This is a genomic window from Chitinophaga sp. CB10, from assembly GCA_001870995.2.
Classification (GTDB): domain Bacteria; phylum Bacteroidota; class Bacteroidia; order Chitinophagales; family Chitinophagaceae; genus Chitinophaga.
Window position 1 is genome coordinate 1 of record MLAV02000008.1, and the last position, 115,343, is coordinate 115,343.

Annotated in this window: 103 protein-coding genes and 1 tRNA gene (1 of these 104 running past the window's edge); 74 read left to right on the forward strand and 30 right to left on the reverse strand. The window is 47.5% G+C overall.

The features are described 5' to 3' along the window. Nucleotides 1–316, forward strand: a 316-nt coding sequence (locus BOC67_RS12780; RefSeq protein WP_291910716.1) for a hypothetical protein, incomplete at its 5' end; no start/stop codon positions are given. A gap of 137 nt (nucleotides 317–453) precedes the next feature. Here the strand turns inward: BOC67_RS12780 and BOC67_RS12785 are convergent. After that, nucleotides 454–957, reverse strand: coding sequence for a hypothetical protein (locus BOC67_RS12785; RefSeq protein ID WP_291910717.1), 504 nt, complete (start codon nucleotides 955–957; stop codon nucleotides 454–456). Nucleotides 958–985: 28 nt separating this feature from the next. Then, on the reverse strand, nucleotides 986–1,591 hold the full coding sequence (locus tag BOC67_RS12790) for a hypothetical protein (protein WP_291910718.1): 606 nt from the start codon (nucleotides 1,589–1,591) through the stop codon (nucleotides 986–988). A gap of 72 nt (nucleotides 1,592–1,663) precedes the next feature. On the opposite strand from BOC67_RS12790, the gene BOC67_RS12795 reads away from it, so the two are divergent. Further along, nucleotides 1,664–1,900: a helix-turn-helix transcriptional regulator gene (locus BOC67_RS12795; RefSeq protein WP_291910719.1), complete on the forward strand. Its 237-nt coding sequence runs from the start codon at nucleotides 1,664–1,666 to the stop codon at nucleotides 1,898–1,900. Between the two features lie 55 nt (nucleotides 1,901–1,955). On the opposite strand, the gene BOC67_RS12800 is transcribed toward BOC67_RS12795, so the two are convergent. Both BOC67_RS12800 and BOC67_RS12805 read right to left on the reverse strand, forming a co-directional pair. After that, nucleotides 1,956–4,328 carry a DEAD/DEAH box helicase family protein gene (locus BOC67_RS12800; RefSeq protein ID WP_291910720.1) on the reverse strand — a complete coding sequence of 791 codons (2,373 nt, stop codon included), beginning with the start codon at nucleotides 4,326–4,328 and terminating at the stop codon, nucleotides 1,956–1,958. 384 nt (nucleotides 4,329–4,712) lie between these two features. Next, on the reverse strand, nucleotides 4,713–5,921 hold the full coding sequence (locus tag BOC67_RS12805) for a site-specific integrase (RefSeq protein WP_291910721.1): 1,209 nt from the start codon (nucleotides 5,919–5,921) through the stop codon (nucleotides 4,713–4,715). Nucleotides 5,922–6,409: 488 nt separating this feature from the next. On the opposite strand from BOC67_RS12805, the gene BOC67_RS12810 reads away from it, so the two are divergent. After that, nucleotides 6,410–6,877: an Lrp/AsnC ligand binding domain-containing protein gene (locus BOC67_RS12810; RefSeq protein WP_029465139.1), complete on the forward strand. Its 468-nt coding sequence runs from the start codon at nucleotides 6,410–6,412 to the stop codon at nucleotides 6,875–6,877. Nucleotides 6,878–6,934: 57 nt separating this feature from the next. Then, complete coding sequence (locus BOC67_RS12815; protein ID WP_291910722.1) at nucleotides 6,935–7,867, forward strand: tryptophan 2,3-dioxygenase family protein; 933 nt, start codon at nucleotides 6,935–6,937, stop codon at nucleotides 7,865–7,867. Here BOC67_RS12815 and BOC67_RS12820 read toward each other — a convergent pair whose 3' ends face one another. Further along, nucleotides 7,868–8,578, reverse strand: coding sequence for an alpha/beta fold hydrolase (locus BOC67_RS12820; protein WP_291910723.1), 711 nt, complete (start codon nucleotides 8,576–8,578; stop codon nucleotides 7,868–7,870). 222 nt (nucleotides 8,579–8,800) lie between these two features. Here BOC67_RS12820 and BOC67_RS12825 point away from each other — a divergent pair, with 222 nt between their 5' ends. The 15 genes from BOC67_RS12825 to BOC67_RS12895 all read left to right on the forward strand — a co-directional run bounded on the left by BOC67_RS12825 (nucleotide 8,801) and on the right by BOC67_RS12895 (nucleotide 25,547). Next, on the forward strand, nucleotides 8,801–9,517 hold the full coding sequence (locus tag BOC67_RS12825; protein WP_291910724.1) for a DUF4290 domain-containing protein: 717 nt from the start codon (nucleotides 8,801–8,803) through the stop codon (nucleotides 9,515–9,517). Beyond that, nucleotides 9,517–10,824, forward strand: a complete 1,308-nt coding sequence (murA, locus tag BOC67_RS12830; protein WP_291910725.1) for a UDP-N-acetylglucosamine 1-carboxyvinyltransferase — start codon at nucleotides 9,517–9,519, stop codon at nucleotides 10,822–10,824. The genes BOC67_RS12825 and murA overlap by 1 nt, the downstream gene beginning before the upstream one ends. A gap of 98 nt (nucleotides 10,825–10,922) precedes the next feature. Further along, nucleotides 10,923–11,492, forward strand: a complete 570-nt coding sequence (gmk, locus tag BOC67_RS12835) for a guanylate kinase (RefSeq protein WP_291910726.1) — start codon at nucleotides 10,923–10,925, stop codon at nucleotides 11,490–11,492. 42 nt (nucleotides 11,493–11,534) lie between these two features. Next, the gene (locus BOC67_RS12840) at nucleotides 11,535–12,797 is read left to right on the forward strand and encodes a hemolysin family protein (RefSeq protein WP_291910727.1); all 1,263 of its coding nucleotides are present in this window, start codon (nucleotides 11,535–11,537) and stop codon (nucleotides 12,795–12,797) included. Nucleotides 12,798–13,415: 618 nt separating this feature from the next. Then, entirely contained in the window at nucleotides 13,416–14,273 is an 858-nt protein-coding gene (gene tatC / locus BOC67_RS12845) for a twin-arginine translocase subunit TatC (RefSeq protein WP_291910728.1), read from the forward strand. Nucleotides 14,274–14,326: 53 nt separating this feature from the next. Next, a complete protein-coding gene (gene rpiB / locus BOC67_RS12850) occupies nucleotides 14,327–14,785 on the forward strand; it encodes a ribose 5-phosphate isomerase B (protein WP_291910730.1) in 459 nt (152 codons plus the stop codon). A 92-nt stretch (nucleotides 14,786–14,877) separates the two neighbouring features. After that, nucleotides 14,878–16,410, forward strand: coding sequence for a M28 family peptidase (locus BOC67_RS12855; protein WP_291910731.1), 1,533 nt, complete (start codon nucleotides 14,878–14,880; stop codon nucleotides 16,408–16,410). A 599-nt stretch (nucleotides 16,411–17,009) separates the two neighbouring features. Further along, entirely contained in the window at nucleotides 17,010–17,540 is a 531-nt protein-coding gene (locus BOC67_RS12860) for an HdeD family acid-resistance protein (protein WP_291910732.1), read from the forward strand. Nucleotides 17,541–17,815: 275 nt separating this feature from the next. Further along, entirely contained in the window at nucleotides 17,816–18,316 is a 501-nt protein-coding gene (locus BOC67_RS12865; RefSeq protein WP_291910733.1) for an RNA polymerase sigma factor, read from the forward strand. 337 nt (nucleotides 18,317–18,653) lie between these two features. Beyond that, a complete protein-coding gene (locus tag BOC67_RS12870) occupies nucleotides 18,654–21,002 on the forward strand; it encodes an ATP-dependent helicase (protein ID WP_291910734.1) in 2,349 nt (782 codons plus the stop codon). 9 nt (nucleotides 21,003–21,011) lie between these two features. Next, nucleotides 21,012–21,476 (forward strand): regulatory protein RecX, encoded by a 465-nt coding sequence (locus BOC67_RS12875; protein ID WP_291910735.1) that lies wholly within the window; start codon nucleotides 21,012–21,014, stop codon nucleotides 21,474–21,476. A gap of 58 nt (nucleotides 21,477–21,534) precedes the next feature. Continuing rightward, nucleotides 21,535–22,332 carry an amidohydrolase gene (locus tag BOC67_RS12880; RefSeq protein WP_291910736.1) on the forward strand — a complete coding sequence of 266 codons (798 nt, stop codon included), beginning with the start codon at nucleotides 21,535–21,537 and terminating at the stop codon, nucleotides 22,330–22,332. A gap of 8 nt (nucleotides 22,333–22,340) precedes the next feature. Further along, nucleotides 22,341–22,727, forward strand: a complete 387-nt coding sequence (locus tag BOC67_RS12885; RefSeq protein WP_291910737.1) for a VOC family protein — start codon at nucleotides 22,341–22,343, stop codon at nucleotides 22,725–22,727. An 18-nt stretch (nucleotides 22,728–22,745) separates the two neighbouring features. After that, nucleotides 22,746–23,843 (forward strand): N-acetylglucosamine-6-phosphate deacetylase, encoded by a 1,098-nt coding sequence (nagA, locus tag BOC67_RS12890; RefSeq protein WP_291910738.1) that lies wholly within the window; start codon nucleotides 22,746–22,748, stop codon nucleotides 23,841–23,843. Nucleotides 23,844–23,945: 102 nt separating this feature from the next. After that, nucleotides 23,946–25,547, forward strand: a complete 1,602-nt coding sequence (locus tag BOC67_RS12895) for a glycosyltransferase family 39 protein (protein WP_291910739.1) — start codon at nucleotides 23,946–23,948, stop codon at nucleotides 25,545–25,547. A 68-nt stretch (nucleotides 25,548–25,615) separates the two neighbouring features. On the opposite strand, the gene thiL is transcribed toward BOC67_RS12895, so the two are convergent. Together thiL and BOC67_RS12905 are read right to left on the reverse strand one after the other, a co-directional pair. After that, nucleotides 25,616–26,650 carry a thiamine-phosphate kinase gene (gene thiL / locus BOC67_RS12900; protein WP_291910740.1) on the reverse strand — a complete coding sequence of 345 codons (1,035 nt, stop codon included), beginning with the start codon at nucleotides 26,648–26,650 and terminating at the stop codon, nucleotides 25,616–25,618. 2 nt (nucleotides 26,651–26,652) lie between these two features. After that, nucleotides 26,653–27,423, reverse strand: coding sequence for an inositol monophosphatase family protein (locus BOC67_RS12905; protein ID WP_291910741.1), 771 nt, complete (start codon nucleotides 27,421–27,423; stop codon nucleotides 26,653–26,655). Nucleotides 27,424–27,537: 114 nt separating this feature from the next. Here BOC67_RS12905 and BOC67_RS12910 point away from each other — a divergent pair, with 114 nt between their 5' ends. After that, the gene (locus BOC67_RS12910) at nucleotides 27,538–29,076 is read left to right on the forward strand and encodes a GH3 auxin-responsive promoter family protein (protein WP_291910742.1); all 1,539 of its coding nucleotides are present in this window, start codon (nucleotides 27,538–27,540) and stop codon (nucleotides 29,074–29,076) included. Nucleotides 29,077–29,107: 31 nt separating this feature from the next. Further along, complete coding sequence (locus BOC67_RS12915; RefSeq protein WP_291910743.1) at nucleotides 29,108–29,746, forward strand: LysE family transporter; 639 nt, start codon at nucleotides 29,108–29,110, stop codon at nucleotides 29,744–29,746. A 175-nt stretch (nucleotides 29,747–29,921) separates the two neighbouring features. Here the strand turns inward: BOC67_RS12915 and BOC67_RS12920 are convergent, their stop codons facing one another. Further along, nucleotides 29,922–30,956, reverse strand: a complete 1,035-nt coding sequence (locus BOC67_RS12920; protein WP_291910744.1) for a 2-oxoacid:ferredoxin oxidoreductase subunit beta — start codon at nucleotides 30,954–30,956, stop codon at nucleotides 29,922–29,924. A 66-nt stretch (nucleotides 30,957–31,022) separates the two neighbouring features. Beyond that, nucleotides 31,023–31,367, reverse strand: coding sequence for a carboxymuconolactone decarboxylase family protein (locus BOC67_RS12925; RefSeq protein ID WP_291910745.1), 345 nt, complete (start codon nucleotides 31,365–31,367; stop codon nucleotides 31,023–31,025). Nucleotides 31,368–31,605: 238 nt separating this feature from the next. Between BOC67_RS12925 and BOC67_RS12930 the strand changes: the two genes are divergently transcribed. Next, nucleotides 31,606–33,819 carry a transferrin receptor-like dimerization domain-containing protein gene (locus tag BOC67_RS12930; RefSeq protein WP_291910746.1) on the forward strand — a complete coding sequence of 738 codons (2,214 nt, stop codon included), beginning with the start codon at nucleotides 31,606–31,608 and terminating at the stop codon, nucleotides 33,817–33,819. Between the two features lie 82 nt (nucleotides 33,820–33,901). On the opposite strand, the gene BOC67_RS12935 is transcribed toward BOC67_RS12930, so the two are convergent. Further along, nucleotides 33,902–35,641, reverse strand: a complete 1,740-nt coding sequence (locus BOC67_RS12935; protein ID WP_291910747.1) for an N-acetylmuramoyl-L-alanine amidase — start codon at nucleotides 35,639–35,641, stop codon at nucleotides 33,902–33,904. A gap of 107 nt (nucleotides 35,642–35,748) precedes the next feature. Beyond that, nucleotides 35,749–37,542, reverse strand: a complete 1,794-nt coding sequence (locus tag BOC67_RS12940; RefSeq protein ID WP_291910748.1) for an acyl-CoA dehydrogenase family protein — start codon at nucleotides 37,540–37,542, stop codon at nucleotides 35,749–35,751. Between the two features lie 165 nt (nucleotides 37,543–37,707). Here BOC67_RS12940 and BOC67_RS12945 point away from each other — a divergent pair, with 165 nt between their 5' ends. The 23 genes from BOC67_RS12945 (at nucleotide 37,708) to BOC67_RS13055 (ending at nucleotide 59,036) form a co-directional block, all read left to right on the forward strand. Beyond that, entirely contained in the window at nucleotides 37,708–38,508 is an 801-nt protein-coding gene (locus BOC67_RS12945) for an alpha/beta hydrolase (RefSeq protein ID WP_291910749.1), read from the forward strand. Between the two features lie 6 nt (nucleotides 38,509–38,514). Then, on the forward strand, nucleotides 38,515–39,657 hold the full coding sequence (locus BOC67_RS12950; RefSeq protein WP_291910750.1) for a glycosyltransferase: 1,143 nt from the start codon (nucleotides 38,515–38,517) through the stop codon (nucleotides 39,655–39,657). 15 nt (nucleotides 39,658–39,672) lie between these two features. Beyond that, entirely contained in the window at nucleotides 39,673–40,800 is a 1,128-nt protein-coding gene (locus BOC67_RS12955) for an ABC transporter permease (RefSeq protein WP_291910751.1), read from the forward strand. A gap of 44 nt (nucleotides 40,801–40,844) precedes the next feature. After that, nucleotides 40,845–41,279 carry a hypothetical protein gene (locus BOC67_RS12960; RefSeq protein WP_291910752.1) on the forward strand — a complete coding sequence of 145 codons (435 nt, stop codon included), beginning with the start codon at nucleotides 40,845–40,847 and terminating at the stop codon, nucleotides 41,277–41,279. A 72-nt stretch (nucleotides 41,280–41,351) separates the two neighbouring features. Beyond that, on the forward strand, nucleotides 41,352–42,485 hold the full coding sequence (locus tag BOC67_RS12965; RefSeq protein ID WP_291910753.1) for a glycosyltransferase: 1,134 nt from the start codon (nucleotides 41,352–41,354) through the stop codon (nucleotides 42,483–42,485). Between the two features lie 106 nt (nucleotides 42,486–42,591). Then, on the forward strand, nucleotides 42,592–42,942 hold the full coding sequence (gldC, locus tag BOC67_RS12970) for a gliding motility protein GldC (protein ID WP_291910754.1): 351 nt from the start codon (nucleotides 42,592–42,594) through the stop codon (nucleotides 42,940–42,942). Nucleotides 42,943–42,960: 18 nt separating this feature from the next. After that, nucleotides 42,961–43,410: a GatB/YqeY domain-containing protein gene (locus BOC67_RS12975; RefSeq protein WP_291910755.1), complete on the forward strand. Its 450-nt coding sequence runs from the start codon at nucleotides 42,961–42,963 to the stop codon at nucleotides 43,408–43,410. A gap of 44 nt (nucleotides 43,411–43,454) precedes the next feature. Next, entirely contained in the window at nucleotides 43,455–43,997 is a 543-nt protein-coding gene (locus BOC67_RS12980) for a CvpA family protein (protein WP_291910756.1), read from the forward strand. A 69-nt stretch (nucleotides 43,998–44,066) separates the two neighbouring features. Beyond that, nucleotides 44,067–44,843 (forward strand): alpha/beta fold hydrolase, encoded by a 777-nt coding sequence (locus tag BOC67_RS12985; protein WP_291910757.1) that lies wholly within the window; start codon nucleotides 44,067–44,069, stop codon nucleotides 44,841–44,843. Nucleotides 44,844–44,962: 119 nt separating this feature from the next. After that, nucleotides 44,963–45,625, forward strand: a complete 663-nt coding sequence (locus BOC67_RS12990; RefSeq protein ID WP_291910758.1) for a CBS domain-containing protein — start codon at nucleotides 44,963–44,965, stop codon at nucleotides 45,623–45,625. Between the two features lie 55 nt (nucleotides 45,626–45,680). Beyond that, nucleotides 45,681–47,093 carry a POTRA domain-containing protein gene (locus BOC67_RS12995; protein ID WP_291910759.1) on the forward strand — a complete coding sequence of 471 codons (1,413 nt, stop codon included), beginning with the start codon at nucleotides 45,681–45,683 and terminating at the stop codon, nucleotides 47,091–47,093. Between the two features lie 12 nt (nucleotides 47,094–47,105). Then, nucleotides 47,106–47,996 carry an NAD kinase gene (locus BOC67_RS13000; protein WP_291910760.1) on the forward strand — a complete coding sequence of 297 codons (891 nt, stop codon included), beginning with the start codon at nucleotides 47,106–47,108 and terminating at the stop codon, nucleotides 47,994–47,996. 71 nt (nucleotides 47,997–48,067) lie between these two features. Then, the gene (locus tag BOC67_RS13005; protein ID WP_291910761.1) at nucleotides 48,068–48,934 is read left to right on the forward strand and encodes a DUF6089 family protein; all 867 of its coding nucleotides are present in this window, start codon (nucleotides 48,068–48,070) and stop codon (nucleotides 48,932–48,934) included. A gap of 218 nt (nucleotides 48,935–49,152) precedes the next feature. Further along, nucleotides 49,153–49,914, forward strand: coding sequence for an isoprenyl transferase (locus BOC67_RS13010; RefSeq protein WP_291910762.1), 762 nt, complete (start codon nucleotides 49,153–49,155; stop codon nucleotides 49,912–49,914). A 118-nt stretch (nucleotides 49,915–50,032) separates the two neighbouring features. Continuing rightward, nucleotides 50,033–52,654: a POTRA domain-containing protein gene (locus tag BOC67_RS13015; RefSeq protein WP_291910763.1), complete on the forward strand. Its 2,622-nt coding sequence runs from the start codon at nucleotides 50,033–50,035 to the stop codon at nucleotides 52,652–52,654. 69 nt (nucleotides 52,655–52,723) lie between these two features. Further along, nucleotides 52,724–53,239 carry an OmpH family outer membrane protein gene (locus BOC67_RS13020; RefSeq protein WP_291910764.1) on the forward strand — a complete coding sequence of 172 codons (516 nt, stop codon included), beginning with the start codon at nucleotides 52,724–52,726 and terminating at the stop codon, nucleotides 53,237–53,239. Nucleotides 53,240–53,297: 58 nt separating this feature from the next. Further along, on the forward strand, nucleotides 53,298–53,807 hold the full coding sequence (locus BOC67_RS13025; protein WP_291910765.1) for an OmpH family outer membrane protein: 510 nt from the start codon (nucleotides 53,298–53,300) through the stop codon (nucleotides 53,805–53,807). A 174-nt stretch (nucleotides 53,808–53,981) separates the two neighbouring features. Then, nucleotides 53,982–54,137, forward strand: coding sequence for a 50S ribosomal protein L34 (rpmH, locus tag BOC67_RS13030; protein ID WP_012788729.1), 156 nt, complete (start codon nucleotides 53,982–53,984; stop codon nucleotides 54,135–54,137). 23 nt (nucleotides 54,138–54,160) lie between these two features. Beyond that, nucleotides 54,161–54,580, forward strand: a complete 420-nt coding sequence (locus BOC67_RS13035; protein WP_291910981.1) for a ribonuclease P protein component — start codon at nucleotides 54,161–54,163, stop codon at nucleotides 54,578–54,580. 19 nt (nucleotides 54,581–54,599) lie between these two features. Beyond that, a complete protein-coding gene (gene yidD, locus BOC67_RS13040; protein ID WP_291910766.1) occupies nucleotides 54,600–54,830 on the forward strand; it encodes a membrane protein insertion efficiency factor YidD in 231 nt (76 codons plus the stop codon). A 39-nt stretch (nucleotides 54,831–54,869) separates the two neighbouring features. Continuing rightward, complete coding sequence (locus BOC67_RS13045; RefSeq protein WP_291910767.1) at nucleotides 54,870–56,546, forward strand: S41 family peptidase; 1,677 nt, start codon at nucleotides 54,870–54,872, stop codon at nucleotides 56,544–56,546. Between the two features lie 307 nt (nucleotides 56,547–56,853). Further along, a complete protein-coding gene (locus BOC67_RS13050; RefSeq protein ID WP_291910768.1) occupies nucleotides 56,854–58,233 on the forward strand; it encodes a Gfo/Idh/MocA family oxidoreductase in 1,380 nt (459 codons plus the stop codon). An 11-nt stretch (nucleotides 58,234–58,244) separates the two neighbouring features. Next, nucleotides 58,245–59,036 carry a DUF1080 domain-containing protein gene (locus tag BOC67_RS13055; protein ID WP_291910769.1) on the forward strand — a complete coding sequence of 264 codons (792 nt, stop codon included), beginning with the start codon at nucleotides 58,245–58,247 and terminating at the stop codon, nucleotides 59,034–59,036. Between the two features lie 161 nt (nucleotides 59,037–59,197). Here the strand turns inward: BOC67_RS13055 and BOC67_RS13060 are convergent, their stop codons facing one another. Next, complete coding sequence (locus BOC67_RS13060; protein ID WP_291910770.1) at nucleotides 59,198–59,899, reverse strand: FkbM family methyltransferase; 702 nt, start codon at nucleotides 59,897–59,899, stop codon at nucleotides 59,198–59,200. A 90-nt stretch (nucleotides 59,900–59,989) separates the two neighbouring features. Further along, complete coding sequence (locus BOC67_RS13065) at nucleotides 59,990–60,592, reverse strand: superoxide dismutase (RefSeq protein WP_291910771.1); 603 nt, start codon at nucleotides 60,590–60,592, stop codon at nucleotides 59,990–59,992. Nucleotides 60,593–60,854: 262 nt separating this feature from the next. Between BOC67_RS13065 and BOC67_RS13070 the strand changes: the two genes are divergently transcribed. The 3 genes from BOC67_RS13070 to BOC67_RS13080 all read left to right on the forward strand — a co-directional run bounded on the left by BOC67_RS13070 (nucleotide 60,855) and on the right by BOC67_RS13080 (nucleotide 63,169). Further along, nucleotides 60,855–61,559, forward strand: a complete 705-nt coding sequence (locus BOC67_RS13070; protein WP_291910772.1) for a LuxR C-terminal-related transcriptional regulator — start codon at nucleotides 60,855–60,857, stop codon at nucleotides 61,557–61,559. Between the two features lie 296 nt (nucleotides 61,560–61,855). Continuing rightward, nucleotides 61,856–62,065: a hypothetical protein gene (locus BOC67_RS13075; RefSeq protein ID WP_291910773.1), complete on the forward strand. Its 210-nt coding sequence runs from the start codon at nucleotides 61,856–61,858 to the stop codon at nucleotides 62,063–62,065. A gap of 171 nt (nucleotides 62,066–62,236) precedes the next feature. Beyond that, nucleotides 62,237–63,169 (forward strand): SPFH domain-containing protein, encoded by a 933-nt coding sequence (locus BOC67_RS13080; protein ID WP_291910774.1) that lies wholly within the window; start codon nucleotides 62,237–62,239, stop codon nucleotides 63,167–63,169. Between the two features lie 52 nt (nucleotides 63,170–63,221). Here the strand turns inward: BOC67_RS13080 and BOC67_RS13085 are convergent, their stop codons facing one another. Then, nucleotides 63,222–63,662, reverse strand: a complete 441-nt coding sequence (locus tag BOC67_RS13085; protein ID WP_291910775.1) for a nucleoside deaminase — start codon at nucleotides 63,660–63,662, stop codon at nucleotides 63,222–63,224. Between the two features lie 49 nt (nucleotides 63,663–63,711). Then, complete coding sequence (gene ligA, locus BOC67_RS13090; protein ID WP_291910776.1) at nucleotides 63,712–65,820, reverse strand: NAD-dependent DNA ligase LigA; 2,109 nt, start codon at nucleotides 65,818–65,820, stop codon at nucleotides 63,712–63,714. A 165-nt stretch (nucleotides 65,821–65,985) separates the two neighbouring features. On the opposite strand from ligA, the gene BOC67_RS13095 reads away from it, so the two are divergent. The 9 genes from BOC67_RS13095 (at nucleotide 65,986) to BOC67_RS13135 (ending at nucleotide 81,625) form a co-directional block, all read left to right on the forward strand. Next, the gene (locus BOC67_RS13095; protein ID WP_291910777.1) at nucleotides 65,986–66,708 is read left to right on the forward strand and encodes an NUDIX domain-containing protein; all 723 of its coding nucleotides are present in this window, start codon (nucleotides 65,986–65,988) and stop codon (nucleotides 66,706–66,708) included. An 815-nt stretch (nucleotides 66,709–67,523) separates the two neighbouring features. Then, complete coding sequence (locus BOC67_RS13100; protein WP_291910778.1) at nucleotides 67,524–70,919, forward strand: methylmalonyl-CoA mutase family protein; 3,396 nt, start codon at nucleotides 67,524–67,526, stop codon at nucleotides 70,917–70,919. A 170-nt stretch (nucleotides 70,920–71,089) separates the two neighbouring features. Beyond that, nucleotides 71,090–72,520 (forward strand): glycoside hydrolase family 125 protein, encoded by a 1,431-nt coding sequence (locus tag BOC67_RS13105; protein ID WP_291910779.1) that lies wholly within the window; start codon nucleotides 71,090–71,092, stop codon nucleotides 72,518–72,520. Nucleotides 72,521–72,613: 93 nt separating this feature from the next. After that, a complete protein-coding gene (locus BOC67_RS13110) occupies nucleotides 72,614–74,395 on the forward strand; it encodes a hypothetical protein (protein ID WP_291910780.1) in 1,782 nt (593 codons plus the stop codon). Between the two features lie 66 nt (nucleotides 74,396–74,461). Beyond that, a complete protein-coding gene (locus BOC67_RS13115; RefSeq protein ID WP_291910781.1) occupies nucleotides 74,462–75,544 on the forward strand; it encodes a PA0069 family radical SAM protein in 1,083 nt (360 codons plus the stop codon). 562 nt (nucleotides 75,545–76,106) lie between these two features. After that, nucleotides 76,107–76,673, forward strand: a complete 567-nt coding sequence (locus BOC67_RS13120; RefSeq protein ID WP_291910783.1) for a DinB family protein — start codon at nucleotides 76,107–76,109, stop codon at nucleotides 76,671–76,673. 934 nt (nucleotides 76,674–77,607) lie between these two features. Further along, entirely contained in the window at nucleotides 77,608–78,687 is a 1,080-nt protein-coding gene (locus BOC67_RS13125; RefSeq protein ID WP_291910784.1) for an AAA family ATPase, read from the forward strand. A 19-nt stretch (nucleotides 78,688–78,706) separates the two neighbouring features. Then, nucleotides 78,707–80,125, forward strand: coding sequence for an RtcB family protein (locus BOC67_RS13130; protein ID WP_291910785.1), 1,419 nt, complete (start codon nucleotides 78,707–78,709; stop codon nucleotides 80,123–80,125). 282 nt (nucleotides 80,126–80,407) lie between these two features. After that, a complete protein-coding gene (locus tag BOC67_RS13135; RefSeq protein WP_291910787.1) occupies nucleotides 80,408–81,625 on the forward strand; it encodes a sterol desaturase family protein in 1,218 nt (405 codons plus the stop codon). A gap of 14 nt (nucleotides 81,626–81,639) precedes the next feature. Here the strand turns inward: BOC67_RS13135 and BOC67_RS13140 are convergent, their stop codons facing one another. Continuing rightward, a complete protein-coding gene (locus tag BOC67_RS13140; protein ID WP_291910788.1) occupies nucleotides 81,640–82,137 on the reverse strand; it encodes an RNA polymerase sigma factor in 498 nt (165 codons plus the stop codon). Between the two features lie 513 nt (nucleotides 82,138–82,650). Between BOC67_RS13140 and BOC67_RS13145 the strand changes: the two genes are divergently transcribed. The 15 genes from BOC67_RS13145 to BOC67_RS13215 all read left to right on the forward strand — a co-directional run bounded on the left by BOC67_RS13145 (nucleotide 82,651) and on the right by BOC67_RS13215 (nucleotide 101,306). After that, nucleotides 82,651–85,137, forward strand: a complete 2,487-nt coding sequence (locus tag BOC67_RS13145; RefSeq protein WP_291910789.1) for an SLBB domain-containing protein — start codon at nucleotides 82,651–82,653, stop codon at nucleotides 85,135–85,137. Between the two features lie 29 nt (nucleotides 85,138–85,166). Next, on the forward strand, nucleotides 85,167–86,261 hold the full coding sequence (locus tag BOC67_RS13150) for a hypothetical protein (protein ID WP_291910790.1): 1,095 nt from the start codon (nucleotides 85,167–85,169) through the stop codon (nucleotides 86,259–86,261). A 5-nt stretch (nucleotides 86,262–86,266) separates the two neighbouring features. After that, nucleotides 86,267–87,610, forward strand: a complete 1,344-nt coding sequence (locus BOC67_RS13155; RefSeq protein WP_291910791.1) for an oligosaccharide flippase family protein — start codon at nucleotides 86,267–86,269, stop codon at nucleotides 87,608–87,610. Between the two features lie 152 nt (nucleotides 87,611–87,762). Then, nucleotides 87,763–88,869 carry a glycosyltransferase family 1 protein gene (locus BOC67_RS13160; protein ID WP_291910792.1) on the forward strand — a complete coding sequence of 369 codons (1,107 nt, stop codon included), beginning with the start codon at nucleotides 87,763–87,765 and terminating at the stop codon, nucleotides 88,867–88,869. Next, complete coding sequence (locus BOC67_RS13165) at nucleotides 88,869–89,846, forward strand: GDP-mannose 4,6-dehydratase (protein ID WP_291910793.1); 978 nt, start codon at nucleotides 88,869–88,871, stop codon at nucleotides 89,844–89,846. Before BOC67_RS13160 ends, BOC67_RS13165 begins: the two co-directional genes overlap by 1 nt. Continuing rightward, on the forward strand, nucleotides 89,843–90,637 hold the full coding sequence (locus BOC67_RS13170; RefSeq protein WP_291910794.1) for a glycosyltransferase family 2 protein: 795 nt from the start codon (nucleotides 89,843–89,845) through the stop codon (nucleotides 90,635–90,637). Before BOC67_RS13165 ends, BOC67_RS13170 begins: the two co-directional genes overlap by 4 nt. A 1-nt stretch (nucleotide 90,638) precedes the next feature. Beyond that, on the forward strand, nucleotides 90,639–91,802 hold the full coding sequence (locus BOC67_RS13175; RefSeq protein WP_291910982.1) for an O-antigen polymerase: 1,164 nt from the start codon (nucleotides 90,639–90,641) through the stop codon (nucleotides 91,800–91,802). Continuing rightward, nucleotides 91,789–92,565 (forward strand): glycosyltransferase family 2 protein, encoded by a 777-nt coding sequence (locus BOC67_RS13180; RefSeq protein WP_291910795.1) that lies wholly within the window; start codon nucleotides 91,789–91,791, stop codon nucleotides 92,563–92,565. The genes BOC67_RS13175 and BOC67_RS13180 overlap by 14 nt, the downstream gene beginning before the upstream one ends. 7 nt (nucleotides 92,566–92,572) lie before the next feature. Next, nucleotides 92,573–93,373: a glycosyltransferase family 2 protein gene (locus BOC67_RS13185; RefSeq protein ID WP_291910796.1), complete on the forward strand. Its 801-nt coding sequence runs from the start codon at nucleotides 92,573–92,575 to the stop codon at nucleotides 93,371–93,373. A gap of 1 nt (nucleotide 93,374) precedes the next feature. After that, nucleotides 93,375–94,325, forward strand: coding sequence for an NAD(P)-dependent oxidoreductase (locus BOC67_RS13190; RefSeq protein ID WP_291910797.1), 951 nt, complete (start codon nucleotides 93,375–93,377; stop codon nucleotides 94,323–94,325). 15 nt (nucleotides 94,326–94,340) lie between these two features. Continuing rightward, entirely contained in the window at nucleotides 94,341–95,453 is a 1,113-nt protein-coding gene (gene gmd, locus BOC67_RS13195) for a GDP-mannose 4,6-dehydratase (RefSeq protein ID WP_291910798.1), read from the forward strand. 1 nt (nucleotide 95,454) lies between these two features. Next, the gene (locus BOC67_RS13200) at nucleotides 95,455–96,387 is read left to right on the forward strand and encodes a GDP-L-fucose synthase (RefSeq protein WP_291910799.1); all 933 of its coding nucleotides are present in this window, start codon (nucleotides 95,455–95,457) and stop codon (nucleotides 96,385–96,387) included. Nucleotides 96,388–96,393: 6 nt separating this feature from the next. Beyond that, entirely contained in the window at nucleotides 96,394–97,476 is a 1,083-nt protein-coding gene (locus BOC67_RS13205; protein WP_291910800.1) for a mannose-1-phosphate guanylyltransferase, read from the forward strand. A 207-nt stretch (nucleotides 97,477–97,683) separates the two neighbouring features. Then, nucleotides 97,684–99,267 (forward strand): hypothetical protein, encoded by a 1,584-nt coding sequence (locus BOC67_RS13210; protein ID WP_291910801.1) that lies wholly within the window; start codon nucleotides 97,684–97,686, stop codon nucleotides 99,265–99,267. 137 nt (nucleotides 99,268–99,404) lie between these two features. Next, entirely contained in the window at nucleotides 99,405–101,306 is a 1,902-nt protein-coding gene (locus tag BOC67_RS13215) for an ABC-F family ATP-binding cassette domain-containing protein (protein ID WP_291910802.1), read from the forward strand. Nucleotides 101,307–101,393: 87 nt separating this feature from the next. On the opposite strand, the gene BOC67_RS13220 is transcribed toward BOC67_RS13215, so the two are convergent. The 3 genes from BOC67_RS13220 to BOC67_RS13230 form a co-directional block, all read right to left on the reverse strand. After that, the gene (locus BOC67_RS13220) at nucleotides 101,394–101,789 is read right to left on the reverse strand and encodes a hypothetical protein (RefSeq protein ID WP_291910804.1); all 396 of its coding nucleotides are present in this window, start codon (nucleotides 101,787–101,789) and stop codon (nucleotides 101,394–101,396) included. Between the two features lie 488 nt (nucleotides 101,790–102,277). Then, nucleotides 102,278–102,349: transfer RNA gene (locus tag BOC67_RS13225), tRNA-Arg, on the reverse strand. Nucleotides 102,350–102,398: 49 nt separating this feature from the next. Beyond that, a complete protein-coding gene (locus BOC67_RS13230; RefSeq protein ID WP_073084253.1) occupies nucleotides 102,399–102,965 on the reverse strand; it encodes a MarC family protein in 567 nt (188 codons plus the stop codon). A 48-nt stretch (nucleotides 102,966–103,013) separates the two neighbouring features. On the opposite strand from BOC67_RS13230, the gene BOC67_RS13235 reads away from it, so the two are divergent. Beyond that, nucleotides 103,014–103,598 (forward strand): XRE family transcriptional regulator, encoded by a 585-nt coding sequence (locus tag BOC67_RS13235; protein ID WP_291910805.1) that lies wholly within the window; start codon nucleotides 103,014–103,016, stop codon nucleotides 103,596–103,598. Nucleotides 103,599–103,683: 85 nt separating this feature from the next. Further along, nucleotides 103,684–105,006, forward strand: coding sequence for a DUF5690 family protein (locus tag BOC67_RS13240; RefSeq protein WP_291910806.1), 1,323 nt, complete (start codon nucleotides 103,684–103,686; stop codon nucleotides 105,004–105,006). 82 nt (nucleotides 105,007–105,088) lie between these two features. Here the strand turns inward: BOC67_RS13240 and tatA are convergent, their stop codons facing one another. The 11 genes from tatA to BOC67_RS13295 all read right to left on the reverse strand — a co-directional run. Next, the gene (tatA, locus tag BOC67_RS13245) at nucleotides 105,089–105,295 is read right to left on the reverse strand and encodes a twin-arginine translocase TatA/TatE family subunit (RefSeq protein WP_291910807.1); all 207 of its coding nucleotides are present in this window, start codon (nucleotides 105,293–105,295) and stop codon (nucleotides 105,089–105,091) included. 134 nt (nucleotides 105,296–105,429) lie between these two features. Further along, complete coding sequence (cobC, locus tag BOC67_RS13250; protein ID WP_291910808.1) at nucleotides 105,430–105,987, reverse strand: alpha-ribazole phosphatase; 558 nt, start codon at nucleotides 105,985–105,987, stop codon at nucleotides 105,430–105,432. Next, nucleotides 105,972–106,748 (reverse strand): adenosylcobinamide-GDP ribazoletransferase, encoded by a 777-nt coding sequence (locus BOC67_RS13255; RefSeq protein WP_291910809.1) that lies wholly within the window; start codon nucleotides 106,746–106,748, stop codon nucleotides 105,972–105,974. The genes cobC and BOC67_RS13255 overlap by 16 nt, the downstream gene beginning before the upstream one ends. Continuing rightward, a complete protein-coding gene (cobT, locus tag BOC67_RS13260; RefSeq protein ID WP_291910810.1) occupies nucleotides 106,745–107,776 on the reverse strand; it encodes a nicotinate-nucleotide--dimethylbenzimidazole phosphoribosyltransferase in 1,032 nt (343 codons plus the stop codon). Before cobT ends, BOC67_RS13255 begins: the two co-directional genes overlap by 4 nt. A gap of 2 nt (nucleotides 107,777–107,778) precedes the next feature. Next, nucleotides 107,779–108,294, reverse strand: a complete 516-nt coding sequence (gene cobU, locus BOC67_RS13265; RefSeq protein ID WP_291910811.1) for a bifunctional adenosylcobinamide kinase/adenosylcobinamide-phosphate guanylyltransferase — start codon at nucleotides 108,292–108,294, stop codon at nucleotides 107,779–107,781. A gap of 10 nt (nucleotides 108,295–108,304) precedes the next feature. After that, nucleotides 108,305–109,615, reverse strand: coding sequence for a DUF5074 domain-containing protein (locus BOC67_RS13270; RefSeq protein ID WP_291910812.1), 1,311 nt, complete (start codon nucleotides 109,613–109,615; stop codon nucleotides 108,305–108,307). A gap of 186 nt (nucleotides 109,616–109,801) precedes the next feature. Continuing rightward, the gene (locus BOC67_RS13275; protein ID WP_291910813.1) at nucleotides 109,802–110,398 is read right to left on the reverse strand and encodes a DUF6580 family putative transport protein; all 597 of its coding nucleotides are present in this window, start codon (nucleotides 110,396–110,398) and stop codon (nucleotides 109,802–109,804) included. A 16-nt stretch (nucleotides 110,399–110,414) separates the two neighbouring features. Beyond that, nucleotides 110,415–112,352: a TonB-dependent siderophore receptor gene (locus BOC67_RS13280; protein WP_291910815.1), complete on the reverse strand. Its 1,938-nt coding sequence runs from the start codon at nucleotides 112,350–112,352 to the stop codon at nucleotides 110,415–110,417. Between the two features lie 126 nt (nucleotides 112,353–112,478). After that, nucleotides 112,479–113,129 carry a hypothetical protein gene (locus tag BOC67_RS13285; RefSeq protein WP_291910816.1) on the reverse strand — a complete coding sequence of 217 codons (651 nt, stop codon included), beginning with the start codon at nucleotides 113,127–113,129 and terminating at the stop codon, nucleotides 112,479–112,481. Between the two features lie 145 nt (nucleotides 113,130–113,274). Continuing rightward, nucleotides 113,275–114,168 carry a DMT family transporter gene (locus BOC67_RS13290; RefSeq protein WP_291910818.1) on the reverse strand — a complete coding sequence of 298 codons (894 nt, stop codon included), beginning with the start codon at nucleotides 114,166–114,168 and terminating at the stop codon, nucleotides 113,275–113,277. Nucleotides 114,169–114,215: 47 nt separating this feature from the next. Then, nucleotides 114,216–115,343 carry the 3' portion of an MFS transporter gene (locus BOC67_RS13295; RefSeq protein ID WP_291910819.1) on the reverse strand. Its footprint extends 99 nt past the window's final position, so 1,128 of the gene's 1,227 nt are visible here — the last part of the coding sequence; its start codon lies beyond the right edge, outside the window — the gene reads right to left on this strand; the stop codon is at nucleotides 114,216–114,218.

Below are 115,343 nucleotides of genomic sequence, written 5' to 3' on the forward strand. Positions count from 1 at the left end.
TTCTGTGAAATTTTTTCTTTTCATGGTCAAGATTAAAGTTAATGAATCAATTCATAACTCTAATTCTTATGGCCGAAGTTCGGGGAAGTCTACATTTTTCCCTCCTGAGAGCATTGATAATTGTTACCATAAAAATGTGTTTAATAATTTAAGTAATAGGATTAAGAGGCAGGGTATAACCCAAGCCCAGGGGAGGAAGGGTGAGCAGATGGCACTACCTTTTAATGGGGAAAGACTTGTAAAAAAAATTTGGGGAAGGGAGAATTCAAGTTCTATTTTTGAGATTAATGCTATTAAAGTGATTTATGGAATGTAAAATTGACATTCCCATTATTATACATCCTTTTTCTAATAGTGAGTCTGGGGGGTGACATAAGTATCTATATATCAATTCCATAAAATAAAGAAACCTGACTAATAAGCCAGGTTGATACTAACAGTATTTACTTTTTATCAATGGTTAGGCTCTGAAATTCTAAATGAACCTGAAACTGTTTTGGTTTTAGACCCATTGAATAATTCTAGTGTAATAGTACCTTCTATAAGTTGTGATTCAGACCTAGTCACATTGAATTGACCACTGTTGATACTATAAGATTCTCCACCAGAAAATCTTTCCTGCATATTGCCATCTGAAATAGTGAATACACCTAAACCATTTGCAGGACCTCTACTTCCAAGAATCATCAGATTAAAATCTACACTGGTTCCTAATATAAGGATATAGAAATTTGAATAGCCATCATTTTTCTCCAAGGCACTTTCTATAAGTGTATGGTCAGTTGGAGAGTTAAAAACCTTACCAGCAGAGGAAATATATTCCTTTCCATCAATGGTGAGTTTTACCCAATTACCATATTTGGGTGAATTTGCTGGATCAGTGTTGTCCTTTTTACAGCCTAAAATAAACAGAGAAAATATGGAAAGAGTAAGGGTAATTGTTAATAGTTTTTTCATAGCTTTAGTGTTGTATAATGATTATATTCTATTGAATAATGTGAAACTGAAAGAATGCATTCTTGCAAAGTTTTATTTCTTTTGTTATCCCTAAAATGGTTACTGAAGAATGGCTATTGAATATGATTCCATTTTCAGTTATTTCACCTTCAAACTCCTCATACTTCTTATCTATAAAATTGAATGTTATTCTTACTTTATTCCTTTCCAGCTGATATTCAGCTACAGCCTCAATTCTTGCAAAACTATTTTCTGTAAATAGGGTAGGTATTTTATTCTTTATCTGTGCTGGGTGCATGTCAAAATCATTTTCTTTCATTTTAAATATAAAGGCATCAACATCTGAAAAGAAAATTCCTTGTGCAGACCTATACAATATTCCATCTATTAAAACCTCACTTTTATGAAGGTAAAATCCTTTGTAATTAAGGGTTGGAGTGGTATCTATATATTGCCCAAATTTTCTTTCATAATATTCTTTATCAGATGGATTGTGCTTTACATGATGTTGCCATCTCTTTTCAGTGTTATTGGTAAGGTAGGTATCATAAATAAATTTCAGAATTAGCAGTAGGAATATAAATCCCAGGATAGAGAAAAAAGTACCCATTTGGTTGAAAGTCTGTTTCCTCAAAAATATTAGAAATTTTAAAAATAGGCAAATTTGCTCTGGAAATAACATGACTATTCCTGTCTTTTTGTCTTTGTGGATAACAAAGGATATTTCAGGGATGAAGATTTTCTGAAAAAATTTGGTAAGCATCTTCAAAAGATCAGGAAATCTAAAGGGATTAGTCAGGAAGAACTGGCTAACAGATGTGATTTCCCTATGAGCCAAATTAGTAGAATAGAAAGGGGAATTATTAATACTTCAATTTCTCATGTTTCAGCCATAGCCAAGGCTCTTGGGGTAACCCCTGATGAATTATTTAAATTTCATTAGGTCAGCCAAAATTTACCCCCTCACCCTAATAGGACAGGGGTAAAATCTGGCAATCTTATAATAGGGGAATGGTAAAATTGTTTTGAATTTCAACTACATAATTATCCTCCAAAACATAAAACTGCTTATTTTCCACCCTTTTACCTGTCACATTAATAAATAACTCCTCTAAGGTTTTATAAATTTTCTCCTTATTCTTATCAGTAAGATTTCCTTTGAATCTTTGCAAAATACTGATGACATCTGTGGATATTAATTTGTCATTCTCTTTAAGAAAAGTAAATACCTCTACTGATTCATAAAATAATGAATCAGGAATGTCCAGATAAGCCTTAGTAGGTATTAAATGGCTACTATCTTTACTAATAACCTTGCTTTGGAACCAATGAATAAATTTATCTCTCAATTCTAATAGCTTTCTATAGGCTTCTTTGATTTTATCTTCATGATATACATTACCCTGTTGAACATCTAATAAACAGGCATTGATATAATCCTTTCTTAATAGAGAAAACCTTTCACCTGTTTTGACAAAGATTACTTCCTCCAGGAATGCCTTTGAAAATCCAGGCTGATCCTTCATTAACCTATGAGATAATATACCCTTGTCATTAAACATATACTCATGCTGACAAACTACACCTTCATCATTTTCACTTTGCTTTAGCAAGTTTGGGAAATTCTGAACAATTGACCTAAAAGTATTGTGCTGGATGTATTCATTCTCTTGTGCTAATAACCCCTTAATAACTGCTGGCCTATTTGTTTGAGAAATTGTGATTTTCTTTATTGGAGGAAGATGGTGGATAATCTCCTTTAATGTAGCATTCTGAAATTGATCTTTTAAACATGCCCATAAAATATAAGGAGATAGGTACTTTCCAAAGGAGGTATGCCCTATTACCAATATTCTTTGGCTCTTATTTAATAAAAACTCATGAAAATTTGGATACCACAAAGCTAGTTGATCCTTCTTGGCCTGAGTAGACATATTAGAGTACTGGGGTTGAAAAATCCCAGCTTCCATTTGTGATATTTCACTAGCTAGGTCTTTTACTTTACTATTATATTCCCCATGCAGAATTGCATATCCTGCATTTTGTTGCTGATATGATGAACTCTTCTTTATGGAGATTTCATGAGGATACCCTGTATTGGTTTGATCCATTAGAATGTCTGGTTCTGAAATAAAAATGTGTATTTCCCCACCATTTCTCAGCCTTCCAACAGATTGAATTATAGAAGGTATTCCATCTGTGAAAATTCCATAGTGTAGGCTGCTTGTAATAGTAGGGATAACAATAAACAACACCTCATTTGAACTAACTATATCAACTCCAGTCTTGAAGTTAGTGCCTAGATTATTACTATTCTTTTGATATTCTAATTCAGTATCAGAAGTAAGTAAATGAACTACATCTGTTCCCTGATATTTTCTTTTTTGAACTTCTGATTGAATTACATGCTTGAAGCTCCTTTCAGCTATTTTTTCAGCAATAGACTTAGTCCCAGTTAAAATATTAACAAGTTTGCCTGCATTTTTACACTCTTGTATTTTACCATCTATACCATTTAGAAATTGTTTGTTATAACCATTAATGGGATATGGGGTAATGTGGAGGTGTATTTCAGCTTGTGTTAGGTTTTTAAACCTATCTGATTCATATACATGCACATTCCTATCTGTTAGCAGAGAAATAGCTTTTATTGCAGGAATTGTTGCTGGAGTAAAAGTAGCACTGGCCACATACACCTTTTGAACTCTATTTTTCCATCTTAAAAGATTAGCAACAAAAGAAGGTTCAAAATTATGTATTGATTCATGTAGTTCATCTATGAATAAGGCAACTTTCTTCCCTTGAGTTGCTTCCAGCAAGTCATCAATATACCTGCTTTTATGAATGTTCTGTTCAATAGCACTTTCCCCAGGATTACCAAGCAAGCAATTGATAGTCATTATGTGAACATTACATGTAAATGGCCAGAAATTATATGCAATCTGGGTAAGTTCATCACCATTTCCAAGGTCATGGTAGCTACATATCTTATCTGGTGTTCCACTTAAAAAGCCAGTATCAATATAAGGAGGACTTATTTTCTGTTTTATTTTTTCTAAATCTTTGTCAACAAGTTTTATAAAGGGGCTGCAAACAATCACATACCACCCCAGTTTATCATATTCTTTTATGAGATCATAACAAATTGTGGTTTTCCCTTTCCCAACAGGAAAATTAAACACTACTGTTTCTTTCTTTTCTAAATCAAGATTGATGAGGTGCTTTGGATATTGTATGTATTTATCATTCCCTGAAAGGCTAATTACATCTTTAGAAACATTACAGTGAGGCTTAAAATAATCTTCCTTTAACTTGAAATAATCAATAGGAGAGGGTTGAAGCTGGAAATGTAGCTGCTGGGAATTGGCCATTTCAGAATTATGTTTTGGATGTTCAATATAGGAATTAACTCTTAAATATGTAAAGAAGAAACCAGCTAACCTATTTGATTAGCTGGTAATATTTTCAGTTAAAAACCTTTAGCACTGCCACTATCAGTAACAGGAATAAGAATCCCCTTATCAAAATAGCAATGAAATGGTCTTCCAGATGGGCATATTTGATTGGTAACCCAAGCTCCATTGTGGCCCAACCTATAATCCAACTCAATACAACAACAGTAAAACTCCAAGCAATCCAGCTAAATAATATCATTTTCTAACAATTTTAAATTTGTGAAATAATAGAAAAAGCCCTACCAGCTTAAATCTGGTAAGGCTTCCAATTTGATAATGAACTTTGAATATACCTGGGTTTTACCTCTCCTTGTATTTTTCAAAAACACCTTTCATTTCATCACTGATTTTGAAATCATCCACCACAGCATAAATCTGGGTGGTTCTCACATCAGTTTGTCCTAGCATATCTCTGGTAGATTCCATGCTAACCCCATTCCTTACACTGATGGTTGTTGCAAAGGTTCTTCTTAAACTATGGGTTCTTATCACCTTCAAAATTTCACATAATTCCATGAGCTTATCCAATCCCACATTCATTTTCTGATTACTGATGATTGGAAGCAGGAGTCCTTTTTTTAGTCTGCAAGGGTGGTCTGCATATTTCTCTATCAATGCTAGAGCAGGAGGAAGTAAAGGGACTGTAGCCCTTTTCTTTGTTTTTCTCCTGTGGTAAACCAGCCAAATATGGCCATCAGCACCAGTTACAAGATTTTTAGTAGTTAACTCTTTCAGATCAATGTAGGAAGCCCCTGTATAAATCTGAAGTAATGCACAATCCTTGGTAATTCTTAAATAGGGGTGGATGACCTCTTTTGATTCAAATTGGATCAGTTCTTCCTGGGTGAGATAAGTTCTGGTTGGTTTTTCTTTTTTGGGTCTGATGCTGGAATATGGGTTTTTATCAAGCCAAGCCAGATTGGTGGCCATTGTCATCATTTTTTTCAGCTTTACTAAATTCTTAGAAGCTGTGTTTTGCTTATTTTTAAAATGAACCTTTAAGAAATTCTCAAATTCTGTTATAAATTGATAATCAAGTTGTTTTAAGGGTATGTCACTGATTTTTTTATGAGAGATGAAGGCTTGTACCTTCTGTTTAAAATAGAAATAGCCATTGTAGGTACTTTGGGCATAACTGGTGCCTATCTCAGACTTAACAAGATTATTATGATAATCAATGATCTGAAGCAGGGTTTTACTGGTTGGATCTTTCCCCAGATAAATAGCCTTTATATCAGCCACTCCAAATTTTACATTCCTTTCTCTCAGGTCAATATAAATATCTTGCAGCTTTCTTTTTTGTATGTCCAGCAGTTTATTGATCTGTTGCCCATCTTTAAATCTAAGACTGGCCTGACCTTCACCCCATTTATCATAATCAATCCATATACCTGTTGACAAATGAATATGCTTGCTGCCAAGTGTAATCCTTATATATATGGGGGCTTGTCCCTTCAAATTGGCTTTTGATTTATATAGCCAAGCATTTGTACTGAATAATTCATTCATTATCAGTATTTTAATAGTAAAAAAATAGAAAAGAGGAGGAGGGTTAAGAGGTGAACATATAGGTGAACACAAGCCCTGAAAATGGGCTAAAAAGAAGGAGATATTATAATTGCCTTAAAAGCAAAAAAGCCTGCAAATCAGTGATCTGCAAGCTCTTTAAACCAATTCAGCTGTAGGAGGAGGAGTCGAACCTCCACGGGGCAGTTAGCCATAGTACAAGTAAGATTAGTGGTCAACCCAATTATACTACGTTTATCCTGTGATCCCCACCCCCGAGACAAGAGGGCATGTCTGCCAGTTTCATCATCCCACAATAAGTGATAATCAATACTGCTTTTGCTTTTCAATCGCGTTTTGTGTAATGATTATGATGCAAATCTAAATAGGCTGGTGATTCTTTGCAAATTTTTTAAGAAAAATTTTTGAATTTTCGATATTTTTTAAATATTTGCATATAACTTTAAAACATTCAAAAACAAATTGTAAAAATGAGCCACAATTTGAATATTGACAAACTTGATTTGCAGATAATCAGCGAGATGATGAATAATGCAGAAATCTCGTATGCAGACCTGGGAAAAAAGTTGTTTGTTTCCGGGGGTACTATCCACGTGAGAATGAAGAAACTACAAGAACTGGGTATAGTTAAAGGTACTAAATTACATGTAGATTTAAAAATGATTGGCTATGATGTAATTGCCTTTATCGGTATATATCTCGAAAAAAGCTCCATGTACGATACTGTAGCCAAAGAATTAAGAAAGATACCCGAAATGGTACGCCTCAATTATACCACCGGTAGCTATAGCATGTTCGCAGAAATTATCTGTAAAGATATCACCCAGCTCCGCCGCATCCTGCACGACGAACTGCAGAAAATAAAAGGCATTGAAAGAACCGAAACCCTCATTTCCCTGGAAGAAAGTTTTTACCGTACGATCAATGTGGTAGAATAATAAGGCGGGATGAGCTGGCCGTAGTTGCCATTTCATTCTTAATTATTAAATTTCGCCATGGTTACAACAGAAATCGCCGAAAAAATACAACGGCTGGAAGAAAAATATGCCGCGATGGGTCAAAACCTCTCGTCCTACCTGGACGGGCTTCTGTACGCGGATTACCTTACTTATTGGGACTATATTCAACTGGATGTGCTGTTAAACCTGCAGCACCCCCGTACGCCCTTTCCGGATGAGAGCATATTTATTATGTATCATCAGATAACGGAACTGTACTTTAAACTGACCCTGCAGGCCATCGAACAGATCTGCCAGGCGCCGGAAGCAAAGGCGGAGACCTTTATGGTGCAGCTGAAGCGCATCAATAACTATTTCAAAAGCCTGATCAGCTCCTTTGAGATCATGGTGGACGGAATGGATAAAGAGCAATTCCTGAAATTCCGCATGGCACTGTTGCCCGCCAGCGGCTTCCAGAGCGGCCAGTTCCGGTTAATTGAAATCTGCTCCACCTCCCTGGCCAACCTCGTGTATGAGCCCCAGCGGGAACAGGTGCGCGGAAAGGAGCTGAAGGAAGTACTGGAAAATATCTACTGGCGGAGCGGCGCCACCGAGCTGGCCACCGGTAAGAAGACCCTTACCCTGCGCCAGTTTGAGCTGAAGTATATGGAAACATTCCTGAAAACAGCTACCCGGTATAAAGACAATAACATACAATTACGATACAAACAGCTGTCCGCCGGGGAGCAGGAAGCAGTAAAGCCCCTCCTGCGGGAATACGACCTGAACATCAACGTCCGCTGGCCGCTGATGCACTATAAATCAGCCGTACGCTACCTGCACAAAAGACCGGAAGATATCGCCGCCACCGGCGGTACCAACTGGCAGCAGTTCCTGCCTCCGAAAAATAAGCGGATCGTTTTCTTCCCTGAACTCTGGACGGAAGAGGAGCTGAATAACTGGGGTAAAATCGCCATGGGCGATGAATAATCAATCAAACTGACTGGTGGTAAAACGCCTGATATGATAAGCCAGTAACGGTACGTCCACTTTTTCCAGTGGGTGTACCGTATCCGGCAAAATAGCCAGTTGTGCCAGCGGGAGCGATTTATAAGCCTCGATGGTTTCCTGGAAAGACACCATGCCGTCTTTATCCCCCATCATTACCAGGCAGGGAGAGGCAATCTGCCCCAGGTCCGCCGCTTTCAGCAGGTTGGTATGCCCCAGCTCCGCAATCAGCAATGCCGTCATATTCACCACCTCCTTCCAGTCGGAAGCGCTGTGCCGTGCTTCCAGGGTTCTGGCGAAGGCCGGCACCTTCTCTTCTATCAGCTCGGGGTTGAGCTGCTTTACTTCCCGGGTGGCGGTGGCCTCGTTCCAGTTGAACTTGGTGGCCAGGGTGATTACATGCCCGATCCGCTCCGGGTAATGCCGGCAAAGGTAAAGGGCCACGTAGCCGCCCATGCTGTAGCCAAACAGGTGGATAAAATCAATGTTCTTTTCTTCGAGGTAACGTAACACTTCTCCTGCAAACACAGGAATGCTGAAGCCTTCCGCGGAAAAAGGCTGCTGCCCGTGCCCGCTGAATTCCAGCGTATGTACATCATAGTGCTGTTCCAGCGCGGCGGTAAGCGCTTCAAACTGTGAGGCCGCGCCCAGCGCGCCATGCAATAGGAGAATGGGGATCTTTTGATGCTGCATAGTTAAAACTAAGAAAAAATAGGGACTCGGGTAACCGGCCTCCCGTAACTTCCCCGGGCAAACCTGTTTATGCTTTTATAAACTATGCCCGGATGTGAAATGTTCCTCATATTTTTTTATTATGTTTGCAATGATGTTGCCGATTAACTTCTTCCCTTTTGAGAATCACATTTGTTCTCATTAAGATGTCTCCTCATCAAAATAATTTATTAAATAATACTAATGGAATACAATACCACGCGTAATCACCTGATAATGAAAGAGTACGGTAGGAATATCCAGAAAATGGTGGAATACCTGCTGACCATAGAGGACGATATGGAGCGCCAGCGCAACGCAATGGCGGTCATAGAGCTGATGGGTACGCTGAATCCGCATCTCAGGAATGTGGAGGATTTCAGACATAAACTTTGGGATCACATCTTCAATATATCCGGTTTCGAACTGCAGGTGGAATCACCCTACCCGATTCCTACCAAAGAAACTTTAAAAGCCAGGCCTGAACGGCTGGATTATCCTAAAAAATACCCCAGGAACAGGCACTTTGGTAAGAACCTGGAAATGGTGATCGACAAAGCGATCTCCGAGGATAACCCGGAAAAAAAAGAAGGATTCACCCAGGTGATCGCCAACTACATGAAGCTGGCCTACAGCAACTGGCATAAGGAAAGTGTGCACGACGATGCCATCAAGGCAGAGCTGATGGCCATTACCGGCAACCAGCTGGATTACCATCCCGGCGCAACCCCTGCTGCAGCCAGCACGCAGGTGTTTACACAGCCTTCCGGCAATACCGCCGGCGGGGATCATTTCCGCACCAGCAGCGGCAAACGCAAAAACTTCCAGCAAAACCAGAAGTTCAAAGGCGGAAGCAACAACCCAGGCAAAGGAAATAACAACAAGCATAATAACAAATTCAACAAAAACCGGAATAAGTAGTGAGCAGTGCTTTTGAAGTAAGAGGCGGCAACCGTCTGCAAGGGGAGATCATTCCCCAGGGCGCCAAAAACGAAGCTTTACAGATCATCAGTGCAGTAATGCTTACCCCTGAAAAGGTAACCATATCCAACATCCCGGACATCGTAGATGTCAACCTCCTGATAGAACTCCTCGGCGAGGCGGGTGTGAAGATTAACCGTGTGAGCAGAGATGTCTGTGAATTCCAGGCCGATGCCATTGACCTGGACTATTTGCAGAGCCCTGAATTTAAAAAGAAATCAGGCCGTTTACGCGGCTCCGTTATGATTGCCGGTCCATTGCTGGCCAGATTCGGAAAAGCGTTCATCCCTAAACCGGGAGGCGATAAAATAGGTCGCCGCCGCCTGGATACCCACATCATCGGATTCGAACGCCTCGGCGCAAGATTTATATACGATTCGGACGATAACTTCTTCCGTCTCGAAACCAACGGGCTGAAAGGCACCTACATGCTCCTGGACGAACCCAGCGTAACCGGTACCGCCAACATCGTGATGGCAGCCGTCATGGCGGAAGGTACCACCACCATCTACAACGCCGCCTGCGAGCCTTATTTGCAGCAGCTGTGTAAAATGCTGGTACGCATGGGCGCCAAAATACAGGGCATCGGCTCCAACCTGCTGACCATCGAAGGCGTGCAGTACCTGAAAGGCTGCGAGCACGCGATGCTGCCGGATATGATCGAAATCGGCTCCTTCATCGGCCTCGCCGCCATGACCCAAAGTGAGATCACGATCAAAAACGCCGGCGTGGAACACCTCGGCATTATCCCTGAAAAGTTCCGCCAGCTGGGGATTAACCTCCAGATCCGTGGAAATGACATCTACATACCTTCCCAGGATACGTATGAGATACAGACTTTCCTGGACGGTTCCATCCTCACCATCTCCGATCACCCATGGCCAGGCTTTACCCCTGACCTGCTCAGTATAGTACTGGTGGTGGCCACACAGGCGAAAGGCAGTGTAATGATCCACCAGAAAATGTTTGAGAGCCGTCTGTTCTTTGTGGACAAGCTGATCGACATGGGCGCGCAGATCGTACTTTGCGATCCGCACCGCGCCGTAGTGATCGGCCTTGGCCGCCAGCACAACCTCCGTGGTATCACCATGTCGAGCCCCGATATCAGGGCCGGTGTTTCCCTGCTGATCGCCGCATTGAGCGCGGAAGGCAAATCCACCATCCAGAATATCGACCAGATCGACCGCGGATACCAGTATATCGATGAACGCCTCCGGAAACTGGGCGCCGATATCAAACGTATTTAATATAAATCTTCAAGTTCATACCCTGCCAACAGAGCCCAAATACCAGCAGCTAAATACTGGTTTTTGGGTTTTGTATTTGGGGTACCCGGGAATTTAATATGGAAAAAAAGATCATTATCGTTACCGCTCCTTCCGGTGCAGGTAAAACCACCATCGTAAAAAAATTACTTGCGGAAATGCCGCAGCTGGCATTTTCCATATCCGCCGCCACCCGCGAGGCCCGCGCCAACGAGGTACACGGCCGGGATTATTACTTCATGACCACCGATGAGTTTCACCGGAAAATCGATGAAAACGCCTTCGCGGAATATGAAATGGTGTACGCCGGAAAATATTACGGTACTTTGAAGAGTGAACTGGAACGGATTTGGAGTAATGAGCAGGTGCCCATGGTGGACATCGATGTGAAGGGCGCTTTATCCATAAAGGAGAAATACCACCAGGAAGCCCTGACGATCTTTATTCAGCCGCCCTCCATTGACGCCCTGCGGGAGCGCCTCAGCGAACGCGGCACCGAAACCCAGGCCTCCCTGGACGAACGGCTGGCAAAAGCCCGGTACGAACTTTCTTTTTCGCACGAATTCGATAAAATTGTAGTGAATGATATATTGGAAAGGGCCTATGAAGAAGTAAAAAATCTGGTAAAAGATTTTTTAAATATAAAATAGCCCTGTGATGGTTGGTTTTCCTAATTTGTTATTTTTGTTGAGATGGACGTTTATACACTTATAATTTTAGTCTTTCTGGTACTGCTGGCGGGCTTTTTCGCCGGTATTGAGTCGGCATTTGCGAATGTCAACAAGCTCAGTATTGAACTCAAAAAGAAACAGGGTAGGACTACCGGTAAAATCCTTGCCGGCCTGAATGAGCATCCCAGCCGTTTCCTGGCCACCAGCCTGGTAGGGTTCACCATCACCATCGTGATCTACAGTATCATGCTGGCAGGCGCCATCCAGCCCCTGGGCGCAGCGGCAGCCCCTGAAATTGCGAACATGCAGCCGCTGGTTATCTTCCTGGAAGTGCTGCTGGCCTCCCTGCTGATCCTCTTCCTGGGATTTTTTATCCCCAAGGCAGTGTTCCGCTCCCGGCCCGAGGCGCTGCTCAGCTTCTTCGCCCTGCCGATTTCCATGATCGCCAAGCCGCTGTACATCATTGGGAACGTACTCGTATCCATTGCAGAATGGATGCTGAAATACCTCTTTAACGTACGCCTGCTGGAAAACAGGGAATCCTTCACCCGCGTGGATGTGGAAAACTTCATCCGCCAATCCCAGCAGCACGTCAGCGAAAACCAGGAGCTGAACACCGAGCTGTTTGAAAACGCGCTCTCCCTCGCGCACGTGAAGATCAGGGGATGCCTTATCCCGAGAAAGGAAATCGAAGCCCTGGAGATCAGCAGCCCGATTGAAAACGCCCGCAGCAAGTTTATGGAAACAAAGCTGTCCAAAATAGTGATCTATGATGGCAGTATAGATAATATCCTAGGCTACATTCACCAGCTGGACCTGTTTAAGGCGCCAAAGGATATTCAAAGCATGATCCATCCCATCCTCGCGGTGCCTGAAACCATGAGCGCGATCGACCTGCTGAGTAAATTCAATAAAGAAAGGAAAAGCATTGCCTGGGTAGTGGATGAATTTGGCGGAACCGCCGGTATCGTTACGATAGAAGACGTGCTGGAAGAAATTTTCGGAGAAATCAAAGACGAGCATGACGAAGAGGAATTCGTGGAAAAGCAGATCGCAGAGAAGGAATATATTTTCTCCGGCCGGCTCGAACTTGATTACTTGAATGAGAAGTACGGATTGGATTTTCCGGAAGATGAAAGCGAAACTTTATCCGGTTATATCATCAATCATCACGAAACAATTCCGAAAATTAAAGAGCGCATCATCATAGATGACTATGAATTTGATATTCTGAATGTGACAGACACAAGGATAGAAATGGTCAAAATGAAGATTTTAGGATAAAAAATTGCAATTTTTGCACGCCTGAAAACCGCTCATAAAAAAAATATACACTATTTATATTTTTTTATAATATTTGCGTTAACAAGACAATAACAATCTTTGCTAAAACGTTTTTTAAAAAAGTAGTAGGAATTTAACACGGAATGTCTACATTTGCTATTGATGATGTAACACAATGATTTGATTTTTGTTAAAAGGTTGTAAAAAAAGTGTTCCAACATTGATAATAAAATATTTCTCGTTATTTTTGTATTACAAATAAAGCGACCAGAGATTCTTACTTATTCTGAACGCTTGCCATCAATTAGGTAAGTAGTTGACCTGGAAGCCAAAGACATTCTCGAATTCAACTTTTTTGGGGTTAACAAACAATGGATGAAAGGCCGGCTCTTGATTCTTCTCGGGCTGGCTCTTTTTTTTGTCCTAACTCCCGGGTCTCCTTCTCTTCTTTCTCATTACCATTCTCCTGTTATTTGCGAACTCTGCGAAAAAAGGTAAAACCATTGCGGAAATGATGCATTCCGATGGTAAAACAGTTCTGTAAATTGTTATCCCGTTCCGCTATATTTGTGCCTCTGATTTTGATCACCGCATTCAAACCGGTTTGAACACTAGAACATGTTAAAGAAATTTTTTTCGAAGAATAACGATAAGGCAGAGATGTCTTTCTTTGATCACCTGGAGGACCTTCGCTGGCATATCGTTAGATCAGTATTGGCAATCGTCGCGTTCAGCATATTTGGATTTCTCTATACACAGGAGATATTGGATAATGTGATTTTCGGACCTACCAATGCCAGCTTCCCTTCCTACAGGGCGCTTTGTGCGATTGGGCATTTTTTTAATCTTGGCGATACACTTTGTATTACGCCGGTACCTGTCACCTTCCTGAACTACAAGATGGTCGGCCAGATCATGTTGCAGTTCAAACTGGCGTTTATCATCGGTTTCGTGTGTTCGTTCCCGTATATCTTCTGGGAATTCTGGCGTTTTGTGAAACCTGCGCTGAAAGAAAAGGAGCTGCAGGGCGCAAGGGGCGTTATCTTCTGGGTATCTTTCCAGTTCTTCCTGGGGATTTTCTTTGCCTACTTCCTGATGGCGCCATTTACCATCAACTTCCTGGCATCCTATACCATCACGGATAAAGCGGTCAATCAATTCTTCATTGACGATTATTTCGACCTCATGTCGCAGATCGTGCTGGGTATGGGGCTGTTGTTCGAATTGCCGGTGCTGGTATTTTTCCTCACGAAATTCGGCCTTATTACGCCCAAATTCCTTCGTTCCTATCGCAGGCATGCCGTAGTGGTGATCCTGATCCTGGCTGCCGTAATCACGCCGCCAGACCTGATTGATCAGCTGATCGTGTTTACGCCGTTATACCTCCTGTACGAAATCAGTATCTTTATATCCAAGAAAGCGATGCGTGATCGCGAGAATAAAGAGCAGAGCGTAGAAATTGAAGAGTGGTCATAATTGTTGAACAGTCAGTATTAAGCCAACTTCATTCATCTGAAAAATTACTTGTTATGGAAAAATTGACTTTTAATCTTGCACTGCCGGTAGCCATTGGCGCTGATCATGCGGGTTTTGAGTATAAGGAGGAAGTAATCTCCTTCCTGGAAGCAAAAGGTTTGAAGGTAAAAGATTACGGTACTCATTCGAAAGATTCGGTAGACTATCCGGATTACGCGCATCCGGTAGCTACAGCGGTAGAGCGGGAAGAAGCCGCATTCGGCATTCTCATTTGCGGCAGCGCCAACGGCGTTGCGATCACCGCCAACAAACACCAGGGCATCCGCGCCGCCATTTGCTGGGGCGAGGAGTTGTCGAGGCTGACACGCCAGCACAACAACGCAAACGTGCTTTGCATCCCTGCCAGGTTTGTAGACGTGGCCGTAGCCACCCAGATGGTGGAGGTATTTATCAATACCCCGTTTGAAGGCGGCCGTCACGAAAACAGGGTACGTAAAATGGCCTGCCTCTAAGCAGCTGTTATAAATTTTGTATATTAAAGAGCCGGGAACTTCCCGGCTCTTTTTTTTGTTAATAAAGTATCCCAGGCTAAATGTTCTTCCGCATGAAATCTATCCGTGTTGCTGTCATAGGCTTACTGTTTTGTATCCCCCTGTCCTGTTTTGCCCAGCAGGAGCGTAGTACTGTCACGGGCATTGCTGGAAAATATGCGGCCATGATCAATCCCGGTACCATCCGGCCCTTGCTGGAAGTATTGGCGAGCCCGCAGATGGAGGGCCGTGAAACCGCTACCCGCGGGCAGGCGAAGGCGGCGTCCTTCATCATTACGCAATTGCAGCAGGCGGGCGTGCAACCGGGAGCTGCGGGAGGCTGGGAGCAGTTTTACGAAATGTATGAGGATACGCTGATCAAAGGCGAGATCCGCATCCGCGATAAGGAGTATCATTTTGGGGAGGACTTCATTACCGACCTGCTGGAAAGCAGGTCCGAAAGCATTCATACCAACCAGATAACATTTGCCGGCTACGGTATTTCCACGGCCAGCTTCAACGACTACGCCAACCTGGATGTAAGGGGAAAGGTAGTACTGATACGGGAAGGCGTGCCGGGAGGCTTACCACGGGATTACGGTATTACCTACAATAAGCTGGCGGCAGCGCGGGCAGCCGGCGTGCGGGCCCTGCTCGTCATTTCCCCCCATGCCCGCAATTACCGGCTGCTGAACAGGAATAAGCTGCGGCATACGGGTATCTACATGCCGGGAGCCAGCGCGGCGGAAGGCCCCAATCTTTACTACATTACGCCCGCCATGGCGGCGGACCTGCTGGGCAAAGCCTATAACGACAGCCTGCTGGACACGCAGAAGGGGCATCTGCGTATGCCTGTTCACGTTAGCGTGCCGGTGCAAATCACCCTCGATAAGAAAAGCAATGTTTACAAGCCCTCTAACATCCTCGGCATCGTGGAAGGGTCGGACAAAAAAGATGAATATGTATTTGTAACCGCGCATTATGACCACCTGGGCGTGCAGGACAGTGTGCTATACCCCGGCGCGGATGATGACGGGTCCGGTACCTCGGCGGTAATGGCCATTGCGGCCGCCTTTGCCAAAGCCAGGCAGGAGGGGCACGGACCACGTAGGAGCATGGTGTTTATGTTGGTGTCGGGAGAAGAAAAAGGCCTGCTGGGCTCCGGTTATTACATCAATCATCCCATCTATCCATTGACACAAACCGTGGTCGACCTGAATATCGATATGATAGGCCGTATCGATCCTGCCCATGAGCGGGATACCAACTACATTTATATCATCGGCGATGATAAGTTGAGTTCGGAGCTACGCCCCATCAACGAGATGGCCAACGGCATTACCCGTTTCAAACTGGATTACAAGTACAACGACCCCGGCGACCCGGAAGATTTCTACAGGCGGTCCGATCATTACAAATTTGCAGAACAAAATATCCCGGTAATTTTTTATTTTAATGGTACGCATGCGGATTATCACCAACCGGGCGATACCGTGGAGAAAATCGAATTTGCACTCCTTGCCCGCCGGGCGCAGCTGGTCTATTATACCGCCTGGGAAATGGCCAACAGGGAGGAGCGGTTGAAGGTAGACCGGCCGGAAAAGTAAACGTGGAAAGCAACCTGCTGAAAACCTATTTTTCGTATGTACGTATCTGTTAGTTGCTGAAAATGATTCCGGAAAAAGTACCCAAATTGATGTTGTTTTTTTTAACAAAATTTTATAAATTTATAATAGAGTCCTAGTCTTAAGAAAACAACATATATGTTGTTTGTTGTATGTGAATACTATTTAGCGAGTTTTAAGCATCATTAGTGCGTATCGGTCTGTCAGATTCCAAAGCGTTCGGGTACCCGTTAAACATTTTTAATTAACCTGTTGTTGTTCAATTGGTATTTTATGTTTTCAGGGGATAGCGGCATCATTTCAGGATCACCCCATCCGGCTGTTATTGATAAAATACCGTATATATGAAAACGCCTAAGACGGTATAGTCATCACACCCTTTTATGGGAAAATTTCCCCAAAGTGTAGATGCCTATACAACTGTTTTTACACAACCCGTAGTGAATGTGAGAATGGTCGCTGAGTTTTCCGGAATTTTCATCTAAGCTGAAACAACTGTTATCGAAAAAATGTCTGATTGTGCTTTAAACGCTCACCTGGTCGGTTAATTGCAGCAATTGTGAAACCATAAACAAGGATGCATGCCTAATTTTTATAGCAACTACTGGTGGATATTCCTGCTCCGGGGCATTTTTGCGCTGGTATTGGGCATCCTGGCTATCGTATGGCCCGGCGCTACATTTACCACGCTGGTAGTGTTTTTCGGGGCATACCTGTTCATCGCCGGTACGTTTGCTGTAATTGGCGCCATCGCTGCCCGGCGGACTTCCGAGAACTGGGGCGTGTTCCTTCTGACCGGTATTGTTGGTATAATATTAGGTATCCTCACGATTATTAATCCTTTTGCCACGGGAGCCGCACTGATTTACCTGGTTGCATTCTGGGCTGTTGTAGCCGGACTGTTCGAGATCATCATTGCAATCAGGCTCAGGAAGGTGATTACGGGAGAGGGGTGGTATATCGCCGGGGGACTTTTAACTATATTTTTCGGCATACTGCTCTTATCCAACCCGGTGGCCGCTGCCGTCACCCTAACCTGGATATTCGGCTTCTATGCTATTATCACAGGCGTCATGTTGATCTCTTTGTCATTCAGGCTTCGCAAAAGATGAGCCTACCGGATTTTACCTTATAGATTGCCCCATATGCAAGCATATTTTCTAACTAAAACGCATCACTATGAAACTAAAAACACCAGATTAACGGCACTTTTCGTCAGGCTGAAGGATCAGGTGCTGATAACTCCTTTCCGCTATGCCTGAAAAAGACGCCAGCAGCACCGGTCTGGAGCCCGGTGGATACCATCTCTGACCGTCTTTTCCAACTCCCTGCTCCCATCGGAGCTGCTTACTGTAGCGCATTTCGAAAAAATTTAAAGTTAACCGTTATGTCATCCACCGAATTCAACAATTTGTTACTAGGAAACGCCGATTTTCTGCGTCCGTACGCAGTTACCCTGACTAAAGACTCCGAGTCAGCCAAAGACCTGTACCAGGAAACACTGTTCCGGGCTTTGTCGAACCGCGATAAATACCTCGCAGGCACCAACATACGCGCCTGGTTGTACACGATCATGCGGAATATTTTCATTAACAATTACCGCAGGGGTAACCGGCAGTTCCGGCTGCTGGACAGCGCCGTGGGCGACTACCTCCTCAGCCACCAGCCTTCCGCCATCGGTAATTTCGCCGAATCCGAACTCCGCGTGAAGGATGTGCAAATGGCCGTGTACAACCTGCCCGTTATCTTTAAGCAACCCTTCCTGCTCTATTTCGAAGGATATAAGTACTATGAAATTGCCGCAATACTCAATGAACCATTAGGAACCGTTAAAAGCAGGATCCACTTTGCCCGGAAAATGCTGAAAACAAGAATAACCAGACACTAAATTATTAGAGAATATTAAAGCTAGTAAAGCAGTTATATATATTATTTTTAAATAACGGAAGCCTGCAAACCCCCGGCAATACCGCTACAATCCATGAAACCCTGTAGTGGACAGGAAAATGATTCAAGGAAGGCCATGCACCTGCATCTGCCCCTAAACAGATGTACCCGGATATCATATGCTGTCCTGTTGTTTGCGGGCTTCAGTTATCCTTAAAAAACCGGATACCTGTTATTTATACCCACCTCCAACTTCCCCCGTTTTTCTCCGCAGGATTTTTGTACTTTTACACCCTTCAGATCTACAGTAAAAATTTTCATAAACAGCATATTTCGTGATGAAGGCAAACTATTTAGACGAGCTGAACGAACGGCAGCGCGAAGCAGTGATACACATCAACGGCCCCCTGATGATTGTAGCCGGCGCCGGCTCTGGTAAAACCAAGGTGTTGACCACCCGCATCGCGCACCTCATGCGCAACGGCGTTGATGCATTCAATATCCTGTCCCTTACCTTTACAAATAAGGCCGCACGCGAAATGAAAGAACGTGTGGAAAAAATCCTGGGCGGGAGCGAAGCCAGGAACCTCTATATCGGTACCTTCCACTCCGTGTTTGCCCGCCTGCTCCGCGCGGAAGCACACCGCCTCGGCTATCCCAACGATTTTACCATTTACGATACAGATGACGCCAAGAGCGTTCTCAAAACCATCATCAATGAACTCAACCTTGATGATAAACACTATAAACCCACTTTCGTGTACAACCGCATCTCCGCTGCCAAAAACAGCCTGATGGGGCCGGAAGAGTACCAGCACGACTACTACGTACAACAGGAGGATATGCGGGCCAACAGACCCCTGATTGGCAAGATATACGACATGTACGCCAAACGCTGTTTCAAAAACGGCGCAATGGATTTTGATGACCTGCTCTTCAAAATGTACGTCCTGCTCAAATCCTTCCCGGAAGTACTGCATAAATACCAGCACAAGTTCAAGTACATCATGATCGATGAGTACCAGGATACCAACCCTGCCCAGTACGAAATCATCAAGCTGCTCGGCGCCGTGCATGAAAACATCTGCGTGGTGGGCGACGATGCGCAGAGCATCTACTCCTTCCGCGGAGCCACCATCCAAAATATCCTCCAGTTCGAAAAAGACTATGACGACGCCCGCGTTGTGAAGCTGGAACAAAACTACCGCAGTACCAAGTCCATCCTCAACGTGGCCAACGAAGTGATTGCCCACAACAAAGGCCAGATTGAGAAAAACCTCTGGACGGATAACCAGGACGGGGATACCATCAAACTGGTACGCACCATGACGGACAACGAAGAAGGTAAATTCGTGGCGGATACCATCGCAGAGCAGAAACTGCGCAACCACTACGATAACCGCGATTTCGTGATCCTCTACCGTACCAACGCCCAAAGCCGCTCCTTCGAGGAGAGCCTGCGGCGCAAGGGTATTCCTTACCGCATCTACGGCGGCGTATCCTTCTACCAGCGTAAGGAAATCAAGGATTTTGTGGCCTACCTCCGCGTAACCATGAATACCCGCGATGAGGAAAGCCTCAAACGTATTATCAACTACCCCGTAAGAGGCATCGGTAAAACCACGATCGAAAAAGCCATCGTTTACAGTAACGACCACAATATTACCATGTGGGAAGTGCTGGAACGCGCCAGGGAATTCGGCTTCAAAGGCGGCACCCTGGAAGCGATCGATGGATTCGTGACCATGATCCGCAGCTTCCAGGCCATGCTGGGCAAACACAACGCCTACGACATCGCCGTAAACGTGGGTAAATCCACCAACATCGTAAAGGAACTCTTCAACGATAAAACTACGGAGGGGCTTGCCCGTTATGAAAACGTGCAGGAACTCCTGAACTCCATCAAGGAATTCACCGAAACGCCGGATGAAGAAGGGGAACTGCTGGATAAAAGCCTGGGCTCTTACCTGCAGCAGATCACCCTGCTCACCGATGCGGACAACGAAGGCAAGGAAGACAGCGACGTGGTGAAGCTGATGACCATCCACGCGGCCAAAGGGCTGGAATTCCCCGTCGTGTTTACTGTAGGGCTGGAAGAAACCCTCTTCCCCAGCGGCATGTCCATCAACACCCGCGAGGAGCTGGAAGAGGAAAGACGCCTTTTCTACGTGGCCATCACCCGGGCAAAATCCCGCCTCTGGCTGACTTATGCCAACAGCCGTTACCGCTTCGGTAACCTGGTGCAAAATGAGCCAAGCCGCTTCCTGGAAGAAATGCCTGAAAAATATATCGATCGCAGCTACGCCGGCGGCGGCGCTATCCGCAATGCCTTTGGCAGCACCAATGGCGGCGGCTGGGGCGCTGGTGGCGGTACCAATATGTTTGACCGGATGCAGAAAAAGACCACACCGTCTGCCCCTGCTGCCTCCCAGAACCAGGGTCCGCGCCCTGCGCCAAAGCCCGCAGCAGGCCCCGTTTCCACGCATGTGCCTACCCCTGGCTTTGCCCCGGATGATCCGGCAGAAATGGAACCGGGCATGCAGGTGGAACACCAGAAGTTCGGGTTCGGCACCATCACCGGTATGGAAGGCGCGCCCAACAACCGCATTGCCACGGTCGTTTTCCCTAAGGGCGGCGGCGAAAAGAAGATCATGCTTAATTATGCCAAACTGCGTATTGTACGCTAATATCCCGGGATGTCGCAAGCATTGGAAAAATTAAGGCAGTACTGCGCCTACCAGGAAAGATGCCATTCGGAAGTAAAATACCGGGCGCTGGAACTGGGCATGCGTGGCGAAGAAGTGGAGGAAGCCATTGCCGCCCTCATCGCGGATAACTTCCTCAACGAGGAGCGCTTTGCCAAAGCCTACGCCGGCGGTAAATTCCGGATGAAGCAGTGGGGCCGCAAGAAAATACAGGCCGCCCTTAAGATGAAACAGGTATCTGCCTATTGCATCAAAAAGGGAATGATGGAAATTGACGAAGAGGATTACTGGCAGGTATTGCTGCAGCAGGCCGGGAAAAAATACCGGTCGCTAAAAGGCGAAGTTCCCCTGAAACGGAAATATAAAACCACGCAGTACCTTTTGCAGCGGGGCTTTGAACAGGAGCTGATCAGCGAAGCGCTTGAACAAATCGCAAATAATCCCGATTTTGAGTAGGATAATTTAAAAAGTTTCTAATCAGGCAGCAAGTAAATTTGCTATATAATTTTCAAAGATGTCAGATTTAAAAGTAACACTTATTCAGGCCGATCTGTATTGGGAAGATATTGATGCCAACCTGCGTATGTTCGACGAAAAGATCAACAGCATAGGAGAACGGACCGAAGTAGTTTTTTTACCGGAAATGTTTAGCACCGGATTCAGCATGGCGCCGGAGCGCCTCGCTCAAACCATGGATGGAAGCGCGTTTCAGTGGATGAAGAAGAAGGCTGCTGAAAAGAACATCATCATTACCGGAAGTCTGATCATCGAAGAAAACGGCAAGTACCTCAACCGCCTGATCTGGATGCTGCCTAACGGCACCTACGGCACTTACGACAAACGCCACCTCTTTGGCTATGCCGGCGAGCATGAGCATTACGTAGGAGGCGATAAGCGCCTGATTGCCTCCGTAAAGGGCTGGAAAATAAACCTGAACATCTGTTACGATATGCGCTTCCCGGTATGGGCCCGCAACCGCATCGTGGAAGAAACCGGTGCGCCGGCCTATGATGTGCTGGTGTATGTAGCCAACTGGCCGGAAAGGCGCAACATAGCCTGGAAAACGCTGCTCCGCGCACGCGCCATCGAAAACCAGTGCTATGCCATCGGGGTAAACCGTGTGGGTAACGACGGTAATAACATCTACCACAGCGGCGATACCAGCCTGATTGACCCTATGGGCGAGATCATCTACGAAAAAGCCCATGAGCAGGACATATTTACGTACACCCTTTCCCGTGAGCGCCTCGACGAGGTAAGAAAAAATATACCTTTCCTCAAAGATGCGGACGCATTTACCATCTTAGACTAATTAACTGCATGATACTGAACGGAATCCATCACATCGCTATCATTTGTGCGGACTATGCGCGTAGTAAGGCATTTTATACCGATGTGCTTGGATTGCGCGTCATCCGGGAGGTGTACCGGGAGGAGCGGGATTCCTATAAACTGGACCTGGCCATCGGCGATCATTACGTGATTGAGCTGTTCTCCTTTCCGGACCCGCCGCCACGGGTGAGTCGCCCCGAGGCGCAGGGCCTGCGCCACCTCGCTTTTGCCGTATCCGATATTGAAACCGCGGTCAAGGACCTCGCAGCCAAAGGCGTGACAACGGAGCCTGTCCGCATTGATCCCCACACAAATCAACGTTTTACTTTTTTTGCTGATCCCGATGGGCTACCTTTAGAGTTATACGAAGTATAACCTCCTAAATCAGCAGATATGCCCACTTCCTACGTTAATGCTACCATATTTACCGGAGAAGAAGTATTGAAAAACCACGCTGTATCCACCGATAACGGCCTGATTACCAGTATAACACCCACCGAAGAAATACCGGAAGGCCACGAAATAGTGGACCTGCAGGGCGCCTACCTGACGCCGGCGCTGATCGACCTGCAGATTTACGGCGGTAATGGCGAAGTTTTTTCCATGTACCCCAGCGTGCAATCCCTCACGGGCACTTACGAATACAGTAAAGCCGGCGGGGCCGCGTATATCATGCCAACGGTGGCCACCATCTCTCCCGGTATTATGCTGCAAGCCATGCAGGCGGTAAGAGCCTATTGGCAGGAAGGCCGCAAAGGCGTACTGGGCTTGCATTTGGAAGGGCCGTTCATCAATCCCGCGAAGAAAGGCGCTCACCTGCCTCAATATATCAAACAACCCACCCAGGAAGATATTGATTGGATACTGGAAAACGGCAGCGATGTGGTGAAGATCATCACGCTGGCGCCGGAGTGCTGCGACCCCGCCCTGGTCAGGCAATTGCAGGATGCCGGCATTATCGTGTATGCAGGGCATAGCAATGCTACCTACGCCCAGGCCTATACGTCGTTTGAAGATGGCATCCGGCACGCTACGCATTTATTCAATGCAATGTCGCCCCTGGAAAGCCGCGCACCCGGCCTGGTAGGCGCCATTTACGACCACCCGGGCGTATATGCCAGCATTGTAGCGGACGGGATCCATGTGGATTTTGCAGCGGTGCGTATCAGTAAAAAGATCATGGGCCGGCGCTTATACCTCATTACGGATGCCGTGGAGGAAAATAAGGAAGGCGATTACATCTACCTCAGGGAAAAAGACCGGTTTGTAAGCGCCACCGGCGTATTATCCGGCTCCCGGCTTACCATGCTGCAGGCGGTGCGCAACCTGGCCAACAACGGTATCTGCAGCCTGCGGGAAGCGATCCGGATGGCCTCCCTGTACCCCGCGGAGGCGATCGGTATGGCCGATAAGATAGGCCGCATCGCCCCTGGCTGCGAAGCATCGTTCCTGGTTATTCCGGAGAATGGCCCGACAACGGTTTATTGTTAATTTTTATATTCGCGCTAAATATTACGAAAGAACGAACGCATGGGCATACCTCAATTTCTCCGGAAAAATCAATATAGAAATCTTTTTTTACTGGGTTGGCTGGTGCTTGGGTTGCTGCAGGCCTGCTTTTCAGAGCTTTGGGACGACGAAGCTTACTATTGGGTGTACTCCCGTCACCTGGACTGGGGGTACTTCGATCACCCTCCCATGATTGCCCTGCTGATAAAAATAGGTTACAGCTTATTTCACAATGAGCTGGGAGTACGGTTACTGGTGGTGATGCTCAACACGCTCACGCTCTGGGTAACGGCCAGGCTGCTTACCAAAGAGGATAACCGGCTGTATTACCTCATCATTGGCTCCATGGGAGCCATGCAGGTAGGTGGCATGCTGGCCGTGCCGGACGTGCCGCTGATCTTCTTTGCGGCGCTTTATTTCTGGGCTTACAAAGTGTTTGTGGACGAGCAGAGTTGGAAAAATACCTTACTGCTGGCTATTTCCATGGCGCTGATGTTTTACAGTAAATACCACGGGGTGCTGCTGGTATTTTTTACCGTACTGTCCAACCTCAACCTGCTGCGGGTTTTCAAGTATTACGTAGCGGTGGTCATTACTACCTTATTGTTCCTGCCGCATATCATCTGGCAGTATAACCATGGCTTCCCCTCTTTACAATATCATTTGGTAGAAAGGAATGCATCCAGCTACCACATCAGCTTTACGCTGGATTACCTCGCCGGGCAGCTCCTGTTGTTCGGACCGCTGCTGGGCTGGTTGTTGCTTTATTACGCCTTTATCTGCCCGATCCAGCATACGTTTGAAAGGGCGTTGAAATTTTCCGTGATCGGGGTGCTGGTTTTCTTTATGATCAGCACTTTCAAAGGCAGGGTAGAGGCCAACTGGACGGTGATGCTGTTTACCCCGGTTGTGATCCTCGCCCATCAAACGATCAAGCGCAAGGGGTGGAAAGGCCGGGCCTTCCTGTACAGTTTACCGGCTACCTTGTTGCTGGTGCTGGTAGTGCGCGTGTATATGGTATGGGATTTTATGCCGGGTACGGAAATACGCCCGGAGATACACCATAACCGGGAGTGGACTTCAAAGGTGGCTGCCGCAGCGGGCGACAGGCCGGTGGTGTTCCTCAACAGCTACCAGTTGCCTTCCAAGTATATGTTTTACACCGGTCACCTTTCGTATAGCCTCAATTCCCGTTATGCGCGCCGCAGCCAGTATAACTTCTGGGATACCGAGAAGGAGCTGTGGGGCAGGGAGGTACTGGTCTTCGGGCCGAATCTGCCGATTACGGACAGTGTGGTGAGCGTGCGGGGTACCTGGGATTATTATGTAGATTCCGCCTACTACTCCTATAACCTGATCCAGTTAAAGCCAGCCGTCACACAGTTGAAAGTGCGCCGGGGCGAGCGTTACAAACTGGTAGTGGCGCCCGAGAACCTGTATCGACAGCCGGTGCCCATTAACTGGAAAAACGAGCCGGTGATCGGGTACGGGTTTACCACGAAAGATTCTTCCTACGCGCCGGTGAAAACACCGTTGACGCTGGCGAAGGCCATCAGCAGGCGCCTGGCAGGCATGGAGGTAATTATGCCCGACAAGCCGGGCAAATACCAGCTGAAATGCAGCGTATTTGCCGATCCACTGCCACCTACGCACAACAGCCAGGTGATCCAGGTGATAGTAGAATAAACGTATGATAAAATAAAAAAAGCGGGTACCGGCCGGTACCCGCTTTTTTCGTTTATGCAAGCCAGTGATTATTGCTGGAAAGCGTTCCAGCCCTGGGATACGAGTTTGAATTTGTTGCCGCCCTTGGTGATGATATGGGCGCCTTCGCTGATATCCGCCATGTAGCCGACTACGCTGATCTGTTCGTTCAGTACGATTTTATCGTAGTCCTCCTGCTTCATGGTAAAGAGTAGCTCATAATCCTCTCCGCCGCTGAGGGCGCAGGCGGTGGGATCGAGGCCGAATTTGAGGGCCATTTCCCTGCTTTCCTGGGCAATCGGAATTTTTTCCTCATAGAGTACGGCGCCGAGGTTGCTCTGTTTGCAGATATGCAGTATTTCGGAGCTGAGGCCGTCGCTAACGTCCATCATAGCGGTAGGCTTGATGTCGCTTTCTTCGAGGAACTGGATGATATCTTTCCTGGCTTCCGGTTTCAGTTGCCGGCCGATGATGTAGGTCTGGTTTTCCAGGTCCGGCGTGAGTTTCGGGTTTTCCAGGTAGATTTTCTTCTCTCTTTCGAGTAGGGTGAGCCCGAGGTAGGCCGCGCCGAGGTCGCCGGAAACGCAGAGCAGGTCGCCTTTTTGGGCGGTGCTGCGTTTCACGAATTGATCAGGGGCTACTTCTCCTATAGCGGTTACGCTGATAATCAGCCCCTTATGGGAGTTGCTGGTATCTCCGCCGATGAGGTCCACCCCGTATTTTTCGCAGGCGGCATATACGCCTTCATAGAATTCGTTCAGGGCTTCCAGTGAGAACCGGTTGGAGAAGGCGATGTTCATGGTGATCTGGGTAGGCGTAGCGTTCATCGCGTAGATGTCCGATAGGTTCACTACCACTGATTTATAGCCCAGGTGTTTCATGGGCACGTACATGAGGTCGAAGTGGATGCCTTCCACGAGCATGTCCGTACTGATCACCGTTTGTTTGCCGAAATGGTCGATCACGGCGCCATCGTCGCCAACGCCGAGGACGGTGCTGGCATTCTGGATTTCTATGTTCCGGGTGAGATAGTCGATTAGGCCAAACTCACCGAGGTCGTTGATTTCTGTTCTTTCCTGTTCCATAACTATTTCCCGTTTACAAGGTCTTGCAATGCCTGATGGATATGGCCGTTGGTGGCCAGGATGGTCTTCTGGTAGGGCGAATACCGGTTACCGCTGAAGTCGGTTACTTTACCGCCGGCTTCTTCCACGATGAGGAATCCCGCGGCGGAATCCCATGCCTGCAGGTGGTGTTCGTAGAACCCGTCGAAACGGCCGCAGGCTACCCAGCAGAGGTCGATAGCTGCGGAGCCGAGCCGGCGTACTGGCAGGCCCTGTTTGATGATCCTTTCAAACACTACCATGGGGTTGTTCAGGGAGTCTTCCCACTTATAGGGGAAGCCCGTCACCAGGAGGCACTGGTTAAAGTTGCCGTTTTTGGATACCTGGATAGGTTTATCGTTCAGGGTGGCGCCTTTACCTTTTTCCGCCACGAAAAGTTCGTTCATGAAGGGGTTATACACCGCGCCGAGTATCATTTCGCCGTCTTTTTCCACGCCGATGGACACGCAGCAGAGGGGTACTCCGTTGGCGAAGTTTACGGTGCCGTCAATGGGGTCGATGATCCATTTGATATTGGATTCGGACGGGATGACGCCTGTTTCTTCCGCGAGGATAAAATGATCGGGGAAAGCGCCGTGAATCACTTCAATGATGGCTTTTTCCGATTTCTTATCCGCTTCGGTAACGAGGTCGTTCAGGGAGCTTTTGCTGCTCACCTCAAAAGGGCCGTTAAAATATTGTTGCAGTATTTTTCCGCCGGCTTCAGTAGCTTTGAGCAAGGTTGCTTTTAACATGCGGCAAAGGTAAATATCAATTACGAAATAGTGATGGCTTAAATGTCTCCCACAAAGGGGTAATTCGCAAATCGTAATAATATTCGATATTTTTGCAGTTCAATTGAAAAATTAATGGCCATTATAGGAAATCTTATTTCCAGGTCGCTGAGGATCAGGAAAAAGTTTACATTCAAGTTAGGCACACCGCGGCAATACCAGCTGCAGGTGTTACATCGATTGCTGGAGAAGGCCAAGGACACCGAATTCGGACGCCATTATCAGTTCCAGGAGATACTGGACAACCCAAACTTTATAGGGCAGTATAAGGAAAAGGTACCTGTGCACAACTACACCAAAATGCATAAAGAGTGGTGGTATAAGTGCCTGGAAGGAGTGGAAAATGTGAGCTGGCCCGAGAAAATTAAATATTTCGCGCTGAGTTCCGGGACTTCTGAATCCGCCAGTAAACATATTCCGGTTACTAAGGATATGTTAAAAACGGTAAAAAAAGTGGGCGTGAAGCAGCTGTATTCCATGGCTAACTTCAATATTCCACCGAGATCCTACGAAAAAGGGATCCTTATGCTGGGTGGTACCACTTCACTTTACGAAAAAGGGGACTATTACGAAGGGGATATGAGCGGCATCCAGGCCAAGAATATTCCCCGCTGGTTTCGCCGTTTTTATAAGCCGGGCGGTAAAATTTCCCGTAAGCCCAACTGGGAGCAGCGTATCAAGCTAATTGTACGCAAGGCGCCGCAGTGGGATGTGGGCACCGTTTGCGGGGTACCTGCCTGGGTGCAGATTGTGCTGGAAGAAATTATCAAATACCATGGGGTGAAGCATATCCATGAGATATGGCCTAACCTGGCGATATATATTCACGGGGGCGTATCTTTTGAGCCATACCGGGAGAGTTTCCAGAAGCTGCTCGGCAAGCCGATCACCTTCATTGAAACGTATATGGCCTCCGAGGGCTCCTTTGGATTCCAGGCCCGCCCCGGCACCAGGGGTATTAAGCTGGTGCTGAATGCCGGCATCTTCTACGAGTTTATTCCGTTTAACGAGGAAAACTTTGATGCAGAGGGCGAAGTGAAGCCGAATCCTAAATCTTACATGATCAACGAGGTGGTGGAAGATGTGGAGTACGCGGTGATGCTTTCCACCTGTGCGGGCGCGTGGCGTTACCTCATCGGGGACGTGGTGAAGTTCACTTCCGTGAAGGAGCATGAAATTGTGATTGTAGGCCGTACCAAGCAGTTCCTCAGTCTTTGCGGGGAGCATATGAGTATCGATAACATGAACCGTGCGATCGATACCGTGCAGAAGAAGCTGGGTATTACCATCAGAGAATTTACTGTGGCAGGGTTCCCTTACGAGAACCTGTTTGCGCACCGCTGGTATATTGGAACAGACAGTGTGAACGTAGATGCCGCCAAAGTGCGGGAAATCATTGATCAGACGCTTGCGGAGGTCAACGATGACTATGCCGTGGAAAGAACATCTGCGCTGAAAGAAGTGTTTGTAGAGGTATTGCCGAACGATGTGTTTATTGATTACCTCCGTTGCAAGGGCAAGGAAGGGGCGATGAACAAATTCCCGAGAGTGCTGAAAGGCGAGAAGCTGAAGGACTGGGAAAAATTTCTTGAGGGAAAAACCGTTAAGCAATAAACGAACAAACCAGGACCAGGAACATTAAAGCATGACAGCAGCAATTGTAGCGGGACTAGGACTGGGGCTATTTTTATCATTATCGGTAGGCCCGGTAATATTCGCCATTATCAAATACAGCATCAATAATGGTTTTAAGGCAGGTATCAGTTTTGCGCTGGGCGTGTCTTTCAGCGATGCCCTGTTTGTGACTGTCGGCAACCTCTCCACTGCATTTATCACCGGCCTGGAAGGGTATAACCGTACCATCGGTATCTGTGGCGGGATCCTGCTGATAGGAATGGGGCTGTATGCATTGATCTTCAAAAAGGTCAGGATCAGTACCGGGGAAGAGAAGCCGGAGATGTTCCGTACCCACGATTACCTGAAGATATGGCTGGCTGGCTTTTTAATGAATACCCTCAACCCGGGGGTGATCATCTTCTGGCTGCCGGTATGCATTGCCTCCAGCGCTACGCCGGTAGCTTACCGGATTGTGATGTATGTGACCTGCCTGGCGTTGGTACTTTCCGCCGATATCCTGAAAGTATTTGTGGCGGATAAGATCCGGCATAAGCTCACGCTCACCAATGTCATCTGGCTAAACCGGATTGCGGGATCGAGCATGGTGATTTTCGGGCTGGTGTTGCTGTACCAGGTGACTTTCGGCGTCGGGCCTATGGGGCACTAACTGCATAGGGCGGCTGTTTGGGCATTGGCAGCCGGCAGGGCTGGCATGCGCTGTGAACGGGCATATACAGCAAGGCTACCTTAGATCTTTCTCCCCCCAATAATAAAATATTTACCATAAAAAAAAGGCGCTGCGGATCCCCGCGGCGCCTTTTTGATATTATGAAATAAAGCAGTTACCTGATGGTCCAGGTTTCGTTACCTGCGAAGAGTTTATCAAGGTTTCCGGGGCCTTTGCGCTCGAGCACGTCGGCCAGCTGGAAAGACATGATGTCTTCGTAGGTAGGACGGTGCGCCTGGTAGAACACACCGAAAGGACGGGGTAAGTGTCCTTCAACACGAGGATCATCGAACATGCGGGTAAGCAGTTGCGCTTTCAGGAAGTCGTTTTCGTCGTGGATCCAGAGATCGTCCGCACTGAAATCCGCGCCGAGTTCCACCACAACGGGTTTCAGGCCGTCGAAGCGGATACCTTTGTTTTTCTGGGCGCCGAAGATCAGCGGTTTGCCCTGTTCCACAAAGATGGTTTCATCGCCTTTGGTCGACTTCTCTGTAAATACTTCAAACGCGCCATCATTAAAGATGTTACAGTTCTGGTAGATTTCCAGGAAGGACGCGCCTTTGTGGGCGTGGCTGCGTTTGAGCATTTCCTGGAGGTGTTTAGGATCGCGGTCCATACTGCGGGCAATAAAGGTCGCATCCGCGCCCAGGGCCAGCGCCATTGGGTTAAACGGATGGTCGATACTACCGAAAGGAGTGGACTTGGTCACTTTATTTTCCTCTGATGTAGGGGAGTACTGGCCTTTGGTCAACCCGTAAATCTGGTTGTTAAAGAGCATGACGTTTACATCAAAGTTGCGGCGGAGCAGGTGAATGGTGTGGTTGCCGCCGATGGAGAGGCCGTCCCCGTCGCCGGTAACGATCCATACGCTCAGTTCAGGGCGGGCAGCCTTGAGGCCGGACGCGATGGCCGTAGCGCGACCATGGATCGAGTGCATACCGTAGGTGTTCATGTAATACGGGAAGCGGGAAGAACACCCGATACCGGATACGATCACAATATTTTCGCGGGGCACGCCCAGTGCAGGCATGATGGTTTGAACCTGTTTTAATATAGAGTAGTCACCGCAGCCCGGGCACCAGCGCACTTCCTGGTCGGTGGCAAAGTCTTTAGCCGTTAAGGTCTGCGGAGCTATAGTTGCTGTTGACATTAGAATGGATTAAATATATGTTTTATATAGAATGTAAAGTTACGACAGATCGCCGGAAAATGCGTATCACTGCGCCGTCAATTCTTCCCAATATTCGGCGGCCCGGCGGGTGTGCGGGATAACGATGGTACCGCCCACGATATTGGCCACTGCAAAGATCTCGTACATTTCCTCCGTGGTGATCCCCTGTTCATAGCATTTGCCGAGGTGGTATTTGATACAATCATCGCAACGCAGCACCATCGACGCCACCAGGCCCAGCATTTCCTTTGTTTTCGTGCTCAGCGCGCCTTCCGCATAGGTGTTGGTATCCAGGTTGAATAAGCGGTTGATCACCTTGTTTTGCTTGCCCAGGATTACGTCGTTCATCTTAGCCCTGTACTCATTAAACTCCTCGATGGCTTTCCCCATATATATGCTGTTTTATAATGTGATAAAATTTATTCCAGGCATTAAAGCTATGAAAGGATTTACAAATATAGATTAATCTACTGGTTAAGTAGACTGTTTGGCCTATAACCTGTATTTATGCATCATAACCAAAAGTTATAACAACCCGGAATGGCTCCAAAAAAAGCCTATTAAATTAATAGACTATTTGTATATTGATTAGATACAAACCCACATAGACCAACAATCTGAATCTGTTATGACCACATCACCTATCAGTCAACTGGTGGCTGCCCTGGTGCTGCTAAGCGGCATTGCCAGCGGGCAAACGAAGAAACTATCCGGCTTCCCCGACGATGCTGCGGCGGAGCAATTACGACTGGAACAGCAATTTGACCAGCATTTGAGCAGCGCCAGCATAGGCGCTACGATTAAAGAGCTGGCCTCGAGGCCGCATCATATCAGCTCGGCCAGGGGAAAGGAAGTGGCGGAGGAAATCAGGCGCCGCTTCAACAGTTATGGCTGGGATGCCTCGCTGGTCACCTACCAGGTGCTGTTTCCCATTCCGCAGGAGCGGGTGCTGGAACTGGGCGGCCCGCGGCCGTACAAAGCTTTGCTGAAGGAGCCTGCCCTCCCGGAAGATGCCACCTCCGGCCAGGAAGGCCAGCTGCCTACGTATAACTGCTGGAGTGCCGACGGGGACGTGGAGGCCGGGCTGGTGTTCGTCAACTACGGCCTGCCGGAAGATTATGACTACCTGCAACGGCTCGGCATCAGCGTGAAAGGCAAAATTGTCATTGCGAAATATGGCCGCTCCTGGCGGGGGATTAAGCCGAAGGTAGCCCAGGAACATGGGGCTATTGGCTGTATCATTTACTCCGACCCGCGGGATGACGGCTATTTTGGCGGGGATGTATATCCGAAGGGGGCGTTTAAAAACGAATACGGGGTACAGCGGGGCTCCATCATGGATATGGTGATATACCCCGGGGACCCGCTCACGCCCAACGTTGGCGCTACTGCGGATGCGAAGCGGCTCAACAGGGAAGAGGCGCCCAACCTCCTGAAAATACCGGTGATACCGATCAGCTATCACGATGCGGTCCCGCTGCTGCAATCCCTGGAAGGGCCTGTGGCGCCGGAGGATTGGCGGGGAGGCCTGCCCTTTACCTATCATATCGGCCCGGGCACGGCGCCGGTGCATCTGAAACTGAAATTTGACTGGCAGGTGCGGCCCTGCCACAACGTAATAGCGACCCTCAAAGGCAGCAAATACCCGGATCAATGGGTGGTGCGCGGGAATCATCATGATGCCTGGGTGAATGGCGCTGCGGACCCTGTTAGCGGTATTGCCGCCATGCTCGAAGAGGCGAAGGCGATCGGCGCGCTGGCCAAACAGGGCCACCGGCCTGCCCGCACACTGGTGTACTGCGCCTGGGACGGGGAAGAGCCCGGCCTGCTGGGCTCTACCGAATGGGTGGAAGACCACGCCAAAGAGCTGCAGGAAAAAGCCGTGGTGTACATCAATTCCGATAACAACGGCCGGGGTTTCCTGAACGCCAGCGGCTCCCATGCGCTGGAAACGCTGGTGAACGAAGTGGGGCGGGATATCATTGACCCGCAAACGAAGGTGAGCGTACTGGCCCGCCGCCAGGCGCTGGATGCGCTGAGAGCCGCTACGCCCAAGGCTAAGAAGGAAAAGCTTTCCAAACAGGGGATTAATATCAATGCGATGGGCTCCGGGTCCGACTACTCGTCCTTCCTGCAGCACCTGGGCGTGCCATCGCTGGATTATAGCTATGGCGGCGAAGATGCGGGTGGTGAGTACCATTCGATTTACGATTCCTATGACGATTACCGCCGCTTCAAGGACCCTACTTTCGACTATGGGGTAGCGTTGTCCAAAACCGCGGGGCATACCGTACTGCGTATAGCCAATGCCGTTAACCTGCCGTTTGACTACCGCCGGTTGTATGAAACTGTGAATACCTATGCCGCAGAGCTGTCCGAACTCTCCAATAACCTCCGCGAAGCTACCGCTGTGGAGAACCAGCTGATTAGCGAGGGGAAATACACGCTGGCAACGGATACGGCTAAACGCCTGGCGCCGCCGGCGATAAAGGACCCGGTGCCGTTTATAGATTTTTCGCCGTTGCAGAATGCGCTGGTGGGGCTGGATTCCGTTACGTTGAAGCTGGCTGCCCGAAAGCAGGGCGTTAACAGCGAGGCGGTGAATAAAGCGTTGTACCAGGCGGAGCAGCAACTGTTGTATGCCGGCGGATTGCCGAACCGGGCGTGGTATAAGCATACGCTGTATGCGCCGGGATTTTATACGGGGTATGGCGTGAAAACGATTCCGGGTGTAAGGGAAGCGATTGAGCAGCGGAGATGGAAAGAGGCGGATGAGCAGATTAAGATAGTGGCGGCGGCGATCAACCGGTTGTCCGGTTATTTGCGGGAGCAGGTGCTTTAAGGCACTGGATTCACCGGCTTTCAAATTTTTTCATCGGGTAGCGCGCGGGCACTACCCGATGAAGTTTTGGCGGTTCTTACTCCTACCGGCCCACCTCCTGGACATAATCCTTCGTGCCCTGCACAATTTTTTGAATCAGCAGCTGCTGGAATTCAGGGTCCAGGATAGCCGCTTCATCGCCGGGGTTGCTCAGGAACAGCGTTTCCACCAGCACATCCGGGAATTCCGTTGGATTGTTGAGAATAAAATTAAACCCGCCGTTGTTGCCAAAATCGCTCAAACCTGTTTCCAGCAGGCGTTTGTGAATCGCCGTAGAGAAGGGTTCGCAGAAGGGATGGCGGTAATAGGTGGCCGTACCGAAGATATCCACCGGGTTGGAGGAGGAGTTGAAATGTATGCTCAGGAGCAGGTCCGGGTCTACGTTCCGGTAGAAGGACAGGCGCTCTTCGTTGTTCACGAATTGATCTGTGGTGCGGGTGATCAGCACTTTCGCTCCTTCTTTTTCAAACGCATTTTTCAGCATCAGGGAAATAGCCAGCGTCATATGTTTTTCCACGACGCCGGCGAGGCCGCTGCCGCCTGTATTGCTGCCGCCATGGCCGGGATCGATGGCAATCGTCATATTATTGAGCGCCAGGTTTTGCGGAATTCGTTTAACCCTGACCGTTAGTTTGTTGCCTTCGTAGTACATTTTATAGCCCCAAACATTGTGTTTGAGGGAGAGCGTCATCCGGAGCACATCCGGGGCAGGCTGCCCCCAGGTCACCTGGCTGATTTCCCGGGCGTTTTGCACATCGTTATTGATACGCTGTTCGGCGTAGGCGCCATACACATCAATGATAATTTTCCCGGGGTTATTTTGTTGGGTAGAGATGTAAGGCATACGGTCGGAAAGTGCTATCTGCACGTAATCATACTTATCGTCCGCCCAAATCCGGGCATCGGAAATCACGCTGACGGGGATGCCTTCCTGGGGAATATCCGTATCCAGGAAGCCTTCGGGGATGTAGGCATTTTTCCGGTTGGCCAGCCGGACTTTGTAATAATCGCCTTCCTTGCCTACGATCTGCAGCAGTACGTCCTTATCCAGGTACCCGAGTTTATTGGGCCCGAGGCGGTCGCCCTCTGTGGCGCTGGTGATGTAGGTCATGTTATCGATGGTGCGGCCGGTGAAAATCTTGTCCTGTTTCATATAGCGGTACCGGTTAGGACTGGCCAGCGTGGTACTGTTGCTGCCATTGCTGAGGGTGACATTTATTTTCCCGTTCAGCAGGGAATCGTCCTCCGTCACTACGTGGTAGCCTACATAGTAGCCTGGCACGCCGGACGACTGGGCGGGCGGCAGTTCCGTCAGCGGCTGCCCGTTGAACCAGGTGGCTTTAGCGCCGGGGTAGCCTTTCATTTTTACCCGGATGGTATCTCCTGCAGCCAGTTCGAGGTTGCCTTTGGGGGAGATGTCAATGAAGTCGATCCGGAAGGTAGCGGTAGCTCTGGGAGCGGGCGCCGGGTTATAATAGTAGGTAACGGTTCGCGTATAGGCGGTACCGGTAGTATCATACGCGGTGAGTACGAACGTGCTTTTGCCTTGTGGCAGCTCTTTTTTCACGGCGAAGGCGCCGGTAGGGTACACCTGCACCGTATCGTTATTAATCGTAAGCCTGCAGCCTATACAGGTTCTGCCGGCAATAAACTGTTTGCCGTTACTGACGTTGATTTGATCCCGGGAGGGCTGGCTTAAGCGGATGGAAGCCTGGCTGTAAGCCCATACTGGAAAAAATAGAACCGCGATAATGGAGGTTAAGATTGTAGCTAATTGCTTCATGCACCTGTCTGTAAATCAGTTGTAAAGATAACAAGGCGGGGCAAATAGGAGGGGTTATTTCAAAAATATGCCCCGCATATTGGTGCGGGGCATATTTCGTTATTGAATTACCAGATGTATTTATTTTCTGCGATCAGTTTATCCGCGATGCGCCTGCGGGCTTCTTTGGTGTTGAAAGGTTCCGCTTTGGTAAAGCGTTTGAGGCCGAGCAGCATCATGCGTTGTTCATCGCCTTCGGCGAAGGCGTTGATGGCATCCTTGCCGGATTTGTTGATACGGTCCGCCGCATCGTAGATGTAGGTTTGCACCATGTCCTTTTCCAGCGCGGCAGCTGCCTCGCCTTTGTTTTGGCTTAGTTTGATGAGGCGGAGCAGGGCGCTTTCGGCTACAAAGGTTTCGATAGCCATATCAGCAATGTCCATCAGTACTTCCTGTTCGGTTTCCAGCTTGGCCATGAGTTTCTGCGCGGCAGCGCCGGCGGTCATGAGGATCGCTTTTTTGAAGTTGGCGATCATTTTCTTTTCCTTGCTGAAAGGCGTTTCGTCATCGCTGCCGAAGTCGGGGATGCTCATCAGTTCCTTCATCACGTTCATCGCGGGCGTCATGAGGTCAATTTTGCCTTTGAGGGCGCGTTTGAGCGTCATGTCGAGCGTGAGGAGGCGATTGATTTCGTTGGTGCCTTCGAAGATGCGGTTGATGCGGGAATCGCGGTAGGCTTTGGAGATGATGTACTCATCGCTGAAGCCGTTACCGCCGTGGATTTGCACGCCTTCGTCCACCACGTAGTCCAGCACTTCGGAACCGTTTACTTTCAGCATGGCGCATTCCACGGCGTATTCTTCGGCGGCGCCGAGGAGGGCTTCGTTGAATGGTTTGCCGGCGGCCAGGAGTTCTTTTTCCTTATCGTCGATCAGCTGGGCGGTGCGGTAGAGCGCGGCCTCGCTGGTCCACGTGCGGATTACCATTTCCGCGAGTTTATGTTTGATGGCGCCAAAATTGGCGATCGGTTGTTTGAACTGTTCGCGGGTAACGGCGTAGTTAACGGAGGTGTTGATACATTTTTTGGCGGCGCCCAGCGCGGCAGCGCAGAGTTTGAGGCGGCCGATGTTGAGGATGTTGAAGGCGATGAGGTGGCCTTTGCCTATTACGCCCAGCACATTTTCCACGGGTACTTTTGCGTCCTGGAAGTAGATCTGCCGGGTCGAGGAGCCTTTGATACCCATTTTATGTTCTTCCGGCCCGAGGGTGAACCCGGGGGTACCCTTTTCCACGATGAAGCCGGTGAATTTATCGCCGTCGATTTTCGCGAATACGGTGAATACGTCCGCGAAGCCGGAGTTGGTGATCCAGATCTTCTGGCCGTTGAGCAGGTAGTATTTACCATCCTCGCTGAGTTTGGCCGTGGTTTTAGCGCCGAGGGCATCGGAGCCGGAACCTGGCTCGGTGAGGGCGTATGCGCCTTTCATTTCACCGGTGGCCAGTTTGGGAATATATTTTTGTTTTTGTTCTTCTGTACCAAAGTAGAGGATAGGCAGGGAGCCGATACCTGTATGAGCGGCCATGGCAACAGAGAAGGAGTGGCCGGCGCCTAATCCTTCGTTGATGATGGTAGCGGTAACAAAGTCCTTACCGAGGCCTCCCAGCTCTTCCGGGAAGGCGGCGCCCAGCAAGCCCTGTTCGCCTGCTTTTTCCAGCAGGGCAGGCATGAGCCCTTCTTCCAGTTTATCCAGCCTTTCCACCACCGGCGTCACTTCCTTCAGGATAAACTGATCAGCCATGTCTTTGATCATCAACTGCTCTTCTGAAAAATCTTCCGGCGTAAACACATCTTCAGGAGTACTTTCCCTGACAAGGAATTCTGCGCCTTTCAGCGCTTGCTTATTTTCAACTGTTGCGTCCATGATAAACTGTTTTTGGTAGTTCTGTAATTTAACTAAATAATTGCGAAATAAGAACGCCCCGGAAAGCCTCTTTTCAGAGTTTTAAAACAACCTTAACGATCGGCCGCAGTAACATAAACAGCCGCTGCTAGCATTATTTTGCTTATCATTGTTCCCTTTTAGGTTATGCCTGAATTTTATCTGCCATATAAAAAAAGCCGTTTACACGGAATACGCGAAGGCAATGGGAACCAGCTGCTTATCTGCCTGCATGGTTTCGGTGAAAGCGCTGCGCATTTTCGGCCCCTGGTAGCTGAATTGAGTGAGGCGTTTACCATCATTGGCCTGGATATGCCGTTGCATGGTAAAACGGAATGGCAGGAGAACCGTGGCTTTGAAAAATCGGACCTCACCGCTGTTATTTCCATCCTGATGGAACAGCACGGGTTTCAGCGGTTTTCCCTGCTGGGGTACAGCATGGGGGGGAGGCTTGCACTGTGCGCCGTGGAAACCATGGCCGCCAAACTGGATCGCCTGATCATGGTAGCGGGAGATGGCCTACGGAATAATCCCTGGCATTTGTTTGTTACGCAAACCAGCATCGGCAACCGGCTTTTCAAATACAATACGTATCACCCGCAGTTCTTTTTCAGGTTGATAAAAATCTGGCGTAAACTGGGATTGCTCAATGAAAGTATTTACAAGTTTGTGCTGCACCGGATGGATCAACCGGAGAAGCGCATACAGGTGTATGAGATCTGGACGAACCTCCGCAAAATGATGCCCGATCAGCAGCGATGCAGGCGGTTGCTGGCGCAGTACCAGGTGCAAACGCTCCTGATCTTCGGGAAGTACGACCGGGTTATCCCGCCGGAACTGGGGACCCGTTTTGTGGATGGCTCCTTCCCGTCCAAAATGATTGTACTGGATAAGGGGCATCAGCTGATATCGGCACAATTAGGTCAAGTAATAAAATCAAACATATAAACCCGAATGCATTTTTTCCTGATTATTATGGTGGTGCTGGCGCTGGGTTACGGTGTACTGATGTTGTGGTACAGCCTGGGCTGGAAGCGCCTCAAAAATTATGTAGTACCTGTTCCCCGGATGGGAACCACCCCTGTTACCGTCATCATTCCCGCCAGGGATGAAGCCGATAACCTGCCACCCCTGCTGGAAGCCCTCAAACAGCAGACGTATCCCGCGCACCTGCTGGAAGTGATTGTGATTGATGATTTTTCTACCGACGCAACGCCTGACGTGGTGCGTAACTGCGGCGCGGCCAACATCCGGCTGCTGCAGATGAGCCAGCTGCTGGACAAGCAGCAGCGGCTGAATTCATACAAAAAGAAAGCAATTGAAATTGCCGTATCCCAGTCAAACGGCACCCTGATCGTTACCACGGATGCGGATTGCATCATGGGGCCCAGGTGGATAGAAACGATCGTGCAGTTTTATGAGGACAGGCATCCGAAGTTCATCGCGGCGCCGGTAAGTTTTTATAAGGAGGATAATTTCTTTAAGAAGCTGCAGTCGCTCGACTTCATGACCATGCAGGGCATTACCGGCGCGGCCGCGCAGCTGCAGGCCGGCACCATGTGCAACGGGGCGAACCTCGCCTATGAAAAGGACGCGTTCTTTGATGTGGGCGGGTTCAAGGGGATCGACAATATCGCTTCCGGGGATGATATGCTGCTGATGTATAAAATTTACAACGCTTATCCGGAAGGGGTGATGTACCTGAAAAGCGAGGAAGTGATCGTACGTACGTTACCGGTAGACACCCTGAAAGGGTTTATGAACCAGCGTATCCGCTGGTCGTCCAAAGCGGATAAGTACGAGGATAAGCGCATTACCTATGTGCTGATGCTGGTGTATTTTTTCAATGCCGGCCTGCTGGGCATGGGCATTGCGGCATTCTTCCTGCCTGCGCTCTGGCCCTGGCTGCTGATACTGCTGCTGTTTAAAATTACCATGGAGTTGTATTTCCTGTTGCCGGTGGCCAGTTTCTTTAATAAGTCCGGCTTGCTGGTATGGTTTATTCCCGGGCAAATATTTCATATTCCTTATATTGTAATTGCCGGGTGGCTGGGCAAATTTGGCAGCTACCAGTGGAAAGGCCGTAAGGTGAACTGATAAAATTTTTTTCGCTTGTCTGCTCCTGAAACCTCTTTCAAAAGACTGCTGCGCAACAAAGGCGCGGTGGCGGGATTGCTGATCGTGTGCCTCTCGGTGCTGGTCAGCATCCTGGCCTACTTTATTGCGCCGGACAGCACGCCGGACGCGAACAGGATGGTATTGGAGATAGAAGGGCAGCGGCCGGGATTCAGGGTAACGATGCTGGCTGTACGAAAAGACCAGGCCTTACCGCCTACTGGCTTTTTCCGCCGGTTGGTTTCCGGAAAGCCGTCCGCTTATACCTACATACCCGTTACATCCCACCAGGTAAAAGACTCGCTTATTATCATCCGGCATTATGTAGATGAGGCCACGACGGTGGAAGAAGCTTATCCGCTGGATGTAGTGGTATATGGCCGGCATGCGGAGCGGCCTGACTGGCAGCGCTTACAACAGGTGGTTGCGCAACAGCAGGTGTTTACACAAACCTACTGGCTGGGGACGGACAAGTTTGGCCGGGATATCCTTAGCCGCCTCATCATCGGCACCCGTGTCAGTTTAGGCGTGGGCGTTATAGCGGTGATCATTTCCCTGACCATCGGCGTGTTCCTCGGCGCTATCGCCGGATATTACGGCGGCCGTACGGACGACCTGGTGATGTGGCTTGTAAACGTCGTGTGGGCGATGCCTACGCTGCTGGTGGTATTTGCATTGACGCTTGCCCTGGGCAAGGGCTTCTGGCAGGTATTCATTGCCGTGGGGCTCACCATGTGGGTAGGCGTGGCGAGGATTATCCGGGGGCAGATATTTTCCCTGAAGCAGCTGGAGTTTGTGGAAGCTGCCAGGGCGCTGGGGTACCGGAACAGCCGGATTATCCTCCGGCACATCCTGCCGAATATCCTCGGCCCTGTGATGGTGGTGGCTGCCGGCAATTTTGCCACGGCCATCGTGGTGGAAGCGGGTCTGAGTTTCCTGGGGGTAGGGGTACAGCCGCCGCAGCCTTCCTGGGGCCTCATGATAAAAGAAAATTACAATTTCATCATCACCCATAACCCTGCCCTGGCCCTGGCGCCGGGAGTTGCTATCATGCTGCTGGTGTTGGCTTTCAACCTGTTAGGCAATGGCCTGAGAGATGCGTTGGACGTAAGAAGTAAAATTTGATTTACATGTTTTAAAATTTTAATTTTACTGATATTATTAATGCTATGTTATTGAGAACCTATCTTCCCGCTTTTTTACTGCTGACTGCCGTGGCAGCCATTTCCTGCAAAAAGAAGAACAAAGGAACGGACGCTCCTCCTGTGGTGCAGGAAGAGGCGCTGAAGTTCAGTCTGGCCGGTGTGGAAGAAGGAGCTTATAACCAGGCGCTGGACAGCACTTTTACCTTCAAAGTGAAGGTGGACAGTAAGATGCCGGAAAAGGGCGTGATCACTACGCTGAATGTGGTGAGCGATCCGGCGGGCATCGGGCTGGACCAGGATGCCGTAGCCAACAGCACCAATGCCAGTTTTGATGTTACCTTAAAACATCTGAAAGAATTAAAGACCTACAAGGTGACGATCAACCTCATTTCCGCGGGCAATTCAGGCAATGTAGCCACGCCCAAGATATTCTACATAACGAACAAGAAGCCACTATAGGTACCTGCGATTATTACCATAGCGGAAAATGATTTAGGTTTGCAAGCTGGCAGATCAAGACTTTCTATTTTTATGAAAATTGCTGTTAATGCCGCTTGCCTTCGCAGGGACCTCCCTGCTGATACCGGGGCGGTGGCCACACAAATCATCGTTACACTTTGCAGGCAGCAGCCGGCGCACCAGTTTATTTTATTCTTTGACGGGCCGGCGCCCGGGGGGATGGAATTTCCGCCAAACGTAACGCCGGTGGTGTTGCCGCTGCGCGGGGAAAAGGCCTGGCATTACTACTGGTGGCTGGAGTGGCAGTTGCCAAGGGCCATGAAGCCTTTTCAGCCTGACGTGTACCTGGGGCTGGATGGTACTTTGCCGCTGAGGAGTAAGATTCCTGCCACGCTCCTGATCAGGGACCTCTCGTTCCTGCTGGATGCGGGTTTGCAATCCCCGGCACAGCAAAAGCGCCTGAAGAAAAACCTGATGAACTACCTCTGGCGCGCGCGGAGCATTGCCGTACTTTCTGAAACCGGGAAGGATGCCGTGCTGGATTTTGCCCCTTCCGTAGCCTCCAAGCTCTCCGTGCTGGACATCGGCCTAAGCGATTTATATCAACCCCTTGAATGGGATGACCGTGAGGCGATAAAGCGGGAATTTGCCGGTGGGGCGGAGTACTTTCTGGTTACGGCCGGGTTGCACCCCCGGAATAATATTATGCCGGTGTTCAAAGCTTTTTCGGCGCTGAAGCGGCGTCAGTTGTCCAGCATCAAGCTGGTGATTGCCGGTTCCGCAACGCCTGCCGGTGCGGATATCGCAAAGGCGTTGCCATCCTACAAGTTCCGCAATGATGTGAACTGGATACAGGAGGCGGACCAGGAGACCCTGGCAAAGCTCACCGGCGGCGCTTATGCCATGATTTACCCTGTGCGGCTGGATGGTCTGGCCATGCCGGTATATGCCGCGCAGAAATGCCAGGTGCCGGTGGTAGCGATAGAGGGTAAGGCTGCTAAAGAAGCGGCCGGCGATTCGGCCTTATTTTCCGACCCGGCTAACCTGGACGACCTGTCCGAAAAGATGAGCCGGATTTATAAGGACGAGCAGCTGCGATCGTTGCTGCTTGCCAAAATACCGCCGCAAAAGGCTTTCAGCAGCTGGGAAAAGGCCGCGGAGGAGCTTTGGGCGGCGATGACGGGGCCGGTACCTCAAAATCCCTAAATGATGCGGGGGAAGAGCTACCTCGGAAGAGCTTTAGGCGGTGATGCCAGGCCGGTACCTCAAAATCCCTAAATGATGCCTATTTTTGTGGCCTTAATTAAAAATCATGAGTAAGACATCTACCATACAGATCCAGGTTGGACTGGACGAGAACAAGATACCTGAATCAATAGCCTGGAGCGCAACGGATAACAGGGAAGAGCGTATGACCAAAGCCAAGGCGATGATGGTTTCCTTCTGGGACCCTGCTGAAAAGGCGGCGCTGCGTATAGACCTCTGGACAAAAGACATGATGGTAGACGAGATGGCCGATTTCTTCTTCCAGACGCTGATGACCATGGCGGATACCTACGTGAGGGCGACCCAGTATAAGGACCAGGGCGAGGAAATGCGTGCGTTTGCAAAGGATTTCTTCAAGAAATTCCAGGATAAACAGGCAGCAGAACAGCAACAATAATCCATTAAAATTAACCATATGTCATTAGAACAGACTATCAACGCAGAGATCAAAACTGCGATGCTGGGTAAAAAAGAAGTGGACCTGAGGGCGCTCCGCGCCATCAAGGCGGCTATCCTGCTGGCTAAGACAGCAGAAGGCGGCAACGGTGAAGTGACCGAAGCAGAAGGTACCAAAATATTGCAGAAGCTGGCCAAGCAACGCCGCGACTCCCTGGAGATTTTCAGGCAGCAGAACCGCGAGGACCTGGCGGTGAAGGAAGAAGAGGAGCTGGCGGTGATCGAGCGCTTCCTGCCTAAACAGATGGATGAGGCGGAACTGCGCGCGGCGCTGGAGCAGATTATTGCTTCCGTAGGCGCATCTTCACCGGCCGATATGGGCAAGGTGATGGGCGTAGCCACCAAACAACTGGCAGGCAAGGCCGATGGAAAGGCTATTTCCGCCATGGTAAAGGAATTATTGAAATAATATAGTCTGCAGGCCCGCAAGGGCCTGCGGCCTTCATATTGCCCATGCCGATAGACGTAGTTTTCGCCATTATCATGGTTTTTGCGATTTACAAAGGATTTACACGGGGCCTCATCGTTGCCGTGTTTTCCATGATCGGCCTCGTACTGGGCATGGTCGTAGCACTCAAACTCAGCGCGGTTACAGCATTATACGTACAACAACATTGGAACCTGCACTTTATCTGGCTGCCGGCGCTGTGTTATATCTGCCTGTTCCTGGCAGTGGTGCTGCTGGTAAGGCTGGGAGCTACCGCCCTGCAGGGCATGGTAGAACTGGTTTTGCTGGGATGGCTTAATAAATTGGGTGGAATTTTATTGTATAGCGCCATTTTTATAATAATTTACAGCGTTTTGCTGTGGATGGCCAACCAACTGTACTGGCTAAGTCCTGAAACCAAATTGCAGTCTGTAGTATATCCCTATATTGAAAAAGTAGGCCCGTGGACAGTGGATAATATAGGAAAAGTGATCCCTCTTTTCAGAGATCTCTTCACGCAATTGCAGGCATTCTTTGAAGAGGCAGCCCACCATATTCAACCTAGTTGACTCTCTTCAAAGATTATTTAGATTAATAAAAAGAATTATTTTAGCGTAAAATTGACTCAAGATTAGGCAATGGATTACGAAATCAAAACACAGGGTAAATTTAGTTTTATAGAAGAAGGAGAAGGTGAACCACTGTTGCTATTGCATGGATTATTTGGTGCGTTGAGTAACTTCTCGCACATGATCGAATATTTCAGGCGATATAATAAGGTGGTTATCCCGATGCTGCCCCTGTATGATTTAAACATCCTGGAAACATCCGTTGGCGGGCTGGCCAAATATGTGCATAAATTTGTAGAGGCCAGAGGTTACACCAACATCCACCTGCTGGGTAATTCCCTCGGTGGCCACGTAGCGCTGGTGTACCTGCTCAAACATCCTGAAGCGCCTGTGAAATCACTGATCCTCACCGGCAGCTCCGGCCTGTTCGAAAACGGTATGGGCGAAACCTATCCCAAACGTGGCGACTACGAATATATCCGCAAGAAAGCAGAACTTACCTTTTACGATCCTGCCATCGCTACCAAGGAACTGGTAGATGAAATGTTCGAAATCGTTAATAACCGGCTCAAAGTAATCAAGATCATTACCCTGGCTAAATCCGCCATACGCCACAACCTGGGCGATGAGCTCCGGGATATCAAGCAACCCACCATGCTGATCTGGGGTAAAAATGATACGATCACTCCGCCTATGGTGGGTGAAGAGTTCAAAAAATTAATTCCCAACTCCCGGCTGGAGTTCATAGACAAGTGCGGACACGCGCCTATGATGGAAGTTCCCGGAGAATTTAACGAGATCCTTCACAAATTTCTGGATAGCTTAAAGAACAATTCCGCCAACTAATTGGTATAGAATAGCGCGCGCGTGCTATTCCGTTGCAGCATGCCGATTCCGGCCTGTTCATGGAATTTCTTTTTCTGTTGGGATTTTCTTTGTTATTATTGTAGTAAGAATACACGACGATGATTGCCAGAGAACTCATATCCACCACCATTCCTGTACTGCATCCAAACGATGCGGGCACGGAGGCTTTACGGCTGATGAATGAGTTCCACGTTACCCAACTGCCGCTGGTGGTTGAGGATAAGTTTGCCGCATTGATCGACGAGGATACCGTACTGGATTGGGAAGATCCGGATATCCTCCTGCAGGCGGCGCCTTATGGTAATCTTAAACCTGCTATTCCTGAACAGGCGCATCACCTGGAAGCCCTTAAACTTTTCTATGAGTTTAAGCTCTCCGTACTGCCTGTTGTCACCAAGGATAACGATTACCTGGGGCTGATCTCCAAGGATACCCTCCTGGCCGCGCTGGCACAGTTCAACGCCGTGAAGGATCCCGGCGGGCTGATCGCGCTGGACCTCGATCCGCGTGATTACAGCCTGAGCGAAATTGCCCGCATCGCCGAATCCAATGATGTGAGCCTGCTCAGCGTACAAACCATAACTGACCCGCAAACCGGCAGGCTTGAAGTCCTGCTGAAAACCAACCGCCTCGACCTGCTGGCGCTGGTGGCCACTTTCGAGCGGTTCAACTACACCATCAAATACCTCTTCTCCGAAACCCAGGAAGAAGACCTCGTCAAAAAGAACTATGATCTGTTGATGAATTATATCAGCATGTAATTTCCATCGCCAATTTATTATATTTGGTTTTAGTCATTAATTTTTTTGTGCCTACATGCTGAGACGCTGCTGCTTAATGCTGGTCATATTGTGCCTGCTTGGAACCGTGTTGCCCGTGGCAGCGCAAAATGCCGGTAATAGCCCCGATAACCAGGGATATCTTATTGTTCGGAATGTGATCGTCACCGGGAATAAGAAGACCCGCACCACCATTATCCTCCGGGAACTGAGTACCGTGCCGGGAGATACCATTTACCTGAAAGACCTCGCCGAGACGCTGGAGGAACGCCGCAAGCAGCTCCTCAATACCTCCCTTTTCCTCAATGTGACGGCTAATATCAAGAACTGGGACGGGGATTATGCAGACGTCGTCTTTGACGTCTGGGAGCGGTGGTACACCTTTGCATTTCCCATTTTCAAGCTGGCGGACCGCAACTTCAACCAGTGGTGGGTGGAAAAAAATCATAGCCTCAGCCGGGTGAACGTGGGGATAAAAGGCACCCAGGGGAACCTTACCGGGCGCAACGATGAACTCAATGCCGGCATACAGGTGGGCTATACCCAGCGTATTTCCTTCCAGTACGCCGTTCCGTATATTGATAAACGTTACCGCCACGGGCTGGGGATTGCTTTTGCGTATAGCCGCAACCGGGAGGTGAACGACAGTACGGACTTCAATAAACAGCTCTTCTTCCGGCAGGACAACTTTGTGCGTCAGCTGTACAACGTAGGGCTGACCTACAGCTATCGCCCCGGGATTAATACCCGCCACAAGGTCATCCTGGCGTATAACTACGAGAAGGTGGCAGATTCCGTAGCGATCCTCAACCCGGATTACCTGGGCGGAGGCCGCACCCGGATCAACTACCTGGACCTGATGTACCGGATGGAATATGTGAAGGCGGACAGCTGGCAATACCCCCTCAAGGGCCTCCGCGTTACAGGCGAAATAGGAAAGCGGGGATTTGCCGGGCTCAATGATATCAATGATTTTCATATAAGGCTCAACGTGGCCAAATACTGGCAGCTGGCGCCGAAGACGTTTCTGGCGGCGGGCCTGCGCAGTATGGCGAAATTCGGGGCGGAGCAGCCCTATATCAACCGCCAGGCGATGGGCTACGGGGATGATTACCTCCGCGGGCTGGAATATTTTGTGGTGGACGGTACCAGCTTCGCCATTGTGAAAAGCACCCTGCGCCAGGAGGTGGTATCCACCCGTTTCCGCCTGCCGGTTGTGCCCAAGAAATTCAGTTCCGTGCCCCTCCGCATATTCCTGAAGGCTTATGGGGACAGTGGCTACAGCTATTCCAAATTCCCCGGGAACGGCGAGTTGAACAACCGCATGTTGTACAGCGGCGGCTTCGGGCTCGACATCGTTTCCTTTTACGATACCTGTCTTCGTATAGAGTACAGCTTTAACCAGTTAGGGCAAAAAGGACTATTTTTACACACGAGTATAGATATGTAAAGTTTAACAGGTATGCAGGTAGCACTATATAGCCGAGGATTTATTACAGAAGACATTAACAATATCCGCTTATTGCTGGATGAACTGCATCGTGCGGAAATCACGGCGATCCTGTATGAACCTTTCTACCGCACCCTGGTACAGCATATCAATTTCGACGTGGCGCCCAATGTGTTCTTTACCGCGGAGGAGTTACCCGGTAAAATAGAGTTTTTAATAAGTTTAGGGGGAGATGGAACACTGCTGGATACGGTTTGCTACGTCCGGGATACCAATATCCCGGTGATTGGGATTAATTTTGGCAGGCTCGGATTTTTAGCCAGCATAGGTAAAGACGAGATTCATGCGTTGGTACAGGCACTGCTGCACCGTACCTATATAGTGGATACTAGGGCGATGGTGCACCTGGATGCAAACATCCCCCTGTTTGGAGATATCCCTTATGCATTGAATGAATTTACGATACATAAGAAGGATACTTCCGCCATGGTGAAAATCCATACCTACCTGAACGGAGAGTTCCTGAATACCTACTGGGCCGATGGGCTGATTGTTTCCACCCCCACGGGGTCTACCGGCTATAGCCTCAGTTGCGGCGGCCCGATTGTCTTCCCGGATGCGGGCAACTTTGTCATTACCCCTGTAGCCCCGCATAACCTCAACGTAAGGCCTATCATCGTGCCGGACGACAATGTGATCTCCTTTGAGGTGGAAGGCCGCAGCGACCAGTTCCTCTGCACGCTCGACTCCCGGATGGAAACCATAGACAGCAATGTGCAGCTGGCTATACGAAAAGAGTCGTTCAAACTCAGCCTGTTACGGCTGGACGACAGCAATTTCCTGCATACCCTCCGCAATAAGCTGCTTTGGGGTATTGATGCCCGTAATATGATCAAGATTTAGAAGCCGGTAAAAATTTCCTGCCTCACATATTAAATAAATCCTGTATTGTAGCGTTTAAGTATAACTGATTTATGCGCAAAAGACTTTTATATCCTGGAAACTTCGTATCTGCATGGCTGTTAGCGGCGGGCTTGCTGCTGTCCGGAAGGGTTGCCGCCCAGAATGAACTGGAATATGTAGGGGAGCTGGGTATATCGGTGGGTACGGCTCATTATTTTGGCGACCTGAATACCCGCCGGGCGCTGAATGCCATGAAGCCTGCCGTAGGGGTGTATTACCGCAAGTATTTCAATGATTATGTGGGAGTTAGGGCTCATGCGCGGTATATGCAGCTGGGTTATTCGGACGTGTATAACACCAATGAGTTTCAGCGCAGGAGAAATTTGAGTTTCAATACGAATCTTTTTGAACTGGCTTTACAGGGGGATTTTAATTTTTTCCGGTTTGAACCGGGATCATTGGATAAAAGATTTTCGCCATATTTCACGGGCGGGGTCAGTGGTTTCCATTATAATCCATATGCCTACCTGAACGGGCAAAAATATTTTTTACAGCCTCTACATACGGAAGGGCAGGGGACGGCCGTGTTCCCGGAGCGGAAGCCTTACAGCCTCCTGAGCTATGCCTGGCTGATCGGGGGCGGTTTTAAATATAATATTTCCCGGAAGGTGAATGTGGCCCTGGAGGCGGTGTACCGGTACACGGAAACGGATTACCTGGACGATGTGAGCACCACCTATGCGGGGGCTTCGGCCTTTCCGCCGGGCTTTAACGGCCAGCCTTCGGTGGCCTACCAGCTGCAGGACCGGTCCGGGGCGGTAGGGGAGCCGTTGGGCGCAAAGGGCTTCCAGCGCGGCAATAGCCGGGATAAGGACCAGTTTATAACTATCGAGCTCTCCATTAGCATATTATTTACCTCTTATCACTGCAAATTTTAGATACCTTTGCCGGGCTTTCTACCGGCGGGCAAACTTTCCCGTTAAACAGCCGAACAATACCTGCGAATTCCCTGGAATGCGCACTGGTGCTGTGTTCGCTGTTAAAACTACGTTAAAAACCCCTGCCGCGTTTGGCCAAAAAAGTCATTACTCTATTTTTGTATCTTTGCACACTTTTAGTAAATCTGTTATAATCTGTTAATATACGCCTGACACAAATGAGTTTGAAGGATAAATTGGACTTACAACGGCTACCGAAACACATCGCCATAATCATGGACGGGAATGGCCGTTGGGCTAAAGAGAGGGGACAGGACAGGCTGTATGGGCATCATGAAGGGGTTGAAAGTGTGCGCAACATAGTCGAAGCCTGTGCAGAACTTGGAATAGGCTATCTGACCCTATATGCTTTTTCCACCGAAAACTGGGACCGCCCGGTTTATGAGGTGAACGGGATTATGGAACTTTTGGTAAACACCATCCGCAAGGAGGTGAATACCCTTTCTAAAAATAATATCAGGCTGAATGTGATCGGGGATCTGGATATGTTGCCAGCCCAGGCCAAGCAGGAAATGGAGGAGGCCATTGCGCTGACCAGCCATAATACCGGCCTGACACTGATAATGGCCCTTAGCTATAGCGCCAGGTGGGAAATCGTGAATGCGGCCAAAAAAATTGCAGCGGATGCACAAAAAGGTATATTGGACCCGGCTTCTGTTTCCGCCGATGTATTCGAGAAATATCTCTGTACCGCCGGATTCCCGGATCCGGAATTAATGATCCGTACCAGTGGAGAATGCAGGATCAGTAATTTCCTCTTATACCAGCTGGCTTACGCGGAACTGTATTTTACAGATACCCGCTGGCCTGACTTCCGCAATGAGAATCTTTACGAAGCCATCTTAAATTACCAAACCAGAGAAAGGCGTTTTGGCAAAACAAGCGAACAAATTCAGCAGAATGAAGAAATTATTTCCTAAGGGCCTACTGGCTATAGCATTATGTTGTGGCGCCGGGTTCCGTGTATCCGCTCAAGTAAAAGATACCGTACCCCCACCTCCAACCCCTGCTGATCCTCAGTACACATTTCCAAGTAATGTGAGTACCCCGCAACAGTACGAGATTGCAGATATTACCGTTACCGGTACCCAATATCTCGATAAGTCATTACTGCTGTCTTTGTCCGGCCTCAATGTAGGCGATAAGGTGGTATTCCCCGGTGGCGACCAGTTCGCGAAAGCCTTGCAGAGCCTCTGGTCACAGCGGCTGTTTGCAGGCGCCTCCATCAATGTTACCAAAATTGAAGACGGTAAAATCTGGCTGGAAATCGACCTGGTGGAAATGCCGCGCATCGGAAGCTTCGCCTTTAAGGGAATTAAAAAGTCCGAAGCGGACGAAATCTCCGGCAAAGCAGGGCTGCGTAAAGGGAATGTGCTGAGCGAAGGTGTAAAACAGAACGTGATCGGCGTGGTACACAAGTACTATGCGGATAAAGGCTTCGGGAACGCTACCGTCCGCGTGGATCAGCGTATCGACAGCGGCGCCGTCAACAGCGCTATCATCGTTTTCACCATCGATAAAGGAAATAAGACCCGCATTAACAATATCAACATCGTTGATAACTACAATATCGCGGATAATAAGCTGAAAAAGCGCATGAAAGGTACCAAGGAAATGACCCGCATTACCTTGCATCCTGATAATGAAGTCATCTACAAGGATTCCATTCCGAAGGAAAGTAACTTCTGGCAGACCTACGGTTACCTGCAGCCAACAAGGGCGCTGGAGCAGCTGGATCCTTACTTCCGCTTTAAACTGTTCAGTTCAGCCAAGTTCAACGAAGGAAAATACATTGAAGATAAAGGTAAGCTGATCGCTTACTATAACAAGAATGGTTACAGGGACGCGTTGATCGTTAAAGACACGACCTACAAATCTGCCAGCAAAAACCTGAACATCGATATCCAGGTTTCTGAGGGTAAGAAGTACTACTTCGGGGACATCACCTGGAAAGGTAACGTAAGGTATAACGACTCCACCCTGACCAAAATCCTCGGTATCAAGAAAGGGGATATCTATAACCTGGAACTGCTGGAAAAGCGCCTGGGTAAACAAATGTCGCAGGAAGGCGGGGATATCACCAGCTATTATATGGACTATGGTTACCTCTTCTTCCAGATTGACCCGGTAGAAACCGCGATCCATGGCGATACCATCGATTATGAGATCCGGTTACGCGAAGGGCCGCAGGCTACCATCAAGGAAGTACGCATCGCCGGTAACGAAAAAACCAATGAACACGTAATCCGCCGCGAGCTGCGTACCATCCCCGGTGAGAAGTTCTCCCGCCAGGACCTGATCCGCTCCAACCGTGAGATTGCCAACCTGGGCTTCTTTAACCCGGAGAAGATCGGTATGAACCCGGTGCCTAACGTACAGGATGGTACAGTGGATATTGATTATACCGTAGAAGAGAAGGCGAACGACCAGCTGGAACTGTCCGCAGGCTGGGGTGGTTACATCGGTCTGACCGGTACCCTCGGTGTTACCTTCAATAACTTCTCCCTGAGAAATATCTTCAAAAAAGAAACCTGGGATCCGTTACCAAGCGGCGATGGCCAGAAACTGTCTATCCGCGTATCTTCCAACGGTAAGGCATACCGTTCCTACAACTTCTCTTTCACCGAGCCATGGCTGGGTGGTAAAAAGAGGAACATGCTGAGCGTAAGTTTTTACAGCAGCTACCAGAACCCGTATGCTTACAACGATTACTACAAACAACTGTATAACGATACCACCACTTCGCCAAACGGTAGCTTCCGCGTATTGGGTGCTTCCGTGGCGCTGGGTAAGCAGCTGAAATGGCCGGATGACTACTTCTCCCTGCAATATTCCCTGAACTATCAGCAATACCGGCTGAAGAACTATAACTACTTCGGTATTCCGGGTTTTGCGAATGGTACTGCCAACAACATCAACCTGAAACTGACCCTGGCGCGTTCTTCCGTGGATCAGCAGATATTTCCGCGCAGTGGTTCCAACTTTATGCTGAGCGCGCAGTTTACGCCGCCTTACTCCTTACTCAATCCTGATAAGGACTATAAAGCAGAGCCAATCGCCGATCAGTTCAAACTTATCGAGTATCAGAAATATCGTTTCAACGCCGAGTGGTATGTGCCTTTGAGCAAGCCAATGGGCAGCGATAATAAAACCTTTGTGTTGAAAGTGGCTGCCAAGTTTGGTTACATTGGCCGTTACAACAACAGGACCACCCTGTCGCCATTCGGACGCTTCGAGCTGGGAGGCGACGGTCTGAGTAACTTCGCGATCTACGACCGTGATATCATCTCCCAGAGAGGTTATCCGGTGTACTATACCTCCAACCCGAGCGTGAACCCGGAAAGCGGTCAGCCGGTGGGGTACGAAGGTTTCACCGTATTCAACAAGTACGTGATGGAGCTGCGCTATCCGTTCAGCCTGAACCCCAGTTCCACCATCTTTGGCCTGGCGTTCGTAGAGGCGGCAAACGGTTACAGGGATATCCAGGATTACAATCCGTTCAGGCTGCGTCGCTCTGCTGGTCTGGGTATGCGCTTCTACCTGCCGATGTTTGGATTGCTTGGATTTGACTATGGTATAGGATTTGACAGGATACAGCCTGGTCAGGGTCTGAAGAACGCGGCTAAGTTTACCTTTATGCTCGGTTTCGAACCCGAATAATGAGAAAATAAATTATATATTGCATGAATTAACCCCGCTAACGGGGATGCAGTTTAAATCCTATGTAGCATGAAGAAAATATTTATTACAATGGCCTTTGTTTTGGCCGCAGCGTGGGGAGCAAATGCACAGCGCTATTGTGTGATAGATACAAAATATATACTGGAAAGCATTCCTGAGTACAAGGAAGCGCAGCAAAAGCTGGACGCAGTTGCTGACCAATGGCAGAAAGAAATTGACGCCAAATTTCAGGAAGTAGATAAGATGTATAAATCTTATCAGGCGGAGCAGGTAATGCTCACGGAAGAATTGAAACAGAAAAGAGAGGCCGAAATAGTAGCGAAGGAGAAAGATGCCAAGGACCTGCAGAAGAAGCGATTTGGATATGAAGGAGATCTTTTTAAGAAGAGAGAAGAACTGGTAAAACCTATTCAGGACAGAATATATAATGCCGTACAGAAGCTCGCCGCCAGCAGGATGTTTGATTTCGTGCTGGACAAATCAGGGGGAGCGACCGTTATATTTTACGATCCTAAACTGGACAAAAGTGACGAGATTCTTAAATCCCTCGGCGTAAAGAAATAAAGCTGGCACCTATTTTTTAACTATAAGTATTTAAATTTTTTTAAACACAGACAACATCATGAAGAAGTTCGTTATTATTGCTTTTGTGGCAGTATCCGGTTTGTTCAGCGTAAATGCAATGGCACAGGCTAAAATAGCGCATATCAATGCTCAGGCACTGGTAACTGCTATGCCTGAAACTGCAAAAGCAGAAACTGAATTGCAAACATTTGCTAAATCGCTCGAAGGAGACGGTAAAGCGATGTATGATGAATACCAGAAAAAACTCCAGGAATTCAACGAGAAAGCAGCCAGCATGACTGATAATATGAAAGAGATCAAAGCTAAAGACCTGCAGGATATCCAGAAACGTATCCAGGACTACAGCGAAGCTTCTCAGAATAAAATCCAGGAAAAACAGGCACAGCTGCTGAAACCTATCTACGATAAAGCCCGCAAGGCTATCGAAGACGTAGCTAAAGAAAAAGGTTACGGTTATGTGATCGATAACAGCAACGGTATGCTGCTGGTATCCCCTGCAGGAGATGATATTCTGCCTGCCGTTAAGACTAAACTGGGTATTAAATAATTGATTATCAATATAATAAAAATGGAATGTGGGCTGATTCCGCATTCCATTTTTATTTTCCCGGCAATAATTTTCGCATTTATAAAAAAATCTGCTACCTTTGCCTTCCGTTTTAAAAAACAGTTTCCCTTAACGGGAGTTTTAGTATAGTACAGGTAAAAACAAATAAAAGAAATGAAACGTACTTTTCAACCGCATAACAGACGCAGAAAGAGCGTTCACGGCTTCAGAAAGAGAATGGAAACTGCCAATGGCCGTAAGGTACTGGCTTCCCGTAGGGCTAAAGGTCGTAAGAAGCTGACTGTTTCTGACGAACGTAAGCTGAAATAATTAGTAGCTAAATACTATTTGCCATAAAGACTTATTCTTTTAAAAAGGAAGAAAGGTTAAAAAGCAGAAAACTTATTGAAACGCTTTTTCGGGAAGGAAAAGCGTTTTCTGTTTTTCCGTACAGGGTGGTTTATATGCCGGTAGATACGCTGCCGGTGGGTAAATACCCTGTACAGGTAGGCTTTAGCGCGTCTACGCGCCGTTTCCCGAATGCTACTGACAGGAACCGGGTCAAACGACTGACCCGCGAAGCCTGGCGCCTGCAAAAGCAGGAATTATACGAACAACTCCAGGCACAATCCCGCAAACTGGCGGTATTCCTCATTTATACCGACAAAAATATCCAGCCCTTTTCTACCGTCCAGAGCAAAATTTCGGTAATTTTAAGGAAACTGGCAGCCACCGGCGAACCACCCGTTCCCCCTCCTGCCACCCATTCCTAATTATTGATAAAAGCTGTTTATGAACCGTGTTGTGCGTTGGTTGGGTTATCCTTTTATATTCCTCATCAAACTTTACCAGTGGTTTATCTCCCCGTGGCTGGGAGCTAAATGCCGCTATACCCCTTCCTGCTCCCATTACGGGCTGGAAGCCTTCAAAAAATATGGGCTCTTCAAAGGAGGCTATCTCACCATAAAACGTATCTTGTCGTGCCACCCCTGGGGAGGCCACGGTTATGACCCGGTGCCATAACAAGCCAACGATTATTTGTTCAACTATCGACACCTTCGTATGGGTAACTTCCTTACCAGAAAAAAGAAACTCGCCTGCGGCATCCTCGTGCTGCTGATTACCGCTACAGGAATATTCGCCTTCGACGAAAACAACAGGTACTTCCAGATCGTCAAGAACCTGGACATTTTCGCCGCTTTCTACCGCGAGCTGGATACGTACTACGTAGATGACCTGCCGCCGGAAAAGACCATCCAAAAGGGCATTGAGGCCATCCTCGATGAAACGGACCCCTATACGGACTTTATCAAAGAGGAAAACCTCGATGAACTCAAGTATATGGCCACCGGTAAATACGGCGGGGTAGGCGCTTCCATCAATACCAACGGGGAGTGGACCGCCATTACGGACGTATATCCCGGCAGCCCGATGGATAAGGCCAATGTAAAGCCGGGGGACATCATCGAGTCGATGGACGGGAAGTCCATGAAAAACATCCCCCAGGATAGTATCAGCAAACTGCTGAAAGGCGCCCCCGGTACTACGCTCGACATCGTGTTCCGCCACCCGCTCACCAACGCTACCACGACCAAAAAGATACCTCGCCAGGAAATCAATGTGAAACCGGTGTCCTATGCAGGATTTGTGAAAAACGATATCGGCTATATCAAAATGACCCAGTTCACGGAAAACTCCGGCGATATGGTGCGCAAAGCCTTTGAACAGCTCAAACGTACCAACCCGGCCATGAAAGGCATCATCCTCGACCTGCGGGGCAACCCCGGCGGACTGCTGGATGAAGCGGTCATCGTAGCCAATACCTTTGTGGATAGGAATAAAGTGATCGTCAGCACCAGGGGGAAAGTGAAAAACTGGGACCGTACCTACGAAACCAGCGGCGCCCCTGCCGACCTGCATATTCCATTAGCAGTCCTGACGAACCATTCCTCCGCCTCCGCCGCTGAAATCGTGGCCGGCTCCATGCAGGACCTGGATCGCGGCATCATCGTTGGCCAGCGCTCGTACGGCAAAGGCCTGGTGCAAACCACCCGCAGCCTGCCGTATAATACCAAGCTGAAAGTAACCACCGCCAAATACTATACGCCCAGCGGCCGCTGCATACAGGCTATCGACTACTCCCACCGCGGCGAAGACGGCAGCGTGGACTATGTAGCCGATTCTATCCGGAAAACCTTCCGTACCATCGGCGGCAGAACGGTGAAAGACGGCGGCGGCATCGAACCGGATGCCAAGGTGGACCCCACCTACCTCAGCCCCGTGGCGGTATCCCTGTTGCGCAAACAGTATATCTTCGATTACGCTACGCAATACTATTACAGCCATCCTAAAATCCCGGCTGCAACCGCCTTCACTTTTTCCGACCAGGACTTTGAAGATTTTGAACGGTTCCTCGAAAACAAGGACTACAGCTACAAAACCCGTAGCGAGGATGCGCTGGAAGCTTTCAAAACCACTGCCCGTAAGGAAAAGTACTACGATGCGGTATCCAAAGACCTGGAACTGCTGGAACAGAAGCTGAAGCACGATAAAAAGCAGGACCTCCTGAAAAATAAAGAAGAGATCAAACGCCTCCTGGAAGAGGAGATCGTAAACCGGTATTACATGATGGAAGGCCGCATCGCCAAAGGGCTTCAGTCAGATAATGAAGTGAACAGGGCTATCTCTTTACTGCTGGATCAGCCGGCTTATAAAAAGTTGCTGGCGCCGGTGAAGTAAACGCCGGCGCGTAGTATGCAGCGGATGAGGAAGGGGAGGACCTTTTTCATCCGCTGTTTTTTTTTGCAAGTACAAAGGCCAGATATTCTTTACCCCGGCCTTTACACAACCGCCAGACCTACCTTACCCGCTTTTGCACCAACAAACGCTAATTATTATTTACCCGCTTTTTACCCGAACAAAGTCCACATATACCGCCCCTCCAATCCCAACCGCCCGTGTAAAACTTTCCCCTATACTTTGCAAGTATTAGCAATTGTCCCTATCTTAAGCTATCATCATTTTCAACAAACCTAAAAGGGTACTCATGCCAGTAAATTCCAACGAAAACTCCCGCAGGAATTTTATCAGCAAATTTGCCAAAGGGGTAGTAGGCGCATCACTGCTCCCCAACATCATTACGGCTGCTGATAGAAAGCGGAACATCGCATCACTATCACGAACAAACGAAAAGTACAGTGCCAATGATCAGATCCAGATTGCGCTCATCGGCGCCGGTGGTATGGGCACGGCTGATGCCAACACCGCCATCACGGTACCAGGGGTAAAGCTCATCGCCGCCTGCGACCTGTATGATGGCCGCCTCGCAGACGCTAAAAAGAAATGGGGCAGCGACATCTTCACCACCCGTAACTACCACGAAATCCTGGATCGGAAAGACATCGATGCAGTTATCATCGCTACGCCGGACTTCTGGCATAAGGATATTTCTGTAGCCGCCATGAACAAAGGAAAATCCGTGTACTGCGAAAAGCCCATGGTACACGATATTACCGAAGGCCCTGCCGTAGTAGAGGCGCAAAAGCGCAACAACGTGGTCTACCAGGTAGGTAGCCAGGGTATGAGCTCCCTCGGAAACGAAAAGGCGAAACAACTCCTCGCCGAAGGCGCTATCGGTAAACTTAACTACGCGGAAGGCTTCTGGGCCCGCATGTCGCCAACAGGCGCCTGGCAATATCCTATCCCGGCGGATGCCTCTCCCAAAACAGTAGACTGGGAAGCCTACCTCAAAAACGCGCCTAAACGCGATTTCGACCCCCTGCGCTTTTTCCGCTGGCGTAACTACCGCGACTACGGTACGGGCGTATCCGGCGACCTCTTTGTGCATCTCTTCTCCAGCCTGCACTTTGTAACCGGCTCCGTAGGCCCGGATAAAATTATGGCTACCGGCGGCCTCCGCTACTGGAAGGACGGCAGGGAAGTGCCGGACATCATGCTCGGTATGTTCGATTACCCGGAAACCGCCATCCACCCGGCGTTTAACCTCTCGCTCCGCGTTAACTTCGTGGACGGTACCGGCGGTACCAACTACCTGAGAATGGTAGGCAGCGAAGGTTCCATGACGGTAGAGTGGGACCGCGTAACCCTCTACAAAAACCGTAATGAAGTGGATAACAACGATCCGCTCACTGCCACTAAGAACAACGTGAACAGCGGTAAATCGTACGTCTATGACCGTAAGTCCATGCTGCCGCCGGAAAAACTGGTGTACGAAGCGGAGCAGGGCTACAAGGGCGCGCACTTCGATCACTTCTACAACCTGTTCAACGCCATGCGCAACAAAGGAAAAGTAGCAGAAGACCCGTTATTCGGCTTCCGTGCTGCGGCGCCTGCGCTGCTGTGTAACGACAGCTATTTCAACAACAAGATCATTAAGTGGGATCCAAACAACCTTAAAGTAGTTTAAATAGTATGAACATGAAAAAAATTATTGTACCCGTATTATCAGCCGTAGTGCTGACAGCCGCTTCCTGCGGTGGCGGCAATAACAACGCCACGGCAGATTCAGTGAAAGTGGAAAAAACAGATACCGCCGCAGTGGCCGCAGTTACTGCATCCGCTACTGATAACACCCTCACCGATGCGGAAAAGGCAGAAGGCTGGCAGCTGTTATTTAACGGTACCAGTAAGGACGGCTGGCATGGCTATAAAGGCAAAACCACTGAAACATGGGTGGTTGAAAACGGGATACTCCACTGCCTGGGCAGCGAAACCGATAAAAGCGATAAACGTGCAGATCTTACCAGTGATAAAGAGTTTCAAAACTTTGAGCTGGATGCCGACTGGAAGCTGGCGCCCAAAGGGAACTCCGGTATCCTTTACCTCGTAACGGAGGAATTTGATGCCCCTTACCTGAGCGGTCCGGAATACCAGATCATTGACGATAATAACTTCCCTGAAAAGCTGGAAGACTGGCAGAAGACCGGCGCCAACTACGCCATGAACCCGCCGCTGGTAGCGGCTTCCAATCCCATCGGCGAATGGAACCATACCAAAATCATTGTCAACAAAGGACATGTGGAGCATTGGCTGAACGGCCAGAAAACGGCTGAATATACCATGAACAGCCCTGAATGGAAGAAGGCCAAAGAAACCGGTAAATGGAAAGATGCCCCGGGATATGGCAAAGCCTCCAAGGGAAAGATTGCGCTACAGGACCATGGCAGCGAAATCTGGTTTAAGAACGTGAAAGTAAAAGAATTGAAATAAGCATAAAAAAAGCTGTATCAACCGATACAGCTTTTTTTAATCTCGTATGAGCAGCGGGAATAGTACGACCAGGGAACCGGTTTTAACGCTCGCCTTCAGCAGCTAATCCGGTGCGACCTGGCGCCGGTTAAAACCTGGTTAATTTCATCTCAACTCTCACCTCACCTCGTCTTCCTATAAAAACTCGTATTATACGACCTCGCCACCAACATATACCCCTGCCCCTGCAGGAACTGGTTAACCTCTCCTCCCATGGAATTCGTGATATTACTCAGCAACTCTTCCACCAGCAGGAACTCCGGGCGGTATTTCTCCCAGTTATTGGATTTCAGCACCCTGATATCCAACCCTTCCACATCGATTGACATGAAGTCGATCTGTTGCCCTTCCGGCAGGTGCTTATCCAGGATAGACGCCAGCGTAACTGTTTCCAGCGGCCGGATGTCAATGATTTTGTTATTGTTCTTGCCGTCTTTGGACCGGGCTTCCTGTTCGGAAAAAGTATTTAACGCAGGCTCGTTGAAGATATAGAAGTTGAGGGTTTCTGTCTTATCAGATACAGGCAGCTCCAGGTTAATGTCCCGCGGTCTTTTTTTGCGGAAGCTGTCCATACTGCCAGGCATGGCATCCACGTTGATGCCCCGCCAGCCGTCCAGGTAAAAGCCGTAGGTATTGGAAAAGCGGACCGGGTGGTGAGCCCCGATATCCACATAAAATCCTTTTTTATACCTGCCGAAAAACCGGCGCAGGATCATGTCCTCGCCTTCCTGGGCGTAGGAAAACTCACTGTAAAACAGGTTGGTGACCGTGAAGTTTTTCAGGAACCGCGCAATTCTGCTGAGTTTGCTGGGCTTTTTTTCCATGCATTTTGTTGTCTAGGGGGGCCAAGATAAAATAAAAAAATCTTCCCTGCTGTGCAGCGGGGAAGATTTTTTATATCAGGTGTGATATCCTTAAGCTTTTTCGAACAGTGCGCTCACTGCATCCCAGTTTACCACGTTCCAGAAAGCGGCCAGGTATTCAGGGCGGCGGTTCTGGTATTTCAGGTAATAAGCGTGTTCCCAAACGTCAACACCCAGGATTGGCGTACCTTTTACTTCGGCAACATCCATCAGCGGGTTGTCCTGGTTTGGCGTAGAAGTAACTTCCAGTTTGCCATCCTTTACAATCAGCCATGCCCAACCGGAACCGAAACGGGTAGCGCCGGCAGCGTTGAATTTCTCTTTGAAAGCATCGAAAGAACCGAAAGCGCTGTTGATCGCCTCTGCCAGTTTACCGGAAGGCTGACCGCCTTTGTTAGGGCCAATGATGTTCCAGAAGAAGCTGTGATTCCAGTGGCCACCACCGTTGTTTCTTACAGCAGGGCTGATCTTACCGGCGTTGGCAACCAGCTCTTCCAGGGATTTGTTTTCATTTTCAGTACCTGCAATCGCTTTATTCAGGTTGTCAACATATGCCTGGTGGTGCTTACCATGGTGGATTTCCATAGTCTGTTTGTCGATATGTGGTTCTAACGCATCAGTAGCGTAAGGTAAGCTCGGAAGTGTAAATGCCATAACTCTGTTTTTTATGGGTTTATAATATTTTTTTCGAGATAGTCGCCAAATTTACTGCCTATCTGGCTAAAAATCAATTAAGAATTTTGATACCCCTATCGATTATACATATAATAATCCACACATCACATGAATGGTTGACTTGGTCATATGATTTTTTATTTTAAATTTACAGACACTCGGTTTAACAGGACGTAACACAGGCACTTTCGTATATGCCTATATGTTGTGAGTTACCTATTGTTTGTTTAAAACGTTTAGTATGCAGACAGCCTCGGAATTAGGCCAGAACTTTTCCCTCTCCGCCTTGCAAAAGGAGAACGAACAATTAAAAAATCGCGTGCAATGGCTGGAAAGTATCCTGCATCATGTACCCGCCATGTTGTATAGTTACGATAACAACAAGAAAAGTATAACCTGGTGTAACCAGGGGCTCGCAGAGGCTTTTGGCTGCACGCCGGCGGAATTGCAAGGGCTTGGCATGGACTTTTTCAAAAGTATCATGCACCCGGACGATTTTAAACTGGCCACCGTAGCGCAACAGTCTTTCCGTAATAATAAAAGACAGTTCGGCGGCATCGTTCGTATAAAGAAGCAGGAAGAAGAGGAGTACCGCTGGCTGCTGGGCCTGGAAGTGCCTTTCACCCAGAATGAAAGCGGGGAAGTAGTGGAAATCATCTGCGCCTTCCTGGACCTCTCCGGCGCTATGGACACCAATGCCGCCCTCTCCGACGCCCTGGCGGAAATCCTCCGCCGGCAAAACGAAAACCTCCTCAACAAACTCACCGCCCGCGAAAAAGATGTACTGGCGCTCGCCGTACAGGGATTGAACAATAAAGAAATTGCCGGCACGTTAAATTTAAGCAGGTACACCGTGGAAACCCACCGTAAGAATATCCGGCTGAAACTAAAGGTCAGAAACAGCACAGAGCTGGTGTCCCTGGCCCGCAAGATCGGATTTCAATAACCGCAGTAAAGAGAAAATAGTATCGGTTTTAGAGCAGACTTTTCCAGATGAATGTAGTTACCAACGAAACGTTACGCCTGTTGAAATTTTATCATTTAAATTGTATTTTTCTGAAAACCAAACTATAAGCGTTTCAAGTCCTGTGTCCTTTTTGCTAAACATTGCTAAAAAAGTTCGAAAAATACCCAAGGTTGGGTATTTGCTAGCTTTTGAATCTCCAGTAATTTAGTAAAATAATATTATGAATGTTTTATTAACATCGTGATATGATTAATGGCTGAAACACCCCTATCACTATGATAACCGAGGAAAGAGCATTTTACATTTTGCAGCTGGAACAAACAGCTACAGCCGAAGAGATTGTAGCGCGTTATGAGAGTTTGAAAGATCAGTACAGAAAAATCAAAGATGAAACGGAGGATCTGAGAACCCGGCTGGCTTATCAATTGAAACAGATTGAATTAGATGACGTATTCATATTTTTCAGAAGAAAACAGAGGATCTGACTTAGCTTTTTAGATTTTCATTCGTTGTATTTTTAAGCTCAGTTCATCCATTGTTTGTCTTCATACAAACAATCCTCAAAATAACCCCGTTACCGGCTGTCCACCGTCACTGGCAGGTGAACTTTATTTGCTTATATTTATGGATTCAAACCCTACCTAAACTGTAAGCTTATGCAAGTTTTCACTTACGTCATTATTGTATTGGCAGTCCTTTTCCTGCTGTCCTGTTTCGTTACCGTACAGCAGGGAACCATTGCAGTAACCACCATTTTCGGAAAGTACAACCGTATTCTGCATCCCGGCCTCAACTTCAAAGTTCCTGTAATTGAGAAAGTTTTCAAGCGGGTATCCATTCAAAACCGGTCCGTAGAGCTGGAATTCCAGGCCATCACCATCGACCAGGCGAATGTGTACTTTAAAGCCATGCTGCTATACTCCGTGTGGAACCAGCAGGAAGAAACCATCAAAAACGTAGCCTTCAAATTCATGGACGAGCGTAGCTTCATGCAGGCGCTGGTACGCACCATCGAAGGCTCTATCCGCGGCTTCGTAGCTACCAAACGCCAGTCCGAAGTGCTGGGCCTGCGCCGCGATATCACCGAACACGTTAAAGCCCAGATCGACCAAACCCTGGAGGAATGGGGGTATCACCTGCAGGATCTCCAGATGAATGATATCACTTTCGACGAAGCCATCATGCGCTCCATGGCCCAGGTAGTGGCCTCCAACAACCTGAAAGCCGCCGCTGAAAACGAAGGCCAGGCATTGCTGATCACCAAAACCAAAGCCGCTGAAGCAGATGGTAACGCCATCAAGATCGCTGCCGAGGCAGAACGCCAGGCCGCCCAGCTCCGCGGTATGGGTGTGGCCCTCTTCCGGGAAGAGGTGGCCAAAGGTATGAGCCTCGCCGCCAAAGAAATGCAGCAGGCCAACCTGGATACTTCCGTGATCCTCTTCTCCATGTGGACGGAAGCCATCAAAAACTTCGCTGAAAACGGAAAAGGCAACGTCATCTTCCTCGACGGCTCTTCCGAAGGCATGGAAAAAACCATGCAGCAAATGATGGCCATGAACAAACTCATGGAAGTAGGGAATAAAAAATAAATAACTGCCTTGCTATAAATTAAAAAGACGAAACCACTGGTTTCGTCTTTTTTTATTTTCTTCTTTGTGCAAAGAACGTCTTCATCAGCGCCAGGCTCTCTTCCCGCCCCGGGCCCTCTTCCAGCTTGGTTTTCGGGTGGAATGGCGAGGTGGCGCCCGTAGCGCGGCGGTAACTGTTCTTATCATCCGGCGCCGCATACACGATACGCCCGATCTTACTCCAGTACAACGCGCCCGCGCACATCAGGCAGGGCTCTACCGATACGTACAACGTAGCATCCATGAGGTACTTGCTGCTGAGCGTATTGAACGCCGCCGTTAACGCAATCATCTCCGCATGGGCGGTACAGTCGTTCAGCATTTCCACCTGGTTGTACCCCCGGCCAATGATACGCCCGTTGAGTACGACTACCGCGCCAATCGGCACTTCCCCTGCGTCAAAAGCTTTGCGCGCCTCTGCGAGCGCCTGTTTCATAAAATACTGATCATCCATATTACTATTGTATCGTCAGGATTTCGCCTGACCCTATTCATTCCTGGTACTATTGTATCATCGCCAGGAATTCATCCTCCGATAAAATCCTGATCGTATTAATCTTCTTCGCTTTTTCCAGTTTACTGCCGGCATCCTCCCCAACAATCAGGTAGTTGAGCTTACTGCTTACGCCGCTGAGGATCTTACCGCCGTGGGCTTCCACCATTTCCTCCGCCTCGCTGCGTTTGAGCTTATGCAAGGTGCCGGTAAACAGGAAGGTCTGCCCGCTCAGCTCACCGCTGCCGGTGGATGCGCTCTTGCTGTTGGTCATGTTCACGCCCAGTTGCGCAAGCTTTTCCAGCATATGTATGTTGTCGATGTTACTGAAGAACTGGCGGACGGACCCCGCCACTTTCGGCCCGATATCTTCCAGGGACAAAATCTTTTCTTCCGTGAACTCCGCCAGGTCCATAATATTGGAAACGGCGTTCGCCAGCGTTTTAGCAGTAGTCTCGCCCACATACCGGATGCCCAGCCCGAATATCAATCGATGCAGGGGCTGGGATTTGGATTGTTCGATCGCTGTTTGCAGGTTCGTCAGCGACTTCTTCCCGAAACCTTCCAGCTGGCTTATTTTCTCAAAGTCCAGTTCATAAATCCCCGGGATGTCCTTCATCAGCCCCAGCGCATAAAACTTACGCACGTTGCTTTCGCCGAAGCTCTTGATGTCCATCGCGTCCTTACTCACATAGTGGATCATACGTTCCACCACCTGGGCCTCGCAGTTGATGTTGATGCAGCGCCATACGCTTTCTCCTTCCGGCTTAAAAAGCTTGTCGTGGCATACCGGGCAGCGGGTAGGGAAGATGATGTCCTGTTCGGAACCATCGCGCAGGTCGGCGTTGGACTTCACAATATAAGGAATCACGTCCCCCGCTCTTTCCACCAGCACGGTATCGCCGAGCTTCAGGTCCTTTTCGCGGATCACCTCCTCGTTAAACAGGGAGATGGAGGACACAGTCACGCCGCCGATATGTACCGGGTCAATTTTCGCCACCGGCGTAATGGAGCCGGTGCGGCCCACCTGGAACTCCACGGAGCGGAGCTTACTGGTAGCCTGGCGTGCTTTGAATTTATAGGCAATGGCCCAGCGGGGGTGGTGGGTGGTCATACCCAGTTTATCCTGCAGGGCATAGTCGTTCACTTTGATCACCATACCATCAATTTCATACGGCAGGTTATCCCTTTCATTTTCGAACCACAGGCAGTAGTCGATCACGGCCTGTATGCCTTTTACTACCTTCTTTTCCCTGGCAGGACTCCTGAAGCCCAGGGTAGACAAGAGGTCCAGCGTGCCGCTATGCGTCAGCAGCTGTTCCGGCTCTGTTTGGCCGCGCTCCATGGTATGGTAGCTCATATGATACAGGAAGGCTTCCAGTCCGCGTTTGGCCACCTCTGCAGGGTCTACCATGCGCAGGGAGCCGGAGGCGGCATTCCTGGGATTAGCCAGCGGTGGCAGGTTTTCCGCCATCCGCTTCTCGTTGAAAGCCTTGAAAGTATTTTTATTGATCAGCACTTCCCCGCGGATCTCAATTTGCTGAATGCCGTATTGGGAGAAGCGGGCGGAGAGGGGGATGCTCCGTATCTGGCGGATGTTGGTGGTAATGTCCTCCCCGGAAACACCGTCGCCACGGGTGGCGCCCCTGCTGAGCATATCGTTTTCGTATATCAGGGAAATGCTGGCCCCGTCGAACTTAGGCTCAATGCAATATTCTATTTCCGCCAGCCCGGCTGCTTCGCGGGCTTTGCGGTCCCAGTCGATCAGGTCGTCCGCATTGTAACTGTTTTCCAGGCTGAGCATGGGCACAAGGTGCTGCACCGTCGGGAACTCTTTGGTCAGGCCTTTGGCTACGCGCTGGGTTGGACTGTCAGCGCTGATCAGGTCAGGATGCTGCGTTTCCAGCTTCTTCAGCCAGGCAAACAGCTGGTCATATTCATAATCGCTCAGCACGGGATCGCTTTGTACGTAATAACGCCAGTCGTTATACGAAATTACCCGGCGGAGCCCTTCCAGGGTTTCATCAATGGAGTTGTTGAGCAGTTGGTCCTGCTGCTGGTTGGCCAGCAGTTGTTTGGCCATCTGGCTAAGGGTTATTTCAATATCTTTTGTGTACATAATCTTATTAACTGAGCTGTAAAAATAAACTATCTTTTCTGCCGGCGAAGGCCAGCGCGGCGTTAAAGGAAAAAATCCTGCCTAAAGTTTCAAAAATTTGCTAATTTTTAGGTTATTTGAAGCTTCGATAGAAAGCAGCATTTTATTGTAATTCCACGTTAGTCTATGATGTCGTCCATGTCCACCAAGAACATCAATACACACCTCGTTGAAATAAAGGATTATTTCAAGGTCGCCATTTCGGTCGATTGTGTCATCTTTGGCTTTAATAATGATGAATTAAAGGTATTGTTAATCGAGTCAGACCTGAAGGAATATAAGGGCAACTGGTCCCTCCTGGGGGATATCGTGCGGCCGGACGAGGAGCTGGATGCGGCCGCTTACCGCGTGCTGAAAGAGCGTACCGGCCTCGAAAACGTGTACATGGAACAGGTGCAGACGTTTGGCGGCCTCAATCGCCACCCCGCCGGGCGGGTGATCACGGTGGCCTACTATTCCCTGGTAAACATCGAGCATGTGGAACTGAAGATGTATAACAACGAGCTGCACTGGCATAGCGTGAAAGACATCCAGTACATGGCCTTTGACCACAAGCAGATCCTGGACACCTGCCACGAGCGGCTAAAGCAGCAGGTGATGGTACAGCCGGTCGGCTTTAACCTCCTCCCTAAAAAATTCTCCCTCCGCGAACTGCAGAACCTCTACGAAGCTATCCTGGATGTACAGCTGGACAGGCGCAATTTCCGCAAGAAGTTTTTAAGTATGGACCTCCTCATGGACCTCAACGAGGAGGAGGCCGATGTGCCGCACCGGCCGGCGAAGCTCTATAAATTCAATTTCGATAAGTACGATCAGCGTAAAAAACGGTATTTGGGCATTGGCTTTTAAATACCAGAAACTGATATTTTTTTATCACCTGTCAGCCAGTACAGTCGTATCCCGGTTAAAATATAATTTCTTTCAAACCCTTTACAGTAAAGGCTTAGAAGCCTGTTGCATGGATTTGTCATTTTTACAATTTTATTTTCCAAAAAAGGTTCGAAAAAGTTTGTTTTTAACAAAATTTTAATTAAGATTGTGTAAGATATACACATCCTAAGAAATCATCTGTTTGATGATACCATATTTTGCCGAAAGTATAATTGCTTAACGAATCGTTGTAATGACCAGTATGTAGAAATCCTTATTGTTCAGAAAAGTATCTATCTGATTTTTCTTACATCACTAATTAAACAGTAAATAAAGTTTTTCTCTATAGTTGATTTTATAATTCCACGTTATGAAACGAAAAGGCTGCTTCGCATTTTTGCCTGGTGTCTTTTAATTTAATTTCCCTTGTACTTGCCCGTACAAGGGAATTTTTTTGTCTTTTTTTATGGGGGGAGAGATCTGATGCCGCTATGGGCCGGTGTTCCGGCCTCCGCTGCACCGTTGCTCCGCAGGCTGCCGTATTACGATATACTTTCGGAAATGCCCGCCCGTTAATTTCTTTTTTTCGACAAAATTTGGCAGATACCTGTCCTCCTTAATAATCATCTAACCGGGCAGATGGTTCGTTTCAGAAACCCCTGTATTTACCCGTTCCCGTTGAATGCTGATTAATGAAACCTCTCCTCCTCCGGGGTTTGGCAGCACGATTCCGGCCAAAGAATACGTAAATTGCGGATCGCACATACCTGTGCGGGCTAAACAACATCTTACATATGTCGTACACACCAAAAAACAAGGTTCGCATCGTAACGGCGGCCGCCTTATTCGATGGTCATGATGCTGCTATCAATATCATGCGCCGTATCATGCAGGCCAAGGGAGCTGAAGTCATTCACCTGGGACATAACCGCTCTGCGGCGGAAATCGTGGACTGCGCCATCCAGGAAGATGCGCAGGGCATAGCCGTCACCTCCTACCAGGGTGGGCACGTAGAGTTTTTCAAGTACATGTACGACCTGCTGAAAGAAAAAGGTTGCGGACATATAAAAATATTTGGCGGCGGTGGAGGCACCATCCTGCCCGCCGAGCTGGACGAACTGCATGCCTACGGCATCGCCCGGCTGTACTCGCCGGACGATGGCCGCCAGATGGGCCTGGAAGGTATGATCGAGGACCTCATCAGCAAATGCGATGCGCCCATCGAACCACTGCCGGCCGGAGCCGGCGGAGAAGATACCGCCCGCCTGCGCCAGGATAAAAACCCGAAAATCATCGCCAGGGCCATTTCCCTGGCGGAAAGCGATATGCCGGTGGCCATGCTGAACGGCAAAAAATCCCGTACGGCCGTCACCGTTGGTGAAGACGCCGCGGAAATCACCACCACTGCGGACGGTATTCCCGTACTGGGCATCACCGGTACCGGCGGCGCCGGTAAAAGCAGCGTGACGGATGAACTGGTACGCCGCTTCCTCAACCGCTATACGGATAAAACCATCGCCGTCATCTCCGTGGACCCTTCCAAGAAGAAGACCGGCGGCGCCCTCCTCGGGGATCGTATCCGTATGAATTCCATCCACCACCCGCGCGCCTACATGCGCTCCCTGGCCACCCGCGAAAGCGATAAGGCCATCAGCGAACATATCCAGGAAGCAATCGACATCTGCAAAACAGCGGCCTTCGATTTCATTATCCTGGAAACCTCCGGCATCGGGCAAAGCGATACCGCTATTACGGACTATTGCGATGTATCCCTGTACGTGATGACGCCGGAATACGGCGCCGCCTCCCAGCTGGAAAAAATCAACATGCTGGACTACGCGGACGTGATCGCCATCAATAAATTCGATAAAGCCGGCGCCCTCGATGCCCTGCACGATGTGCGCAAGCAATACAAACGTAACCACAACCTCTGGACCGCGAAGGATGAAGACCTGCCGGTAGTAGGTTCCATCGCCTCCCAGTTCAACGACGCCGGTATCAACCTCCTCTTTGAGAAAGTGATGGAAAAAGTGGTGGAGAAATCCGGTGTTTCCTTCGGGGAAATCGAACACGAAAGCGTGAAATCCACCACCACCAAATCCCAGATCATCCCGCCGGCCCGCGTACGCTACCTGGCCGAAATCGCTGAATCCATCGGGGATTATGGCAACTGGGTGGACGGGCAGTGCAAAATTGCCACCCAGCTCTATCAGATCGCCGGGGTGCGCAAACTGCAGCTCGACGATGCCAAACAGGCCACACTGGCCGATATACAGCAACAGCTGGAAAAAGAACTCCACCCGGATTGCAAACAACTGATCGATAACTGGCCGGCTTTGCAGCAACAGTACAGCGCGGACTTTTACGAATTCAAGGTCCGGGATAAAGTGATCAAACTGCCGAACTATACGGAAAGCCTGAGCCACAGCCGTATTCCGAAAGTGAGCCTGCCCAAGTACAGCGACTGGGGCGACATCCTCCGCTGGCAGCTCACGGAAAACGTGCCGGGCGAGTTCCCTTACGCCGCAGGCGTATTCCCGCTGAAGCGGGAAGGAGAGGACCCTACCCGCATGTTTGCCGGCGAAGGCGGCCCGGAAAGAACGAATAAACGCTTCCACTACGTATCGCTGGACCAGCCGGCAAAGCGCCTGTCCACCGCGTTCGACAGCGTGACCCTCTACGGCGAAGATCCGGCAGTGCGCCCGGACATCTACGGTAAAATCGGTAACTCCGGCGTGAGCATCGCCACCGTGGACGATGCCAAAAAACTCTACAGCGGCTTCGACCTCTGCGATCCGAAGACCTCCGTATCCATGACCATCAACGGCCCGGCGCCTATACTGCTTGCCTTCTTCATGAACGCGGCCATCGATCAGCAGTGCGAAAAATACATTAAGGAAAATGGACTGACGGAAAAAGTGCAGGCCATCATCCGCGATAAATTCAAGGACCATCCGCTGCCGCACTACAACGGCGAACTGCCGGCCGGCAACGATGGGCTGGGGCTGGCCCTGCTCGGCATCTCCGGCGAAGAAGTGCTGGACAGGGATGTTTATGAAAAGATCAAGGCGCACGCCCTCAGCACCGTACGCGGTACCGTGCAGGCGGACATCCTGAAGGAAGACCAGGCGCAAAACACCTGCATCTTCTCCACAGAGTTTGCCCTGAAATTAATGGGCGATGTGCAGGAATATTTCATCAATTCCAAAGTCCGTAATTTCTACTCCGTAAGTATTTCCGGCTATCACATCGCGGAAGCCGGCGCCAACCCCATCACCCAGCTGGCGTTTACGCTGGCCAACGGCTTTACTTACGTGGAGTATTATTTGAGTCGCGGTATGCATATCGACGACTTTGCGCCGAACCTCTCCTTCTTCTTCAGCAACGGCATGGATCCTGAGTATGCCGTGATAGGCCGCGTGGCGCGCCGCATCTGGGCGAAGGCCATCAAGTATAAATACAAGGGCAACGACCGTTCGCAGAAGCTGAAATACCATATTCAAACCAGCGGCAGGAGCCTCCACGCGCAGGAGATCGACTTTAACGACATCCGTACCACGCTGCAGGCGCTGTACGCGATATACGACAACTGTAACTCCCTCCACACCAACGCCTACGATGAGGCCATCACCACGCCTACGGAAGAAAGCGTGCGCAGGGCCATGGCTATCCAGCTGATCATCAACCGCGAGCTGGGCACTGCCAAAAACGAGAATCCTATCCAGGGTTCCTTCTTCATCGAAGAACTGACGGAGCTGGTAGAAGAAGCCGTGCTGGCGGAGTTCCACCGTATTACCGAGCGTGGCGGCGTACTGGGCGCTATGGAAAGGATGTACCAACGCAATAAGATCCAGGAAGAGAGTATGTATTACGAATCGCTCAAACATACCGGCGAGTATCCGATCGTGGGCGTGAACACCTTCCTGAATAAAAACGGTTCTCCAACCGTGATCCCTGCGGAGGTGATCCGCAGTACCACGGAGGAAAAGGATTTCCAGATCAATACGCTGACCGCATTTCAGCAGCGCCATGCCTCCAAAGCCGGCGCCGCGCTCAAGCAGCTGAAACAGGTAGCTATTAATAACGGGAACCTCTTTGAGGAACTGATGGAAACTGTGAAACACTGTTCCCTGGGGCAGATCACCCACGCGCTGTATGAAGTGGGGGGACAGTACAGAAGGAATATGTGATGCTTCTCTCCCGATAAAAAACAAAGAGGTCCGTAAAAGCGGGCCTCTTTGTTTTTCCTGCTAATCCTTTTTTAGGAAATTACCAGTTCCCTAAATAATATTCAGGCAAATCGATTTAGCAAATCCCGAAATCTTTCCTATTTTACACTTTCATAAACAACAAATCAGCTATGGTTGCAAGGAGAGATTTTCTTAAAAACGGCGCCCTGCTGGCAGGAGCCGTAAGTTTAGGATTGCCGAAAACAGTGTTTGGATGGGATGGGTACACTTCTCAGCGTCCGCCGATGGCACAGCGTAAGTTCACCAGCGAGGCGGTGGAAAAAACCATTGTGGCAGTAAAAAAACAGATTGCCGACAGTAAACTGGCCTGGATGTTTGAAAACTGCTTCCCCAATACACTGGACACTACTGTGAATTTCAAAGTGGTGGACGGTAAGCCCGATACATTCGTGATCACCGGCGATATCAACGCCATGTGGCTGCGCGATTCGTCCGCCCAGGTATGGCCGTACCTGGCGCTCGTAAAGGATGATCAGAAACTCCAGCAACTGATTGCAGGGGTCATCCACCGGCAGGCTAAATGCATCCTGATTGATCCGTATGCCAATGCCTTCAACGATGGCCCTACGGGCAGCGAATGGGAAAAAGACCTGACTGATATGAAGCCGGAACTGCACGAGCGCAAATGGGAAATCGACTCCCTGTGCTATCCCGTGCGACTGGCCTACCACTACTGGAAAAATTCCAACGATACCAAAGTATTTGACGAGCAATACAAAAAAGCCGCTCACCTGATTGTGAAAACCTTCAGGGAGCAGCAGCGTAAGGAAGGGAAAGGACCTTACAAGTTCCAGCGCGTAACCGCCTGGCAGTCCGATACCGTACCCAATGCAGGGTGGGGCGCCCCAATGCTGCCGGTAGGGCTGATCGTAAGCATCTTCCGCCCGTCCGACGATGCGACGGTATTCCCATTCCTGATCCCTTCCAACATGTTCGCTGTAGTGTCGCTGCGGCAGCTGGCGGAAATCAGCGAGGTAGTGTATAAAGATGCCGCCTTCGCGAAGGAATGCACCACCCTGGCCGATGAGGTGGACCGCGCTATCAAAGCCTATGCAATCGTGGAACATCCGAAGCTGGGTATGATGTATGGCTTTGAAGTGGATGGCTACGGTAATCGTTTATTCATTGACGATACCAACGTGCCGAGCCTGCTCTCCATCCCTTACCTGGGCTATACCACCGCGGATGATCCGCTGTACCAGGCATCCCGCCACTTTGTATGGAGTACTTTCCACCCGTGGTACTACCAGGGTAAGTTCGGGGATGGCGTGGGTAGTCCGCATACCGGGGAAAACTACATCTGGCCTATGAGCATCATCATGAAAGCGCTGACCAGTAACGACAGGGAAGAAATTGCGGCCTGCATCAAAACCCTCCGTAATACGGATGGCAATACCGGTTTCATTCACGAATCCTACCAGAAGGATGATCCGACCAAGTTTACCCGCAAATGGTTTGCCTGGGCAAATACCTTGTTTGGAGAGCTGATCCTGAAGGTAAGCCACGAATATCCGGAGCTGCTGAAAAGGCAATACGCTTAACCTAAATTATCACGATAACTTGCAGGGGAGCAAGGCATCAAAGATTTGGATATCTTTGTGCTTGCTCCTTTTTCTTTCTATAATTCAGTACCCATGACAGTAGCAGCCACCTATCAGCAGCGGATCGACGCTTATAAAGCGGATATCATAAAAGAACAAAAGACTTCCTCCTTACTGGCCTGGCTCCGGTTGGCGGCCTTCCTGGCGGCGGTTTGGGGTATTGTTCAGTTTATCCGTTCGGGTTATAACCTGCCCTGGCTGTTGCTCACCCTGGCGGGTATAGCGGGCTTCCTGGCGTTGCTGAAGCGCTATGCCGCAAGCCAGGATAAGCTGCAATTATTAAAGGTACTATTGGAGCTGAACGAAAAAGAACTCCGGCTGGTAACGATGAATATCGCGGACTTTCCGGATGGTGGCAGCTTCATCGATGACCGGCATGACTTTACGGGAGACCTTGACGTCTTCGGCCTTTCATCTTTCTACCAACATATAAATCGCACCGGCACCTTGTCCGGCAGTAAAAAACTCGCGGACACACTGCAATGCCCGCTGCAGGACGCCCAACAGATCAGGGCCACCCAGAAAGCGCTACAGGTGCTGACCCCTATGGTGGAGTTCCGGCAGCAGCTAACGGCGACGGCTACACTGGCAAAGGAAGAGGCGGCGGATAAAAAGGAGATTAACCTGTGGATGCAGATGCCGCTTGAGTTCCTGGGCTCGCAGCGTGTCAATTTGGCGAGATGGGGGATGCCCGCCCTGTTTGTGGCATCTGTTTTCGTATATGCGTTCACGGGTGTGTACTATTGGATGGCGCTGAGCTTTTGCGTCAACTGGACCATGCTGATTACCTACCAGAAGCGCATCCTGGCGCAACACAACCTGATGGCGCATAAAGAGCGCATCCTCAGCAGGTTTGACAGTATCCTGGAAGGCATCCGGAAGGCCTCTTTTCAAAATGCGGGGCTGTTACAGGAGCAGCACGGCATTGCCAAAGAAGCGGGTACCGCCCTGCGCCAGCTGGCGAAGGTGAGCGCGGCGCTGAATCAGCGTTTGAACCTCCTGGTGGCGGTGATTCTGAATCCTATCCTGATGTATGACCTGCACTGCATGGTGCGGCTGGAAAAATGGAAGCAGGCCCACCGCAACAATATGAACCGCTGGCTGGATGCGATTGCGCAATTTGAGGCCTGGGGCAGCCTGGCTACGTTTGCCTACAACCACCAGGATTTCCACTGGCCGGAGGTGAAGGAAGGGAAGCTGATGGTGAAGGCCAAAGGGCTGGGGCACCCGCTGATCCCTATGGGCGAATGCGTGCAGAACGACGGGGAAATAGGTACCAAAGCGGATTTCCTGATTATTACCGGCTCCAATATGTCCGGCAAAAGTACTTTCCTGCGGAGCGTGGGCAGCAACCTGCTGCTGGCCATGTGCGGCGCCCCGGTATGCGCGCAGCATTTCGAATTTACGCCGATGCACATCATGACCAGCATGCGGATAAAGGACAGCATTGCCAGTCATACTTCCTATTTCCAGGCGGAGTTGTTGCGCCTGCAACATATCATAACGCAGCTGAAGCAGGGCCGGAAGGTGTTTGTGCTGCTGGACGAAATCCTGAAGGGCACCAATTCGGAGGACAAGCTCACCGGCTCCCGCAGCCTGATTGAGCATTTCATCAGTTACCCCTGCCTGGGGATGGTGGCTACGCACGACCTTGAGCTGGGCCACCTGGAGGAAGCCTACCCGGACCGGATCCGCAATTACTGCTTTGAAAGCACCATCCAGGACGATCATCTCTATTTCGACTACCGGATGCGGGAAGGTATTGCCCGCAATAAGAATGCGACCTTCCTGATGAAGCAGATGCAGATCATCTAAAAAATCGCAGATAAAAATATATTGAATGACTAAATATTTTAGTAGCTTTACTAAAATATTTAGTGTATGACATTGCCATTCCAGGAAGGGATGTCTGACAACCAGTATTATAAGGGCCGCGGGGCTCAGTTCAATCCTAAAAACAAGTTTCTTGCAGGGGAGTATGTAAAGGAGCATGTGGAAGGGATTGACGAGTGGTGGCAGGCAGATGTTCCCACGCAGATTTTTGAAGAACATGCCAAGACTTTGGTAAACAAGGTGGATAGCCCGGATGTGGGGATGTGGTATTCCATGAACCCTTACCAGGGCTGCGAGCATGGTTGTATTTATTGTTATGCCCGCAACTCGCACCAGTTCTGGGGCCTGAGCGCCGGGCTGGATTTTGAGCGCAAGATTATTGTAAAGCACAATGCCCCTGAGCTGCTTCGTAAATTCCTGGATAATAAGAACTGGGTACCCAAGCCGATCAGCCTTTCAGGGAATACGGACTGCTACCAGCCGGCGGAGCGTAAAATGTGGCTCACCCGGCAGCTGCTGGAAGTGTGCCTGGAATATAAACAGCCGGTGGGGATTATCACCAAGAACTCCCTCGTGCTGCGGGACCGTTACCTGTTGCAGCAGCTGGCCCAGCAAAACCTCGTTTGCGTATATGTTTCCATTACGACCCTCCAGGAGGACCTGCGGCAGAAAATGGAGCCCCGTACTACCACCGCAGCCCAGCGCCTTAAAATTGTAAAGGAGCTGAGCGAGGTGGGCATCCCCGTGGGGGTGATGACGGCGCCTGTTATTCCCGGCCTGAACGACCACGAGATACCCCGGCTGCTGGAAGCCGCCGCCAATAATGGTGCGAAATTTGCCGGCTACACCGTCGTACGGCTGAATGATGCCGTGAAGCTCATTTTTAACGACTGGCTTTATAAGAATTTCCCTGACCGGGCGGACAAGGTATGGCACCTGATCGAAAGTTTGCATGGCGGAAACGTCAATGACAGTGAATTTGGCCGGAGGATGAGGGGGGATGGGAATGTGGCCGAGATAATAAGGCAGCAGTTCAGGGTGCATACCAAAAAGCACGGGTTGAACCAGGAACGCTTCGAATTCAATACAGAAGCCTTTAAGCGGCCAACGTCCCAGTTGAGTTTATTCTGAGGAACAAAGATGCAACGTAGAATTAATGAACTAATTGTTAACTCTACAAAAAAAGTAGGGAAGAAATGTAGGTGGATAAAAAATAAAAATTATCTTTGTTTTAATTGAACATAACTCGTGCAACTTTTATCAACATACAAGATGATCGCGCCGGCCTGCAAGCAAAAGCAGGTCAAGGGTATGATGCGGGCATGTTGCACCGATTGTTAACGATAGTAAGTTATCAAACGATATAAACAGAGGTCCCGCACTAAAGTTGCGGGACCTTTTGCTTTTAGCGGAGTAGCCAGAAATGACGACATTGAAAAAGATTCAGAAGATAACTAAACATAAACATTGTACCATGCGACAGGCATGTTGCAAGCAGGATGGCTTTGCCTTAAAAAAGCCATACGAACCTCGTATGTAATATTGTAAGCGCCCTTACATTATTTGGCCTGGCTCGTAAATAGCCGGGCTTTTTTTTTTAAGTCGCTGGTAAAATCCGAAACACAATTTTTTATACATGTTATGTGCGGGACCTATAAAGCCGGGAATGTACATAACCCCAAAACGAAACACCATGAGGAACGTAATCCAAGTAGTAAGAGAGGCTTTACTCACCAATTTCAGGGAGTTAGACCAATGGTTTGAAAAAGATCAGGCATTGCTGGACTTTAAACCCGAAGCCGACCAGTGGAGCATCAGGGAAGTGCTGGAACACATCACTTTAACCAACTATTTCCTGTTGCTGATCATCAACAAAGCCACACGCCGTGCGCTGGACCGTAAACGGAACGGCCATACGGTGGTAGTGCCCGCCGATTATGAAGATAAGTTTGCGCAGATCGATGTGATCAGCAGCAAATCCTTTGGATGGGTAAGGCCGGAGCATATGGAACCGGAAGGGTTGAAGAGCCTTGCCGAAATTAAAGCCACGCTGAAACAGCAATACGCGCAGTGCTGGTATAATGTATCCCTGCTCAAAAACGGAGAAGGCGTGCTGGTATTCACCAACATGTCCGTCAACCACCTGGGCAAGCTGGATATCTATCAATACATCTATTTCCTTACCAAGCATATCGAACGCCACATCCGCCAGATGCAGCGGCTGGAAAAACAGTTCGAAGAAGGCGCGGTATTAATATAATTTGTTTAGGTCGACCAATCGGTCATCTATTATTGTTAATTCCCTGGTATGCTGATTGTGAAGCCGGTAGTTTGACTGCCGGCTTTTTTTTCGTTTATACGTAGCCGGTAGTTTGACTACCGGCTTTTTTTTCGTTTATACGTAGCCGGTAGTACTCCTAATGATAAGGCAGGAGGGGCTGGATAAGTTGGTTAATTGACTGTAACGCAAGACAGCGGCTGGTTACATGGAAGCGCACTTCTTAAACAATGTTGCAAAAAAAATCAAAAAATAATTTGTCAAAAATTTGCAATATCAAAACAGATACTATTATCTTTGCATCGTCAAATAATTACTAAATCAATAAACCTTTAAAAAATGAAACGCTTTTATTCACCTATAAACAGCACAGAGCAGGGCAGGGTCCTGATTGGTGGCTGGTTCCGGGCGTTTTATTATTACAGGTAGATAATATATTTGTATCAATAATCAGAGCCCGGGACCGTGAATCCCGGGCTTTTTTTATTGCCTGATTGCTGATGATGAAAGCTGTAATCAAACAAAAACTTTGGAACCATGAATGGTTGGCGGTAGCTGGAAAGCGCTATGGTCAAGCATTTGGCGATAGCTTTGCCCAAAGGCAGGCTAAACGGACAAGGTATGCTTTAACGTAGTATATGCGTTAACGTTAGTAACCCGGTCCGTGTAAAATGGACCGGGTTTTTTATTTATCCGACTTATTGAGGAGGTACATAACACTGTAACGGCGGGGCATTCCTGCCCTGCCTTGCAATGAGTGCCTGCTTTTAAACATATTGTTTTTCGTCTCTGTTTGCATTAACCCATTAACCCCGGGTGGTCAAAGCAATGATAGAAGGCCACCGATGATAAGGATGCATTGCCGGAGCAAAAAAGCTCCGGTAAGTCTTTATCTAACTTAAAAGGATATACGAAAATGAAACATACATATAGGAACCCTGATATCCCCAGCGCTTATCTGACCTCTTCCGGTTTTCTGAACAGAACGGAGGTGTACCTGCATCACTTTAACAGTTTGCCTTGTATGCACACTGTTTACAACGTGGATATAGAAAAGGCGATAAGGATGGTGGAAGAAAGGTTCGCTGCCGATATACTCAACATCTACCGGGATATGGATTATGACGCCCGGAAGAAGCAATATAAGCACGATGAAATCATCTTTGTGCTGAAGCAAAACCGGATGCTTTACCTGGAATCGTCCTTTATAGAGATACTGACCCAGGATGGGGATAGCGGGTTTATAAAGGAAGTGACCGAAAGCGTGGCGCCGCTTAAAGTAAGGGCCAAGCAAGCGCCCCGGGAAATGAACCTGATTTCCACTTACGAAGGCCGCATGGTACTCAAGAGCATGGAGATCAGGCGCACCAAACTGGACCTCTCGCTCTATTACGAAGATGATTTCCAGGCGGTTGACCAGGTTATACAACAGCGCCTGCGCAAGGATAAGGACAAGGGCATCGTGCTGCTGCATGGCATGCCAGGTACTGGCAAGACCACCTACCTCCGCTACCTGATAGGACGGATTAAAAAGAAGATCTTGTTTGTGTCCCCTGATATGGCGGAAAGCATTACCAGTCCTTCTTTCATGAACCTGTTGATTGATAATCCGAACTGCGTGGTGGTGATTGAAGATGCGGAAAATATTATATTGGACAGGAAAGTGACAGGCAGTTCATCCGTATCCAACCTGCTTAACTTATCGGACGGGTTATTGTCGGACTGTCTGAATGTGCAGCTGATCTGCTCTTTCAACAGCGACCTGCGTTCGGTAGACAGCGCGTTGCTTCGCAAAGGCAGGCTGATTGCGCGGTACGAATTTGGTAAGTTATCCGTGGAAAAGGCGCAGCGTTTGTCCGATTCGCTCGGGTTTAACCAGGTCATCCGCAGGCCTATGACGGTAGCGGAGATTACGAATCCGCTGGAAGTTGCAGTAGAGATCAGGCAGCGTGCGATCGGCTTCCGCCGGGAGCCGGCCATTGAATTAATTCATTAAGGAACCTCAATTAAGAAAAATGTCAAAGTTTAAAATCAGCGGCAAATGGTTGCTGGGTATCGGTTACCCGCAGGGGCCCGTTATCAGTGTAGCCATGAACGTTATTAATACAAATTATAAGCATACTACGGAAGAGAAAGTGCGGGAGCTTTTGCTGCAGGTATTGCAGGCGCCGGAAACTTTCCTGGAGCATGAACATTTAGGTAAGATTGCAGCAAAGCTGCACGAAGCGAAGGTGGAAAAGCCTGTTATCATTCCTTTAAAGGAAGAAGCGGCGCCATACACCGTCTACGGGGCATCGTTTATTGACGAAGGCGCGGTGAAGCAAATGAGGGGAGCGGCGCATTTGCCGGTGGCCGTTGCGGGGGCGTTGATGCCGGATGCGCACCAGGGCTATGGGTTGCCGATCGGCGGTGTGCTGGCTACGGAAAATGCGGTGATCCCGTATGGCGTAGGGGTGGACATCGGGTGCAGGATGTGTTTGAGCATTATCGATCTGCCGGAAACGGTATTGACCGGGCAGTATGATAAGTTCAGGAAGGAGCTGGAAAGCAAAACGGTATTTGGGGCCGGAGGCGTGCTGAAGGCAGATAAGGGCGATGCGGTGCTGGACCGTAGCGAGTTTGCGGAAATTCCGCTGTTGAAGCGCCTGAAGGATAAAGCGGTGCAGCAGTTAGGTACTTCCGGTTCCGGGAATCACTTTGTGGAGTGGGGGATTGTGGAGGTGCTGGAGGTGGAAAACGGTTTGAACCTGCCGCCGGGGCGTTATGTGGCGTTGTTATCCCATTCTGGTAGTCGCGGCCTGGGTGCGCAGGTAGCCAACGAGTACACGAAGCTGGCGAAGGAATTATGTCCGCTGCCGCAGCATGTACAGCACCTGGCTTACCTGGACCTGAATTCTGCCGCGGGGCAGGAGTACTGGCTGGCGATGAACCTGGCGGGGGATTATGCTTCGGCCTGTCATCACCTGATTCATAAACGTCTGATTAAATCGGTGGGCGGCAACGTACTGCTGCGGGTGGAAAACCACCACAACTTTGCCTGGAAGGAGCGTTACGAAGGGAAGGAGGTGATTGTGCATAGAAAAGGCGCTACGCCTGCCGGCGAAGGCGTGCTGGGGGTGATCCCGGGTTCTATGACGGCTCCAGGGTTTATTGTCCGCGGCCGCGGTTATGAGCAGGGGTTGAATTCTGCCAGTCATGGCGCGGGCCGTCAGATGTCCAGAAGCCAGGCGTTGAAGAGCATTACCGGTCATGAGCTGCGTACGGTGCTGAAAGAGCATGGCGTAACCCTGATTGGCGGCGGTTTGGATGAGGCGCCAATGGCGTATAAGGATATCAATACGGTGATGGCTGCGCAGCAGGAGCTGGTAGATATCATTGGCCGGTTTACCCCGAAGATTGTACGAATGGCTGATCCCGGCCCGTCGGAAGACTAACGTTTACAGATATATGCAATCATTCTTACCGCCATCGGAGTGGTTGCGCGGCCGGCATGTATGTGCCGGCCAATTTGCGTTTATGCCCCTTTTGTGTTATTAGTCTACTAAAATGGTAGGATAATTGAAAATTATTCTATAATATTGTAACCGTTTACCACCAGCATATTCATAAGGCAATGCCGGCCTGTTAGTTGGCTGGCCGTTGCTACCCTGACAGACGATGCCATTGGCGTCGTGTGAATACCTATGCTATCATTTTTAAACAATAAAATCTACGCAGTGCATTTAAACTATCTGGCTTTTGCGGTGCCTTTGTTCCTGGCATTCATGGGATTGGAGTACCTGGTGGCGAGTAAGCAGGGGAAGACTTATTTCCGTTTTAATGATACGGTACTGAACATCAGTGTAGGGATTGCGGAGCGTTTGGCGGACACCTTTACGGTGGGGTTGTTTTATTTTGTTTACAGGTATTTGTATGAGCATTACGCGGTGTTTAATATCAGGCCGAGCGTGTTGCTGTGGGTAGCGTTGTTGTTGTGTACTGATTTTGTGTGGTATTGGTATCATCGGCTGGCGCACGAGGTGACGTTGTTTTGGTGTGCGCATGTGGTGCATCACCAGAGCGAGGAGTTTAACTATACGGTATCGGCCAGGATCACGGTGTTCCAGGCATTTCTGCGGACGGGTTTCTGGGCGGTGTTGCCGGTGATCGGCTTTCCGCCGGGGATGATCACGAGTATGTTGCTGGTGCATGGGTTGTACCCGTTTTTTATCCATACGCGAACGATCGGGAAGCTGGGGATACTGGAATATATCCTGGTGACGCCGTCGCACCACCGGGTGCATCATGCAAGCAATCCGCAGTACCTGGACCGGAATTACGGGGATGTGTTCATCATTTGGGATAAATTGTTTGGTACGTTTACGAAGGAGGAGGAGGAGCCGGTGTACGGGCTTACCAAGCCATTAAACAGTAACAGCTTTTTGTGGCAGCATTTTCATTTTGTGTTGGAGATGTTATACTCCGTGCGGCACGCGCGTACGTGGAGGGAGCGCTTCCGGATCGTATTCGGCAAGCCGGATAATGTAGATCCTGCTGCCAGGGCGGTGCTGGAAGAGAGGTTCTTAATCGGTAAGGACACGGTAACGGAAACGCCTAAGCTGAATAACTACGTTATCTGGCAGATAGCGGTTACCCTGGTGTTATTATTTTCCTTTTTGTTATTGGAGCATTATGTACCTGTGTTTATACAGGTATGCATCAGTATGTTGATCGTATGTACTTTGATTAACTGTGGCGCTATATTAGAGCAGAAGCGGTGGGTGTTCTATCTGGAATACGCGCGTTTTGTGATACTGGTTTCCTCGGTATATTATTGCTGGCCGCAGCCGGTGGTGTTATTGGGGGCTGTGGTGGTAATGGCAGGCGGATTTTATTTTCATGGCGCCTTACGTCAGCGTTACCTGGATTTGGTTTATGGGGGGATAGAAAATTAGAGAATCGGATTTTCCTAGCGCTGCACCTGTGTTTTCAGGATCTTCCGGGCAAAGTGGATACGGCTTTTGATGGTACCCAGCGGTTCCTGGAGGATGGCGGCAATTTCAAAGTATTTATATCCTTCGAGGTATAACAGGAACGGCTGTTTGAAAATAACGGGCAGTTTATACATTGCCAGGTGTACATCTTTGGTACGCATGGTAGTTTCCGCATTGTTGCCCACTACGCCCCGCTGGTAATTGATAAAGAAATCGCTGATGACAGGTTCTGTGATCATGCGATTTTTTGATTTTTTGCGGTAGTTGTTAATGAAGATATTACGCATGATGGTAAATAACCATGCTTTGATGTTGGTGCCTTCGAGGTACTTGTCCTGGTTGGTCAGCGCTCTGAAGATGGTTTCCTGATAAAGATCTTTTGCCTGCTCATTGTCTTTCGTAAGGGTATAAGCGAAGGGTTTCAGGAAGTCGGCGTTACCGACCAGTAAGGTGTTAAATTCAACAGATGACATAAACGTTTAAGTTTTGTGTTAACTAATTTAAACAAAATTCATCGAATCAGGATGGTTACTCTTATCTATTAACTTAAAAATCAATTAAATCGGGACAGCATTCTCACATTCACAAGACGGAACGGACATCGGGGATGTCCAGAATAAACGACAGGTAGTTTGGTTTCGCACGGATACGCTCTACTTATATAAACGGATAATATGGGAAAACGGTTTGTTATTATCTTCCGTATATGTATATATTTATATATGTTGATTGGAGTTATATTATTTTCTGTTTAAAATTAAGATTTTAGGAGATGTAAGTGATTTTTGGCATTATTCTGCGTATGTAGGGAACATTCCCGACTGATAAGTGTTATAACGGGCATCAAACTGTTTTTTTATCCAGTAACATTTATATGTTATTTTATATAGATTTGCACCTTATTTGGCCGTTTTTTGGCCTAATAAGCCCGATATTTAAGGCCAAAAGAACCAATTCGAGAAAGAACAATAATATATCCTATTATAATGTTAAGAAAGTTATTGCTGATCCAGCTGTTCCTGTTTGTTGTTTATAGTGTGAATGCCCAGGTTCCGTCGTTTTCCAAAGAGCAAATGAGGCAGATGAAGGTGGATAATCTCAGTGACGATCAGGTAAGGCAGATTGTGGCGGAGATGAAGAAGAGTAATTTATCTTTCGAAGATATAGACAGTTATGCGCAGCAGAAAGGCATTCCCGATATTGAAGTCAGCAAGCTCAAAGATAGGATTAGAACCATGGGGCTGGACAAGGAACTGGCCGGCAATCCATCCAAGGCGCAGCAGGCTGCTGCAGCCAAGGCAGAAGAACGAACGGTGGACGATGACGATGGGCCAAGAGACAGCGGAGAACCTAAGCTGACGAAGGAAGAGCAGGAGCGGGAGAAACGGAGAAGACGGATTTTTGGGGCGGAGCTCTTTTCCAACAAGAACCTGACCTTCGAACCGAACCTCCGGATGGCCACACCGCCGAATTACCGGCTGGCTGCGAACGATGAGCTTTTGATTGACGTGTATGGATATTCCGAGGTGCAGCATCGGCTAAAAGTTACCCCGGACGGTTATATCAGAATCCCCAATTTAGGCCCCGTATATGTGAATGGATTAACCATCGAAGAAGCGAAAAACCGGATTACAAAGCAATTAGCCACCATTTATTCGGGAATTAAGTCTGGTAACACCTTCGTACAGATTTCGCTGGGTAACATCCGTAGCATTCGGGTACTGCTCATCGGCGAGGTAGAAAAGCCGGGTTCCTACACGGTCCCATCCCTGGCTACCGTGGCCAATGCCCTTTATGTATCCGGCGGCCCCAATGAAAATGGTAGTTTCCGTAACATACAGGTGATCCGTAATGGTCAGCCTGTGGTAACTTTCGATCTGTATGATTTCCTGGCCAATGGAGATCTGACCAATAACATCGTTTTGCAGGACCAGGACATCGTAAAGATCAATCCGTATAAAACCAGGATTGAACTGGCGGGTGAAGTGAAACGCCCGGCTGTATTCGAAGCAAAGGAGAATGAATCGCTGAAGCAGATGATCGATTTCGCCGGCGGCTATACGGACCGTGCCTATACGGACGTAATCCGCGGCTATCGTGTTAACAATAAAGAAAGAGAGGTGGTAAACATTACCGCTGAGCAGCTGGAAAACTTCCGGGTGAAGTCTGGCGATAAATACATCGTGGATTCTATCCTCAACCGCTTCAGCAACAGGGTTACCATCTCCGGCGCCGTATTCCATCCCGGTAACTACGCCCTGGAAGAAGGCATGACCATCACGGACCTGCTCAAAAGAGCGGACGGCGTCCGGGAAGAGGCTTCCCTCACCCGTGGCCTGATCCGCCGCTTACAGGCAGACTATACGCCGGCTTATATCAACTTCAACGTCCAGGACGCGATTGCAGGAAAAACCAACCTCACCCTGCAGAAGGAGGACAGCGTAATGATCTATTCCAAGCTGGAACTCCGCGAGGAATATGAAGTACGTATAGACGGCGAGGTGAACAAGCCCGGCTATTACCCCTATGGGGACAGCATGCACCTGGAAGACCTGATCCTGCTCGCAGGCGGTTTGAATGATGCGGCTTCCACTCAGCATATCGAAGTATCCCGCAGGATTCGCAACGGCGTGTACAACCCGCAGGATACCGTTAAAGCCATTGTGCAGTATTTTGATATCAATAAGGACCTGAGTTCAAACCCGGACGCCCAGCATTTTGTGCTGCTGCCGTTTGACGAGGTGTCCATTCGCCGGTCACCGGTTTATTCCACCCAGGCGAATGTATCCATTGGCGGAGAGGTAGTATATCCTGGGGATTATACCATCAACACCCGCTCAGAGCGTATTTCTGATCTGATTAAGCGTACGGGAGGTTTAAGGCCGGAGGCGTATGCAGAAGGTGCGGTGATGCTGCGTAAGACGTTTATTAATGAGGGAGATAGTTTGATACTGGCGAATAAGCTGGAGGTGTTTATTAATAAGCTGCAGGACTCTTCCGACATTGCGCGGGTAAAACAGGCGGTGTCACGTCATGAGCAATTGCTGGGTATTAACCTGGATCAGATCATAAAGAATCCGGGTTCGAAGTATGACCTGCTGTTGGAGGAAGGGGATGTGATCCGGGTGCCGAAGAAGTTGCAGACAGTGCAGTTGTTTGGAGAGGTGTATTTTCCGAAGAAGGTGAGGTTTGATCATGGGTATTCGTTTAGGGATTATATTCATGGAGCGGGAGGATTTACTGCCCAGGCGTTAAAGAGAAGAAGTTATATAGTGTATGCGAATGGGGAAGTGAAGAATACGAAGAAGGTGTTGTTTTTTAATAGTTATCCGAGAGTGAAGCCGGGAGCGGAGATTTATGTTCCAACCAGAAAGGAACGGAAAGGATTAACTGGTGGCGAAGCAATTGGAATAGCTAGTGGACTTGCGTCGGTAGCGTTGGTGATTGTTACAATATTGAATACAGTAAAATAATTTATAACCGGAATTTGAATCGATTTATAATGGAATCTTCCTCAATCATGGATCGTGGTAATGTTGGTGATGAGGTCAATCTTAGAACCGTAATCCTTGAAATCAAATCATGGATTAAGATATTTAGGAGAAATTGGCTTTTATTTTTAATATGTTCTTTGGTGGGCGGAGGATTAGGCATACTTTATGCCAAATCAAAGAAACGTACATATATCGCAGATCTAACATTTGTCCTGGATGAAAATAAAGGAGGGGGATTAGGAGCGTACGCCGGGATAGCGAGTCAATTTGGAATAGATATTGGTGGCGCTTCCAGTAGTGGTATTTTTAACGGCGATAACATTATAGAGTTCCTGAAGTCTCGCTTAATGGTAGAGCAAACACTGTTAATGCCGGTAGATTCAAATAACAGTCAAAGTCTTGCGGATTATTATATTGACACGTATAACTTACGAAAGCGGCTTAAAATTGCACCGGATACAAAATTTATTTTGCCTGCAACAATAAACAGAGAAAATTTTTCAATTCGCCAAGACAGCATTCTTTTTTTACTGTATCAAAAAATAATCAAAGAAAATCTAATTATTGGAAAGAAAGATAAGAAGCTCAACTTTATTAATTTAAGTGTGGTATCAGAGAGCGAAATGTTCTCAAAATACTTTGCTGAACGATTGGTTGGTAAAGCAGCTGACTTTTATATCAAGACAAAGACGAAAAAGTCTAAGTCTAATGTAGACTTACTTCAATCAAAAGCAGATTCCATTGAATATTTACTGAATAAGAAAACCTATTCAGCTGCCTATTCCCAGGATTTGAATCTCAATCCGGCCCGAAGGGTGGCACTTGTAGGCTCTGAAGTAGCAATAAGAGATAAGGCAGTACTGCAAACGATGTATGCAGAAGTTGTGAAAAATTTAGAGTTAAGTAGGCTGGCAATGGTTCAAGAAACACCAATTTTCCAGTTAGTGGATTCTCCGATTTTGCCCTTACGTTCCGAAAAGCCAGGAATAATAAAATGCGTTTTTCTGGGTGGTTTGATTATGGTATTAATTACAGCTTTTGGCATTATATGTAAAGTTGTGTACAAAAAGTTAATGGTTGGACCTGAGGCCACGAAAATGTAATTGTAATGAGTTCAGACAAATTACGACAGGAGAGAAATAGCAAGGCTAAAAGGAATATTATTTACTCTTTTGTGCTGAAAGGCTTGAGTGTGGCATTTTCAATGTTATTAATTCCATTGTCTTTAAAATACCTGCACAAGGAAGACTTTGGTCTTTGGTTAACAATCAGTTCCATTGTCTCCTGGCTTGCTTTTTTTGACATAGGCCTAGCTAATGGATTAAGAAACAATTTAGCAGAAGCGATCGCCAAAAAAAATTACCAACTAGCAAAGGAACTTGTTAGTACTACTTACGCGTTATTGATGCTCATAGTAACTGGGTTTTTTATTATTTTCTTGGGATTTAACCAGGTTGCAGACTGGAGCAAAATATTGAATGCAGACCCACTATTGGCAGGGCCGCTAAGGACTGTATTTATAATAATTTTTGGTAGTTTTTGTATAAAATTAGTATTGGATATCATTAATACAATTGCCACTGCGGATCAAAACTCTTATATCTCGAACTATATAAATATGCTCATCAATGCAATTACACTATTGATCATATATTTATTGGATGCTTTTTCCGACGCTAAAAATCTAGTAACTTTTTCCTTTTACTATTCTATCGTTCCAATTCTTGTAACAGGGATAACGTCCATATTCTTCTTTACAGGAAAATACAGACAGCTTGCTCCATCTTTGAGATGCATAAATTTTACACATTCAAAAAAGCTATTATCTCTGGGCTTTCAATTCTTTTTTATTCAGTTGATTGTGATGATAATTTTCTCAACTGATAACTTTTTGATAACCAGGCTTTTCGGCCCAAAAGAGGTTCCGGCGTTTAACATTGCCTTTCGTTATCTTAGTGTGGTGTCAATAGGATTTGGCATTATCTTAACACCATTCTGGTCTGCAATTACAGAGGCCTATGTTAATAGGGATTACAGTTGGATTAAAAAAATTATAAATAAACTGATGCTTGTTTGGGGGCTTACAGTGATTGGGGTTATTATAATGTTTTTCATTTCTCCCGTCGTATATAAATACTGGATTGGGGATGAAGTCCAAATTCCTAAATCTGTTACACTATGGCTGGGAGTATTTGTCCTTATAAGCTGTTGGAATAATATTTTCGCATATTTTCTAAATGGCGTAAGCAAGTTAAGATTACAGCTATATACAAGCCTGGTTATTGGTATAATAAACATACCGATGGCCATCTTACTCAGCAGAGTTGATGGATTGGGGGTTACTGCAGTTGCAATAGCTAATTGTATTTCTTTGTTTATTCCCGGGATAATCATCCCAATTCAATATAAAAAGATAATCAATAATAAAGCAACAGGAATCTGGAATAAATAGTTCGGGAAAGGTACACGCTAGCCGTTACAAAATTCGATGCTCAAGGTATTGTGCGGAACAAGGTTGCATAAGTTTTAGCTCGTTTTAGCACTTCTTAAAATCCGCATTCACGGTCGGGTCGAAGGATTAAAATGGTGAATTAACAATTAAATATGAAGGTATTATACGATCATCAGACTTTCACCATGCAGGAATATGGTGGTATTTCCAGATATTTTTATGAACTGATTAGTCACGGACGGCAGGATAGAGAAATGGAAATTGATGTTTCTGCCTGGCTGACAAATAATGCATATTTAAATAAATCAACAAATGTTGGTTCACATTATTTTTTTCGGAGTAAACGCTTTCGAGGCAAATATCATATCATGAATATGATAAATAAAACTATTTCTGAAAAAAAAATCGGGAAAGGAAATCATGATATAATCCACCCAACATACTATGATCCGTATTTTCTGAATCATGTAAAGGGACAGGTTTTTACAGCAACGTACCTTGACATGATCCATGAAAAATTTGCGGATAAATTCGAAGTACTTAACGATAAGTCCATTTTTAGGAATAAAAAATTATTACTGGAGAAGGCGCCACGTGTAATAGCTATATCCGCGTCCACTAAAAGAGATATGATCGATATTTTTGGGGTGGATGGTTCCAAAATAGAAGTTATCTATTTGGGAAGCTCTTTCAAGGACGATGCGGTTAACATTGCTGAAAGGATTGTAATTAATCCGTATATCCTATTTGTAGGCAACAGATCAGGATACAAAAATTTTGATTTTTTTGTTTCTTCTATCGCCCCTATCATACATAAGCAAGCGGATTTGAAGTTAATTGCAGCGGGCGGTGGAGACTTTACTGATTCAGAAAGAGAATTACTCCGCCAATTGGGTATTGCCGAACAGGTGGAGCAAGTCAGGATCAATGATAAAGTATTGAAAAATCTATACAAATATGCAGAGATGTTTGTGTTTCCATCCTTATATGAAGGATTTGGAATCCCAGTACTAGAAGCATTTTCTCTCAAATGTCCTGTTGTGGTAAGTAATCGAAGTTCTTTACCTGAAATAGCGGAAGAGGCTGCAGTTTATTTTGATCCAACGGATGCTGATAGTATATACAAAGCTGTGGATAATTTGTTAGGCAATACAGCCCAACAACAGGAATTGAAAAGGTTGGGAACCTTACAAGAAAAGAAATTTTCTTGGGAGGCAACTTATATCAAGACAAAGAATTTTTATAAATCACTGATATAATGGTTGCAATAGTAACAGGAATTACAGGGCAGGACGGTGCATACCTTGCTAAGTTGTTGTTAAGTAAGGGCTATGAAGTAATTGGAATTGTTCGAAGAAATCATTCAATTTTACCGGAGAAGCTGGTATATCTGGGGATTATTGGCCGTGTAAAGCTTGTTGAATGTGATCTGATGGATATGTCAAGCGTGATTAATATAATCACCGAATATAAGCCAACGGAGGTCTATAATCTTGCGGCACAAAGCTCAGTTGGTATATCATTTCATCAGCCGATTGGTACCATACAATTTAATATTATTTCCGTCCTTAATTTACTGGAGGCTATCCGATTGTCCAGCCCGAATACAAAATTATATCAGGCCTCGAGTAGTGAAATGTATGGTAAAGTAAAACACTTGCCTGTTACTACGGATACACCAATGCATCCCTTGAGTCCGTATGCAATATCAAAAGCATCCGCTTACTGGACAATTGTTAATTATAGGGAGTCCTACGGATTATATGCATGTAATGGTGTACTCTTTAACCATGAGTCTTTTCTTAGGAGTCCTAATTTTTTCGTGAAAAAAATAATTAGCGAATCTGTTAAGAATAGAAGCAATACTGAATGGATATTAAAGGTGGGTAATATCGATGTAAAGAGAGATTTTGGTTTCTCTGTAAAGTATGTTGAAGCGATGTGGCTAATGTTACAGCAAGATACCCCCCAGGATTTCATGATTTGCTCAGGTAAAAGTATTACGCTTAGATCAATTATTGAGTATGTATTTAATCGTCTTGATATACCGTTAGCCAGATATAAGGTGGATAGTGAATTATTTAGGCCGACGGATATTGATGATATTTATGGAGATAATTCCATGGCTAAGAATATTCTTAAATGGGAGTATGACTGTGACTTTTATCAGGTGTTGGATATACTTATTGAAGAAGAAGAAAAAGCGATGGGCAAAAGTAAATCTCAGGAAAAATGAATCCGAAAATTTCAATCATAACGGTCGTATATAATGCTGAAAAGTTGATTGAGGCAACTATCAAAAGCATTCTATCCCAAACCAATACAAATTATGAGATGGTGGTGATTGATGGCGGTTCTACGGATAGAACTGTTGAAATTATTAACCAGTATAGGACCAGCATATCCTACTTTATAAGTGAAAAGGATAAAGGGATCTATGATGCGATGAATAAAGGAATTGCGGCAGCATCCGGGGAGTGGTTGTTTTTTTTAAATGCCGGTGATTTATTTGCCTCCGAACATGTCTTGGAAGAAGTAGCTGATGAATTAGATAAAGTGACCACTGATATAGATATGGTTTATGGAGACATCTGTTTTTATGACAAGCAAAGGGCATATGTATTCAGACAACAGACTAATCAGATAAAATTAAACCTTAATCCAATTTGTCATCAGGCAATTTTCACTCGGCGCGCAGCCCAACATCTGTTCGATTTAAATTATAAGCTTTGTGCAGATCACGCACATGCCTATCAGATTTTTAGAAGTGGAAGAAGCAAATACATGCCAGGTAGGGTTATTGCAAAAATGTTGATGGGAGGAGCAAGTAGCAATGTTAAGCAAACGACCAGGGAAAAATTCAATATTTCCTTTAGATATGGTAGAGTTGTCGACAAGACGGTGGCTGTGTTTTTTTGGATGTATAATTTTACAAAATTTGGAATCAAAAGATTGTTAATGATGGCAGGGGACAAATATTTTATTAAAATGCAAAGGCTCAAGAACAAAGTGGAAGGAGGTGTCTAATATGACGTTAAAGAATCCTGTTTATTTATATGTCTGTATATGGCTCGTCGTTTTAGTGCTTTATCAAATGCACTTAAGTAACGTTCTTATACCGCTTTCTGATGCGACAACAAGCTATGTAGTTGCATCTTGCCTTTCATTTGCGATACCAGGTATTCTTTTCTCAATTATTTGTATTGGCCGCCGAAATCCAACTCGTGAAATATATGTTCAAAGTAATGTAAATAACAAACTACGAATCCTCATTTATTTTTGGCTGTTTTTTACTGCCATAGAAACTGTATGTTTTGGTCCCTTTCCAATTCTAAGTTTTTTTGGAATACCAACAGCATTATATACAGAATGGGGTTTTTCCGGACTGCATGGCCTATTGAATTCTACCATAATCGTTCTCAGCAATTACAGCTTCTACTTTTTCTTATCTAAAAAGGATAAAAAGTATCTTCTGTACTTTTTCTTGTGTTTGATGTGGGCTATTATACTTGTGACCAGGCAGATGTTAATGTCAATGGTTATAGAGGCCTTTTTCATATTCTTTTTCACTGGACAACTGAAAATAAAAACAGTATTAAAAGTCGGGCTTATAGGATTTCTGATTGTTTTCATTTTTGGCTTGTTAGGTGATTTGCGATCTGGTGGAGACGCTTTCTTATATCTGGCAGATCCTACACCGGCATTTCCTACCTTTCTGCCATCTGGTTTCCTTTGGGTATATATATACATTACTTCCCCATTGAATAATATAAACTACAATATGCCTACCTATCAGCCCTTTACATTTTCTTTTACTGATGCTGCATCACAGTTGGTCCCCAGCGTCATAAGGGAGAAGATATTTGGCCCGCCTGCCGGAGAGTTTAAGCTGGTTAATGAGTTTCTAAACGTAGGAAGCGCCCATACGACTTTCTTGTCTGGGTTTGGATATAATGGTGCATTAATTGTATTTTTTCTAATGGGAATCTTCTGTACGTATGTATTTATGAAATATTGTAATAACAGGGTGAATATTAAGTGGATATTCATCCTTGTAGTACTCTGTCATAATATAACCATGTCCGTTTTTGTGGATTTTTTTACCAATCTCGTTTTTACATTCCAGATAATTTTGCATTTCTGGATAGGATCTTCGTTAAAACAGCAAGGCGCCAGATATGCAGAAATTTAGTGTGATAATACCAGTATATAATTCTGAAAAAACTATTTACAGAGCCATTAAGTCTGTTTTTGAGCAGAATTATGACAGTTTTGAAATAGTAGTAATAAATGATGGTAGTAAAGATCAGTCTCTGTCGGAAATTAACCGAGCCCAAGCGGAATTCGATAAAAAAGATATATTAAATGTCATAACCCTACCTACGAATAAAGGTGTTTCAAATGCGAGGAATACAGGGTGGGATAATGCAAGAGGAGAATATATAGCTTTTTTGGATGCGGATGATACTTGGCACCCCGAAAAACTATCCTATGTAAATGATGTACTCCGGAAAAATGATATAGCCATGTTTTGCCATTATTATGGGTTACCTGGAGATGATATTACTTTATCGGAGAATGGAATAAAACGGATTTCTTTTCCTCTTTTTTTGTTGAGAAATACTTTTCAAACTTCCTGTGTAATTATTAAAAGAACTATTCCAAACCGGTTTAATACAGAGATGTCACACTGTGAGGACTATGATTTGCTGCTAAAAATTTGTTATTATTATCCGTCCTATTATTCGAAAATGAAATTAACCATTCTCGGCAGGCCGCAGCTAACATCGGGTGGATTAAGCGCCAATAAATGGAAGATGCGGAAAGGCGAAATGAATATATATAAAAATTTATATAAATTAAATTTTATGTTTTTGCCCGTCGGATGCGTATTGATGGTATTCTCGTTGTTCAAACATATTTTCAAATTAGGGCATCTCAAGATTAAAAATTAGTCAATACATGGTGAATATTTCAATAGTTTTATTCAAACATCCTTGGAGCGAAATAAAACCTCTTGTAGACACATGTCTGCGAAGCGATTATGTGAATAAAATATACCTGGTGGATAATTCGCCATCCAGGATGGCGATGGAGGCTCTTTCTCCCAGAGTGGTCTATACGTTTACTGGAAAAAATTTGGGATATGGAGCCGGACACAACATTGCGATCCGGGAGAGCATCAAAGATGATATAAGATACCACCTTGTCTTGAATCCTGATATTGAAATGGAACCTGATATATTAGGTAAAATAATAGGATATCTTGATAAGCATCCGGACACAGCCCAAGTATTACCAAAAGTCTTCTATCCGAATGGAGAAGTTCAATATCTTTGTAAATTGTTACCGACTCCAATGGATCTGATCTTTAGACGATTTATCCCCGGGCGATTTACTGCAAAACGAATGGAAAAGTTCCAGTTGAAGTTCACTGGATATAATAAGATTATGAATGTTCCTTACCTTTCCGGGTGTTTTATGTTCTTGCGTGTTGCTTCTTTAAAAGAGTGTGGAATTTTTGACGAAAGGTTTTTCATGTATCCAGAGGATATAGACCTTACCAGAAGATTAAATAAAAGGTATAAAACCATTTTTTACCCTGATGTAAAGGTTATACATCACCATGCAGCAGAATCATACAAAAGCAAAAAGCTTTTATGGATACATATAACCAATATGATAAAATATTTTAATAAGTGGGGCTGGATTGACGCTGATCGAAATAGAATCAATAGAGAAATCTTAAAGCAATTTAATTAGTATGGCACATATTACAATAATTGGTGGAGCGGGTTTCATCGGTTCCGAACTTATTCGATGCCTGGCATCAACTCATAAGGTTGTTTCTCTTGATAAAAAATATAAAGATAAGAATACCGAAACTGAAAAATTTGTTGACGTAACAGATTTGGAATCATTAAGGACAGCTATTGGGCAGACTGACGTAATTATTTTGCTTGCAGCTGAACATACTGATAACGTTTCCCCTATATCTCTGTATTATGACGTTAACGTGCAGGGAGCTAAGAATGTGCTGGCAGTAATGGAGGAGAAAGGAATTAAGCGGCTTATTTTTACCAGCTCGGTTGCAGTTTATGGTCTTAATAAGGTTAATCCTAATGAAGAATCTCCTGTGGATCCCTTTAATCATTACGGTAAAAGTAAATGGGAAGCGGAAGAAGTAATGCGCCTCTGGTACAATGGGGATGCAGAAAAGGCCTTAACTATTATTAGACCTACTGTGGTTTTTGGTGAAGGAAACCGCGGTAATGTCTATAATCTATTGAAACAGATAAAGTCTGGTAAATTCTTTATGGTTGGCAACGGGGAGAATAAAAAGTCCATGAGCTACGTAAAGAATATAACTGATTTTATCAGGTTCTTGTTGGAAAAAGAAATAAAGGGTTATGAGGTATTCAATTATGCTGATAAGCCAGATCTAACAACCAACGAATTAACAGAACTAATTTATACAAAAATTAAGAATAAAAGTAAGCCGATAAGGATTCCTTATTTCATAGGATATATGGGGGGATTAACCTTGGACATAATAGCAAAGCTGACAGGTAAGAAATTTCCAATTAGCAGGGTGCGAATTGAAAAATTCTGTGCGACAACCCAGTTTTCCGCAGAGAAAGTGTCTAATTTAGGTTTTAAAGCCCCATATTCGTTGAAAGCAGGCTTAGAAAATACCATTGAATCGATATCCTAAAAACATAAAATAACAATGAAAGTAGCTCTTATAACGGGTGTAACCGGACAGGATGGCGCATACCTTACAGAATTCCTGCTTAAAAAAGGTTATGAAGTTCACGGTGTTAAGCGTCGTGCATCATTATTCAATACTGACAGGATTGATCATTTGTATCAAGATCCACATGAGAAGAACGTGCGTTTTAAACTTCATTATGGTGATTTAACAGATAGTACCAACTTAATTCGTATTATTCAGGAAGTACAGCCAGATGAGATTTATAATTTAGGCGCAATGAGCCATGTTCAGGTAAGTTTTGAAGCACCCGAATATACAGCAGATGCTGATGGAATCGGTACATTACGCATTCTCGAAGCAGTACGCATTTTAGGATTAACGCAGAAGACGAAGATTTACCAGGCTTCCACATCAGAGCTTTATGGCTTAGTGCAAGAAGTTCCACAATCGGAAAAAACACCGTTTTATCCGCGGTCTCCATACGCGGTTGCAAAAATGTATGCTTTCTGGATAACTGTCAACTACAGGGAAGCATATAATATGTTTGCCTGCAATGGTATCCTGTTTAACCATGAGAGCCCACTCCGAGGAGAGACTTTTGTAACAAGAAAGATCACAAGGGCAGTTGCCAAATTATCTTTAGGAATGCAGGATAAACTCTATATGGGTAACCTGGATGCCAAGAGAGATTGGGGACATGCTAAGGATTACGTCGAAGCAATGTGGCTGATTCTGCAACAGGAAAAGCCGGAGGATTTTGTAATCGCTACTGGTATCACAACAACTGTTCGAGACTTCATTAAAATGGCCTTTGCTGAGGTCGGTGTTACTATTGAATTCAAAGGTGAAGGAGTTAATGAAGTTGGTATTGTAAAGGAAAATAATAACCTTGACTGTCCTTTATCAGTTGGTCAGGAAGTTGTGGCAGTTGATCCAAGATACTTCCGTCCTACAGAAGTAGAATTGTTGATCGGTGATCCAACTAAATCCCAAACAAAATTAGGTTGGAAACCCAAATACGCTTTACCTGAACTTGTAAAAGAAATGGTGTTGGCAGATGTGGAGTTGTTTAAGAGGGAGAAACTTTTGAAAGACAACGGATATAAGGTCCTTAATCAATTTGAATAGCATGAAAGCTAACGATAAAATATATGTAGCAGGGCACAGAGGGATGGTGGGCTCTGCCATTGTAAGAAAGCTACAGCAGGAAGGCTTTAAAAATATAGTGGTGCGGACCTCCAAGGAGCTTAATTTGCTTGATCAGGCAGCTGTAGCTGATTTTTTTGAAGAAAATAAGCCTGATTATGTGTTTCTAGCGGCTGCCAAAGTCGGTGGTATTATGGCAAATAATACTTTTAGAGGGCAGTTTATATACGAGAACCTGATGATACAGAATAATGTAATTCATCATTCTCACCTCAATGGTGTAAAAAAGTTAATGTTCCTCGGCTCTTCCTGCATCTATCCAAAGCTGGCGCCTCAGCCATTAAAAGAAGAATACCTGCTAACGGGACCACTGGAACCCACCAACGAGCCATATGCGATCGCTAAGATAGCTGGTATTGAAATGTGTGACGCTTATCGCGCCCAATACGGGAGTAGCTTTATTTCTGTAATGCCTACCAACTTATATGGGCCAAATGATAACTATGATCTATTGAGCTCTCATGTTTTACCAGCTTTATTGCGTAAAATGCATGAGGCGAAAGTAAATAATAGCACTGAAGTTGTTATTTGGGGTACAGGTACGCCGTTGAGAGAGTTCTTGCATGTGGATGATATGGCTGATGCTTGTTTCTTCCTGATGCAGCATTACGATGAACCCGGCCTGGTAAATATTGGAGTTGGCGAGGATATAAGTATTAAAGATTTAGCAGAGTTAATCAAGAGGATCGTAGGATTTAAGGGTGAACTTGTATTCGATTCCACTAAACCTGATGGAACCCCGCGTAAACTGATGGATGTATCCAAACTTCATAGTTACGGCTGGAAAGCGTCTATAGGATTGGAAGAAGGAATTGCGAGAGTTTATTCGGAGGTCAATCAAAATAACTGGATATAAAAATTTATGAAAAACTCAGGTAACTATGTTTTTATCATGGCAGGTGGCGTTGGTAGCCGCTTCTGGCCAAAAAGCAGGAATAGCTTTCCGAAACAGTTTATTGATATTCTTGGAATGGGACAATCTTTGTTGCAATTAACATTCAAGAGATTCTTGAAATTATGTCCTGCAGAAAACATCTATGTTGTTACTAATAGTATATATAAAGAATTAGTTCAAACGCAACTTCCTGAAATGAAGTCGGAGAATATTCTTTGTGAACCATCCAGGAATAATACTGCCCCATGCATTGCATATGCAACTTTTAAACTGGCAACAATGAACCCTGATGCCAATATGGTGGTAGCTCCGTCCGATCACTTCATTCTGTATGAAGATGTTTTCATCCAGAGTGTTAAAAAAGGACTGGAAGAGGCTGCCCAAAATCCATATCTGGTAACATTAGGAATTACGCCAACTCGACCAGATACTGGTTATGGCTACATCCGCTACGATAAAAATGTAGGAACCGGAATTCATAAAGTTCTTCAGTTTACTGAAAAACCTAACGTGGAAAAGGCGGAGGAATTCTTAGCAAGTAAAGAGTATGTATGGAATGGAGGAATATTTATTTGGAATGTAAAAACTGCAATTGCTGCTTTTAAAAAGTACGCTCCTGAAATGTATTCTCTGTTCCATAATGGGAATGGCTACTATAATACAACCCAGGAGCAGGCCTTCATTGATAGTGAATATCCCAAATCACCCAATATTTCCATCGATTATGCAATAATGGAAAAAGCAGATAATGTTTATACCATCCCTGCTGATTTTGGCTGGAGTGACCTCGGTACGTGGGCTTCACTGTATGAAGTTGCAGAAAAAAAAGAAAATGCTAATGTAAGCAGCAATACCAATTTATACCTGGAAGACTCAGCTAATAACATAATTCATTTGCCGTCACAAAAACTTTGTGTAATCAAAGGATTAAAGGATTATATTGTGGTTGATGAAGACGATGTGCTGTTGATTTACCCAAAAAAAGATGAGCAGGAGATCAAAAAGGTAACTGAAATTCTGAAAAGTAATAACCAAAATCATTACTTATAAAAATGGAAAATACCCCGGCGCTTAAACGACCGGGGTATTTTCATCTTAATATTAATTGCCTGACTGTCATATCATTTTGTTGAAAATATTATCTTTGCTACACTAGCCGCATTTATTGAACATTGTTCCGTTTATGCTAGTGATTGTTAAAGTAGTGTTTGTGTAGCCTGGTTAGTGAGCCTGATTATTTGTCTCAAAATTTTATTGATGAAGAACCTCATTAAAGTAGCAGCATTGTTACTGCTTGCTATTACATCTTTTGCCCAAGAGAAACTGCCGGTTGTACTCCCGTACAATTATCAGAATATTCGTGAGTTGTATGTGGACTCTTCCAACCATCATACAGCAATGAGGCCTATTTTGCATGTAGATACCAGTGCCATGTATACAACTAGGGATTCTATTAAAAGAAGTTGGTTCCACCGCAAATTATTTAATGAACACCTGCTGGAGTTCAGAAATAATGAATACAACGTGTTTATCGATTTCCTTCCTGATTTCCAAATTGGTAAAAGCAGACAAGGAGGCCGCACCAATTGGCTGAATTCACGAGGAGCTATCATCCAGGCGAACATAGGGCCAAAATTCTATTTTGAATCCTCTTTTTACGAGAACCAGGGACAGTTTCCTCAGTACTTGCATCAATATATGCTATCCAATGATGTGGTACCAGGGCAGGGGCAGTTAAAGGATTACAACGGTGGCAATACTATCGATTTTAATTATGCGAATGCTCTATTGTCCTACACGCCTAATAAATTTCTGAACATAACAGCGGGATATGGGCAGAATTTTATTGGAGATGGTTATCGATCATTACTTTTATCCGATATCTCATTTAGCTATCCATATTTGAAGCTCACAGCAAATATAGGTTCGGTTCAATATACAGCTATGTGGGCTCAGTTTATGGATAAACGAAGCCGTGATTATGTGTCAGCATACCAGGACCTTGGCTATAACAAAAAATGGGGCGCCTTCCATTTTCTGGACTGGAATGTAAGTAAGAAATTAACTATCGGATTTTTTGATGCAATTATCTGGGCAGATGCTGATTCTACCGGACGTAAGAGAGGCTTTGATTGGAGTTATATGAACCCGATTATATTCCTGCGTTCTGCTGAAATATCAGTCGGTTCTTCAGACAATGCTCTCCTGGGTGCCAGTGCTAAGTATAAGCTATTTCCCAAAACTACCATTTATGGCCAGTTAGCTCTTGACGAATTTAAGCTTAAAGAAGTATTTGGTGGAAATGGATGGTGGGCAAATAAACAATCATGGCAACTTGGATTCAAATCATTTGACTTATTTAATGTGAGAAATCTGGATCTCCAGGGTGAATACAATGCGGTTAGGCCGTACACTTATTCCTTTAGAAGTACATTTGCCAATTATGAACACTATAATCAATCCTTGGCTCATCCGTTGGGAGCTAACTTTTGGGAGGTGCTGGGGATAGCATCCTATAAATATAAAAGGTGGTACGGCAGAGGTGAATTAATGTATTCAAAATATGGTGATGATCCGGACGATGCTACCAATTATGGTCACTACATTAATAAGCCATACACAACCCACGTAAACGATTATGGAAATAAAATCGGACAGGGTATTAAAACTAACCTGTTATACGCACAGGGAACTATTGCTTACGTGCTTAATCCAAAGTATAACCTGAGGATTGAAACATCTCTGGCTGCAAGACGAATAAATGATATGGGAAGAAATACCGATTTAATATTCAGTTTCGGCCTCAGAAGCAGCTTTAGGCAGTTTTACTACGACTTCTAAGAATAGAAAGGAAAATAAACTATAGCCCTTACGAGCCCTCTCGTAAGGGTTTTTTTATCACCGGCAATGGCTACTTCAATCAGGCTTATCACTGGCATTTTACTGGATAATTGAAATTATCCTTATAACTTCGCCCCATGCATTACGTTACAGTTGAAGGACTCACGAAATCCTACGGAACCAAACCACTTTTCCGTAATATTTCCTTTCATATAGAAGAAGGTGATAAAATCGCACTGGTAGCCCTGAACGGCTCCGGTAAATCCACATTACTCAAAATCTTATGCGGAAAAGAAAGCCCCGACGAAGGCAAAGTATGGATCCACAAAGATGTTACAGTGGTCATGCTGGAACAACAAGCCGATTTCGATCTCTCCAAGAATGTATTAGAAAATATCTTCAATCATAGCCACCCCGTCCTCAATGCGATAAAAGAGTACGAACAATTAACCGACGAGGGCAAGGAACCGGATCCGGAAGCGCTGACCACCGCCATTGCCAAAATGGATGAGCTCAATGCCTGGCACTTCGATTCCAAAGTAAAACAGATCCTCGGGAAGCTCAACATTCATCGCCTGGACCAGCCCGTTGGCAGCCTCTCCGGCGGCCAGCAAAAACGGGTAGCCCTGGCAAAAGTCCTCATCGATATTGGATTTGAACACAGGCACGTCCTGCTGATTATGGATGAACCTACCAACCACCTGGATGTGTCTATGATTGAATGGCTGGAAAACTACCTCGACCAGGAAAAAGTAACCCTTTTGCTTGTTACGCACGACAGGTATTTCCTCGACAGCGTATGTAACGAAATCATGGAGCTGGACCAGGAGCAGCTGTTTATCTACAAAGGTGATTACGAGAACTACCTGGAAAAGAAAGCGGCCCGCGAAGAAAGTGATAAAGCCTCCGTGGAAAAAGCCCGTAACCTGTATCGCAAAGAACTGGAATGGATGCGCAAACAGCCAAAGGCGCGTACCACAAAATCTAAAGCCCGCCAGGATGCTTTCTACGACGTAAAAGAAAAAGCGACTACCCGTATCCAGGATCAGCAGCTGGAATTGAATGTGAAAATGACCCGGCTGGGTGGCAAAATCCTGGAGCTGAAAAAAGTGTACAAGTCCTATGGCGATCTTACCATCCTCAAAGGCTTTGATTATACCTTCAAAAAAGGAGAGCGTGTAGGCGTGGTGGGTAAAAATGGGGTAGGTAAGTCTACCTTCATCAATATGCTCCTGGGTAAAGAACAACCAGACTCCGGCAAGATCAATGTAGGAGAAACCATTGTTTTCGGCGATTACAGCCAGGAAGGCTTAAAGATCAAAGAAGACATGCGGGTAATCGAGTTCGTCAAAAATATCGCAGAAAATTTCCCGCTGGCCGATGGAACAAAAGTAAGCGCAGCGCAATTCCTGGAATTATTCCTTTTTCCGCCGGAAAAGCAATACACCTACATTTCCAAGCTCAGCGGAGGTGAAAAACGCCGCCTGCATTTACTCTCTATACTTTTCAGAAACCCGAACTTCCTGGTATTGGATGAGCCTACAAATGACCTGGACCTGCCCACACTCAGCATCCTGGAGTCATTCCTGCAGGAATACCAGGGATGTATTATCATCGTGAGCCACGACCGCTACTTCATGGATAAACTGGTAGACCACCTTTTTGTGTTTGAAGGCCAGGGGCATATACGGGATTATCCAGGTAACTATACCCAATACAGGGAATGGGAAAGAGAGGAAGAAAGAAAGAAGGCACAGGCCCAGAAAGAAGAGAAACCAGTAGCCGCTGCCATTAGTACTGCCCCCTCAGCCGCAGAAAAGCCCAGGAAGATGTCTTTCAAAGAAAGACGTGAATTTGAAACCCTGGAAAAAGAGATCGAAAAGCTGGAAGCAGAAAAAGCTGAAATTGAAAATGCATTGTCCAGTGGCGATCTTGCATTTGAAAAAATAGAACCGCTCACTACAAGAATGGGCGAAATCCTGCAGCTGCTTGATGAGAAAGGAATGAGGTGGCTGGAACTAAGCGAAATTGAAGGCTAGTTAGCCGCTGGCTTATATAAAATGCTAAGTTTAAATACCCCTGACTATGCTTAAGTCAGGGGTATTTGTTAAATGGTGGTTCAGATGCTATCCATTCTGCACAATATCACTATGCACAGGGTAAGAAGCTGAATGGCCCGTTGGTAGCATGATCAGATTGTTACCGTCTAGCCTGGCAATTATCACATTCGCTTTGTTAATGTCATCTTTATTCCAATGAAAACCTCGCTTCCCAAAGAATAAACAATGAATAACAGTGCCATTTTCCGTCTTTTTCATGTTTTTGCCTTCAGCGGCAAAGAGCGCAATTCTTTCCCCCTCTTTGACCATTAATTCCGGAAAGTGATAAAAATACCCGGCGCCATGACCACGCTTAGTTGTCCTGAATTTGATGAGAAGCATATTCTCATTCAGATTATGGTCTTCCTGTGCCAACAGGAGAATAAAGGCCGGCTGCCTTCTCTGTTTTAAAAGTCTCAGCATTTGTTCTGTATTTATAAATATCTTTTGCGTGGTTAGCGCAAATCTTTTCAGCAGATGATTTGATGGAGTCCTGTTATTTTGAAGTTTAGTGCCATTGTACCCAATAGCTTAGGGTATAGGATGGTTTTTGCAATATCTTTACAAAGGGTTCCATCTAACATATAACTGCTCATCTGATGGAATGGTACCAGAAATAAACAATTCGTTAACAAAATTGTACAGAAACTCTCCTTTTGATAGGAATTTTATCAGCTGGGGCAGGGGAAAGGGCACATGAAGGCCGGATTATTACGCAGACCTAAAGGCCAGGTATGGCAAGCAATGGCATTAAGTCTAGCCCTATTGGCATACGGCCAGACTATTACGCAGACCTAGGGGCCAGACATAGCAAGCAATGACATTAATCCTAACCCTCTCGCGCACACGATACCCTTAAAAACAAAACCGCCTGATTCCAGCAAACTGAAACCAGACGGTTTATTTCGTTGTAGCCTCGCCAAGAATCGAACTTGGATCTGGAGCTTCGGAAACTCTTATACTATCCATTGTACTACGAGGCCATTAAGGGACGGCAAATCTACATTTTATCTCTTATAATCCCAAATTACATTATAGATTGATATTCGCTTTGAAAATTTTTACCGCTATCGCCAGCAATATCACCCCGAAAAATTTCCGGATCACCATCAGCCCCGCCTTACCCAGCAAGCGTTCTATATAACTCAGGGACCGCAGCACAATATACACCAGCGTGAGGTTTAATACAATGCCCGCCAGGATGTTGGCCTCGTCAAAGTTGGCTTTGAGCGACATAATCGTGGTCAAAGTCCCCGAACCCGCCACCAGCGGGAAGGCTATCGGCACTATGCTACCCGCTTTCGCATCCTTTTCACTCTTGAAAAGTTCAATGCCCAGGATCATCTCCAGGCCGATCACAAAAATCACAATGGAACCCGCTACCGCAAAGGAATGTACATCCACGCTCATCAACCGCAGAAACGGCTCCCCCGCCAGCAGGAACAAAATCATCAGCACCCCCGAAGCCAGGGTAGCCTTGCCGGCGTCTATATGCCCCAGCTTTTCCTTCAGGGAAACCAGGATAGGAATAGACCCCAGGATATCAATCACCGCAAATAATGTAAAGGTAATGGTCAGAATTTGGCCGAAATTAAACATCGCGCTTAATTTATGTTCCCGTAAAGATAGAGAGTTATATTTGTAATCATGACAGAAGATATCATTATACAGATCAGCAATAAAATCAAAGAAAAACGCAAGGCTAAAGGTATCACCATCCAGGAGCTGGCCGATAAGGCCGACGTGAGCAAAGGGCTCATCTCCCAGATAGAAAATAACCGCACCGTGCCCTCCCTGCTGGTGCTGATCAATATCATCCGCGCCCTCAACCTGGATATGAACGAGTTCTTCAACGAAATCGATCAGCAAAACCAGGGCGCTAAAGTCATCGTAAAAAAGAAAGACGAATACGCACCTTTCGAAAAAGAACCCGCCAAAGGCTTCAACTATAAACGGGTGCTCACAAAAAATATTAAAAATTTCCCGGTAGATATTGTTCTCCTCGAACTCAAAAAAGGCGCCCGCCGCTCCCAGCTCGTTAAAACCGATGCCTATGAATATAAATACATCGTTAAAGGTAAAGTCGAATACCTGATCGATAACGAAAAATACCTGCTCGAAACCGGCGATTCCCTCTTCTTCGATGGCCGCCTGGGCCACAAACCCGCAAACATTGGCGAGGAAGACGCCCTCATCCTCGTCGTCTACTTCTTCATTGATGCTGAAAAATAAGGTTTAATTATACTTAACATTAAGTTTAGTTATGCTTAACATTGAGTTCACATTGTATCTCCACCTTTGGAGAAACAGTGAATGAATGTTAGCTATTCCATGGATGCAGCAGCGGCTGCAAAAGGCCGGTACCGTCACCTTTTCCTTGTATGCCGCCCTGGTGGCCTTTGGTACTTATACCTGTATGTACGCCTTCAGGAAGCCCTTTACAGCAGCCATCTTTGAGGGGCAAACCTTCCTCGGGATAGACTATAAAATCTGGCTGGTGATGACACAAACCATCGGCTACGCCTGCAGCAAGTTTTACGGTATCAGGTTCATCTCGGAAATGAAAGGCGCTAACCGCGCCCGAAACATCATCCTGCTAATCCTCCTGTCCTGGATTTCCCTGCTGCTATTTGCCCTTATTCCACCGCCCTGTAATATACCCTTCCTGTTCCTCAACGGCTTCCCCCTGGGCATGATCTGGGGGCTGGTGTTCAGCTACCTCGAAGGCCGCCGCGCTACCGAGTTTATGGGCGCCGTACTCAGCATCAGTTTTATCTTCTCTTCGGGATTCGTAAAATCTGTTGGTAAAATGACTATCCTCCACTGGGGCACAACAGAGCGATGGATGCCCTTTGTAACCGGCCTTGTATTCATTGTCCCCATTCTTATATTCATCCTGCTGCTGGAGCAGATACCGCCACCCTCTGCGGAAGATGTGGCGCTGCGCACCAAACGCGCGCCAATGGACAGGCAGGAACGCAAAAAGTTCCTCCGGACATTTCTGCCCGGGCTGGTACTGCTTATCGTTAGTTATGTGATGCTGACCGTACTGCGGGATATGCGCGACAACTTTGCGGCCGACATCTGGAAGGACCTCGGTTATGGCTCCGCCTCCGCCATCTTTACACAAACGGAAATCCCCGTTTCCATTGCCATCGTACTCATCATGAGCCTGCTCGTATTTGTTAAAAACAACTACAAAGCCTTTATGCTCAACCACCTGATCGTAGTGCTGGGCTTCAGTATCACCCTGTTTAGCACACTGCTATTCCGGGCCCACCTGCTTAATCCCGTCTGGTGGATGACCCTCACAGGCCTGGGCCTCTATATGGGATATATCCCCTTCAACTGCATATTCTTTGAGCGACTCATAGCCGTATTCAAATACGTCAGCAACGTGGGTTTTATCATCTATGTGGCGGATTCTTTCGGCTACCTGGGCAGCGTGGTAATCATGCTGGTAAAAAACTTTTACAGCCTCTCCCTCTCCTGGAGCCGGTTTTTTATGGATGCAGTATTAGGTACAAGCCTGCTGGGAATTGTGATCATGTTGGCTTCTTCCTGGTACTTCAGGAAAAAATTCCTCACCATGAATGATACACATGAGCCTGTTGTAAATGGGGAAGTGCAGATGGCCTGACCAGGACCCGGGTAAAAAACAAAAAGGTAAATCGTGATGGTTGCATGCACGATTTACCTTTTTTATTGGAAGGTAATAAATACTATTCTTTGTTTTCAGCAGCTGGTTTTTTACCTGGCTGATCTTTCGCATCTTTGAACTCGCGGATGCCGCTGCCCAAACCACGCATCAATTCAGGAATTTTCTTACCACCAAACAATAACAGAATTACCAGCGCAATCAGCAGTATTTCTTTTATACCAATCTCCTGCAAGAACAAGAAAGGAATATTCAAGATTGATGTTGTCATTATAAACAGGTTTTAATGTGTTCTTTTATTTTTTTACTATCAAACTTCACATAAAGTTAGCACGAAATCCGGTTTTTTCAGGATTTTGCCAGTTTATTTCGTGTAATAAGTTTAATTTGTTGGGAGAGATTTATTTACGCATTGAAAAAAAGTATATTTAACACCCCATTTTTCGCCTCAAGGCATGCCAGCCTGCCATATTCCGTTCTTCTTTCGAACGATTCCTCCAGAGGGGTGTTCGTGGCATGAGCAAGCAAAGCCCGGATGATACCGCTATGCGTCACCAACACGGCATCCCTGCCCCTGGCAATCACCTCGTTCAGCATGCTCACCGCGCGGTCGTACAAATCCTGGTAGCTTTCCCCGTTGGGTACCCGCACATACACGAAATCTTCCATCCACTTTTGCAGGGCATCAGGCCCCAGATCGTCCCAGCGCTGCATTTCCCAGTCGCCGAAATTCAACTCCTTTAAGCGTTCGTCCGTAGTAAAGGTATGACCAAACAGGTAGGTAGCCAGCTTACTGCACCGCTGTAACGGGCTGGCATATACGTCCATTGGTTTATCCGGCAGCAGCCCCTTCACACGGGCAGCTTCCGTTTCAAAAGTTGGCGCCACATCAATGTCCGCAAAGCCATAACAAATCCCGCGTTCCACGGCCGGCGTAGTGTGCCGGATCAGGTATATTTCCATGCCAGAATACAAAAACACAAATATATAACGGATTCGGAAACCTGCTGCACCGCCCCAAGGCAGTCGCCGGTGTATCCGCCAATCCATTTTTTCATGAGCCGCCCCATATACAGCCTCGCCATCAGCACCGCCAGCAACGTGATCAACAGGGCGTAATTCTGCAGGTAAAGGGTTACCGCCACAAAGGGCAGCAGTCCAAAAATACCGGCTATAATCAGCTCCTCCGTGCTGATGCCTTTGGCAATTGGTTTGGATTTACTCAGCTCGTCCTCCCGGACATACTGTTGGGTGTAAATAACCGTAACGGCGGTAAACCGGCTCAATGGCTGCGCCGCCACTACCGCCAGCATCATCGTATGTACCGGAAGGCTCATCAGCGATACCAGCTTGGAGGCCATCAGGAGCAATAACCCCAGCATGCCGTAGGTGCCAATGCGACTATCCTTCATAATTTCGAGGATGCGCTCCTTCGTCCACCCGCCGCCAAAGCCATCGCACATATCCGCAAACCCATCCTCATGAAACGCCCCCGTTGCCCATACGCTCACGCATATCGCCAGCAGCACCGTGAGCGGCCGCGGGGCAATATCTCCAAAAGCCCATATCACAGCCAGCATAAACAGCCCCACGACCCAGCCCACCAGCGGCAGGTATTTCGTAGCCCTGTTCAGCATTTCAGGGCCATATGGCGCCTTAACGGTAACGGGTAAACGGGTATAGAACATGACAGCCGTCAGAAATAGTTGCCACTGCTCTCTCATATAGTACGATTTGAAACCTGAGCACTATTGAAACTGGCCATATCATTGAGGAAGGCTACCGCCTGCTGTATCAGCGGGATGGCCAGCGCCGCCCCGGTACCTTCGCCCAGGCGCATATCCAGCTGCAACAAAGGAGAAGCGTTGAGGTGCTGCAGCATCGCCCGGTGGCCCTGCTCGTCCGAGCAATGCGCAAATACGCAATAGCCGGTCACTTCCGGGTGCATGGCCGCCGCCGCAAGCAGCGCCGCGGAAACGATGAACCCATCGATCACAATCATCATCTTCAGCTCCGCCGCTTTAATAATAGCGCCGCATATCATCGCAATTTCAAATCCGCCAAAAGTAGCCAGCGCCTGCAGGGGCGAGTTAGGCCTGGGGTGGAAGGCTTGTGCCTTACGCAATACGGCTTTCTTCTGTTCCAGCTGCTGGGCGTTCGACCCCGTTCCTGCCCCGATGCACTGATCAATGGCAGTACCCGTGAAATAACTCATCAGTAACGCGGCAGCTGACGTATTACCAATTCCCATCTCCCCAAAACCTATAATATTACAACCCTCCCCATGCAGAGCCGCCACCTCTTCGCCACCGGCCGTCATAGCCAGCCTGCACTGATCGAGCGACATCGCCGGCTGATGCAGGTAGTTGGCTGTGCCCATCGCAATCTTGCGGTCGCGCAACAGCGGGTGCGCCGGGAAAGGGTGGTTCACGCCTGCATCTACTATGCGGAGTTCCAGCTGCTGGCGCCGGCAAAACACATTGATGGCCGCGCCACCGTTCAGGAAATTATAGACCATCTGCGCCGTTACGGCCTGCGGAAAAGGGTTTACCAGTCCTTCCGCCGCTATCCCATGATCCCCGGCAAATACAACAATGGCAGGTTTGCGCAGTACCGGCGTTAACGTTTCCTGTATCAGGCCGGCCTGTAATGCCACCTGCTCCAGCTTCCCCAGGGAGCCGGGCGGTTTGGTCTTCTGATCTATTTTTTCCTGTAATGCTTCTCTCAGCAAAGTTGATACGGGTGTAATCATCGTTATTTCTCCTCTTTTTTAATCACAACGGGAATGCCGGCAACCATCAGGATAACGGTGTCGGCTATACGGGCTATGTACTGGTTTGTCCATCCCTGCAGGTCCGCAAAGTGGCGGGCCGCTTCGGTTTCCCCATGGATGCCCATCCCTATTTCATTGGTTACTATTATAAAGGTCCCTGCTTTCTGGCGCAGGGCGTCAATCTCTTCCTGAATAGCGCTCAGGCTGGCAGAAGTGTGATGGCCGGTTTCTTCAAAGATATTGGTGAGCCATAGGGTTATACAGTCTATAACAACGGTGTGCCCGTCCAGGGGCAGTTTGCTTACATGACGCTCTTCTTCATAATTGATCCAGGCGGCGCTCCGATCGGCCTTATGCCGCTCTACCCGTTGCTTAAAATCCTCGTCCCATATGCGGGCGGTGGCAACGTAAACCGGGTGTGCGCTTTGCGACAATGCCAGATCCTGTGCATAACGGCTTTTTCCGGACCTGACGCCGCCTGTGATCAGTATTATCATGCTGTATGAATTAGTTGGATACCGGCATCGACGGGAAGTATAAACCAGGATAATTGATGGTTTTCTTCAGCGTACCGTTCACCGCGTTATAAATCAACAGGGAGTTGGATTGATAATCGGATGTCAGCGCCGTCACGATCAGCGTGGTATCTCTTGAATTATATCTTACACCGGCGCCGTAAAGGATCCTGTTGTCAGGCAGCTTCACCAGCGGGGTCGTTAATGTAGTATCTATGCCGGGTACGAATTTGTAAATCTTGGTACCGCTGCCATATGCATCCGTTTCGCTGAAATAAACAGCATTCTCATACTTAGCGGCAGAGAGGGAACCTGCGTTCCAGTAACCCCAGCTATCATAAATATTCACCGGGATGGCGTAGGTTTTCACCTCCAGCGTTCCCTCATTGATAGCGTACAGGTTTTTGCCGGCCGCTGCCCAGATGTGGCCATCCTGGCTTCTCGCAAAGCCCACATCCGCTTTTACGGACTTCTTCACGATGCTGAAATCGCTGGCATTCAGTACTATCACCCCATCCGTTTGAGACAATACAAACACATAATTGTTGGATTTGATGATACCGCCGGTTTGCCCGGTAATACCCGCTACTTTAGCGCCCAGGGTCAGGGTTTGGAGGTTGATGACATACACCCCGTCCGCCGTGGTAACGAGGCCGCGGCTGTTGTCAATGCCGCAGAACGCACGGCCATCTGCCGGCAGGCTTGCGATGCGCCCCGTCTCCTTCAGCGTATTGGCATCTGCCGCCACAAAGGCGCCCTGCTTGGATACCATGTACAGCTTGCCGCTAAACAGCTGGCCGTACTGCGAAGTTGTACCCAGCGTTTTACCAGGGTTCAGCCGGGCAAAGATGTTGGTCATCACGGTGTCCTCGCCGTTACGGTAGAAGCTCAGGCTGCCGGGGGCAGGGAAGGAGCCTTCATTGAGAATATAATAACCAAACTCGTATGGCGCAAATACTTTAATACGATAGTAATAACCGGTGAGGGAGTTACCGGCAAATGCCTTGAAAGAGATGGTATAATCCCCGTTGGCAGTAGGTTTAAACACAAAGAAGGAATCAGTGCTGGCCTCCACGCCGTTTACCAACCATTGATAGCTCGGTTTGCCGGCAATGTTTCCTAAGGTCGGCGCTATTTTCAGCGAATCACCCAGGTAAATAGTATCCAATCCGTTTGTAACTCCCGGGTTAGTCACCGATGGGGTGGTGATACCCGCCTCATTCTTCTGGCAGGCAGTCATTCCAATGCTGAGCGCTGCTGCCAGGGCAAGTGAAACCTGAAGGGAGCGTGAAAATTTACGCATGTGCTATTGATTTGTTTTGATAGTCCTTGTTTGTATGTCGTTTCATACGCTCATACATTGTGCTATTGACAGATGGTTGCTGAATGCAGTATATAGGGAAGGCCCTAAAATAATTTAGAGATTCCAGAGTGCATAACCGGAGCCCTGCACTCAAAAATCTCTAAATTAAAATATTATGTGATGGAATTAGTGCGCAGCACGGAGTTTTTTGCCTTGTACCAGTACCAGGCCGCCAAAAAAGACAGCAGCATAGATAACAGTACCTGCCAGGAAGAAGCGCATGTAAGGGATCGCCTGCGCATAGCAGCTGATCAGGCCCGCCGCATCCTTCGTATAAGGCTTGCCGGTAGTCATATCCCAGCCGCCGCTGACACATACGCCGAAGTCGGACACCAGCCAGTGGATCACCGCCGCCGCTACTGAAGCCAGCAGGATGTTGCCCACCGCCGCTTTCTTAATCATTAACTGACCTGCCAGCACAATCAGGATGAAGCTGGCATAGTTCCACACCCAGCCGCTGTACAGCAGCCCTTGTGCAAACTCTTTTTTGAAGAACTGCATCAGTACCACATCACTCAGGAAAAGCGCCAGCAATGGAAATACATAAGCTTTCCACTTTTGCTGGAAAGTAGCACCACCAAATAAAGCCATCGCTCCTACAGGAGTAAACATAGCAATGGGAGACATGCTGGCATCGGCTCCCAACACAACCCTGATTACGCCTGCCGCCAGGATAAACAGCAGCAGCACGCCAAATTGTGGATTAAGATTCTTTAAAGACATATGCTGGTATTAGAATTTATAAGTTAAGAATTATACCCGTATTAAAGTTAAACCTCCGGGAGTTATAGCCGGTAATATCAAAATATTTTATATCTGTAATATTCCTGAACTGCCCGAAAATTTTCAGCAAGTTACCAAATTTATATTCACCGTAGAGGTCCAGGGTGTAATAATCTCCCATGCGGTTGCTCGATTCCCAACGCTGGCCTACATAGCGGTAGGTAGCGGCCGCATAAAAACCGGGCGTAACCTGGTAGCCCAGGGTAGCATTGACGGCATTCCGCGGGATGCGGTAGAGGTTATAGTAAGAGGTGTCCTTACCATTCTGGGAAGTCTTGATCCGCCCGTCAGTATAAGCGTAATTCACCGCCAGGTTCAGCCCTTTGGTAATTTCCACATCCGCTTCCAGCTCGCCGCCATAGGCTTCCTGCTTATCCGCGTTGCGGTACTGGCTCATGAAGGTTACCGGGTCAAACCAGAAGATGACCAGGTCCTTTGTGTGCCGGTAAAAGCCCGTGGCGCGCACGTTTACATGGTGTAAGCCCAGTTGGTAGCCCGCTTCATAGCTGGTGGTTACCTCCGGCTTCAGCGCGCTGTTGCCATACGCCGGGAAGTATAGCTGGTAAAGGGAGGGCGCCTTATACCCCGAGGAAACGTTCAGGAATAGTTTGTGCTGATCGTTGATCAGGTAAGACGGGTTGATGCTGAAGGTCGCATTATTACCATACAGGCTATGGTGGTTATACCGCCCGCCGGCATCCAGGTTGAAGCCGGACATGTTGTGCAGCAGCACGGAAGCATACGCGCTGACCTGGTTGCTTTTCGCTGAATCCGCCGGGATGTTGGTAATGACCGGCGCCGTGAACGTGGTGGAATTCATGACCAGGTAGTCATTTTGCTGCATGGTGCTGCGCGTAAAGGCTGCGCCGCCGATCAGCCGTACCTGCCCGGTGAGGTCCAGGTTCACAAAGCTTTCCGCCTGGTGTATAATAGAGCGGAATGTGGTATTGTCGTATTTGGCGTACCCCGTAGGAGTAACGTAATTGGAGTCGTTCAGGATATTGCGGTTGGTTTGCTGGAAGCTGTACAGCATGTGCCAGGTCCCTTTCGGGAATTGATAGGCGCTATGGAAGCCGTGCAGCTGGTAGCGGGATTTACCATTGTAATCCTTATCGTCTGTAAACGAAAATTCGTCCAGCGCATGGTGGTAATCATTGAAGTTGAAGAGGTATTGCAGGTTCCAGCGCTTCCCCGCATCGAGGCCGAATTTGGCAAACACGGCATGCTGGCGGAATCCGTCCTTGTCGAAGCCCGCTTTGCCGGTGGAGTCATACGCATCGGAAAGGCCATCCGTTTTTTCGTAGCGGTAGCCTGCCAGGTAGGAAAATATGTTTACCTGGCCATGAATGCTGGCATGGGCCTGCTTATCATTATAGCTGCCATAACCGAGGCCGGCGGTGACGCCTGTTTTTTTACTGCTGCCTTTGCGGGTGATGATGTTGATCACGCCGGCTTCGGCATTGGAGCCGTACAGGGTACTCTGGCTGCCCCGGAGGATTTCAATGCGCTCTACGAGTTCCGCCGGGATGAAGTTCAGATCGAAGCTGTTGGGGATGGAAGTAGCATCGCTCACGGGCTGCCCGTCAATCATGATCAGCGTATTGCCATTGGAAGAGCCGCGCATGTACACTTCCGGTACGGTGCCGGCGGTGTTGTTACTGCCGTTGACGATCAGTCCTGCCTGCTCGTTGAGGATCGCGGCTACTGACTTCCCGCTGTTCCGCTCCAGGTATCCGCGGGATAAAATGGTGACTACCTTACCGGTTTCGCTGGCCTTCTGCGGGCCTTTGGTGGCGGTAACGGTAACGCCGGAAAGGTGGCTGACGCGGCTGGAATCCTGTGCCATGGCTGGCAGGGCGGCCGCAAGGATAATGGTTGAAATAGTTGCTCTCAAAATATACGGTATAAAAAAACGAACCACTGATTACGTCGGGTAGCAAAGCTGAAGCGAAACAATCGGTAGTTCGTGGATAAAAAAAAGCAGGATATTGCTATCCTGCTGAAAATCTTTCAATGAAAATCAACCAGGCATCCTGGAAATGTACTTGTCCATTTCTTTGATCTGGCTTACCAATTGCTCGGTAGTAGGCTTCTGCGCTTTTGCCCTGCGGAAATACTCCTTGGCGGATTTAAAGTCGCGGCGGCTCATGGCAATAGAAGCCAGCGTCAGCAGCGCGGCGGCGGAATTCTCTTTATCCGGCAGGCCCATACGCAATGCTTTCTTCAGGTTCTGATCCGCAGTTTTCAGGTCATTTTTCTGGTAAGCGATGGTGCCCAGCTGGAAGTACTGCATACCCTCATATTCTTTCATAGGGCTGCCGGACTGGATGCTCTGGCGGATGGTAGCCTCGGCTTTATCCAGGTCGTTGCTGTACATGGCCATGTTACTCTGCATAAAGAAGTAAACGGAACGGATAGGTTTATACAGCAGTTTAGGAAATTTTACCTGGCTCATTAAAGCGTTGGCCCTGTCGAGGTCGCCGGCTTCCACCGCTTCCTGCACCAGGCGCATAGGTCCAAACATCAGGTGCGTTACAATACATGCTACCGCGAGTACCAGTACAATGGTAGCTTCCCACCAACCCACCGTCAGACCGAGGGCAATACCGCCAATCAACAGGAGTATGCCTATTGGAAAGCGATATAGAATAAAAAAGTTAAATGCTTTCATGGAGAATCTGTTCGTAATTCACTTAATTCTAATACGAGGCAGCAAAGATAAATAAAATAGGCATAACGGCAATCTGAGCGGGATGTTGCCGCCATAGGCGTATAAAAATGGGGCTAACGTCAATGGTGTGGCTAATACAACGACTTTAAACCGGTTGATTCCCCGCTGCCGGCCTCTTTTTCAGATTTGCCAGCACTATAGCCCCGAGAATCACCAGCACCCCTGCAAACTGCAGCAGTGTAATCTTTTCATGCAGCAACACCATGGCTGCTATGGTGGCTACGGGCAGCTCCGCGGCGCTCAGGATGGCGCCCAGGGCCACGCCGGTTTGCGGCATCCCCTTGGAAAAGAGGAAAGGCGGCAATACCGTGCCAAATAAGGCCAGCGGCACGCCCCAAAGCCATAGGCTGGTTTCCGTAAAACGACCGTTAATCAGGTATCCCGGAGGAAATAATACCGTAATAATTACAAAAGCCCCCGTTACAATCCACGCGCTCTTTAGCACCGGCGTGAGGGACTGCCCTACGCGGCCGCTTACTACGATGAAGATCGTGTAGAAAAACGCGGCCAGCAGGCCAAAGCCGATCCCTTTGAGGTTGACCTCCCCGGCGCCATTGCTGATCAGGCCACCGGCCAGGCAGGTGCCTGCCAGTATAAACGCTACGGCTACCCATTGGGTGGCCGTAGGCTTCTTCCTGAAAATCACCCACTCTGCCAACATACTCATCCAGGTAAACTGCATGAGCAGGATAATACCAATGCTGGCGGGAATATACTGTACGCTTTGATAATAGGTAATGCTTACCAGGCCGGTAGAACTACCGAGGATAAAACAGGTGCGTGCATCTTTGGAAGTCAGACCATAGGTGGCAGCGCCGGAGATCAAATGGATCACCCATAACGCCACCATCCCGTAACCGGCCTGAAGGCTACATAACTCCCCCAGTGTAAAGCCATGCTGGTAGCCCAGCTTGACGATAGATGAGAGGATGCCGAAACTACATGCTCCAAGCAAAACGAGCAAAATGCCTTTCCACATAACTTGAATTTTTCTATGGTGCGAATGTAGCCCTATTCATGCAAACGCTACGCTTTCCGTTTTTCCAGGTTAGGCAGGAATCCTGTCAGTAACCCGATCAACGGCAGGTAAGCGCACACTTTATACACGTAATCAATGCTGGTGCTGTCGGCTAATTTGCCGAGCAGTGCGGAACCCACGCCAGCCATACCAAACGCCAGCCCAAAGAAGAGTCCGGCGATCATACCCACCTTACCGGGTACTAACTCCTGTGCATACACGAGAATGGCTGAAAAGGCGGAGGAGAGAATAACGCCAATGAATACACTGAGTACGACGGTCCAGAAGAGGCTGGCATGCGGCAGCAGGAGTGAAAACGGCGCCACCCCGAGGATGGAAATCCAGATCACATATTTCCGGCCGATGCGGTCGCCCAGCGGACCACCAAAGAAAGTACCGGCAGCTACGGCAAACAGGAATACAAAGAGGTACACCTGCGCGCTCTGCACGCTGACATGGAATTTATTGATCAGGTAGAAAGTGTAATAACTGGTCATACTCGCCATATAGAAGTACTTGGAGAAAATCAGTACCAACAGGATCACCAGGGAAAATATCACGGTAGACGTTGGCAGCTTCGCCTTTTCTATATGGTTGGCGGCTTTTTTAGGCTTGGCGCGATGCATGTTCTGGGTGTACCATTTGCTGATGCGCAGCATCACCACGATGGCCAGGAGCGCGGCCAGCGAAAACCAGATCACGTTGAACTGGCCAAACGGTACAATGATAGCCGCTGCCAGCAAGGGCCCGAGGCTGCTGCCGGCGTTACCGCCCACCTGAAAGAGGGATTGCGCCATACCATGCTTACCGCCGGATGCCATATGCGCCAGGCGGGAGGCTTCCGGGTGAAAGATGGCGGAACCCACGCCCGTCAGGGCTACGGATACCAGTACCATGGCAAACGTATGGGAAAACGCAAGGCTCACGAGCCCAATCAGCGTAAAGCCCATGCCGATGGCGAGGGAATAGGGTTGCGGCTTTTTGTCCGTGTACAGGCCTACAAGCGGCTGCAAAATGGAGGCGGACATCTGGAAGGTCAGGGTGATAAGACCCACCTGCGAATAGGAAAGTTTCAGGGAATCCTTTACCAGCGGGTAAATGGCCGGTATGAGCGACTGCATGGTGTCGTTCAGCAG

Bases quoted from the DNA above. Each gene is read 5' to 3' on its own strand.
- BOC67_RS13270 (WP_291910812.1), bottom strand. From the start codon at position 109,615: ATGCGTAAATTTTCACGCTCCCTTCAGGTTTCACTTGCCCTGGCAGCA.
- BOC67_RS13105 (WP_291910779.1), top strand. From the start codon at position 71,090: ATGGTTGCAAGGAGAGATTTTCTTAAAAACGGCGCCCTGCTGGCAGGA.
- BOC67_RS13190 (WP_291910797.1), top strand. From the start codon at position 93,375: ATGGCACATATTACAATAATTGGTGGAGCGGGTTTCATCGGTTCCGAA.
- BOC67_RS12925 (WP_291910745.1), bottom strand. From the start codon at position 31,367: ATGGGGAAAGCCATCGAGGAGTTTAATGAGTACAGGGCTAAGATGAAC.
- BOC67_RS13175 (WP_291910982.1), top strand. From the start codon at position 90,639: ATGACGTTAAAGAATCCTGTTTATTTATATGTCTGTATATGGCTCGTC.
- BOC67_RS13155 (WP_291910791.1), top strand. From the start codon at position 86,267: ATGAGTTCAGACAAATTACGACAGGAGAGAAATAGCAAGGCTAAAAGG.
- BOC67_RS12980 (WP_291910756.1), top strand. From the start codon at position 43,455: ATGCCGATAGACGTAGTTTTCGCCATTATCATGGTTTTTGCGATTTAC.
- BOC67_RS13170 (WP_291910794.1), top strand. From the start codon at position 89,843: ATGAATCCGAAAATTTCAATCATAACGGTCGTATATAATGCTGAAAAG.
- BOC67_RS13050 (WP_291910768.1), top strand. From the start codon at position 56,854: ATGCCAGTAAATTCCAACGAAAACTCCCGCAGGAATTTTATCAGCAAA.
- tatC (WP_291910728.1), top strand. From the start codon at position 13,416: ATGTTAAAGAAATTTTTTTCGAAGAATAACGATAAGGCAGAGATGTCT.
- BOC67_RS12915 (WP_291910743.1), top strand. From the start codon at position 29,108: ATGACAGCAGCAATTGTAGCGGGACTAGGACTGGGGCTATTTTTATCA.
- BOC67_RS13125 (WP_291910784.1), top strand. From the start codon at position 77,608: ATGAAACATACATATAGGAACCCTGATATCCCCAGCGCTTATCTGACC.
- cobU (WP_291910811.1), bottom strand. From the start codon at position 108,294: ATGATAATACTGATCACAGGCGGCGTCAGGTCCGGAAAAAGCCGTTAT.
- BOC67_RS12800 (WP_291910720.1), bottom strand. From the start codon at position 4,328: ATGGCCAATTCCCAGCAGCTACATTTCCAGCTTCAACCCTCTCCTATT.
- BOC67_RS13230 (WP_073084253.1), bottom strand. From the start codon at position 102,965: ATGTTTAATTTCGGCCAAATTCTGACCATTACCTTTACATTATTTGCG.
- BOC67_RS12875 (WP_291910735.1), top strand. From the start codon at position 21,012: ATGTCGCAAGCATTGGAAAAATTAAGGCAGTACTGCGCCTACCAGGAA.
- nagA (WP_291910738.1), top strand. From the start codon at position 22,746: ATGCCCACTTCCTACGTTAATGCTACCATATTTACCGGAGAAGAAGTA.
- BOC67_RS13000 (WP_291910760.1), top strand. From the start codon at position 47,106: ATGCAGGTAGCACTATATAGCCGAGGATTTATTACAGAAGACATTAAC.
- BOC67_RS13180 (WP_291910795.1), top strand. From the start codon at position 91,789: ATGCAGAAATTTAGTGTGATAATACCAGTATATAATTCTGAAAAAACT.
- BOC67_RS13025 (WP_291910765.1), top strand. From the start codon at position 53,298: ATGAAGAAGTTCGTTATTATTGCTTTTGTGGCAGTATCCGGTTTGTTC.
- BOC67_RS13005 (WP_291910761.1), top strand. From the start codon at position 48,068: ATGCGCAAAAGACTTTTATATCCTGGAAACTTCGTATCTGCATGGCTG.
- BOC67_RS13115 (WP_291910781.1), top strand. From the start codon at position 74,462: ATGACATTGCCATTCCAGGAAGGGATGTCTGACAACCAGTATTATAAG.
- BOC67_RS12945 (WP_291910749.1), top strand. From the start codon at position 37,708: ATGCCTGAATTTTATCTGCCATATAAAAAAAGCCGTTTACACGGAATA.
- BOC67_RS12870 (WP_291910734.1), top strand. From the start codon at position 18,654: ATGAAGGCAAACTATTTAGACGAGCTGAACGAACGGCAGCGCGAAGCA.
- BOC67_RS13055 (WP_291910769.1), top strand. From the start codon at position 58,245: ATGAAAAAAATTATTGTACCCGTATTATCAGCCGTAGTGCTGACAGCC.
- BOC67_RS12950 (WP_291910750.1), top strand. From the start codon at position 38,515: ATGCATTTTTTCCTGATTATTATGGTGGTGCTGGCGCTGGGTTACGGT.
- BOC67_RS13065 (WP_291910771.1), bottom strand. From the start codon at position 60,592: ATGGCATTTACACTTCCGAGCTTACCTTACGCTACTGATGCGTTAGAA.
- thiL (WP_291910740.1), bottom strand. From the start codon at position 26,650: ATGGAACAGGAAAGAACAGAAATCAACGACCTCGGTGAGTTTGGCCTA.
- BOC67_RS13275 (WP_291910813.1), bottom strand. From the start codon at position 110,398: ATGTCTTTAAAGAATCTTAATCCACAATTTGGCGTGCTGCTGCTGTTT.
- ligA (WP_291910776.1), bottom strand. From the start codon at position 65,820: ATGTACACAAAAGATATTGAAATAACCCTTAGCCAGATGGCCAAACAA.
- BOC67_RS12995 (WP_291910759.1), top strand. From the start codon at position 45,681: ATGCTGAGACGCTGCTGCTTAATGCTGGTCATATTGTGCCTGCTTGGA.
- BOC67_RS12920 (WP_291910744.1), bottom strand. From the start codon at position 30,956: ATGTCAACAGCAACTATAGCTCCGCAGACCTTAACGGCTAAAGACTTT.
- BOC67_RS13140 (WP_291910788.1), bottom strand. From the start codon at position 82,137: ATGTCATCTGTTGAATTTAACACCTTACTGGTCGGTAACGCCGACTTC.
- tatA (WP_291910807.1), bottom strand. From the start codon at position 105,295: ATGACAACATCAATCTTGAATATTCCTTTCTTGTTCTTGCAGGAGATT.
- BOC67_RS13020 (WP_291910764.1), top strand. From the start codon at position 52,724: ATGAAGAAAATATTTATTACAATGGCCTTTGTTTTGGCCGCAGCGTGG.
- BOC67_RS13285 (WP_291910816.1), bottom strand. From the start codon at position 113,129: ATGAAAGCATTTAACTTTTTTATTCTATATCGCTTTCCAATAGGCATA.
- BOC67_RS12810 (WP_029465139.1), top strand. From the start codon at position 6,410: ATGAGCCACAATTTGAATATTGACAAACTTGATTTGCAGATAATCAGC.
- BOC67_RS12785 (WP_291910717.1), bottom strand. From the start codon at position 957: ATGAAAAAACTATTAACAATTACCCTTACTCTTTCCATATTTTCTCTG.
- BOC67_RS13110 (WP_291910780.1), top strand. From the start codon at position 72,614: ATGACAGTAGCAGCCACCTATCAGCAGCGGATCGACGCTTATAAAGCG.
- cobT (WP_291910810.1), bottom strand. From the start codon at position 107,776: ATGATTACACCCGTATCAACTTTGCTGAGAGAAGCATTACAGGAAAAA.
- rpiB (WP_291910730.1), top strand. From the start codon at position 14,327: ATGGAAAAATTGACTTTTAATCTTGCACTGCCGGTAGCCATTGGCGCT.
- BOC67_RS12840 (WP_291910727.1), top strand. From the start codon at position 11,535: ATGGACGTTTATACACTTATAATTTTAGTCTTTCTGGTACTGCTGGCG.
- BOC67_RS12815 (WP_291910722.1), top strand. From the start codon at position 6,935: ATGGTTACAACAGAAATCGCCGAAAAAATACAACGGCTGGAAGAAAAA.
- BOC67_RS13145 (WP_291910789.1), top strand. From the start codon at position 82,651: ATGTTAAGAAAGTTATTGCTGATCCAGCTGTTCCTGTTTGTTGTTTAT.
- BOC67_RS13060 (WP_291910770.1), bottom strand. From the start codon at position 59,899: ATGGAAAAAAAGCCCAGCAAACTCAGCAGAATTGCGCGGTTCCTGAAA.
- gmk (WP_291910726.1), top strand. From the start codon at position 10,923: ATGGAAAAAAAGATCATTATCGTTACCGCTCCTTCCGGTGCAGGTAAA.
- BOC67_RS13290 (WP_291910818.1), bottom strand. From the start codon at position 114,168: ATGTGGAAAGGCATTTTGCTCGTTTTGCTTGGAGCATGTAGTTTCGGC.
- BOC67_RS12965 (WP_291910753.1), top strand. From the start codon at position 41,352: ATGAAAATTGCTGTTAATGCCGCTTGCCTTCGCAGGGACCTCCCTGCT.
- BOC67_RS13210 (WP_291910801.1), top strand. From the start codon at position 97,684: ATGAAGAACCTCATTAAAGTAGCAGCATTGTTACTGCTTGCTATTACA.
- BOC67_RS13255 (WP_291910809.1), bottom strand. From the start codon at position 106,748: ATGAGAGAGCAGTGGCAACTATTTCTGACGGCTGTCATGTTCTATACC.
- gmd (WP_291910798.1), top strand. From the start codon at position 94,341: ATGAAAGTAGCTCTTATAACGGGTGTAACCGGACAGGATGGCGCATAC.
- BOC67_RS12940 (WP_291910748.1), bottom strand. From the start codon at position 37,542: ATGGACGCAACAGTTGAAAATAAGCAAGCGCTGAAAGGCGCAGAATTC.
- BOC67_RS13045 (WP_291910767.1), top strand. From the start codon at position 54,870: ATGGGTAACTTCCTTACCAGAAAAAAGAAACTCGCCTGCGGCATCCTC.
- BOC67_RS12805 (WP_291910721.1), bottom strand. From the start codon at position 5,921: ATGAATGAATTATTCAGTACAAATGCTTGGCTATATAAATCAAAAGCC.
- BOC67_RS12865 (WP_291910733.1), top strand. From the start codon at position 17,816: ATGTCATCCACCGAATTCAACAATTTGTTACTAGGAAACGCCGATTTT.
- BOC67_RS12985 (WP_291910757.1), top strand. From the start codon at position 44,067: ATGGATTACGAAATCAAAACACAGGGTAAATTTAGTTTTATAGAAGAA.
- BOC67_RS13095 (WP_291910777.1), top strand. From the start codon at position 65,986: ATGATGTCGTCCATGTCCACCAAGAACATCAATACACACCTCGTTGAA.
- BOC67_RS12990 (WP_291910758.1), top strand. From the start codon at position 44,963: ATGATTGCCAGAGAACTCATATCCACCACCATTCCTGTACTGCATCCA.
- BOC67_RS13120 (WP_291910783.1), top strand. From the start codon at position 76,107: ATGAGGAACGTAATCCAAGTAGTAAGAGAGGCTTTACTCACCAATTTC.
- rpmH (WP_012788729.1), top strand. From the start codon at position 53,982: ATGAAACGTACTTTTCAACCGCATAACAGACGCAGAAAGAGCGTTCAC.
- BOC67_RS13160 (WP_291910792.1), top strand. From the start codon at position 87,763: ATGAAGGTATTATACGATCATCAGACTTTCACCATGCAGGAATATGGT.
- BOC67_RS13200 (WP_291910799.1), top strand. From the start codon at position 95,455: ATGAAAGCTAACGATAAAATATATGTAGCAGGGCACAGAGGGATGGTG.
- BOC67_RS13080 (WP_291910774.1), top strand. From the start codon at position 62,237: ATGCAAGTTTTCACTTACGTCATTATTGTATTGGCAGTCCTTTTCCTG.
- BOC67_RS12960 (WP_291910752.1), top strand. From the start codon at position 40,845: ATGTTATTGAGAACCTATCTTCCCGCTTTTTTACTGCTGACTGCCGTG.
- BOC67_RS13070 (WP_291910772.1), top strand. From the start codon at position 60,855: ATGCAGACAGCCTCGGAATTAGGCCAGAACTTTTCCCTCTCCGCCTTG.
- BOC67_RS13235 (WP_291910805.1), top strand. From the start codon at position 103,014: ATGACAGAAGATATCATTATACAGATCAGCAATAAAATCAAAGAAAAA.
- BOC67_RS12930 (WP_291910746.1), top strand. From the start codon at position 31,606: ATGACCACATCACCTATCAGTCAACTGGTGGCTGCCCTGGTGCTGCTA.
- BOC67_RS12885 (WP_291910737.1), top strand. From the start codon at position 22,341: ATGATACTGAACGGAATCCATCACATCGCTATCATTTGTGCGGACTAT.
- BOC67_RS12910 (WP_291910742.1), top strand. From the start codon at position 27,538: ATGGCCATTATAGGAAATCTTATTTCCAGGTCGCTGAGGATCAGGAAA.
- BOC67_RS13010 (WP_291910762.1), top strand. From the start codon at position 49,153: ATGAGTTTGAAGGATAAATTGGACTTACAACGGCTACCGAAACACATC.
- yidD (WP_291910766.1), top strand. From the start codon at position 54,600: ATGAACCGTGTTGTGCGTTGGTTGGGTTATCCTTTTATATTCCTCATC.
- cobC (WP_291910808.1), bottom strand. From the start codon at position 105,987: ATGGAAATATACCTGATCCGGCACACTACGCCGGCCGTGGAACGCGGG.
- BOC67_RS12825 (WP_291910724.1), top strand. From the start codon at position 8,801: ATGGAATACAATACCACGCGTAATCACCTGATAATGAAAGAGTACGGT.
- BOC67_RS12820 (WP_291910723.1), bottom strand. From the start codon at position 8,578: ATGCAGCATCAAAAGATCCCCATTCTCCTATTGCATGGCGCGCTGGGC.
- BOC67_RS12860 (WP_291910732.1), top strand. From the start codon at position 17,010: ATGCCTAATTTTTATAGCAACTACTGGTGGATATTCCTGCTCCGGGGC.
- BOC67_RS13100 (WP_291910778.1), top strand. From the start codon at position 67,524: ATGTCGTACACACCAAAAAACAAGGTTCGCATCGTAACGGCGGCCGCC.
- BOC67_RS13205 (WP_291910800.1), top strand. From the start codon at position 96,394: ATGAAAAACTCAGGTAACTATGTTTTTATCATGGCAGGTGGCGTTGGT.
- BOC67_RS13085 (WP_291910775.1), bottom strand. From the start codon at position 63,662: ATGGATGATCAGTATTTTATGAAACAGGCGCTCGCAGAGGCGCGCAAA.
- BOC67_RS12975 (WP_291910755.1), top strand. From the start codon at position 42,961: ATGTCATTAGAACAGACTATCAACGCAGAGATCAAAACTGCGATGCTG.
- BOC67_RS13240 (WP_291910806.1), top strand. From the start codon at position 103,684: ATGTTAGCTATTCCATGGATGCAGCAGCGGCTGCAAAAGGCCGGTACC.
- BOC67_RS13220 (WP_291910804.1), bottom strand. From the start codon at position 101,789: ATGCTGAGACTTTTAAAACAGAGAAGGCAGCCGGCCTTTATTCTCCTG.
- BOC67_RS13185 (WP_291910796.1), top strand. From the start codon at position 92,573: ATGGTGAATATTTCAATAGTTTTATTCAAACATCCTTGGAGCGAAATA.
- BOC67_RS12905 (WP_291910741.1), bottom strand. From the start codon at position 27,423: ATGTTAAAAGCAACCTTGCTCAAAGCTACTGAAGCCGGCGGAAAAATA.
- BOC67_RS13130 (WP_291910785.1), top strand. From the start codon at position 78,707: ATGTCAAAGTTTAAAATCAGCGGCAAATGGTTGCTGGGTATCGGTTAC.
- BOC67_RS12855 (WP_291910731.1), top strand. From the start codon at position 14,878: ATGAAATCTATCCGTGTTGCTGTCATAGGCTTACTGTTTTGTATCCCC.
- BOC67_RS13150 (WP_291910790.1), top strand. From the start codon at position 85,167: ATGGAATCTTCCTCAATCATGGATCGTGGTAATGTTGGTGATGAGGTC.
- BOC67_RS12880 (WP_291910736.1), top strand. From the start codon at position 21,535: ATGTCAGATTTAAAAGTAACACTTATTCAGGCCGATCTGTATTGGGAA.
- BOC67_RS13165 (WP_291910793.1), top strand. From the start codon at position 88,869: ATGGTTGCAATAGTAACAGGAATTACAGGGCAGGACGGTGCATACCTT.
- BOC67_RS13075 (WP_291910773.1), top strand. From the start codon at position 61,856: ATGATAACCGAGGAAAGAGCATTTTACATTTTGCAGCTGGAACAAACA.
- BOC67_RS12935 (WP_291910747.1), bottom strand. From the start codon at position 35,641: ATGAAGCAATTAGCTACAATCTTAACCTCCATTATCGCGGTTCTATTT.
- BOC67_RS13215 (WP_291910802.1), top strand. From the start codon at position 99,405: ATGCATTACGTTACAGTTGAAGGACTCACGAAATCCTACGGAACCAAA.
- gldC (WP_291910754.1), top strand. From the start codon at position 42,592: ATGAGTAAGACATCTACCATACAGATCCAGGTTGGACTGGACGAGAAC.